Below are 115,100 nucleotides of genomic sequence, written 5' to 3'. Positions count from 1 at the left end.
GCGCTCAACCAGGAGTACCTGGCCACCGTGAAGGAGGCCGCCGACGCGGCCCTGGTGACGGACCACGCCCACGGCGAGCGGGTCCTCGCCCTGCTCCACCAGGCGGTCCACCACTACCCGTTCGACGAGGCCCTGCACGCCCGGCTCGTCACCGTGCTCGCCGCGCTCGGCCGGCAGGCCGAGGCCCTGGCCGTCCACGAGTCGGTCCGCGCGCGGCTCGCGGGGGAGCTCGGCGTCGACCCGGGCCCCGAGCTCCGCGCGGCGCACGAACGCGTCCTCAGACAGGCGGTCCCCGTGACCGTCCCCGTACCCGCACCCGTGCCCGTACCCGCACCCGTGCCCGTCGCGGCCGCTGGGGAGCAGGACCCCGAGGCGACGGCCGACCGGCCCGCTCCCCAACTTCTCCCCGCTCAACTTCCCTCCGACATCGCCACCTTCGCCGGGAGACGGGCCGAACTGGCGCTCTCCGGCGGGCTGCTGGACGCGCGCCCCGAATCCGATCCCGGGAAGACCGCCCCCGCCGTCGCCGCGATCAGCGGCATGGCCGGCGTCGGCAAGACCACGCTCGCCGTCCACTGGGCCCACGAGGTGGCGCACCGCTTCCCCGACGGCCAGCTCTTCGTGAACCTCCGCGGCTTCCACCCCACGATGGAGCCGCTGGCCGCCCCCGACGTCATGCGCGAGGTCGTCTCCGCGCTCGGGGTCCCGCCCCAGCGGGTGCCCGACGACCCCGAGGCCCTCCCGGCCTTCTACCGCAGCCTGCTCGCCCCCCGCAGGCTCCTGATCCTGCTCGACAACGCCCGCGACTCCGAGCAGGTGCGGCCGCTGCTTCCGGGCGCCCCCGGCTCGCTGACGCTCATCACGAGCCGGCACCGCCTCGACGGGCTCGTCGTCACCCACACCGTGCGCTTCATCGGCCTGGAGGGGCTCTCCCTCGCCGAGGGCGTCGAGTTCCTGACCCGGCGCCTCGGCGCGGAGCGGATCGCGGCGGAGCCGGCGGCCGCCGAGGCCATCGTCGAGCTGTGCGGACACCTGCCGCTCGCCCTCGCCATCGTCGCCACCCGCGCCCTGCTCAACCCCCGGTTCGCCCTGGAGACGGTCGCCGACGAACTGCGCGCCGCCCGGGGCAGCTTGGACGCCTTCACCAGCAGCGACGCCCAGGTTGACGCGCGTAGCGTCTTCTCCTGGTCCTGCCGTGGCCTCAGTGCGGGCGCCAAGCAGCTGTTCCGGCTGATCGGCGGCGCGCACTCGGGCCCCGAGCTCTCCGTGGCCGCCGCCGCCAGCCTGGCGGGGGTGCCGGCCGGGGACGCGCGCCGCCTGCTCGGTGAACTCCTCGACAGCGGCCTGCTGACGGAGGACGCGCCGGGCCGCTTCTCCTGCCACGAGCTGCTGCGGGCCTTCGCGCGGGAGCTGAGCTTCGACCGCGACGACGAGGGGATACGGGTCCGGGCCCGGCGCCGCCTGTTCGAGCACTATCTGCACACCGCCCACGCGGCCGACGCCCTGCTCGCCCCGTACCGCGACCGCGTTCCCGTGCGGCCGCCGGGCGAGGGCGTCCTGCCGGAGGCGCTGACCGGGGAGCGGCAGGCGGCCCAGTGGCTGCACCGGCAGCGCCAGGTGCTGCTGGCCGCCGTGGAGGGGGCGGCCGTGGACGGCGGCGCGGGCGACGGGCTCTGCTGGCGGCTCGCCGCCACCCTGGAGCTCTTCCTCGACCGGGCCGGCCGCTGGGACGAACAACGCGGCATCCAGGAGCTGGCGTTGAGCGCCGCGCGACGGGACGGCGACACCACGGGCGAGGCGTACGCGCTGCGCGCGCTGGGGTTCGCGTACCACCGGCTCGGCCGGAACGCGGAGTCCCACGAGACGCTGACCCGGGCCCTCGACCGCTTCGCCGACGCGAGCGACCCGCACGGCCAGGCGGCCGCGCACCGCAGCCTGGCGTTCCTCGGCAACGGCCTGCGGGACCACACGCGGGCGCTGGAGCACTACCGGCTGGCGTCCGCGCTCTACGACAGGTCGGGACACCGCACGGGCGCGGCGGCCGTGCTCAACGAGATCGGCTGGACCCACATCCTCACCGGCGCCTACGAACAGGCCCTGGACGACTGCGGGAAGGCCGTGCTCCTGCACCGGGAGAACGGGAACCGCAACGGCGAGGCGGCCGCCTGGGACAGCGTCGGCTACGCCCGGCACCACCGCGGCGAGTTCCCCGAGGCCCTCGCCGCCTACGACAAGGCGCTCGCCCTCTACCGCGCCGTCGGCGACCTCAGCCTCCAGGCCGACACCCTCACGCACATCGGCGACAGCCACGAGGGAGCCGGGGACCCGGCGGCCGCCACGGCGGCCTGGCGCGAAGCCGCCGAGCTCTTCATGCACTTGGGTCACCCCGACGCCCGGCAGGTGCGCGACCGGCTCGCGCGCCTCGCGGCGCCGGAATCCGCCGACGACGTTCCCGGCGGCCGCCGATGACGCACCGGAACCGGCCGATGACGTACGGGACTTCCCCAGGGACGTCACTTTTTCGGCACTGCGCCCTGCCTACGCTGCTGGCCCCGATCCGACCAGGGAAGCAGGACGCACGTGCCGTGGCCACCGACGAGATCGCGCCACGACGATCTCCGCTGCGCCCACCGGAGTACCGATCCGAGCGACGGTTTCCGGTCGAGTCCAAGGTCCAGGCCTTTTCGTCGCCCGAACCTCGAACAAAACTTCCCTCGCTTCCGTTTCTACGGGCGAAGGTCGCGGAGCACACCGCTGACGTTCAGGACCTCGTGGCAGTCCGATGCCTGCTTCCCGGTGGCCGGCGTACCCGGCTTCGCGCAGGTCACTTCGGCGGTGACGGTCGCGTTCTCGGGGATTTCGATGGGGGTGACCCAGTGGTAGTCCTGGTTGCGGAACGTCTCGAGCGCGATCGTGGTGATCTTCCGCTCTCCGAACGAGAACGTGATGATGCCCTCGTCGCCCTGGAAGTTCGCCACCACGACGTCGGTGATCCCGAAGACCTTGCCGGCCGGCACCTGGTACGTGCCCACCTTCTTGGCGCCCGCGCCTGTCTTGATGTCGATGGTGGCCGAACTCTGCTGACCGCCACCCGAGCCGCCCGAGCCCGTACCGCCGGTGCCGCCGCCGTCGCCCTGCCCGCCGGAACCCTGCTCCCCGCCGGGGGCCGGGGCCGGCTTGGGCTTGGCCTTCTCGGCCTCCTGCTGCCTGGCGGTCTCCTCCTTCTGCGCGGCGGTCGCGGCCTCCTTCGCGGCGCTGCGCACCGCCGGCCGGACCAGCGCGAACCAGGCGACCAGCAGCGCCATCAGGATCGCCAGCAGGATCAGCAGCCACTTCGGCAGGATCGGCAGCTGGACGAACTCGCCCTCCACGACGGTGGGTCGATCGGCCGGCGGCGCGTGCACCTCGCCCGGGTCACCGTCGGTCTTCGGCGAATCACCGGCCTCCGTCACGGCGTCGGCGGCCTCGATCTCGAAGGGCCAGTGCACCGGCTCGCCGAACCAGATCAGCGAGCGGACCCGGGCCTTCAGGCCGACTTCCGCGGTCTCGCCCGGTTCCAGGCGCCGCTGCTGCGGGGTGGCCTTGAGGCTCAGCTCCTCCCCGGCCTGCCGGCCGGCGAGCACCAGCGACACGGGGGTGTTGCCCTGGTTGCGCAGGGCGATCTGGTACCGGCCGCCACGCCAGCCGCGCCGACGACGGGGCTTCAGCTCCTGCTGGATCTCCCGGAACGCCTCCACGCGCACCGTGGTCTCCGGGACCACCACGTTCTCGGGGTGCTCCACGGGCAGGACGCGCACACCGAGCGGCTTCTCCCCGGCGCGGACATCGGGGGAGCGCGGCGGAGCGAGCCTGACCGTCACCGTCTCCGACGTGCCGGGATACAGCGAGACGCGGGCCGGTTCGACGGTGGTCCAGGCGGCGCATTCGCCGACCACCGTGAACGTGTACGCCTCGACGATGTCGCTGTCGTTGCGGACGTTCAGGGTGGTCGTCGCCTCGCCGCCGGGCGAGACCGTCACGGTCGGCATATCGAGTTCGGCAGAAGTGGTCACGCCGGGAACCTAGGCCGCCAACTGGTCCTTCTCACAGGGGCGTGAGGGCCAACGACCGGGCAGCGCGACTGCCCCCACGGACCATCGGCGCGCGGACGCGCGCCACATCAGAACCAGCCGCCGGCCGACCGAGTACCGGTCGGCGGACGACGAGAAACGGTGGGAATACATCATGAACAGTGAGCAGTGCGATTCCAGGGTCTCCGTCTCGGTCTACGCCGAGGACCTGATCCTGCAGGCGGGAATCATCGAGCAACTGCGGCGGCGGCCCGAGGTGGAGCTGCTGCCCGAATCCGACGCCGACAAGGCGAGGGCGACCCTGGTGGTCGTGGACACGGTCGACGACTCGACCGTGCAACTGCTGCGCCGCCTCCAGCGCAACACCGCCACCAGCACCGGTCTGGTCGTCGGCCGGTTCGAGGCGGGGGCGCTGCAGACGATGATCGAATGCTCGGTCGCGGCCGTACTGCGCCGCTCCGAGGCCGACCAGGACCGGCTCGTCCACCTGGTCACCGCGCTCGCGAAGGGCGAGGGCGTGCTCCCCGGCGACCTGCTCGGCAAGCTCCTGGCCCATGTCAGCAGCCTGCAGCGGACCGTGCTCGACCCGCGCGGCCTGACCCTCTCCACGCTCACGACCCGCGAGGCCGACATGCTCCGCCTGGTGTCCGAGGGCTTCGACACCGTGGAGATCGCGCAGAAGACCTCGTACTCCGAACGGACCGTCAAGAACGTGCTGCACGAGGTCACCACCCGGCTGAACCTGCGCAACCGCGCCCACGCGGTGGGCTACGCGATGCGGCACGGACTCATATGACCGCCTCGGGGTCCCTCGGACAGCCCCTGGGTGCCCGAAAGAGCAGCGGAGGTTTCCCCCGGTGCGGGACCTCGCGGCCTGTCGCGACCCGCCCGGGGCTGTGACGCTCGACCACGGTGAACTGTTCTCATACTGCGAGGTGGACGTGACCGGCACCCCAGGCCCCGCGGGCCGTACCAGGGTGGGCAGACTGGCCGTCGCCGTGACGGTGATCGTGCCCCTCCTCGCGGTGAGTTCACCGCAGGCCGCCACCCCCGCCGCCGCGCCCGTCCGCGCGGCGGCGGCCGCGGCCGACACCGGCCGCATCGTCTACGCGGGCACCGAGCACCGCTCCATCGGGCGCGTGACGGGAAACCCGGCCACCGCCGACCCGCTGCTCGGCCCCGGCCCGGCGCACTACGACACCGAGGCCTACGCCCGAGGCGGCCAGGTCGTCTTCACCAGCCTGCGCGACGGCACGCGCCCCCAGGTGTACCTGCGGGACGCCGGCGGGGGCATCCGCAAGCTGACCTCGGAGCGCGACGCGGCCAACCCCGAACTCACCCCGGACGGCCGGTTCGTGGTGTTCGACTCCGCCGAACCCGGCATCGGCGGTACCCAGCGCGACCTGTGGATCGTGGGGACGGACGGAACCGGCGAGCGCCGCCTCACCGACTCGCCCCGCAGGAACGAGACCGCGCCCACCGTCTCGCCCGAGGGCGCCAGGATCGCGTACGTCAGCGACGCCGACCCCCTGCGCGGCAAGCAGATCTACCGCCGGGCCCTGGACGGCGGCGCGTACGAGAGGATCAGCGACGCGCCCGCCGGGACCGCCGACGACCCCGCCTGGAACCCCGTCGACGACACCGTCAACCGCGACCTCGTCGCCTACACGCACACCGCCGCGCCCGGCACCGACCCGAGCGGCCCCCGCCTTCGGGTGACCTCGGGACCGGGCGCCGACGGCCCGCTGCTCTCCGGCGAACAGGCCGGCTGGAACACCCGCCAGGCCGCCTGGCAGCCCGACGGCGACACCATCCTCTTCCTCAGCATCAACGGGCCCTGCGGCTGCACGAACCCGTACGAGACCGTCTACCGGGCCGTCGCCCACTCCGCGGAGACCGCCCAGAGCCTCCTCTACGAGGACCGGGTCGTCGACTCGCCGACCTGGCTCGGCCCGCAGAACGGCGGCACCGTCCTCGTCACCCGCACCACCGCCGAGGCCCGCATCCACGCGTACCTCCAGGACGTACGGCCCGACGGCTCCGACCCCCGCGACCTCGGCGTCAAGATCCTCCGGGAGGATCCCACCGCCAGGACCAACACCGACCCGGCCGTCGACCCGCTCTTCAACCCGCCCGGCAAGTACGACCCGTGGACCGAGCGGCAGAGCTACACCCCGGACGGCCGGCGCATCGTCGTCTCCCGCTTCCAGGGCGACCCCGAGACCGGCCGGATCGAGCAGATCTGGCTGACCGACGCCGACGGCTCGAACCCCACCCTCGTCCCGCTCGCCGGCCGCGGCGACAAGGACTGGGACACCGACCCGGCCTTCTCGCCCGACGGCAGGTTCCTCGCCTTCGCCCGCACCTCGCCCGGCGGCGTCGGCTCGGCCTCGGGCCCCAGCCGCATCCTCGTCGCCGACGCCAGGACCGGCGCGCTCGTCGGCCAGGTGCGCCCGCCCGCGGGCCAGACCGGCGGCGACGCCCAGCCGACCTGGTCCTCGGACGGCAAGACCCTCGCCTTCACCCGTAACGCCGTCGTCGACGGCGCGGGCGGCAACAAGCACATCTGGACCGTGCCCGCGGACGCCCTCGACCGGCAGCGGAACCTGAGCACCGAACTCTGCCCGGGCACCTGCCAGGTCATCGACGACAGCCCCGCGTTCTCGCCCGACGGCAAGCGCCTCGCCTTCAACCGCAAGGACGGCGGCGGCCGGGTCAACCAGCGCAACAGCGTCCTGATGACCGACCTGACCTCGGGCGGCTGCCAGGTCCTCCTGCCGACCGGCCGCTCCGGCGACCCGGACGGCTGCCGCCGGGACGTCCCCGACACCTCCGCCACCGGCCCCTTCCAGGCGCGTGACGTGGCCTGGTCGCCGGACGCGAGCCGGCTCGTGTTCAGCTCCCGCCGGGAGCTCGCGGCCAACTCGCCGGAGGCCCTGTCCACCGTCGAGATCGCCACCGGCGCCGTCACGTCCCTGACCGGCGCCCTCGCGGGCCGCCAGAAGGAGCCCGCGTACCAGCAGTCCGTCGACCTGACCGTGACCGCGCCGCCCACCGCCGACCCGGTGACCGAGGGCGAGACCGTCACGGTCACCGTGACCGTCACCAACCAGGGCCCGTCCGCCTCGCCCGGCACCGTCTTCACGGCCGTCGCGCCCCCGGGCGTCCGGATCGACGAACTGACCCCGTCGAAGGGGCGGTGCGAGCCCGGGTCCCCGCAGTGCGAACTCGGCGTCCTCACCCCCGGCGAGAGCGTCACCGTCACCGTGCGGCTGACCGGCGTGACCCCCGGCGACCGGGTCGTCGACTGGTCCGTCACCGGAGCGGTCATCGACCGCAGCCCGACCGACAACACCAGCTCGACCCTCGTCCCCGTGGAGCAGGCCCCCGAGCCGCCGACGCCGACCCCGACGCCGACGACGCCCACCCCGACCCCGACCCCGCCGAAGCCCACCCCGCCGCCCGCGCCGAAGGCCGGCCCCGCACTCACCATCGCCGCCCAGCCCGAACCGGGGTACGTCGGCGGCAAGGTGGTCCTCACGTACACCGTCCGCAACGGCCGCGAGGCCCTCGCCACCGGACTGACCCTGCGCCTCGGCCTGCCGCCCGGCATCCCCGCCGGGAAGGCCCCGGCCGGGTGCGTCAAGAACGTGTGCGCCCTCGGTGACCTCGCCCCCGGCGCGTCCACCGTCGTCACGATCGTGCTGTCCCCGAACAAGGCGCTGACGTCCACCGCCACCGGCCGGCTCACCACCTCCGGCACCGATGCCGACCCGCGCGACAACACCGACCGGCAGCGGATCAGGATCCTCCAGCCGAAGATCGTGGCCGTCCCCGCCATCGGCAAGCCCGGCTTCGTGACCTCCGTCCGCGGCAAGGACTTCCCGCCCGGCACCCCCGTCACGCTGACCTGGAAGCCCGGCATCACGGCCGCCGCCGTACCCACCGTCCCGAAGGCCGACGGCACGTTCATCGCCCAGCTCCTGATCCTCGCCAAGGACCAGACCGGGCCGCGCATCATCACCGCCAGGGGCGCCGGATTCTCCCCGGTCACCACCGACTTCCTGGTCGTCACCGGCAACGTCGCCCCGCCCGACGAGGTGGCCCGCCGGTGATCCACGAAGTCGACGAGGGGCTGCGCATGCTCCTCACCGAGTCCGGCCTGACCGACAGCGGCGTCGACCTGGTCTTCGACCCGCCCACCCGGGAATGGGCGGCCCGCCGCAACGCCCCGACCATCAGCGTCTTCCTGTACGACATCAGGGAGGACATCGAACGGCGGCGGACCGGCAGGCTGGAGGAGTACGACGACAACGGGCGGATCGTCGCCTACCGCACCCCGCCCCGCTGGTTCGACCTGACCTACCTGGTCACGGCCTGGACCAACCGGCCGCAGGACGAACACCGGCTGCTCTCCGAGGTGCTGCGCTGCATGGCCCGTACGGACGTCCTGCCCGGCCGGCTACGCACCGGCACCCTGGCCGAACTGGGCCTCGCCGTCCCCCTGGAGGTGGCCGGCGGCGCCCAGCAGGGCCGCTCGGCCGGCGACGTGTGGTCGGCCCTCGGCGGCGAGCTGAAGGCCGCGATCGACCTCAGGGTCCTCGCCCCGCTGGCGGGCGAGCGCATCGACGCCGCGCCGCCGGTCACCGAGGGCCTGGAGGTCCGGGTCGGCCCGGCCGCGGGCGACGACGCCCCGGAGGACTCCGGCACGGGCCGCCGCCTGCGCTACGACGGTGCGGGCGACCCGGGCGGGCGGGGCTTCGCCGCCGCGCGCGAGATGCCGGCGCCGACCCGCCGCCACCGGGGGCCGGTGCGGTGATCAAGGACGACGTACGGACGTACGTGGACGTGTCCCCCGAGGCGCAGGAGGACCCGGCCGGGCTCGCCCACCTCTGGGAGCGGCTGGCCCGGGTCGAACTGCGGGTGCGCGACGCGGTCGGGGCGCGCCACGCGACCGACCCCACCCCCGACGACCCCTACCGGGGCCAGTACCTCACCCCGGAGGGGGCCGAGCGCATCCTGCGCGCCCCGGCGGCCTTCCACCCGGGGCCCGCCGGAGGTGTCCCGGACGCGCCGGAGGGCCCCGACGGCTCGCGGCTGCGGCGGCTCGCCGAGGCCTTCGGACTCCTCCCGCTGGACGAGGAGTTGCTGCTCGTCGCCCTCGCGCCCGACATCGACGCCCGCTTCGAGGCGCTGTACGGGTACCTCAACGACGACCTCACCCGGCGGCGCCCGACGATCGGCCTCGCCCTCGACCTGTGCGGTCAGCCCGTCGCGGGCCCGGCGCGGTTCCGGTTCTCCGCCACCGCGCCCCTCGTCAGGGGCGGGCTCCTGGACATCACCGAGCCCGACCGCCCGTTCCTCTCCCGGACCCTCCGGGTCCCCGACCGGGTCGCCGCCCATCTGCTCGGCGACGACGAGCCCGACGCACGGCTCGCCGGTCTCGTCTCCACGGACCACGGCGGCCCCGGGCCGTACGAGCAGCCCGTGCCGCGCGTCGCGGAGGCCGCCCTCACCGGCGGCGGCCCGGTCCACGTGCGGGCCAGGGGCGGCGACGCCGGCCGGGTCGCCGTCGAGGCGCTCACGGCCGCAGGCCGCCGGGCCCTGGTCCTCGACGTCGCGGCACTCACCACCGACGCCGAGATCGCCCGGGTGCCGCACCTCCTGGCGACCGAGGCCCGGCTGTGCGGCGGCGGCATCGTCGTCGGCCCGATCGAGGCGCTCGAACCCGAACGCCCGGAGCGGGCCCGGTGGTTGCGCGAACTGTGCGCCACGACCAGCGGCGTCCCGCTGATCACCTACGGGACGAAGAACTGGGACCCCCTGTGGTCCCGCCAGAGCCCCGTCCCCTTCACCGTCGGCCCGCCCACCACCGGTAGCACGGTCACCCGGTGGCGCCAGGCGCTCGACGCGGCGGTCGGGACGGTCGACGCGCCCGTCACCGTGCCCGGCGACGACGAACTGGGCCCGGCCGTCGTCTCGTACCGCCTCGACGCCGAGCAGGTGCGCAAGGCCGCCACGGTCGCCGTCCGCGCGGCGGCGGCCGAGCGCCGCCCCCTCGACACGGGGGACCTGCGGGCCGCCGTACGCGGACAGAACGGCGCGGGGCTCGAACGCCTGGCCCGCCGCATCGAACCCGCCGTCGGCTGGGACGACCTCGTGCTGCCCCCGCCCACCCGCCGCCAGCTCGGCGAACTCGCCCTCCGCGCCCACCACCGCGACCAGGTCCTCGGCCAGTGGCGGATGCGCCCCGGCGGCGGCCGGGGCCGCGGCGTGATCGCCCTCTTCGCGGGCGAGTCCGGCACGGGCAAGACGATGTCGGCGGAGGTCGTCGCCGCCGAACTCGGCATGGAGCTCTACGTGGTGGACCTCTCCACCGTCGTCGACAAGTACATCGGCGAGACGGAGAAGAACCTGGAGCGCATCTTCGTCGAGGCGTCGGAGGTCAACGGCGTCCTGCTCTTCGACGAGGCGGACGCGATCTTCGGCAAGCGCTCCGAGGTGAAGGACGCGCACGACAAGAACGCCAACCTCGAATCGGCGTACCTCCTCCAGCGGATGGAGTCCTTCGACGGGATCGCGGTCCTCACCACCAACCTCCGGGCCAACCTGGACGAGGCGTTCACCCGCCGCATCGACGTGATCGCCGACTTCCCCATGCCCGACGCGCGCCAGCGCCTCGCCCTGTGGGACCGCTGCCTCGGCCCCGCACTGCCCCGGGACGAAGACCTCGACCTGCGGTTCTGCGCCGACCGCTTCGAGCTCGCGGGCGGCTCGATCCGCGCCTGCGCGGTCACCGCGGCCTACCTCGCGGCCGAGGCGGGCCGTCCGCTCGGGATGGGACAGCTCGTCTCCGCGGTGCTCCAGGAGTACCGCAAGCTCGGACGCCTGGTCCTGGAGAGCGAGTTCGGCCCGTGGATGAAGAACGAGCGGACGGCCGCCTCGGGTCAGCCGAGACGGTAGGGGGCGGGCGGCGCTCCAGGGCCGCCTCCAGGGCCGCCTCCGGGGACGCCTCCGGGCGGCGGCGCTCCGGTGCCCGGCCGACGCGAATCCGAAGTGCCGGGTTGCCCCGCCCCAGCTGCCCGTTCAGGCAGCACCATTGCCCCTTCGGCGGGACTCCAGGGCCTATGACCAGGCACATCGCGGCGGCGAGACTCGGTGGTGACCCCAGTGGCCACTTGAAGGAGCGAGTATGCCGTCGTACCTGACCCCGGGCGTGTACGTGGAGGAGGTGCAGTCCGGTGCACGGCCGATCGAAGGCGTGGGCACCGCGGTTGCCGCCTTCGTCGGGTTCGCGGAGCAGGGGCCCTTCCACCGTCCGACGCTGGTCACCAACTGGGACCAGTACGTCCAGACGTTCGGTGGCTTCACGGAGGGCACCTACCTCGCCCACTCCGTCTACGGCTACTTCGCCAACGGCGGCGGCACGGCGTACGTCGTCCGCGTCGGCGGCCCGGCGGCCGACCAGGCCGACGGCGGCAAGCCCGCCGCGATCCAGGCCCCCGCGCCCACCGCGCTCGGCGGCTTCCTGATCTCGGCGCGCACCGGCTCCGGCCCGGACGTCTCCGTCGAGATCGCCGCCGCCGACGGCGAGAACCCGCCGGAGGACCGCTTCAAGCTGCTGGTCCGCCAGGGCGACAAGGTGGTGGAGACGTACGACGCCTCCGTCCGCAAGAACGTCAAGGGCTACCTGCTCAACCAGGTGCGCGGCTCGAAGCTCATCGACGTCGCCGAGCAGCCCGGCGCCACCCAGACCCGCCCCGAGGCGCAGACCGTCGCCCTGCCGGCCGCCCCCGTCGCGACCCCGGCCACCACCGCCGCCCCCGGCGGCGTCGCGCGGCTCGACCCGAACGAGTACGTCGGAGACTCCGCCGCCCGCACCGGCTTCGGCGGCCTCGAGGCCATCGACGAGATCACCATGGTCGCCGTACCCGACCTGATGAGCGCCCACCAGCGCGGCGAGATCGACGCCGAGGGCCTGCGTACCGTCCAGCTCGCCGTCATCTCGCACTGCGAGCAGATGGGCGACCGGGTCGCGGTCCTGGACTCCCCGCCGAACATGAACGCGCAGGCCATCCGTACCTGGCGCCAGGACGAGGCGGGCTACGACTCCCGCTACGCCACCCTGTACTACCCCTGGATCTCGGTCTTCGACCCGGCCACGGGCCGCAACACCACCGTCCCGCCCAGCGGCCACGTCGCGGGCGTCTGGGCGCGCAGCGACGGCGAGCGCGGGGTGCACAAGGCCCCGGCCAACGAGGTCATCCGCGGCGCGGTCGACCTGGAGATCCGCCTCAGCAAGGGCGAGCAGGACCTGCTCAACCCGATCGGCGTGAACTGCGTACGCGCCTTCCCGGGCCGCGGCATCCGCATCTGGGGTGCCCGCACCCTGTCCTCGGACCCGGCCTGGCGCTACCTCAACGTCCGCCGGCTCTTCAACTACCTGGAGGAGTCCATCCTCCTGGGCACCCAGTGGGTGGTCTTCGAGCCGAACGACGAGCGGCTCTGGTCGAGCATCCGACGGAACGTCACCGCCTTCCTCAGCGAGGAATGGCGTCGCGGCTCGCTCTTCGGGAGCACCCCGGCGGAGGCGTTCTACGTCAAGTGCGACCGCGACAACAACCCGCCGGAGTCGGTCGACCTCGGCCAGGTGATCTGCGAGATCGGTGTCGCGCCGGTCAAGCCCGCCGAGTTCGTGATCTTCCGGCTCTCGCAGTACTCCGACAGCACCAGCCTCGTCAACGAGTAACTCGTCAACGGGTAACAGGAAAAGGTGAAGACAGCAATGGCAGAGGGCGACGCTCTTTCCACCCATATCTTCGGGGTCCAGCTGGGCGGCTACATGGTCGAGTCGATCCAGGAGATCAGCGGCCTGTCCTACGAGGAGGACGTGGTCGAGGTCCGTCAGGTGACCCCCGACGGCAAGCTGCTCATCAAGAAGCAGCCGGGCGCACGCCAGGCCGGCGAGGTGACGATCACCCGCGGCATGGACAAGAGCACCGAGTTCACCAAGTGGGTCAAGGAGACGCTGGAGAACGGCCAGGTCGACTCGGCCCGGCAGAACCTCACGATCGAGGTCAAGGACGCCGCGGGCGAGACCGTGCGCCGCATCCAGCTCATGCAGGGCTGGGCGAGCAAGTGGGAAGGCCCCTCGCTCAAGGCCGGCGAGTCCAGCGCCGCCACCGAGACGGTGACCATCACCTTCGAGGAGATCGTGATCGAATGAGGCGCAGGACGGTCACCTCCGGCGGCATCGAGGATCTCCTCGAAGCCGCCGCGTCCGCCGAGCGCGCGGCGGCCGCCGATCAGGCGGCCGCCCCGGCCCCGGCGGCCCCGCCCGCGGCGCGGCAACGCGAGCAGCTCCGACACGAGTTCACCTTCGAGCTGCCGCGCGGCTACGTCGACGACGAGGGCACGGTCCACCGCACGGGCTCCATGCGCCTCGCCACCGCCCGGGACGAGCTGCGCCCGCAGATCGACCTGCGGGTGAAGGAGAACCCGGCGTACCTGAGCGTGGTCCTGCTCAGCCAGGTGATCACCAGCCTGGGCACGATCACCGACATCCACGCCGGCGTCGTGGAGCGCATGTACGCGACGGACGTCGCCTTCCTCCAGGACTTCTACCGGCGGATCAACAGCGAGGGGCACACGCACGCGGCGGTGACCTGCCCGCACTGCCACAACCCCTTCGAGGTGGACCTCTCCGGCGGGCGCCTGGGGGAATCGTGACGTACGCCCTTCCCCGGTTGCGGGAGGAGATCGCGTACGTCGCCTACCACTTCCACTGGCAGCGCGAGGACATCCTCGACCTCACCCACGCCGAACGGCAGGAGTGGGTGCGGGAGATAGCGCGGATCAACACACGGGTGAACGAAGGCGGGTGAGGTGAGGGCATGGGCTTCTGGGACAGGTTGCGGAGGGGCGGCGGCAGCGCGTCGGCTTCGGCGTCGACTCCGACGGACGGCTCCGTACAGGAGCCCGCCTCCGCCTCCGCCTCGCCCGAGGTCCCGGCAGGACTGCCGGACTGGGACGGCGGCTGGCGCGAGGTGGCCCCGGCGCCGCTCACCATCGCGCGCTCGACCGTGGGCGTGAGCGACGGCCTCCGGTTCCGCTCGGGCCTCGCCTCCTGGCAGAACCCCACGCTCACGAAGGACCTGGGCCACGGCCTCCTGCCGTCCGCGCCCGCGGGCCTGATCCACGGCGTCGCCCGCCCGACCACACCCTCGCGCCCGACCCCGTACGCGGGCGGCGGCCCGCTGCTGCTCCGCGCGGTGGGCGGCGAGCCGGAGCCGGAGGGCCAGGAACTGGGGGCCGGCCTGGGGCCGGAGCGCCCGATTCAGAGGGCGGCGGTAGCGGGGGCGGGGCACTCGATCCAGCGCGCGGCGGTACCTGAGGGTGGCTCGGGGCCGGTGGCCTCGGACCCGCTGGTGGTGTCCCGGCGTACGACGTCGGCCCCCGAAGGGGCCAACCCGGTTCCGGAGCACCCGATTCAGAGGGCAGCGGTACCTGGGGCGGCCTCGGGGCCCGAGGCTTCGGACCCGCTCGTGGTGTCCCGGCGTACGACGCCGGCCGCCGAGGGGGCGGACGCTGGGTCGGAGCACCCGATCCAGCGCGCGGCCGTACCGTCGGCGTCGGCGGACCGGACCGGCCCGGGGACGACCGCACCCGTACTGGGCGAGGCTCCGGTGCTGTCCCGCCGGATCGCGGATTCCGGTACGCCGGGGGAGCCCCCGCGCCCTGAAACGAACGGCCCTGCGGCGAGCGGCCCCGACGCGAGAGGCTCTGCCGCGCTGCCCGTCGTGGGCAGGGAGCCTCAGCCCTCCGGTACGAACGACCCGAGCACCACCGGTCCGGCACCCCGGACCCCCGAGACGTCCGCCGCCCCCCGGCGGACCCGGCCGGGTTCCCCTGTCCGGCCGCGCCCGGTCGGCGCCCCGTTGGTCGTGGCCAGGCGCCCGGCGATGGCACCGCGTGTGCTCGCCGCGGTTCCGCCGCGCGCACCGGCCACGGCCGCCGACCGGGCGACCAACGACGTACGGCAGGAGCCGGCCCCGTCCGCCCCGGCGGACCGGTCCCCGCGCCCCGCGACCCGCCCGGGCCTGGGCGCACCGATCGGTGAACTGCCCGCCACGGCACGGCGGATCGACGGGGGCACGACGCCCCCGACTCCGAGCGCGCCGACCGCACCGACCACGTCGGGCGACGCCCCGGCGATGCCGGTCATGCGCCGCATGGCCGAACCCGAGGCCCCGTCGACCCCGAGCCAGACCCCGACCCCGACCCAGACCCCGACCCAGACCCCGACCCAGACCCCGACCCCGACTCCGACGCCGTCGCCCCGCCCGGCCCGCTCCGGCCTTGGGGCGCCGCTCCGCGAACTCCCCCCGACGGCCTCCCTGCTGGGCGGCGGGCCACCGATCCAGCGCCGCACGCTCCCGAACCCTGAGACCACCCCCACGAACACCCCGGCACCGCCCCGCACCGGGGCCGGCACCCCGGTGGTCCGGGTGCCCCGCCCGGCGGAAGGCCCTGCCGTCAGGCCCTCGGGCGGTCCGGCCGTGCCTCCGGTGGTTCCGGTGTCCCGTGCCGTGGAAGGCCCGTCAGGCCCGGCGGCCGTCACGCCCCCGGGCAAGCCGACCGCGGGCCCGGACGCTCTCGTACGACCGGCGACGACCGGCCCGACCCCCGGAGCGCCGAAGGCCCCCTCGACCGGGCCGACTTCGACTGCGCCTGCGGTGCAGAGGGCGCCCGCCTCGGACACCGCTTCGTCGGCGTCCACCCCGGTCGTCCCGCTCGCAGACCCGGCGGAGCCCCGGCCCGAGTCGCTGACCGTGTCCCGAGCGGTCGAGAAGACGAGCAGCCCGGACAGTGCCCCGATCCTCGGGGCGCCGGAAGGCCGTTCCGGCGCATCCACCCCGGCGTCCACCCCGGCGGTCCCGCTCGCCGACCCGTCGGCGCCGCGGCCCGAGCCGCTGGTCCCGGTGTCGCGTGCGGTCGAGAAGCCGAGTGCCCCGGACAACGCCCCCATCCTCGGGGCCTCGGAGGGCCGTTCGAGCGCGCCCACCCGGGCGAACTCGCCGTCGGAACCCCGACCGGAGCAGCTGACCGTGTCCCGTGCGGTGGAGAGGCAGTCCGGCGCGGAGGCCCGGCCGACGACCGGTCAGGTCGGCACCCCGCCGTCCGGACCGACCGTCGCACGAAAGGCGGCCCCTGCCGAGCGGACCGCCGACCGCGCGAAGGCGAACCGGTCCACCCCCGTCGCCCCCTTCGTCCAGCGCTCCCGCCGACTGCTCCCCGACCGGCCACTGGTCATCAGTACGCGCGCCGCCGAGGGCTTCTCCACGTCGGCGCCCGCTCCCTCGGCAGCCGCCGCCCCCTCCCGCCCCGTGGTCGCGGCCACGTGGCGCAGGGACCCCGCACCCGAGCCGCCGACGGAGCCGGCTCCCGCGCGGGAGACGTCCGTCCAGCGCGCCGCCGCACGCCCGCGCGGGCGCACCGGCTCGCCGACCGCCCCGACGGCCCACCCGGTCCAACGCGCGGCCCACCCGGCCCACCACGCGCCCCACCCGGAACCGGCACCGAAGCCCACCCCGACCACCGCCCCGACCACCACCCCGACCACCGCCCCGACCACCACCCCGACCACCGCCCGGGCCACCACCCCCGCCCCACCCGTCGTACGCCTCGACCCGGCCACCCCGTCGTCGCCCCGCCCCGCCCCCGTGCAGCGCCAGGCCGTCCAGCCGTTGACGTACACGAGGGGTGCCGGGGCCGTGGCCGAGCCGCCCGCGACGCCCGTCGTGCGGGCACCGGCGGCGAGCCGGCAGCTCCAGGCCAAGGCCGTTCAGCGGATGGCCGAGGCGGGGCTGAGCGGCGTCCCGGTGATCCCGGTCGCCCGCGACGTCTCGCCCACGTCCACCTCGACCGGCACGTCGACCGGCACCTCCACGTCCACCTCCACCTCGACGTCCACGTCCACGTCGACCTCGACCGGCACCCAGACCGGCCCGAGCGTCCCCCGCGGCAAGGAGCTCGACGAGCTCGCGAGGGCGCTGATCGACCCGGTGTCCCGGCTGCTCCGGAACGAGATGCGCCGCGGCCGGGAACGCACCGGCCGCCCCCACGACAACCGCCGCTGACCCGAGCCCGCACCAGGCGCAAGCAGCACCCCCCCCGCCGGACCCGCCACCCCGAACGAACACAGAACGCGCCCACCGGGCAAGGAGAAGGAAAGATGACGGACAGCATCGTCGCCACGAGCGTGTTCTTCCGGCTCGCGATCGGCGGCAACGACCTGGGCGCCTTCCACACCTGCTCCGGTCTCGGGGCCCAGGTGGAGATGGAGCAGTACGCGGAGGGCGGCAACAACGGGTTCACCTGGCAGCTCCCCGGCCGCATCACCTGGTCCAACATCACCCTGACCCGCCCGGTGACCGCCGACAGCGCCAAGATCGCTCGCTGGCTCGACGAGATCATCCAGCGGGTCGAGCCCAAGGACGGCGAGATCGTCGCGCTCAAGCCCGATCTCACCCCCATCGTGGGCTGGCAGGTGATGGGCATCGTCCCGGTCCGCTGGCAGGGCCCGTCCTTCGATCCGGCCAACTCCCAGGTGGCGACCGAGACCCTGGAGATCGCCCACGAGGGCCTGCGCCCGTCCTGACCCCGGCGACCCCACCCGACGAGAGGAGGTACGTACCCGATGGCACGCGGCCGCGCCAACCGCACCCAAGCCCAACTGACGATCATGGAACCGCCCGCGAAGGTCGGCGCCAAGCCGGGCGGCACCCTCGCCCGCGTCAAGCTCCAGTTCAACCCGTCGACCCTGTCGATGAGCAAGACCACCGAGTGGCGGCGTACGCCCTCCCGGATGGCCGGCCAGTCGGCCCTGCCCGAGTTCGTCGGCAGCGGCCCGCGCTCGCTCTCCCTTGAGGTCTTCCTCGACGGGACCGCCAAGCACGACAACTCCGTCGAGAAGGCCGTACAGCAGATCATGATCGCCCTCGTGCCCACCAAAGCGAGCCTGGCGCGCAAGACGCCGGCCAGCCCTTGGGTGCGGTTCGAGTGGGGCAAGTCGAAGACGACCTCCTTCGACGGCGTCCTCTCCAACTTCTCCGTCAGCTACAGCCTCTTCGATGTCGACGGGAAGCCGCTGCGCGCCACCTGCTCGCTCTCCATCGAGGAGGCGAGCGTCGATCCGGCGGGCCAGAACCCGACGTCGGGCTCGCGGGACGCGCGCCGTACGCACCGTGTCGTCGCCGGCGACAGCCTGCCGCTGCTCGCCTGGCGCGAGTACGGCGACGCCACCGCCTGGCGGGTCATCGCCGAGGCCAACGACGTCGACGACCCCATGGTGCTCGTGCCCGGCACGGAACTCGTCGTGCCCAGCAACGAGGACGAGACCCCTGAGGAGGGAGAATGAGCGCGGAGCGAGGCGCCCGGTCGTTCGCGGCCGACCCGATCGTCATGGCCCCGAAAAAGCTGCCGGACCCCTGGATCAAGCAGTTGGTCAGCTGCGTGGTCGACGAGAACGTCGGACTGCCGGACACAGCCCTGGTGACGTACCGCGACCCGGACCACGAAATGCTCGCCGAGACCGGGATCACCATCGGCACGAAGCTGACGGTCTCGGTCGCGACCTCCCTGGCCGGGCAGACCAATGTGCGGCTCTTCACGGGCGAGGTGACGGCGCTGGAGCTGGACACCGACGACACGGGCTCGTTCACGGTGATCCGCGCGCACTCCAAGGCGCACCGCCTCCAGCGGGGCCGCAAGGTCGTCGCGTTCCGCAACATGACGATTGCGAGAATCGTCAAGCAGGTCGCCCAAGGCGCCGGACTGCTCGTCGGCAAGGTCCAGGCCGCACCGGGTGTGCACAAGCTGATCTCCCAACCCAACATTTCCGACTGGGAGTTCCTCCAGTACCTGGCGGCGGAGAGCGGTGCCCAGGTGCGGGTCGACGAGAAGGACACGCTCCAGTTCGTGAAGCCGAAGCCCGCCTCGTCCGCGCCGGCCGTATCCACCCGGGCGAGTGTGAACCCGCTGGTCCTGGAGTACGGCGACAACCTGTACGCCCTCCGTGCCGTCCTGACGGCCGCCGACGGGGCGAGCAATGTGAAGGTGCGGGGCTGGAACGTCAACACCAAGAAGCCGCTGGTGGGGGTCACGGCCGCCGTCAAGAGCAAGACCGTCGTCCCGGGGCTCGCCCCGTCGAAGGCGGCCGTGTTCGGCAAGAAGGCGCTGATCAACGTCGCTGACACCCCGTACCGTGCGAAGGGTGTGGCGAAGGCCGTGTCCACGGCCCTGGCAGAGTCGGTGAGCGCCGGGTTCGGCGAGTTCGAGGCGGTCGTCGAGGGGAACCCCAAGCTCCGCGCGGGCACCCCGGTCACCCTCGGCAACGTGGGCAAGGACTTCTCCGGCAGGTACACGGCCACCGCCGTCCACCACGTCCTGGAGCCGTCGGGCGGATACCGTACGACGGTCGTGGTCAGCGCCTCGCCCGACCGCTCCCTCCTCGGCCTCGCCTCGGGCGCCCCAGCGCCCGCACGCTCCGGGAGGATGCCGGGTCTCGCCATCGGCGTGGTCACCAACGTGCGTGAGGTGGGCCGTCAGCAGCGCGGCTGGGTGAAGCTGAAGTTCCCCTGGCTCGACGAAAAGTACGAGACGGACTGGGTACGGACCGTCCAGTGGGGCGGCAAGGGCGGCGGCGGGGTCTTCAGCCCCGAGGTCAACGACGAGGTCCTCGTCGGGTTCGAACAGGGGCTGCTGGACAGCCCGTACGTGATCGGCGGCCTCTACAACGGCGTCGACATCCCGTCGAAGCACGACGTACCGCTCATCGAAAAGGCGACCGGCAAGGTCCAGCGCCGCTCCCTGGTGTCCCGCTCGGGCCACCGCCTCGAACTGCTCGACACCAGGACCGGCGTGTCCGGGCTGCGCTTCGCCACCGGCCGCGGGCGGCTGGAGGTGCAGCTCGACGAACGCCGTAGCGAGATCGGCGTCACCGTCTACGACCCGACCGGCAGAAGGCCGCTGACGTCGATGACGCTGACCCCGAGGGGGATCACGCTGGACGCGGGGCCGACGGGCACACTCGACCTGACCGGCGGCACGGTGAACATCAACGCCAAGACAGTGATGAACATCAGCGCCAACACCGCGGTGAACATCGACTCCAAGGCCGCGATGAAGATCGACGCCAAGACCGGGCTCTTGGTCAGCGGCGGGACCACGGCCACGTTCAAGGCGGGGATGATCAACATCAACTGAACCGCCCACCGGGCTCCCCACCCCCCAGTACCGCTTCGACTGCATCGTCAGCAAGGAGTAACCGAATGCCTCCCGCAGCGCGCGTAGGAGACCCGACGGCCCACGGTGGTGTCGTCGCCGTCCCGCCGCCCGGGCCCTTCACCGCCAGGGTCGCCACCGTGTTCATCGGCGGCAAGCCGGCCGCGGTGACCGGAAGCGTGAACGCCTGCGGGCCGCATGCCTACCTGGCCCTCACCAACCTGGTCATGCCGAGCCCGCGGGCCGCCACCCGCCGCGTACTGATCGGTGGACTGCCCGCCGCCTGCGCGATGGACCAGACGACGTGCGGAGCGCAGATCATGGCGGGCGCGCCGAACGTCATCATCGGGGGGCCGCTGTGAGCGACCGCTTCATAGGACGCGGTTGGGGCTTCCCCCTCAGGGTGAGCCCCACCGGCGGTATCGGGATGGTGGAGCGCGACCGGGAGATCGAGGAGGCCATCCGCCTCGTCCTCGGTACGGCTCCGGGCGAGCGCCCGATGCGCCCCGAGTTCGGCTGCGGGGTCCACGACTACGTGTTCGAGCCGGGCGACGACGAGACGGCAGGCCAGATCGGTCACGAGGTGCGGACGGCGCTGGAGCGGTGGGAGCCGCGAATCGAGGTCGACGACGTGGTCGTCGCGTTCGACGCCGTGGACGAGGGCGTCTTCTACATCGACGTCCGGTACACGATCCGGTCCACCAACGACCTGCGGAACCTGGTCTTCCCGTTCTACTCCATCCCCTCCACCGAGGGCTCCGACGAGACGGGAGTGCGCTGATGTCGCTGCCCTCACCCCACCTGGACGACCGGCGGTTCCAGCAGCTGGTCGACGAGGCGAAGCGGTACGTCCAGCAGCGGACGCCGGAGTGGACCGACCACAACGTGTCGGACCCCGGAGTCACGCTGATCGAGACCTTCGCGTACATGGTCGACCAGCTGCTCTACCGGCTGAACAGGGTCCCGGACAAGAACTACCTCGCCTTCCTCGACCTGTTGGGCATCAAGCTCTTCCCGCCGACGGCGGCCACCGCGGAGGTCGACTTCTGGCTGTCCGCGCCCCAGCCCGACACCGTGACGTTGCCGGCGGGCACCGAGGTGACGACCGAAGACGGCGGGACGGAGGAGGACGAGGTGGTCTTCGGCACCACCGCGGATCTGCCGATCCTGCCCAGCTCCCTGACCCGCCTGGTCACCGCCCCCGCGGGCGGCGAGCAGACCGACCGTACGAACGCCCTCGCCGAGGGCAGGGACATCCGCTGCTTCCAGGCCGCTCCGGCCCCGGGGGACGCCATGCTGTTCGGCCTGCCGACCGCGGTCCCGCGCTGCATCGTCACCGTCCAGCTGGACAGCCGCGTCGAGGGCGTCGGTGTCGACCCGAGGCAGCCGCCCCTGGTGTGGGAGGCATGGGACGGCGCGCGATGGGTGCGGTGCGAGACCGACTCGGACACCACGGGCGGCCTCAACCGGCCGGGCGAGATCATCGTGTTCGTACCGGCCAGCCACACGGCGTCGGTGCTCGCGGGCACCCGCGCCGGCTGGCTGCGCTGCCGGGTGGTCGCTCCCGAGGAGGGGCAGCCGTTCTACTCCGAGTCGCCGACCGTCCGTGAGGCGGAGGTGTTCACCGTCGGCGGCACGATGACGGTCGAGCACGCGGAGGTCGTGCACGACACGATGCTGGGCACCTCCGAGGGCGTGGCGGGACAGCGGTTCCGGCTGCCCCGCACGCCGTTGCTCCTGGACGGCGAGCCGCCGGTCGTGGAGGTTTCCTCGGCGGACGGCTGGCAGACCTGGACCCCGGTCGACCACTTCGGAGACTCGACACCCACCGACCACCACGTGGTCGTGGACGCCACGACCGGCGAGTTCACCTTCCCGCCCGCGCTGCGGGAGCCCGACGGCACGCTGCGCACCTACGGCGCGGTCCCCGACCAGGGCGCCCAGGTACGGGTCCCCCGCTACCGCACGGGCGGCGGCGCCGCCGGCAACGTGGCGCGCGGCGCGATCTCGGTGCTGCGCAGCTCCGTCCCGTACATCGACCGGGTCGAGAACCGGGAGGCCGCGCGCGGCGGGGTGGACGGCGAGGGCGTCGACAACGCCAAGGTGCGCGCCCCGCAGGTGCTGCGGATACGGGACCGTGCGGTCACCGCCCAGGACTACGAGTTCATCGCCCGCGAGGCGGCCCCCTCGGTGAAGCGGGTCCGCTGCCTGCCGGCCGTGGCGGGGGAGGGCGGCGCGGTACGGGTGCTGGTCGTGCCGGACGCGGTGGCGGACGAGGGCGACGACCGCCTCCGCTTCGAGCAGCTGATCCCCTCGGAGCAGGTCATGTCGGCGATCACGACCCGCTTGGACGAGCGCCGCCTGGTCGGTACGCGCCTGGTGGTGGAACCGCCCGCGTACCAGGGCGTCACGGTGGTCGCGCGCCTCGTCGCCGAGCCCCAGGACGTGGACCGGGTGCGGGAGGCCGCGCTCGACGCACTCTTCCGGCACTTGAACCCGCTGCACGGCGGAGCGGACGGCAGGGGCTGGCCGTTCGGCCGCCCGGTCCAGTACGGCGAGGTCTTCGCGGTCCTCCAACGGGCGGCCCAGAACGCCCTGGTGGAGGAGGTCCGCCTGTTCCCGGCGGACCCGGTGACGGGACGCAGGGGCTCCCCGGTGGAGCGCATAGACGTCGCCCGCAACGCCCTGGTCTTCTCGTACCAGCACCAGGTGGTCGTGACCCCCGGGGACCTGGGTGGCGGAGCATGACCAGAGCCGCGATCCCCGGCCTGCCGAGCCCGCACCCGATCGGCACCCTGCTCCCGGCCCTGTACGCGGACGACGACCTGGCGCAGCGCTTCACGGCAGGCCTGGACACGGTCCTGGCCCCGGTCTTCTCCACCCTGGACAACCTCCCGTCGTACTTCGACCCGGCGCTCACGCCCCCGGACTTCCTCCAGTGGCTGGCGACCTGGCTGGGCGTGGACCTGGACGAGAACTGGCCGGAGGAACTGAGCAGAACGGTCGTGGCCCGAGCGATGGAGCTCCACCGCCGCCGCGGCACGCGCCGCGGCCTGGAGGAGCGCCTGCGCCTGTGCCTGGGCGTGGAGGCCGAGATCGTCGACGGCGGCGGAGCGACGTGGTCGACGACCCCGAACACCCCCCTGCCCCCGGCCCCCACGGGCGAACTCCTGGTCCGCGTCAGGGGCCCGGTGGACCCCCGCCAGGTCCTGGACGTGGTCCAGGCGTCCTGCCCGGTTCACCTCACGTGCCGAGTGGAGATCGTGACGGCCGAGTCGGGCGAGCCGGCTGAGGGAGGCAACTGACATGCGCGTCTGCCCGGAGTGCGGCACGGCGAACGGCGACACGGACGACTTCTGCGGGAACTGCGGGGGTTACGTGGGCTGGTCGAGGGATGAGGAGAAGGAGCGGGAGAGGAAGCAGGACGGGGACGGGGACAGGGACAGGGACAGGGACAGGGACCGCCGGAGGACGAGGGAGGAGGAGGAACAGCAACCAGAGTTCCCCCAACTCCCCGCAGTGACTCCGGAAGTGGTCCCGACGGCATTGCCGACGGAACTGACGGCAGGCCTCCCGGCGGACATCCCAACCCAACCCGAGCCGGGCTTCTTCAGGGGCCTGCTGAGGGGCTTCCAGTCGGAACTCCCGGTGGAGATCCCGACGCAGCTCCCGCTGGACATCCAGTCGGACACGTCAGAAGAGGAACCGGCGGAGGAAGAGGAGGAGGAGAGGCGCAGCCCTCAGGCTCGGACAACGAGCCAGCCCCCCACGATTCCTCCCCGTCCAACGCACGCCCCCACCCCACCCATCCCTGCGCGCAGGCCGGCGGAAGCGCCGCCGAAGGAACCCCAGACGAACCGGACGAACCAGACGGGCCCGGCGGGGGCGGTGGGGGCGGTAAAACCGGCCAAGCCGATAGCGCAACGCCCGAAGGTACGACAGTCGACGTCGGAGACGCAGCAGGGCCCGCCCTGCCCGCAGTGCGGCACGCCGAACGCGACGGGCCGTCGCTTCTGCCGCCGCTGCGCGGCGCCGCTGCGCCCGACGGCGCGGGTGGTGCCGCTGCCGTGGTGGCGGACGGTGTGGCCGTTCCGCCGCAGGGCACGTTCGGGATCGGGTGTGTGGGTACGCCGCTCGGTGATGGCACTGGTCCTGGTCGGCGTCGTCGTAGGTGGCTACTTCCTGATCCCGGCGGGCCGTTGGCTGTACGAGGACGTACGGGACAAGCTGGGCAAGGCGGTCCCGATCACGCCCGCGTCGACCGAGGCGACGGCGTCGGTCCCGAAGCACGGGGCGACGCTGGCGACGGACGGCCTGAGCAACACGTACTGGGGCGCACCGAAGGTCGACGACGCGCTCTCGTTCGAGTTCCGCACCCCGTTCCGGATGGTGGACGTGGTCGTCCACACGGGCGTCTCGAAGAAGGCGGAAGCCCACCGCAACCAGGCTCGCCCGATCCGAGCGGATCTGGTGGTCACGGCCGCGGACGGAACGACGAAAACAAAGACGATCACTCTCGCGGACAAACCGGGCCCGCAGACCTTCCAGACGGGCTACAGCGATGTGGTGGCGGTCCAGCTGGTGATCAGGGACGCGGCGGGCGTGTCGGAGGGCCGCCACATAGCGGTGGCGGAGGTCGAGTTCTTCAAGCGCAGCTGAGAGGGGACTCTCACCTCTCAGGATGAAGAACCCCATCCAGATCCATGGTCGGATGCATCTTCATGGGCCCGTACTGGTCGATGTCGGAGGGGCGGGGAGGCTCGGGCCCGTCCTCTCCGCACCGTACGAGCCGCTCGATGCGGCAGATCCGGAAGAGCCGGTCGTCGATGCGCGCCTCGTTGGCGCGCCCGGCGGCGCGGAATTCTTCTCCGGCCAGCCGGTAGCGCTCGGCCTTTCGCTCGCCGAACTCGTAGATCATGGCCCAGAGTTCGGTCAGGCCCGAGTAGAGCGTGCGCCGGGCTTCATGCGGAGTCGCCTGCAGGACGCCGACGGGCCGCCACCCGGCACCGCGCCGCTCGGCGACGCCGAACCCGACGGGCAGCAGGACGATGTCGGGATGGGTGTCCACGGCTCGCAGCGACTCGTCCCGTACGTCGTCGGGGAACCGCTTGCCGGCGTACGAGAAGTCACGCAACCCCAGCTTGAGGGCTTCCTGGGTGAGCCCGTCCGCCCGCTCGGGGGCGAGCAGGAACCCGAGATCGGGCGAGGGCGGCGCGCTCCGGTGGTCCCACACGGGCTCGGTGGCGTCGGGATCGGTGGCGCGGGGCGGCTCGAGCCCGGTCTCCCCGCTCCGGGCGAACTCGTCGGCGCGCACGATCCGGTACCGCTCCCCGAGGACCACGATCTCGTCGACGGGCTCCTGCTCCAGGATCGCCACGGCCGCGAGGAGATCCCGCCGCACGTCCCGGTCGTCGGTGTCGTCCTTGGCCCGGAACCACAGCAGCGAGTTCAGACTGTCCCGCGCCTCCTGCGGCATCCCGGCCCCCACTTCCCGGACCACCTCCCACCCGTGCTCCCGCTCGACCGCCACCCCGAACAGCGGCCCCCGCAACGCAAGATGCGGAAACCGCAACGAAGCCTCCACCCCATCGGCCTCCCGCACCCAAGCAACAGGATCCCCACCACGAACCAGCTCCTCGCGAACCCGCTCGAGCCGCCGTCGCTTCCAGTCATCATCCATACACACATGGTGGCGAAGGCCCCCGGCCGCCGCGACAAATTCATCCCAACTCCCCAACTTGTTGGGATCAACTCGAACCACAGAACAACCCGCCAGCACGACACCTCGACCGCGTCCGCCCCCTGCACGGAAGGCAGAACATGCACGACCGGGGCGCTTGTGGGGGTGCTCATGGCTGGGAGCGTGAGCCCGCTTGGCAGGCAAGGGCCCAAACGCCGCCCGTCGCCGACTCGACGCCCTCCAGGGCGTGGTCGCCAGCAGGTAGGTACGTCTACCGCGTATCCGATGAAGGCTCAACGCTTGATCGCGAGTGGATCGAGGTGGGCAACGACGTGTGCGGTGTTCTGCATGGTTGCCGCGACGCCTCGGCTGTGGCCGCCCGCTTCGTCGGAGCCGGCTGGAGCTTCAGCTCGTCGTCCTGGAACGGCTACGAGCTGGAGACCAGCTGGTGCCAGGTGGAGATCGATCCGATCGACGGTTCGAAGATCTTGCTCAATGGCGTCCTCGACCCAACGCGGCTCGACGAGTTGGCTCGTCTCCTGAACTCCTTCGGGCTCCCGTACGAGCTGGAGCTCAACGACGAGGACAACGTCCTTGTACGCGAGATCCGAGGCTGAACAACCAACGCACCCACGGCCCCTGGACCTGTCCCAGGGCTTTCGCCTTTCCCCGGGACTGACCCGCATCGGTGCCCCAAGATCCTGTCCACGAATAGTCCACGGAGACCCGCCATCCGGCAGCTTCGAGCGCCACACCCTTGCGCAACGCAAAAGACCCCGTCCTCAGCGTTAGCGCTGGTGGCGGGGTCTTCAGGCACTTCCTGCGAAGTGCCCCCGGCAGGATTCGAACCTGCGCACACGGCTCCGGAGGCCGTTGCTCTATCCCCTGAGCTACGGGGGCGTCCGCCGCGTTCGGCGGCGACGGGTAGAACCCTACCAGCATCCGAGCCGTGCCTGTGAACAGGTATTTCCGTCGAGTCACCGACCCCCCGTTCCCCCTCACGGGTCGGAAGTGGGCAAAACCCGGACGCAGCCACTCGCGGCGACCTACTCTCGTGGTGTGTCAGGCATGTCCGGTCGGGTGCTCGTTGTCGATGACAACCGGGTGATCCGGCAGTTGATCAGGGTCAATCTCGAGCTTGAGGGCTTCGAGGTCGTGACCGCGGCCGATGGTGCCGAGTGTCTGGATGTCGTGCATCAGGTGCAGCCTGATGTCGTCACCCTCGACGTCGTCATGCCCCGGTTGGACGGGCTGCGCACCGCCGAGAGACTGCGGTCCGATCCGCGTACCAGTCATCTGCCGGTCGCCATCGTCAGCGCCTGCACCCAGTACGAGATGGACAGCGGTGTCGCCGTCGGCGTCGACGCCTTCCTCGCCAAGCCCTTCGAACCCGCCGAGCTCGTACGCGTCGTACGCAAGCTCATGCACCGCGACGGGCGGGAGCCCGGACAGCGGCGTGGCGGACAGGAGGGGCCGTCGGGGGTCGAGGGAAGACACGGCGAGGGCAGACCGGGAGAGGGAAGACCGGTCGAGGGTAGGCACGGGGAAGGCAGACCGGGCGACGGTAGACCGGGCGACGGTCGACACGTCGACGGCCGGCTCGGGGACGCCAGGCTCAGCGACAGTCGGCACAGCGACAGCAGGTGCGGCGACGCAAGACCCCCTGGCGACGCCCATGACGCCAACCGCCCCGACCACCACCCCGAAGGTGGCCGTCACGGCGTCGGGCGGGCCGGTAGTAACTGTCCCTAGTGGGGCGGTGCGCGTCGCCTGTAGGCGGCGGGTCGCAGCGCTCCCCGGCGGAGCCGGTGACCGCATCGCGAAACCGGTTCGCGTTCCGACCCCCCTTCTCCCATACGCTTGTCCCGTGACCCCCGCGGACCTCTCCCTCACCGTGCTGCACGCCGTGCGCCGTGCGGTCGACGACGGTGTGCTCCACGTGGAGGTCCCCCAGCGCGTCACCGTCGAGCGGCCCCGGCCCGGGGGGCGTGGCGACTACGCCAGCAACGTCGCCCTCACCCTCGCCCGCGCCGCCCAGCGCCCGCCCCTCGATGTCGCCGCGATCCTCCGCGACCGGCTCCATCGGAGCCCCGGCATCGCCGCCGTCGAGATCACCGGGCCCGGCTTCCTCAACTTCAGCCTCGACGCCAATGCCCAGCAGGACCTCGTACGGGAGATCCTCCGTCGCCGTTCCCGGTACGGGCACCTCGCGCCCAGCGGGCAGGTCGCACAGCCCGTCCACCGTGCCGACGTCCGGGCCGCCGTCACCGCCGACGCCGTCCGGCGGATCCTCGTCTCCCAGGGGTACCTCGTCCGTATCGCCTGCGAGGACGCCGTCGACCCCGAGTGGGCCCTGCTGGGGGTTCCGAGTGCGGTCCAGGGGGCCCGGGGGCATCTGCCCACCGACATCGCTCCCCTTCCCGTGCACCGACGAAGCCCCCGCGAGCTCGTCCACACCCTCGGTGTCGACGCCGCCCGGTGGGGGCTTCTTTCCGTCGCCGGGCATGACCACGCCCGCGTCGGTGACGAGCTGCTCCGGCAGCACGAGGACAACCCCCTCTTCCGCGTCCAGTACTCCCACTCCCGTGCCCGCGCCCTGACCAGGAACGCCGAGCAGCTCGGGTTTCACAGTGAGGCCGGGCACAGCAGCATCGAAGGCAGCCTCCCCCGCGTTCTCGGCGACCACCCCGCCGTTCTCGCGGCCGCTGCCCGCCATCGCGCCCCCGATCGGGTCGCCCGGCATCTCGAAGTCGTCGCCGACGCGCTGCTCGACTTCCAGCACACCGTCCTGCCCCTCGGCGACGAGAAACCCTCGGCCGCCCACCGCTCCCGGCTCGCGCTCGCCGAAGCCGCCGGGGTGGTGCTCGCCGGTGGCCTCTCCCTGCTCGGCATCAGCGCACCCGACCAGATTTGAAAGATGCAGACATGAGCCGTTCCGCCCACCCCGCCGGGCCCCGCCACGCCGACGTCCTCCCCGAAGGGCACTACAGCGCCCCGGCCGCCGACCTCAACGTCCTCGACCCCAAGGTGTGGGCGCGGACCGTCAGTCGTGACGAGCGAGGGCAGGTCACCGTGGCCGGGCTCTCCGTCACCGAACTCGCCGAGGAGTTCGGGACGCCCGCCTACTTCCTCGACGAGGCCGACTTCCGCGCCCGCTGCCGCGCCTGGGCCGACGCCTTCGGGCCCGACGCCGACGTCTTCTACGCCGGCAAGGCCTTCCTCTCCCGCGCCGTCGTCCGGTGGCTCACCGAGGAGGGGCTGAACCTGGACGTGTGCTCCGGAGGGGAGCTTTCCACCGCCCTCTCCGCCGGTATGCCCGCCGAGCGCATCGCCTTCCACGGCAACAACAAGAGCGAAGAAGAGATCGAGCGCGCCGTCTCCGTCGGTGTCGGGCGGATCGTGCTCGACTCCTTCCAGGAGATCGTGCGCGTCGCCCACATCGCCCAGGCCCTCGGCAAGCGGCAGCGCGTCCAGATCCGGGTGACCGTCGGCGTCGAGGCGCACACCCACGAGTTCATCGCCACCGCCCACGAGGACCAGAAGTTCGGCATCGCCCTCGCCGGGGGACAGGCCGCCGAAGCCGTCCGGCGTGCGCTCTCCCTCGACGGGCTCGAGCTCATCGGGATCCACTCCCACATCGGGTCCCAGATCTTCGACATGGCCGGTTTCGAGGTCTCCGCCCGCCGCGTCGTCCAGCTCCTCGCCGCGGTACGCGACGAGCACGGTGTCGAGCTCCCCGAGATCGACCTCGGCGGCGGCCTCGGCATCGCCTACACCTCCGACGACGACCCCCGTGAGCCGCACGACATCGCCAAGGCCCTCAAGGAGATCGTCACGAGGGAGTGCGAGGCCGCCCGGCTCGCCACGCCCCGTATCTCCGTCGAGCCCGGGCGCGCCATCGTCGGGCCCACCGCCTTCACGCTGTACGAGGTCGGGACCGTCAAGCCGCTCGAGGGGCTCCGGACGTATGTGAGCGTCGACGGTGGGATGTCGGACAACATCCGTACCGCGCTGTACGACGCCGAGTACAGCGTCGCTCTCGTCTCGCGGACGAGTGACGCCGAGCCCATGCTCGTCCGTGTCGTCGGCAAGCACTGCGAGAGCGGCGACATCGTCGTACGGGACGCCTTCCTGCCCGCCGACGTCGCGCCCGGCGATCTCCTCGCCGTGCCGGCCACCGGCGCCTACTGCCGGTCCATGGCCAGCAACTACAACCACGCACTCCGCCCGCCCGTCGTCGCCGTCCGCGACGGCGAGGCGCGCGTGATCGTTCGGCGTGAGACGGAGGAAGATCTCCTGCGCCTCGACGTCGGATGATGAAATAACTGTCTCAGGATCCGGACGAGGGGCAGAAACCCTCGTCCGGTGAGTGAGACTGGTCCAACCGTAGAGATACGAAGTAGTACGAAGGAAACGAGGTCGGATGATGCGTACGCGTCCGCTGAAGGTGGCGCTGCTGGGCTGTGGAGTGGTCGGCTCAGAGGTGGCGCGCATCATGACGACGCACGCCGACGATCTCGCCGCGCGCATCGGCGCCCCGGTCGAGCTCGCCGGCGTCGCGGTCCGCCGCCCCGACAAGGTCCGGGCCGGCATCCCCGCCGAGCTGATCACCACCGACGCCACCGCCCTGGTCAAACGGGGCGACATCGACGTCGTCGTCGAGGTCATCGGCGGTGTCGAGCCCGCCCGCACGCTGATCACCACCGCCTTCGAGCACGGCGCCTCCGTCGTCTCGGCCAACAAGGCGCTCCTCGCCCAGGACGGCGCGAGCCTGTACGCCTCGGCCGAGGAGCACGGCGAGGACCTGTACTACGAGGCCGCCGTCGCCGGTGCCATCCCGCTGATCCGGCCGCTGCGCGAGTCCCTCGCCGGCGACAAGATCAACCGCGTCATGGGCATCGTCAACGGCACGACCAACTTCATCCTCGACAAGATGGACACGTCGGGGGCCGGCTACAGCGAGGCGCTCGACGAGGCCACCGCCCTCGGGTACGCCGAGGCCGACCCCACCGCCGACGTCGAGGGCTTCGACGCCGCCGCCAAGGCCGCCATCCTCGCCGGGATCGCCTTCCACACGCGCGTGCGTCTCGACGACGTCTACCGCGAGGGCATGACCGAGGTCACCGCCGCCGACTTCGCCTCCGCCAAGCAGATGGGCTGCACGATCAAGCTGCTCGCGATCTGCGAGCGGGCCGCCGACGGCGAGTCCGTCACCGCGCGCGTGCACCCGGCGATGATCCCGCTGAGCCACCCGCTCGCCTCGGTCCGCGAGGCCTACAACGCGGTCTTCGTCGAGGCCGAGGCCGCCGGGCGGCTCATGTTCTACGGCCCCGGCGCCGGCGGCGCTCCGACCGCCTCGGCCGTCCTCGGCGACCTGGTCGCCGTGTGCCGCAACAAGCTCGACGGGGCCACCGGCCCCGGGGAGTCCGCGTACACCCAGCTGCCCGTGAGCCCCATGGGCGACGTGGTGACGCGGTACCACATCAGCCTCGACGTGGCCGACAAGCCGGGTGTCCTCGCCCAGGTCGCGACGGTCTTCGCCGAGCACGGCGTGTCGATCGACACCGTACGTCAGCAAGGACGACAGGACGGCAGCGGCGAGGCCTCCCTCGTCGTCGTCACCCACCGCGCCGCCGACGCCGCCCTCTCGGGGACGGTCGAGGCGCTGCGCAAGCTCGACACCGTGCGCGGTGTCGCCAGCATCATGCGTGTTGAAGGGGAGTAAGGACCCATGACCAGCAAGGGCACCCACCAGTGGCGCGGCATCATCGAGGAGTACCGGGACCGTCTTCCGGTCACGGACACGACGCCGGTCGTCACGCTCCGTGAGGGCGGTACGCCGCTCGTTCCCGCTCAGGTCCTCTCCGAGCGCACGGGCTGCGAGGTGCACCTCAAGGTCGAGGGCGCCAACCCCACCGGTTCCTTCAAGGACCGCGGCATGACCATGGCCATCTCGAAGGCCAAGGAGGAGGGTGCGCAGGCCGTCATCTGCGCCTCCACCGGCAACACCTCGGCGTCCGCGGCGGCTTACGCGGTACGCGCCGGCATGGTGTCCGCCGTCCTCGTGCCGCAGGGCAAGATCGCGCTCGGCAAGATGGGCCAGGCCCTCGTGCACGGCGCGAAGATCCTCCAGGTCGACGGCAACTTCGACGACTGCCTCGACCTGGCCCGCGCGCTGTCGGACAACTACCCGGTCGCGCTGGTCAATTCCGTCAACCCGGTCCGTATCGAGGGGCAGAAGACCGCCGCCTTCGAGATCGTGGACATGCTGGGCGACGCCCCCGACATCCACGTCCTGCCGGTGGGCAACGCCGGCAACATCACGGCGTACTGGAAGGGGTACCGCGAGTACGCCACCGACGGCCTCGCCACCCACCGCCCGCGCATGTGGGGCTTCCAGGCCTCCGGCTCCGCGCCGCTCGTGCGCGGTGAGGTCGTCAAGGACCCGTCGACGATCGCCACCGCGATCCGGATCGGCAACCCCGCCTCGTGGGAGTACGCGATCGCCGCGCGCGACGAGTCCGGCGGCTTCATCGACGAGGTGACGGACCGTGAGATCCTGCGCGCCTACCGGCTGTTGGCCTCGCAGGAGGGCGTCTTCGTCGAGCCCGCCTCCGCCGCGTCCGTCGCCGGTCTGCTGAAGGCCGCCGAGCAGGGGAAGGTCGACCCGGGCCAGCGGATCGTCTGCACCGTGACCGGCAACGGCCTGAAGGACCCCGACTGGGCCGTCGCCGGCGCGCCCCAGCCGGTCACCGTCCCGGTCGACGCCGCCGCGGCCGCCGAGCGCCTCGGCCTCGCGTAACCCTGCGCGCACCGCGCGCGGGCCTCGCGCGCGGTCTCGCGTAAGAACGCTGTAAGTCCCTGAAGTCTGGCGGGAAACGCCTCTCCGGGAGTCCCGGAGAGGCAAACCCGATCAGGAACGTACATAGGCGCACAGGAAGGCTTGCGACACGCATCGTGCGCCTCCTGTGCGCCCTATGTCGCCACAGAACCTTCCTTCGATAGGCTGTACCGAACCCGCCCCGTTGCATATGCGCGGTGTCGTTGCCGTTGTCGCCCCCGAGGCAGAAGCGGCCCCCGGGTTTCCGTGTACTTCTCTTGAAAACCCGTTGTCGCAAGTCAAGGAGAGTCATCGAGCGATGGCCGGTCCCGCCTTCCGCGCTGCCGCCGTACGGGTGCGCGTTCCCGCCACCAGCGCCAACCTCGGCCCCGGCTTCGACGCCTTCGGCCTGTCGCTGGGTCTCTACGACGACGTCGTCGTCCGGGTCGCCGACTCCGGGCTGCACATCGACATCGCCGGCGAAGGCGCCGACACGCTCCCGCGCGACGAGAGCCACCTGCTCGTACGCTCCCTGCGTACCGCCTTCGATCTGCTCGGCGGACAGCCGCGCGGCCTCGAGGTCGTCTGCGCCAACCGCATCCCGCACGGCCGCGGCCTCGGCTCCTCCTCCGCCGCCATCTGCGCCGGCATCGTCGCCGCCCGCGCCGTGACCATAGGCGGCGACAGCCGCCTCGACGAGGCGGCCCTCCTCGAACTCGCCACCGAGATCGAGGGACACCCCGACAACGTCGCCGCCTGTCTGCTCGGCGGCTTCACGCTCGCCTGGACCGAGTCCGGTGCCGCGCGGGCGATCAGGATGGATCCCTCGGATTCCATCGTTCCGGTGGTTTTCGTCCCCGGAAAGCCCGTACTGACCGAGACCGCGCGCGGCCTGCTGCCGCGCACCGTCCCGCACGTCGACGCCGCGGCCAACGCCGGCCGCGCCGCGCTCCTCGTCGAGGCGCTCACCCGCCGCCCCGAACTGCTGCTCTCGGCCACCGAGGACCGGCTGCACCAGGAGTACCGGGCCCCCGCGATGCCGGAGAGCATCGCCCTTGTGAACCGGCTGCGGGCGGACGGAGTCCCCGCGGTCATCTCCGGCGCGGGCCCCACGGTGCTCGCGCTGGCCGAACACGGGTCGGCCGACAAGGTCGCCCGGCTGGCGGGCGAGGGATGGGCCGCGAACCGGCTCGACCTCGATGTGTCCGGAGCGAGTGTCCTGCCGCTCGCTCCCTAGGGACACGTGATTGCCGGTGATGGAGAGGGGGAATGTTTGTTGGAGCCGGTAGTGTTAACCTCAAGTCAGCACCCGGCGCCTTTGTGGCGCGGTGCTGAGTGTCCCTGTCAGGGACCACCGATTCTTCCGGGAGCCTCCCCAACTGCCTGAGCAGCCCGCCTGAGCAGTTTCGAGCACGCTCCGGAACCGGCACGACACCCCTCGCTCAACCTGTGTGAGGGCCGAGCTAGGGGGCCTCGGGCCGGACCCAGCACGTTTTTTCTCTTCCGCCGTACCCGGCGGGACCACCGCCCCGACACGGTCCACAAGCCAGGACCGTTGTCGGACAGCACAACCGGTCGCCGAGCCAGATGGCCGACGTCCGCTCCAGGGAAGGACCCTTCGTGAGCGACACCACCGATCTGATGGGCGTGACTGCCGACAACACGGTCGACACTTCCGCGCCCGCCGCAGGTGCTGCCACTGGCACCACCGCACGGCGCCGCCGCTCCGGCACCGGCCTTGAGGGCATGGTCCTGGCCGAGCTGCAGCAGGTCGCGTCCGGCCTCGGCATCAGGGGCACCGCGCGGATGCGCAAGAGCCAGCTGATCGAGGTCATCAAGGAGGCGCAGGCCGGTGGCGGTTCTTCCGCCCCCGCCAAGGCCGCCGCCGACACGGCTGAGACCAAGCCGAAGCGCCGCGCCACCTCCAAGGCCCGTACGGCCGAGAGCGCCGACGAGCCCGCCGCCCCCAAGGCGGAGAAGGCCGAGAAGGCCGTCGCCCAGCAGCAGATCGACATTCCGGGCCAGCCCGCCTCCGACGACCAGCCGGCCGGCGAGCGCCGCCGTCGTCGGGCCACCGCGCCCGCCGGCAGCCCCGAGGGCGAGGCCAGGGCCGAGTCCGCGCAGGCCGTCAAGACCGAGACCAAGGTCGACACCCGGACGGACTCCCGAACCGAGTCCCGTACGGACGCGTCCGCCGAGGCCAAGGCCGAGACCGCCGCCGACACCGCCGAGGGCCGCGGCCGCCGCGACCGCGGCGAGCGTGGCGAGCGTCGTGACCGCGGCGACCGCCAGCGCGACCGCCGTGACCGCGGGGGCAAGGCCGACGAGCAGCAGGGCGGTGGCCAGGGCGGCCAGCGCCAGCAGCGTCAGGGCGGCCAGCAGGGTCAGCAGAGCGGCCCGCAGGACGACTTCGACGACGAGGGCGGCCGTCGTGGCCGTCGCGGCCGCTACCGGGACCGTCGTGGCCGTCGTGGCCGTGACGAGTTCCAGACCGGCGAGCCGCAGGTCTCCGACGACGACGTCCTGATCCCCGTCGCGGGCATCCTCGACATCCTCGACAACTACGCGTTCATCCGGACCTCCGGCTACCTGCCCGGCCCGAACGACGTGTACGTCTCCCTCGCCCAGGTCCGCAAGAACGGCCTGCGCAAGGGTGACCACGTCACCGGCGCCGTGCGTCAGCCGAAGGAGGGCGAGCGCCGCGAGAAGTTCAACGCGCTGGTGCGCCTGGACTCCTCGAACGGCATGGCCGCCGACTCCGGCCGGGGCCGCCCCGAGTTCAACAAGCTGACCCCGCTCTACCCGCAGGACCGGCTCCGTCTGGAGACCGACCCGGGCGTGCTGACCACGCGGATCATCGACCTCGTGTCGCCGATCGGCAAGGGCCAGCGAGGCCTGATCGTGGCCCCGCCGAAGACCGGCAAGACCATGATCATGCAGGCGATCGCCAACGCGATCACCCACAACAACCCCGAGTGCCACCTGATGGTCGTCCTGGTCGACGAGCGTCCGGAAGAGGTCACCGACATGCAGCGGTCGGTCAAGGGCGAGGTCATCTCCTCGACCTTCGACCGCCCGGCCGAGGACCACACCACGGTCGCCGAGCTGGCCATCGAGCGCGCCAAGCGCCTCGTGGAGCTGGGTCACGACGTGGTCGTCCTGCTCGACTCGATCACCCGTCTGGGACGTGCGTACAACCTCGCCGCCCCGGCCTCCGGCCGCATCCTGTCCGGTGGTGTCGACTCGACCGCGCTCTACCCGCCGAAGCGCTTCTTCGGTGCCGCGCGCAACATCGAGGACGGCGGCTCGCTGACCATCCTGGCCACCGCGCTGGTCGACACCGGCTCGCGCATGGACGAGGTGATCTTCGAGGAGTTCAAGGGCACCGGCAACATGGAGCTCAAGCTCGACCGGAAGCTCGCCGACAAGCGCATCTTCCCGGCCGTCGACGTCGACGCCTCGGGTACGCGTAAGGAAGAGATCCTGCTCGGCAGCGACGAGCTGGCCGTCACCTGGAAGCTGCGTCGCGTGCTCCACGCGCTCGACCAGCAGCAGGCGATCGAGCTGCTGCTCGACAAGCTCAAGCAGACGAAGTCGAACGGCGAGTTCCTGCTCCAGATCCAGAAGACGACGCCTGGCGGGAACAACGACTGAGGCATGACCTCCGTCACACGACGGGGGACGGCCCCAGGGTTGTAACCCCGCCGTGACCTGGATCGACGACCGCGCCCACCGTGCCCCGCACGGTGGGCGCGGTGCGTTGCGGGCCGTCGCTCTGCGAAACCTCACAGGTTCCCGTGCAACCCTTCCGGGCGCATGTCCGTCACAGAAGGTGAAACTAGGACCTGAGGTAGGAAATGACCGAGCAGAGCAAAAGCGGCCGAATACGGCCCAACGGCCGGCGTCGCAAGCAGCCCGCCAAGGGCCGCCGCGCGCTGACCGTCGCCGCCTGGAGCGCCGCCGCGATCGTCGTGGTCGGCGGCTCCGGACTCGGATACGTGTACTTCAAGCTCGACGGCAACCTCCAGGGCGTCGACATCAACGCCAAGCTCGGCACCGACCGCCCCAAGAACGTCGACAACGGCTCCATGGACATCCTGGTCCTCGGCTCCGACTCCCGCTCCGGCGACAACGGCGCGTACGGCAAGGACGAGGGCGGCGCCCGCTCCGACACGGCGATGGTCGTGCACGTCTACGAGGGCCACAAGAAGGCCAGCGTCGTCTCCATCCCCCGCGACACCCTGATCGACCGCCCCGCGTGCGTCGACGAGCGGGGCACCCGCGTCGCCGGCTCCAAGCGGGCCATGTTCAACACCGCGTACGAGGTCGGCGGGCCCGCCTGCGCCGTGAAGACCGTCGAGTCGATGTCCGGCATCCGCATGGACCACTACATCGAGGTCGACTTCACCGGCTTCAAGAAGCTGATCGACAAGCTCGGCGGCGTCGAGATCACCACCACCGAGGCCATCAAGGACTCCAAGAGCCACCTGAACCTCGCCCCGGGCACGCACACCCTGAACGGCGAGCAGTCCCTCGGCCTGGTCCGTACCCGCAAGAGCGTCGGCGACGGCAGCGACCTCGGCCGCATCCAGCTCCAGCAGGCCTTCATGAAGGCCTTCATCGACCAGGTCAAGGACGTCGGTGTCTTCTCGAACCCGAAGAAGCTCCTCGACATCGCCGACACCGCGACCAAGGCCATCACCCCCAACTCCGAGCTCGACTCGGTCAACGAGCTGATGGGCTTCGCCCAGGGGCTCGCCGGGCTCGGCGCCGACGACGTCCACATGGTCACCATGCCGGTCGAGTACGACCCCGCCGACCTGAACCGGGTCATCCCCCTGGAAGCCCAGTCCCGGCAGGTCTGGCAGGCGCTCAAGGCCGACAAGCCCATCCCCGCGTCGGCGACCAAGGACACCGCCACGGGCAAGGCCGACGGCCTGGTGAAACAGCCCGGAACAGTTCCGGAATAGTTTCACCCAGGACCCGGTTTTGGGAGATACGGCCGGTCCTGGCAGACTGGTACGTCGGCCCCGGTTCACGCAGGTGCATCCCGCACAGCGACCCGGGCGCCCTCCCGAAACTAGGAGACACCTTGAAGCGCGAGATCCACCCCGAGTACGTCGAGACCCAGGTCAGCTGCACCTGTGGCGCGTCGTTCACCACCCGTAGCACCCTGACCGAGGGCACCATCCGTGCCGAGGTCTGCTCCGAGTGCCACCCGTTCTACACGGGCAAGCAGAAGATCCTCGACACCGGCGGCCGCGTCGCCCGCTTCGAGGCCCGCTTCGGCAAGGCTGCGGCCAAGAAGTAGCACGTCACTGCGCCGGTCCTTGGTCGCTCCCGCCGGGAGCACCGGACCGGCGCTTTGCCGTCCCCGCAGTCCTTTCGTACGAAAACCAGGAGCCATCGATGTTCGAGGCGGTCGAGGAACTGATCGGCGAGCACGCCGATCTCGAGAAGAAGCTCGCTGACCCTTCGGTCCACTCGGACCAGGCCAACGCGCGCAAGCTGAACAAGCGTTACGCCGAGCTGACCCCGATCGTCGCCGTCTACCGTTCGTGGAAGCAGAACGGTGACGACATCGAGACCGCCCGCGAGCTGATGCACGACGACCCCGACTTCGCGGCCGAGGTCAAGGAGCTGGAGAAGCAGCGCGAGGAGCTGACCGACAAGCTGCGGCTGCTGCTCGTCCCGCGCGACCCCAGCGACGACAAGGACGTCATCCTGGAGATCAAGGCCGGCGCGGGCGGCGACGAGTCCGCCCTGTTCGCCGGCGACCTGCTCCGGATGTACCTGCGCTACGCCGAGCGGGTCGGCTGGAAGACCGAGATCATCGACTCCACCGAGTCCGAGCTCGGCGGCTACAAGGACGTCCAGGTCGCCGTGAAGACCAAGGGCGGCAACGGCGCGACCGAGCCCGGTCAGGGCGTCTGGGCGCGGCTGAAGTACGAGGGCGGGGTGCACCGCGTGCAGCGCGTGCCCGCCACCGAGTCGGCCGGCCGGATCCACACCTCCGCCGCCGGTGTCCTCGTGACGCCCGAGGCCGAGGAGATCGACGTCGAGATCCACGCCAACGACCTCCGTATCGACGTGTACCGGTCCTCGGGCCCCGGCGGCCAGTCCGTCAACACGACCGACTCCGCGGTCCGCATCACGCACCTGCCGACCGGCATCGTCGCCTCCTGCCAGAACGAGAAGAGCCAGCTCCAGAACAAGGAGCAGGCGATGCGTATCCTGCGGTCCAGGCTGCTCGCCGCCGCGCAGGAGGAGGCCGAGTCCAAGGCCGCCGACGCCCGTCGCAGCCAGGTCCGTACCGTCGACCGGTCCGAGAAGATCCGGACGTACAACTTCCCGGAAAACCGGATCTCGGACCACCGCGTCGGATTCAAGGCGTACAACTTGGACCAGGTGCTCGACGGCGACCTGGACGCGATGATCCAGGCCTGTGTCGACGCCGACTCGGCGGCCAAGCTCGCCGCGGCGTAAGTTCCCCGTAGCCCCACCCCGTACCACGGAGGACCAGCGTGAACCTGCTGCTTGCCGAGGTGGCCCAGGCCACCCAGCGGCTGGCCGACGCCGGCGTTCCCTCGCCGCGTTTCGACGCGGAGGAGCTCGCCGCGTTCGTGCACGGCGTCAAGCGGGGGGAGCTGCACAACGTCAAGGACGCGGACTTCGACGCCCGCTACTGGGAGGCGGTGGCCCGCCGCGAGGCCCGCGAGCCGCTCCAGCACATCACCGGGCGGGCGTTCTTCCGCTACCTGGAGCTCCAGGTCGGTCCCGGCGTCTTCGTGCCCCGGCCCGAGACGGAGTCCGTGGTCGGCTGGGCCATAGACGCCGTACGGGCCATGGACGTCGTCGAGCCGCTGATCGTCGACCTGTGCACCGGCTCGGGCGCGATCGCGCTCGCCATGGCGCAGGAGGTGCCGCGCTCGCGCGTGCACGCGGTCGAGCTCTCCGACGACGCGCTGGTGTGGACCCGCAAGAACGCGGAGGGCTCGCGGGTCACCGTCCACCAGGGCGACGCGCTGACCGCGCTCCCGGAGCTCGACGGCCAGGTCGACCTGGTCATCTCCAACCCGCCGTACATCCCGCTGACCGAGTGGGAGTACGTCGCGCCCGAGGCACGCGACCACGACCCGGAGATGGCGCTCTTCTCCGGCGAGGACGGCCTCGACACCATCCGTGGCATCGAGCGCACCGCGCACCGCCTCCTGCGCCCGGGCGGCCTCGTCGTGATCGAGCACGCGGACACCCAGGGCGGTCAGGTGCCGTGGATCTTCAACGAGGAGGCCGGGTGGTCGGACGCCGCCGACCACCCGGACCTGAACAAACGACCGCGCTTCGCGACCGCCCGCAAGGCGATGCCGTGATCCGCGCCGCTGCCCTGACCAACCCTGTGTACGAGGAGGCCCGCTGATGGCTCGGCGATACGACTGCAACGAGGCGACCGACCGTGTGACCGGTCTGCGCGAGGCCGCGTCCGCCGTGCGCCGCGGCGAGCTGGTCGTGCTGCCCACCGACACCGTCTACGGGATCGGTGCGGACGCCTTCAGCGCGGAGGCGGTCGCGGACCTGCTCGACGCCAAGGGCCGGGGCCGCAACATGCCCACGCCCGTCCTCATCGGCTCCCCGAACACGCTGCACGGGCTCGTCACGGACTTCTCCGAGCAGGCCTGGGAGCTCGTCGACGCCTTCTGGCCGGGCGCGCTCACGCTCGTCGCCAAGCACCAGCCCTCGCTCCAGTGGGACCTCGGGGACACCCGGGGCACGGTGGCGATCCGGATGCCGCTGCACCCGGTCGCGATCGAGCTGCTGACCGAGGTCGGCCCGATGGCGGTCTCCTCCGCCAACCTGACCGGCCACCCGTCGCCGGAGGACTGCGACGCGGCCCAGGGCATGCTCGGCGACTCCGTCTCCGTGTACCTCGACGGCGGCCCGACGCCCGGCATCGTGCCGTCCTCGATCGTGGACGTCACCGGCAAGGTGCCGGTCCTGCTGCGTGAGGGCGCGCTCTCCCCGGAGGAGCTCCGGAAGGTCGTACCCGACCTCGAGGTGGCCAATTGACCGCCCCTGAGGGGCGTGGCATAGCGGGGCACGAGAGCAGTTCCTTCCGCATCCTCCACGTCAGCACCGGCAACGTCTGCCGCTCGCCGATCACCGAGCGGCTGACTCGCCATGCCCTGAGCGACCGCCTGGGCGACCCCCGGGGCGGCGGCCTGATCGTGGAGAGCGCGGGCACCTGGGGGCACGAGGGCGCCCCGATGGAGGCCAACGCGGAGCTGGTCCTCGCCGACTTCGGCGCGGACTACAGCGGCTTCGTCGGCCGCGAGCTCCTCGACGAGCACGTCATCCGCGCGGACCTGGTCCTGACGGCGACCCGCGACCACCGGGCGCAGGTCATCTCGATGGGCCACTCGGCGGGCCTGCGCACCTTCACCTTGAAGGAGTTCACCCGGCTCGTGCGGGCCATAGACCCCGCGACGCTGCCGGACCCGCTGGGCGAGGGCATGGTGGAACGCGCGCGTGCGCTGGTCCGCGCCGCGGCGGCTCTACGCGGGTGGCTCCTGGCCCCCAACGCGGAGGCCGACGAGGTCAACGACCCGTACGGCGCCCCCATCACGTTCTTCCGCTCGATCGGCGAGGAGATCAACACAGCCCTCGACCCCGTCGTGACGGCCCTGACGGGAGTCCCCGCGCGCCGTTGAGGGCGGAGCGCCCTACGGCCAGACGGCTCAGGGCGCGGATGAACATCAGGCAAACCGCTTCCCGCGCGCCTACATTGGAGCTGAAGGCCCGCCCCTCGCGCCGGGAGCCACAGATGCCGGTCACCGCTCCACCCGAATCGGAACTCGACGTCCTGCGCCGGCAGGACCCGGAGATCGCCGACGTGCTGCTCGGCGAGGCGCGCCGGCAGAGCGACAGCCTGCAGCTGATCGCCGCCGAGAACTTCACCTCGTCCGCCGTCCTGGCCGCGCTCGGCTCCCCGCTCGCCAACAAGTACGCCGAGGGCTATCCCGGCGCCCGCCACCACGGCGGCTGCGAGTTCGCCGACGCCGCCGAACGGATCGCCGTGGAGCGGGCCACCGCGCTCTTCGGAGCCGAGCACGCGAACGTGCAGGCCCATTCCGGTTCCTCGGCCGTCCTGGCCGCGTACGCGGCGCTCCTGCGGCCCGGGGACACCGTCCTGGCCATGGGCCTCGCCCACGGCGGCCACCTCACGCACGGCTCGCCCGCCAACTTCTCCGGCCGCTGGTTCGACTTCGTGCCGTACGGCGTCGACGCCGAGACCGGACTCGTCGACTACGAGCAGGTCGCCGCCCTCGCCCGGCACCACCGCCCGAAGGCGATCGTCTGCGGCTCGATCTCCTACCCCCGCCACCTCGACTACGCGGTCTTCCGCGAGATCGCCGACGAGGTGGGCGCCTATCTGATCGCCGACGCCGCGCACCCCATCGGCCTCGTCGCCGGGGGAGCGGCCCCGAACCCCGTCCCGTACGCCGATGTGGTCTGCGCCACCACGCACAAGGTGCTGCGCGGACCGCGCGGCGGGATGATCCTCTGCGGCGCGGACCTCGCGGGCCGCGTCGACCGGGCGGTCTTCCCGTTCACCCAGGGCGGCGCCCAGATGCACACGATCGCCGCCAAGGCCGTCGCGTTCGGCGAGGCGGCGACGCCGGCCTTCAGCACGTACGCCCATCGGGTGGTCGCGCACGCCCGGGTCCTCGCCGACGCGCTCGCCGCCGAGGGCTTCGCCGTCACCACGGGCGGCACCGACACCCACCTGATCACCGCCGATCCGGCTCCTCTCGGCATCGACGGCCGCACGGCGCGGACCCGGCTCGCGGCCGCCGGGATCGTCCTGGACACCTGCGCCCTGCCGTACGGGGACGGGCGCGGCATCCGGCTCGGCACCGCCGCCGTGACCACCCAGGGGATGGGTCCCGCGGAGATGGCGCGGATCGCCGCGCTCTTCACGATCGCCCTACGGGATGACGTCGAGGAGACGGCCCGGGTACGCACGGAAGTACGTGATCTTGCCGGGCGATTTCCCCCGTACGGCCGCTGAAGAAGCCGGACCGCAACCATCCGGGCGGCCCGTATGTCCTCAAGCACATGGACAGCACGGCTAGGGTGTGGGGCTGAGATGGCCAGCGATTCCTGTGGGGCAGCCCGTGCGTGATTACCTGCTGACGCTCTGTGTCACGGCCGCGGTGACCTATCTGCTGACCGGTCCGGTGCGGAAGTTCGCCATCGCGACCGGGGCGATGCCGGAGATCCGTGCCCGCGACGTACACCGAGAACCGACTCCGCGGCTCGGTGGCATCGCCATGTTCTTCGGCCTGTGCACGGGCCTCCTGGTCGCGGACCATCTGCAGAACCTCAACAGCGTCTTCGAGCTCTCCAACGAGCCCCGCGCGCTGCTCTCGGGCGCCGCGCTGATCTGGCTGATCGGTGTCCTGGACGACAAGTTCGAGCTGGACGCGCTGATCAAGCTGGGCGCGCAGATGATCTCGGCCGGTGTGATGGTGATCCAGGGTCTGACGATCCTGTGGCTGCCGATCCCCGGTGTCGGCGTGGTCGCGCTCACCAAGGGCCAGGGCACGCTGCTGACCGTGGCGCTCGTGGTCCTCACCATCAACGCGGTCAACTTCGTCGACGGCCTGGACGGCCTCGCCGCCGGCATGGTCTGCATCGCGGCCGCCGCGTTCTTCCTGTACGCGTACCGGCTCTGGTACGGCTACGGCATCGAGGCCGCTTCCCCCGCGACGCTGTTCGCCGCCATCCTCATGGGCATGTGCCTGGGGTTCCTGCCGCACAACATGCATCCGGCGAGAATCTTCATGGGCGACTCCGGCTCGATGCTGATCGGTCTGATCCTGGCCGCCTCGGCCATCTCGATCACCGGCCAGGTCGACGCGGACGTGCTGAAGATCTTCGAGGGCTCGGGGCGTGAGGCCACCCACGCCGCGCTGCCGGTCTTCATCCCGCTGCTGCTGCCGCTGACGATCATCGCGATCCCGATGGCGGACCTGGTCCTGGCGATCCTGCGTCGCACCTGGAACGGCCAGTCGCCGTTCGCGGCGGACCGCGGGCACCTGCACCACCGGCTCCTGGAGATCGGGCACTCGCACAGCCGGGCCGTCCTGATCATGTACTTCTGGTCGGCGCTGATCGCGTTCGGGACGCTGGCGTACTCGGTGCACTCGACGTCGATGTGGATCGTGCTCGTCGTGGTCTTCCTCAGCGCGATCGGTCTGGTGCTGCTCCTCCTGCCGCGCTTCACGCCGCGGGCGCCCCGCTGGGCGGAGTCCTTCGTCCCGCCGCGCTACCGCCGCCGGAAGACCGTCCTGCCGGGGACCTCCGCCTCTGCCGCAGCCTCGGTGGGCGGACCCTCCGATCCCGCCGAGCCGGTCGAGGAGCGCGTCCCCGTGCCGGCGGGGGTCAACGGAGCCACCGCCATCGGCCACCGTTCGCGCTTCACCGACCGGCGGAAGGCCGGAACGCCGAGTTGACGAAAGCCGCATCGGCTCGCAATACCAGACAAGACCACCTCGTGTCCTGCACACACGCGCGCAGTAACTCTCATGTGTGACAGTCAGCACACCTTGAGGGTAAAGACCTATTCAAATAGTTTGTGATACGGTTCACGAGACCCGGCGACAGCGCCGAAAGACCGTAGTGCGACGGTCCGTTGGCCCCGAGACACACCTCGGACCGGGCTTACGCTCGTCCCTGACGACACCATCGCCCCCACCAGTAACAGCGGAGACACCGCCATGCCGTCCAGCGACGCACGCATCCTTCTGTCAGCTGCCATTCCCGCTGCAGCCACCGGCGCCATCGCCGCGGTCATCAGCGGCGTGGTCGCCGGCGGAAAGGGCGCGATCGGCGCCGTGATCGGCTGCGCGGTCGTGATCGCCTTCATGGGGATCGGTCTCGTCGTGCTCCAGCGGACGGCCAAGTCGTACCCGCACCTGTTCCAGGCGATGGGTCTCCTGCTCTACACGACCCAGCTGCTGCTGCTCTTCGTGCTGATGCTGATGCTCAAGAACACGACGTTCTTCGACTTCAAGGCCTTCGCCTTCACGCTGCTCGCGTCGACCCTCGTCTGGATCGCCGCGCAGGCGCGTGCGTACATGAAGGCCAAGATCATGTACATCGACGACCCCAAGAAGCAGGGGTCGTCGCAGTGAGGGGTAGGGCCGGGATAAAGGCGCGTTCGGCTTCCTGCTATCGTCCGGTGCCAACTGCGGCACTGCGGGCGCGGGCATCCGAGCTGACGCCTGTCCCAGCGCGAGGCTCGACGCCGAACCGCCGCCCCCTTATCCGTAAGACCAGTCCAGTGCCGACCCGCGGCTGCGTGCCGCGCCGACACAACGAGGTTGCCGTACCTATGCGCCACGCTGAAGGAGCCCGCGGTGAGTGCTGACCAGACGCTTGCCTTCGACCCGGATTGCCACATCTTCAGTGGATGCGGCTTCCCGGCGCCGGGCCTGCACACGTTCATGTACGAGCCCATCGCCACGGTGGGCGGCATCGAGATCACCAAGCCGATGCTGCTCGCCGTCCTCGGCTCCATCGTGGTCGTCGGGTTCTTCTGGGCCGCCTTCAACAAGCCCAAGCTGATCCCCGGCAAGATGCAGATGGTCGGCGAGGCCGGATACGACTTCGTCCGCCGCGGCATCGTCTACGAGATCATCGGCAAGAAGGACGGCGAGAAGTACGTCCCCTTCATGGTGTCGTTGTTCTTCTTCGTCTGGATCATGAACCTCTGGTCGATCATTCCGCTCGCCCAGTTCCCGGTCACCTCGCTGATCGCCTTCCCGGCCGGTCTCGCGCTGATCGTGTACGTCATGTGGATCTCGCTGACGTTCAAGAAGCACGGCTTCGTCGGCGGCTGGAAGAACATCGTCGGCTACGACAAGTCCCTCGGTGCGATCCTCCCGATGGTCGTCGTCCTCGAGTTCTTCTCGAACCTGATCATCCGGCCCTTCACGCACGCGGTCCGACTGTTCGCGAACATGTTCGCCGGTCACCTGCTGATCGTGATGTTCTCGCTGGCCACCTGGTACCTCATGAACGGCCTGGGCTTCGTCTACGCCGGCGCCTCGTTCGTGATGGTCCTCGTGATGACGGCCTTCGAGCTCTTCATCCAGGCCGTCCAGGCGTACGTCTTCGTCCTCCTGGCCTGCAGCTACATCCAGGGCGCGCTCGCCGAGCACCACTGAGTGACACCCGTCCCGCAAGGGGCTCAGCTGCACCCCCCAATCCATCAGTCGTCCGGTGGCCAACCCCCATCGGGTCATTGAAAGAGAAGGAAGTAACGGCATGTCCGCTGCTCTCGACATGATCAACCTCGCCGCCGAAGGTGGCAGCGCCAAGACCAACGTCGTCGGCAACGTCGCCTCGATCGGTTACGGCCTCGCCGCGATCGGCCCCGGCGTCGGCGTCGGCATCATCTTCGGTAACGGTACGCAGGCCCTCGCCCGCCAGCCCGAGGCCGCCGGTCTGATCCGCACCAACCAGATCATGGGCTTCGCCTTCTGTGAGGCGCTCGCCCTCATCGGCATCGTCATGGGCTTCGTCTACCAGTAAGCCGGACCGACAGCCCACACCTTTTTACGGAAGGCACTGATGTGAACGCTCTGCTTCTTGCGGCGGCGGAGGAGCCCCAGCCTCCTCTGATCCCGCATCTTGACGAGCTCGTCATCGGCCTGATCGCTTTCGTCATCGTCTTCGGTTTTCTCGCCAAGAAGCTCCTCCCGAACATCAACAAGGTTCTGGACGAGCGTCGGGCGGCCATCGAAGGTGGCATCGAGGCGGCCGATGCGGCCCAGATCGAGGCCCAGAGTGTGCTGGAGCAGTACAAGGCCCAGCTCGCCGAGGCCCGCCACGAGGCCGCGCGTCTTCGCCAGGAGGCGACGGAGCAGGGCACCGCGATCATCCAGGAGATGAAGGCGGAAGGCCAGCGCCAGCGCGAGGAGATCATCGCGGCCGGTCACACGCAGATCGAGGCCGACCGCAAGGCCGCGGCGACCTCGCTGCGCCAGGACGTGGGCAAGCTCGCCACCGACCTGGCCGGCAAGCTGGTCGGCGAGTCCCTCGAGGACCACGCCCGCCAGAGCCGCACGATCGACCGCTTCCTCGATGAGCTCGAGGAGAAGGCCGAGGCCGTCCGATGAACGGAGCGAGCCGTGAGGCACTGGCCGCCGCACGTGAGTCCCTCGACGCGCTGACCGACAACACCTCGGTCGACGCGGCGAAGCTCGCGGGCGAGCTGGCCTCCGTCACCGCGCTGCTCGACCGCGAGGTCTCGCTGCGTCGGGTCCTGACCGACCCGGCGCAGGCGGGCGAGGCCAAGGCCGAGCTCGCCGGGCGACTGCTCGGCGGTCAGGTGGGCGGCGAGACCGTCGACCTGGTCTCGGGCATGGTGCGGTCCCGCTGGTCGCAGTCGCGCGACCTGGTCGACTCCGCCGAGGAGCTGGCGAACACCGCCGACCTCACCGCGGCGCAGCAGGCCGGCGCACTGGACGACGTCGAGGACGAGCTGTTCCGGTTCGGCCGGATCGTCTCCTCCAGCACCGAGCTCCGCTCGGCGCTGACGGACAAGGCCGCCACGACGGCCGCCAAGAGCGAGCTGCTGCGCAGCCTGCTCGGCGGCAAGGCCAACGTGGTCACCGAGCGCCTGATCATCCGTCTCGTCACCCAGCCCCGGGGACGTAGCCTGGAATCGGGACTGGAGTCCCTCTCCAAGCTCGCCGCGGCGCGCCGGGACCGGATGGTCGCCGTCGTCACCACGGCGGTGCCGCTGTCCGACCAGCAGAAGCAGCGCCTCGGTGCCGTTCTGGCCAAGCTGTACGGCCGCCAGATGCACCTGAACCTGGACGTGGACCCCTCGGTCCTCGGCGGGATCTCGGTGCAGGTCGGCGACGAGGTCATCAACGGGACCATCGCGGAGCGCCTCGACGAGGCGTCCCGGCGACTGGCCGGCTGACGACAGCTGCCACCACACAAAAAGCATGATCAGCGGCCCGGTTGGGCCGTGCACATCGCAGAAGATTCCTGGGGGTCGGCCCCCAGACCCCCAAGAAAACTTCGGGCCCAACAAGGAGAGCAGGGAACCCAGATGGCGGAGCTCACGATCCGGCCGGAGGAGATCCGGGACGCGCTGGAGAACTTCGTCCAGTCGTACCAGCCGGACGCGGCCTCGCGCGAGGAGGTCGGAACGGTCAGCCTGGCCGGCGACGGCATCGCCAAGGTGGAGGGTCTTCCCTCGGCCATGGCGAACGAGCTGCTGAAGTTCGAGGACGGCACCCTCGGTCTCGCCCTCAACCTCGAGGAGCGCGAGATCGGTGCGATCGTCCTCGGCGAGTTCAGCGGCATCGAGGAGGGCCAGCCGGTGCAGCGCACCGGTGAGGTTCTCTCGGTCGGTGTCGGCGAGGGCTACCTCGGCCGCGTTGTCGACCCGCTCGGCAACCCGATCGACGGCCTCGGCGAGATCGCGACGGAGGGCCGCCGCGCCCTCGAGCTGCAGGCGCCCGGCGTCATGCAGCGCAAGTCGGTCCACGAGCCGATGGAGACCGGCTACAAGGCCGTCGACGCGATGACCCCGGTCGGCCGCGGCCAGCGTCAGCTGATCATCGGCGACCGTCAGACCGGCAAGACCGCGCTGTGCGTCGACACGATCATCAACCAGCGTGACAACTGGCGCTCGGGCGACGTGAACAAGCAGGTCCGCTGCATCTACGTCGCCGTCGGCCAGAAGGGCTCCACCATCGCGTCCGTGCGCGGCGCGCTGGAGGAGGCCGGTGCGCTCGAGTACACGACGATCGTCGCCGCCCCGGCGTCCGACCCGGCCGGCTTCAAGTACCTGGCGCCGTACACCGGCTCCGCCATCGGTCAGCACTGGATGTACCAGGGCAAGCACGTCCTGATCGTCTTCGACGACCTGTCGAAGCAGGCCGACGCCTACCGCGCCGTGTCGCTGCTGCTGCGCCGCCCGCCGGGCCGTGAGGCCTACCCGGGTGACGTCTTCTACCTGCACTCCCGCCTCCTCGAGCGCTGCGCGAAGCTCTCGGACGAGATGGGCGCGGGCTCGATGACCGGTCTGCCGATCGTCGAGACCAAGGCCAACGACGTCTCGGCGTTCATCCCGACCAACGTCATCTCCATCACCGACGGCCAGTGCTTCCTGGAGTCCGACCTGTTCAACGCCGGCCAGCGTCCGGCCCTGAACGTCGGTATCTCGGTCTCGCGTGTCGGTGGCTCCGCCCAGCACAAGGCGATGAAGCAGATCTCCGGTCGCCTCCGTGTGGACCTGGCCCAGTTCCGTGAGCTGGAGGCGTTCGCCGCCTTCGGTTCCGACCTGGACGCCGCGTCGAAGGCGCAGCTGGAGCGTGGTCAGCGCATGGTCGAGCTGCTCAAGCAGGCTCAGTACCAGCCGATGCCCACGGAGAACCAGGTCGTCTCGGTCTGGGCCGGTACCACCGGCAAGATGGACGACGTCCCGGTGGCCGACATCCGCCGCTTCGAGGCCGAGATGCTGGCGTACCTGCGCCAGAGCCACTCCGGTCTCATGAGCTCCATCCGTGAGGGCGGCAAGATGTCGGACGACACCCTGCAGTCCGTGGCCGACGCCATCTCGGAGTTCAAGAAGCAGTTCGAGACCTCTGACGGGAAGCTGCTGGGCGACGACGCTTCCGCTGCCGTCAACGTCTCGAAGTGACGACGGAAGGGACCTGACTCATGGGAGCGCAGCTCCGGGTCTACAAGCGTCGCATCAAATCCGTCACCGCGACGAAGAAGATCACCAAGGCGATGGAGATGATCGCCGCCTCGCGCGTCGTCAAGGCGCAGCGCAAGGTGCAGGCGTCGACCCCGTACGCGATCGAGCTGACCCGCGCGGTCACCGCGGTCGCCACGGGTGCGAACGACAAGCACTCGCTGACCACCGAGGTGGAGAACCCGACCCGCGCCGCGGTCCTGCTCCTGTCGAGCGACCGCGGTCTGGCCGGCGCCTTCAACTCCAACGCGATCAAGGCGGCGGAGCGGCTCACGAAGAAGCTGGAGAGCGAGGGACGCGAGGTCGACATCTATGTCGTCGGCCGTCGTGGCATCGCGCACTTCAACTTCCGTGAGCGCAAGCTGGCCGACTCGTGGACCGGTTTCACGGATCAGCCGGAGTACGCGGACGCCAAGAAGATCGCGGCTCCGCTGATCGAGGCGATCGAGAAGGACACGGCCGAGGGTGGTGTGGACGAGCTCCACATCGTCTACACCGAGTTCGTCTCGATGATGACGCAGACGGCGGTCGAGGCCCGGCTGCTGCCCCTCAGCCTCGACGAGGTGGCGAAGGAGGCGGGCGAGCAGGACACGCTCCGTCCGCTGTACGACTTCGAGCCGTCGGCGGAGGACGTCCTCGACGCCCTTCTGCCGCGCTACGTCGAGAGCCGTATCTACAACGCGCTGCTCCAGTCGGCTGCCTCCAAGCACGCCGCCACGCGCCGCGCGATGAAGTCGGCGACCGACAACGCGGGAGACTTGATCAACAACCTCTCCCGACTTGCCAACGCGGCCCGCCAGGCCGAAATCACCCAGGAAATCAGCGAGATCGTCGGTGGCACCGCAGCCCTGGCCGACGCGACCGCGGGGAGTGACAAGTAATGACGACCACTGTTGAGACGGCCGCCGCCACGGGCCGCGTCGCCCGGGTCATCGGCCCGGTCGTCGACGTGGAGTTCCCCGTCGACGCGATGCCGGAGATCTACAACGCGCTGAACGTCGAGGTTCCGGACCCGGCCGAGGAGGGCGCGACCAAGACGCTGACCCTCGAGGTCGCCCAGCACCTCGGTGACGGCCTCGTCCGCACCATCTCCATGCAGCCCACCGACGGCCTGGTCCGCCAGGCCCCCGTGGTGGACACCGGCGCCGGCATCACGGTGCCCGTCGGTGACGTCACCAAGGGCCGCGTGTTCAACACGCTGGGTCAGGTGCTGAACGACGACGCCTCCACCGTCGCCGACGCCCCGCGGTGGACCATCCACCGCAAGGCCCCGGCGTTCGACCAGCTCGAGTCGAAGACCGAGATGTTCGAGACCGGCCTGAAGGTCGTCGACCTTCTCACCCCGTACGTCAAGGGTGGAAAGATCGGTCTGTTCGGTGGCGCCGGTGTCGGCAAGACCGTTCTTATCCAGGAAATGATCGTCCGTGTGGCCAAGCTGCACGACGGTGTTTCGGTCTTCGCGGGCGTCGGCGAGCGCACCCGTGAGGGCAACGACCTCATGGTCGAGATGGAAGAGGCCGGCGTTCTGGACAAGACCGCGCTGGTCTTCGGCCAGATGGACGAGCCCCCGGGCACGCGTCTCCGTGTCGCGCTGGCCGGTCTGACCATGGCGGAGTACTTCCGCGATGTGCAGAAGCAGGACGTGCTGTTCTTCATCGACAACATCTTCCGCTTCACCCAGGCCGGTTCCGAGGTCTCCACGCTGCTCGGCCGTATGCCCTCCGCGGTGGGTTACCAGCCGAACCTGGCCGACGAGATGGGTCTCCTCCAGGAGCGCATCACGTCGACCCGTGGTCACTCGATCACCTCGATGCAGGCGATCTACGTCCCCGCGGACGACCTGACCGACCCGGCCCCGGCCACCACCTTCGCCCACCTCGACGCGACGACGGTTCTCTCCCGTCCGATCTCCGAGAAGGGCATCTACCCGGCCGTGGACCCGCTGGACTCCACGTCCCGGATCCTGGACCCGCGCTACATCGCGCAGGACCACTACGACGCCGCCACGCGCGTCAAGGGAATCCTGCAGAAGTACAAGGACCTCCAGGACATCATCGCGATTCTCGGTATCGACGAGCTGAGCGAGGAGGACAAGCTCGTTGTCCACCGCGCCCGCCGTGTCGAGCGCTTCCTGTCCCAGAACACCCACGCGGCGAAGCAGTTCACCGGTGTGGACGGTTCGGACGTTCCGCTCGACGAGTCGATCGCCGCGTTCAACGCGATCTGCGACGGTGAGTACGACCACTTCCCGGAGCAGGCCTTCTTCATGTGTGGTGGTCTCGAGGACCTCAAGAAGAACGCCAAGGAGCTCGGCGTCTCCTGAGCCCCGTGCTCATGAGAGGGGCGGGTCGCCCCGCGCGGGCCGGTCCCGCCCCTCTCTCCACGCCCATTAGAATTGACCCCAACACCCGGCAGTACCGCCGGGTGGTGACCCGAGGAGCCACCCTTGGCTGCTGAGCTGCACGTCGAGCTGGTCGCCGCGGACCGGAGTGTCTGGTCCGGCGAGGCCACCCTGGTCATCGCGCGTACCACCTCCGGCGACATCGGCGTCATGCCCGGCCACCAGCCGCTGCTCGGTGTGCTGGAGTCGGGCCCGGTGACCATCCGTACCAGTGAGGGCGCGACCGTCGTCGCCGCCGTCCACGGTGGATTCATCTCGTTCGCCGACGACAAGCTGTCTCTGCTCGCGGAGATCGCCGAACTGGCGGACGAGATCGACGCCCAGCGCGCCGAGCGTGCGCTGGAGCGCGCCAAGTCGGATTCGGACGCCGGCGCCGAGCGTCGCGCCGACGTCCGGTTGCGCGCGGTAGCGGTTCGCTAGCGGACCGCGCCGAGAGTTGTGCCCTCAGCCGCGGCACGGCTGGAATTATCCAGACCGTGTCGCGGCTGAGGCGATGCAGATGCAGGTTGTATTCGGTTACGCCGGCGAAGCCGGTCACGGGACGCAGCGAGGAGGTCGGTGAAGATGTTCCTCGCTCTGCTCCTGAGCGGCCTGGTCGTCGCACTGGTGGTGATCGGGCTCTTCGTCTTCGGCTTGCGGCGCAGGCTGATCCAGCGTGCCGGCGGCACCTTCGACTGTTCCCTGCGCTGGAACGTGCCCGAGGAGCCGGACCCGTCCGGCAAGGGCTGGGTGTACGGCGTCGCCCGCTACAGCGGTGACGAGATCGCCTGGTTCCGGGTCTTCTCGTACGCTCCCCGCCCCCGCCGCGTCCTGGAGCGCTCGGCCATCGAGGTCCTCGAGCGCCGGATGCCGGAGGGCGAGGAGGAGCTCGCGCTCCTCTCCGACGCCGTGATCCAGGGCTGTATGCACCGGGGGGTCCGACTGGAGCTGGCGATGAGCGAGGACGCTCTCACCGGCTTCCTCGCGTGGCTCGAGGCGGCGCCCCCAGGGCAGCGAGTGAATGTGGCCTGATCGGCCCTCGCTGGATGGGGGTCCCCCGGACGAAGTCTGGGGGCGGGTCAACGTGGCGTGACGTAGGAAATACGACGGCGGGGACGGTGTGCTGCACCGTCCCCGCCGCGTTCTTCGTGGGCCGACTCAGACCGCTAGTTCAGCCCGTTGTTGATGGCGCCGACCAGCTCGCCGTTGCTGGTGTCGCCGCTGAACTCCCAGAAGAACGCGCCGCCCAGACCCTGGTTCTTCGCCCAGCTCATCTTGGACGTCACCGTGGCCGGGGTGTCGTAGCTCCACCAGTTGGATCCGCAGTGCGCGTACGCCGTACCCGCGACCGTGCCGTTGGCCGGGCAGGAGTTCTTCAGGACCTTGTAGTCCTCGATGCCCGCCTCGTACGTGCCGGGTGCCGCACCCGTCGCCGAGCCGCCCGGGGCGGACTGGGTGACGCCGGTCCAGCCGCGGCCGTAGAAGCCGATGCCGAGCAGCAGCTTGTTGGCCGGGACGCCCTTCGCCTTGAACTTGGCGATTGCCTCGGCGGAGTTGAAGCCCGCCTGCGGGATGCCGGCGTACGAGGTGAGCGGGGAGTGCGGGGCCGTCGGGCCCTGCGCTGCCCAGGCGCCGAAGAAGTCGTACGTCATCACGTTGAACCAGTTCATGTACTGCGCGGCGCCCGCGTAGTCGGCGGCGTCGATCTTGCCGCCGGAGGAGGCGTCGGCCGTGACGGCCGCCGTGACCAGGTTGCCGGTGCCGAACTTGGCGCGCATGGCCTGCATCATGTTCTTGAAGGAGGCCGGGCCGCTGGTGTCGCAGCTGAGACCGCAGGCGTTCGGGTACTCCCAGTCCAGGTCGATGCCGTCGAAGACATCGGCCCAGCGCGGGTCCTCCACCAGGTCGTAGCAGGACTGCGCGAAGGCGGTCGGGTTCTGCACGGCCTGGCCGAAGCCGCCGGACCAGGTCCAGCCGCCGAACGACCACAGCACCTTGATGTGCGGGTACTGGGCCTTCAGCTTGCGCAGCTGGTTGAAGTTGCCGCGCAGCGGCTGGTCCCAGGTGTCGGCCTTGCCGTCGACGGACTGGTCGGCGGTGTAGGCCTTGTCGTAGTCGGCGTAGGCGTCACCGATGGTGCACCGGCCGCCCTGGACGTTGCCGAAGGCGTAGTTGATGTGGGTGATCTTGGACGCGGAGCCCGACGTCGCGATGTTCTTGACGTGGTAGTTCCGGCCGTAGACGCCCCAGTTGGTGAAGTAGCCGAGCTTCACCGTGTTGCCGACCGGCGGGTCGCCGCCGCCCGTGGTGCGGACGTTCGCCGCGCCGCTGGCCGGGCCGGTCTGGTCGATGGTGTCGCGGGCGACGACCGTGTAGCTGTAGTTGGTGCCCGCGGTCAGACCGGTGTTGGTGTACGTGAGTCCGGTGACCGTGGCGACGGTGGTGCCGTCGCGCTTGACGTCGTAGTTCTTGATGCCCTTGTCGTCGGTCGCCGCGGTCCAGGTCAGCTTGACCGAGGTGTTGGTGATGTCCGAGGCGACCGGGGTGCCGGGGGCGGAGGGCGCGTTGTCGCCGGGCTGGGTGGTCCCGTCGCAGGAGCCGCCGTTGACCTTGCAGCCGCTCGGGGCGCCGGAGCCCGTGCCGTTGAAGCCGAAGGAGATGGAGGCGCCGGGGGCGAGGGTGCCGTTCCAGCCGACGTTCTTGGCGGTCCAGTGGGTGCCGGAGCTGGTGACGGTGGCGTCCCAGGCGGAGGTGACGGCGGTGCCGGCGGGGTAGTCCCACTCGACCTGCCAGGAGGAGAGCGTGGTGTCTCCGGTGTTCTTCACCGTCCACTTGCCCTCGAAGCCGGTGCCCCAGTCCTGGACCTTGGTGTACGTGGCGGTGGCCGCGGCCGCGGCCTCTGCGGGTGCTGCGAGGCCGACCATGGCGGCCAGGGGCAGGATCAGGGCGGTCAGTCCGGCGGCGGCCCGGTGTCTGAACCCTGTTCTGCGCGTCGGTGCTTGAGTGCTCAACGGTGCTCCTCAAGTTGCGGACGGACGAACGAGAGATGGGGGTGGTCCGTGAAGGTGCGCGCTCCGCGAGCGTAGGAAGGTCTGGACCAATCGTCAAGAGGTCCAGACCAACGTTGGCAATGGGTGGTTCAGACACCCAACTCCCGTGCAAGAACAGCCGCTTGAGCCCTGCTCCGTACCTCCAGTTTCCCCAGCACCTTGGAGACGTGGGTCTTGACCGTCGCCTCCGCCATGTCCAGGCGCGTCGCGATCTCCGCGTTCGACAACCCCTGCGCAAGCGCCCCGAGCACCTCCCGCTCCCGGGGCGTCAGCGCGTCCAGTACGGAGGGGTCCGCACCGCCCGGTGTGCGTTCCGGGCCGCGCGGGGACGCGAACTCGGCGATCAGCCGCCGGGTCACCGCGGGGGCGATCAGGCCCTCGCCGCGCGCCACCGTCCGTACCGCCTCGATCAGGTCCTTCGCCTCGGTGTTCTTCAACAGGAAGCCCGCGGCCCCCGCCCGCAGGGCCCCGAAGACGTACTCGTCCAGGTCGAAGGTGGTCAGCACGAGCACGTCGGCGAGCCCCTCGGACACGACGTGCCGGGTCGCCGTCACCCCGTCCATCCGGGGCATCTGCACGTCCATCAGGACCAGGTCGGGCCGCAGCTCGCGCGCCAGTTCCACCGCGCGCTCGCCGTCCGCCGCCTCCCCGACGACCTCGATGTCCGGCGCGCTGCCCAGGATCAGGACGAGTCCCGCCCGGACCGCGCTCTGATCCTCGGCCACGATCACCCGTACCATGCCGTCGGCTCCTTGTCGTTCGTCCCGACGGGCAGGACTGCCCGCACCCGCCATTCTTTCCGGCCGGTGCCGTCCGTCACCGGCCCGGCCTCGAACTCCCCGTCGAGCAGCGCCACCCGCTCCTTCATCCCCACCAGACCCGCCCCCGAGCCGGGCGCGCGCGGCCCCGGCTGCCCGCCGAGCGCACTGGTCACGCCCACCGTGAGGGCGCCGTCCGGGCGGCGGCCGAGCTCCACCCGTACCTCGCCCGGCGCCGCGTGCTTGAGGGCGTTCGTCAGCGACTCCTGCACGATCCGGTACGCGGCGAGCCCGACCGGGGCCGGCGGCGTCTCGTCGTCCTGGGGCCGGGAGTCGTCGATCGTGAACGTCAGCCCGCTGCTCCGCCCGTTCACCGCTGCCTGGGCCACCAGCGCGTCCAGGCCGCCCAGGGTGGGCGCGGCCGCGGGCTCCACGTCCCCGCTGCTGTCCCGGAGCAGCCCGATCAGCCGTCGCATCTCCGCGAGGCCCTCCACGCTGTTCTCCCGGATCACGGTCAGCGCCTGCCGGGTGGTCCCCGGATCGTCGAGCGACAACGCGGCCGTGGAGTGGATCGCGATCGCCGAGAGGTGGTTGGCCACCATGTCGTGCAGCTCCCGCGCCATCCGGGCCCGCTCGGCCACCACGGCCTGACTGCGGTCCATCTCGGCGAGCAGCGCGGTCTGTTCCGCCCGGAGGCGGGCGGCCTCGGCGGCCTGGCGGTGGTTGCGGACGACGGCTCCGGTGACGGCGGGCAGGAACGACACCATGCCGGTGATCAGGCCGACCGCCAGGGCGGCCGCGTTCTGCCACCAGACGAGGAAGCCGATCGTCACCCCGATCGTGATCAGCCCGGTCGTGTACGGGACGCGCCGGGCCGCGGAGGGCGGCCCGTACACGACGGCCGCGTAGACCAGGTCCGTGAACATCAGCGCGGTGACGAGGGTGCCGTAGGTGAACTGGTCCGCCACGAGCGCGACCGTGCCGACGATCAGCGCGGTCTGCGGCAGCGAGCGGCGCAGGGTCGCCATCGAGGCCATGACGACGAGCGGGATCAGGGTCGCCCACCGCGCGGTGATCAGCCGGTCCGTCTGGGTGTGCAGTCCGAAGGACCACATCAACAGGCCGATGGCGAGGCCGCCGAAGGCGATGAGCAGATCGATGCGGTTCGGTCGGGGGAATCTCACGTTCCCATCCAACACGGCGGGCGGACCCCGGGCCTCGGCGTCCGGGCCGATCCGCCCCTCCGTCGAAGGATGTAGTCGCACTTCGTCACTGGCGACGACGATCCGCGCCCGGAGCCGGGCGACGCTGAGAGGGACGTACGAAAAGGAGAACCGCCGTGATCGTCACGCTGATCGTGATCTGCGAGGTCGGGTTCTGGGTCCTGCTCGCCGCCGGTCTCGCCACCCGCTATCTGCTGAAGATGCCCCGGGCGGGTCTCGCGCTGCTGCTGTGCGAGCCGCTCCTGGAAGTCCTGCTGCTCGCCGTCACCGCGATCGACCTCGAGAACGGGGCCGAGCCGAGCTGGCGCCACGGGCTCGCCGCCGTCTACATCGGCTACACCGTCGGCCACGGCCACCGCACCGTGAAGTGGCTCGACGGCCACGCCGCCCACCGCCTCGGCGGCGGGCCGCCGCCGGTGAAGCCGCCCCAGTACGGCATGGCGCGCGCCCGCCACGAGGGCAAGGTCTGGCTGGGCTCGGTGACGGCGGCGGCGGTCGCGTCCGGACTGCTCCTGCTGGCGATCTGGTACGTCGGCGACGCGGGCGACACGCAGTCGCTGAAGGGCTGGATCGGCGTCGCCTGGCGGGCGGCCGGCATCCACGGTCTGATCGCGCTGAGCTACGCGATCTGGCCGAGGAAGGCTCCGAAGGAGGAGCCGGAGACCTCCCTGCCCAGCCGGGACCGGGACCGCGTCTAGCGGTCCCCGCCCGGGACCCAGAGCACGTCGCCGACGTCCTTGTTCGCCGTCCGGGCCAGAATGAAGAGCAGGTCCGACAGACGGTTGAGGTAGGTCGCCGTCAGGGGGTTCATGGTCTCGCCGTGGACCTCGATGGCCGCCCAGGTGGAGCGCTCCGCGCGGCGGACCACCGTGCACGCCTGGTGCAGCAGGGCCGCACCGGGAGTGCCGCCCGGCAGGATGAAGGAGCGCAGCTTGTCGAGCCGCTCCAGGAAGCGGTCGCAGTCCGCCTCCAGCTTGTCGACGTAGGACTGCTCGACCCGCAGCGGCGGGTACTTCGGGTCCTCGACCACCGGCGTCGAGAGGTCCGCGCCCACGTCGAACAGGTCGTTCTGGACCCGGACGAGGACCGTCACGACCTCCTCGTCCAGCTGCCCGAGGGCGATGGCCGTACCGACGACGGCATTGGCCTCGTTGGCGTCGGCGTACGCCGAGATCCGCAGATCGGTCTTGGCGGTCCGGCTCATGTCGCCCAGGGCGGTGGTGCCCTGGTCGCCGGTACGGGTGTAGATGCGCGTCAGATTGACCATGGGTCCAGCGTAGTTACGCTCCGGCCCGCAGGAAGGTCCGTGTGCCCACCGTCACGGAGACCAGCGTGAACCCGACGGCCACCAGGACGCCGTACAGCACGGTCGCCGTCGCGTACTGCCCGACGTACACGTCCCGTACCGCGTCCACCAGATAGCGGAACGGCATGAGGTGCGAGAGCACGTTCAGCCAGGTCGGCGCGAGCGCCATCGGCAGCATGAGCCCGGACAGCAGCATCGCAGGCAGCGTGAGCGCGTTGACCGTCGGGCCGAACTCCGTCGGCGTGTTCACCTTCATCGCCAGCGCGTACGAGAGCGAGGCGAGGGAGAAGGTCAGCAGGGCGACGAAGACGAAGCCGACGAGGACCCCGAAGAGCGGGGCGCGCAGCCCCATCACCAGCGCGGTGAGGACCAGCAGCACGGCCTGGAAGACGAAGAGCGAGGCGTCGCGCAGGAGCCGGCCGAGGAGCAGCGCGAGCCGGCTGACCGGGGTGACGCGCATCCGCTCCACCACGCCCCAGTTCTTCTCCATGATGAGCGAGAACCCGGCGAACGAGGCGCCGAACAGGCCGAGTTGGAGCAGCAGGCCGGGGACGAGGATCTGCCAGGAGTCGCCCTCGCGGCCGAGCGGCAGATCGCTGAGCAGCGGTCCGAAGAAGAGCAGGTACAGCAGCGGCATCAGGGCGCCGAAGAAGATCTGGAACTTCGAGCGCAGGGTCTGGCGGGCGTAGCGCCCGAAGACGAGCGCGGTGTCGTGGAGCAGCAAGGGGAGTCCTGGGTCCTAGACGGCCACGGGGGCCGGGTCGACGGGGGCCGGGCCGCGCCCGGTGAGGGCGAGGAAGGCGTCCTGGAGGGTGGTCGCCCCGTGCTCGGCCTTGAGGCCGGCGGGGGTGCCCTCGGCGATGACGACGCCCTTGTCGACGACGACCAGCCGGTCGGAGAGGGCGTCGGCCTCGTCGAGGTAGTGCGTGGTGAGCACCACGGTCGTGCCGTGCTCGTCGCGCAGCCGGCGCACCAGGGCCCACAGGTCGGCGCGGCTGCCGGGGTCGAGCCCGGTCGTCGGCTCGTCGAGGAAGAGCACGTCGGGGCGGTGGGCGAGGCCGAGTGCGATGTCGAGGCGGCGGCGCTGGCCACCCGAGAGCGCGGCGGGGGAGCGGTCGAGGACCTCGGTGAGGCCGAGTTCCTCCGCCAGCTCCGCGGCGCGGGCGACGGCGTCCGCCTTGGAGAGCCGGTAGAGGCGGCCCTGCATGACGAGTTCGGAGCGCACGGTCTCCTGCGGGTCGACCCCGCCGGACTGGGCGACGTACCCGATCCGGCTCCGTACGGACGCCGGGTCGGTGAGCAGGTCGTGGCCGGCGATGGTGGCGGCGCCGCCGGTGGGCGGGAGCAGCGTGGTGAGCATGCGCAGGGTCGTGGTCTTGCCCGCGCCGTTGGGGCCGAGGAGGCCGAGGATCTCGCCGCGCCGGACGGTGAGGTCGATCCCGCGGACCGCCTCCACGGGGCCGTTCTTGGTCTCGAAGGTCCGGGCGAGCCCGGCCGTACTGATGATGGGCATGGTGACTACAAAAACAGAGTCCCTGAAATTTTGCAACGTCCCCAAAATTTCAGGCCGACCTAGAATGACGCCATGGCTGAGGGGCTGAGGGAGCGCAAGAAGCGCCAGACGAAGCAGCGGATCTCCGACATCGCGACCGGACTCTTCCTGGAGCACGGCTTCGTGACCGTGACCATCGCGGAGATCGCGGAGGCCGCGGACGTCTCCGTCAACACGGTGTACAACTACTTCCCCGCCAAGGAGGACCTCTTCCTCGACCGCATGGAAGGCGTCACCCTCCGCGTCGCCCGGATGATCCGCGGCCGCGACAAGGGCGAGTCCGCTGCCGACGCCGTCCTGCGCGAGATGCGCCAGCAGATCGGCGCCGTCTCACCCGCGTACGGACTCATGGACGGCTTCGACGCCTTCATGAACGTCATCGACCACGCCCCCACCCTCAAGGCCCGGCTCTTCTACCTTCAGCAGCAGGTCCACGACGCCGTCGTCGCCACCCTGCGCGAGGAGACCGGCGCGGCCGACGACGACCCGCTGCCCCTGCTCGTCGGCGGTCAGCTCGCGTGGATCGAGAACACCGTCGTCGGCTACATCACCCGCGAGATGTCCGCCGGCGGCAAGGCGACCAAGGTCTCCCGCGAGGCCCTCGTCCTCCTCGACGAGATCGAGGAGCTGCTGAGCGAACGCGTCCTCACGTACGCCGTACGGGGGTAGCCGGCCTGTCGTGAGTGTGACGTCCGTCAAACCGGGCGTGACGCGCGTTACTTCACGGTCACTTCGCGCTCCCCGACCGCTAATCTCCGCCGGGAGAGCCAGACAGGAACAGGCGTTGAGGGGTGGAAGACGTGGCCAGGAAGCTCGCTGTCATCGGAGCCGGTCTCATGGGGTCGGGAATCGCGCAGGTCTCGGCCCAGGCGGGCTGGGACGTCGTGCTGCGTGACGTCACCGACGCCGCGCTGACCCGCGGCACCGACGGCATCAAGGCGTCGTACGACCGCTTCGTCGCCAAGGGCAAGCTGACCGCGGAGGACGCCGAGGCCGCCCTCGGCCGGATCACCGCCACCACCGAACTCGAGGCGGTGGCCGACGCCGACGTCGTCGTGGAGGCCGTCTTCGAGAAGCTCGAGGTCAAGCACGAGATCTTCCGCTCCCTCGACAAGATCGCCAAGGACGGCGCGGTCCTCGCCTCCAACACCTCCGCGATCCCGATCACCAAGATCGCCGCGGTCACGGAGCGGCCGGAGGCCGTCGTCGGCACCCACTTCTTCTCGCCGGTCCCGATGATGCAGCTCTGCGAGCTCGTCCGCGGCTACAAGACCAGCGACGCCACCCTCGCCGCCGCGCGGGAGTTCGCCGAGTCGGTCGGCAAGACCTGCATCGTCGTCAACCGCGACGTCGCCGGCTTCGTCACCACCCGCCTCATCTCCGCGCTCGTCGTCGAGGCCGCCAAGCTCCACGAGTCGGGCGTCGCCTCCGCCGAGGACATCGACATCGCCTGCAAGCTGGGCTTCGGTCACGCCATGGGGCCGCTCGCCACCGCGGACCTCACCGGCATCGACATCCTCGTCAACGCCACCTCCAACATCTACACGGAGACGCAGGACGAGAAGTTCGCGCCCCCGGAGCTGATGCGCCGGATGGTGGACGCCGGTGACATCGGCCGCAAGAGCGGGCAGGGCTTCTACGCGCACTGATCACCGACGGGTGTTCGGCCCACACCCCATCGGGTGAATTCGGTATCAGTTCGCTTACAAGGCGCAACGCTTCTGCGCCAACGGCAGTCAGTTGTTGCAAAGACGGAGCACTCCCGGGGAGCGCATATGCACATCAGGGGCGACCATGTCGAGCTGGTCGTCGGGGGCCGCCTCGACGTCCGCAGCGCGGCGGACGCCCGTACGGTCCTGCACTCGGCCGTCGACGACGGAGTCGGCGACCTCGTGCTCGACCTGACCGGTCTCGACTCCTGGGACGCCACCGGACTCGGGGTCATCATGGGCGCACACCGGCGTGCGGGCCGCTGCGGACGGCGGCTCGTGCTGCGCGGGGTGCCGCCGCAGATGCAGCGCCTCCTCGTGGCGACCCGGCTGCACCGGATCCTCGCCATCGAGGGCGGGCTCGCCGCGGAGTCGCTGCCGCGCGTCTAGGGCCGGCGGCGGGCGCGGTTGTGAAGCTGGTGTGCGAAACCGGCGACCCGCCCCAATCTCGACGGACCGTGACGTCTTGGTCGGGGCACCACCCCGGCTGTTCCGGGAATCCCGAAGAAGGTCTAGGGTTCGGTCGCCCGCCCATTTGACGAACCCACCCGGCGGGCACCGGACCAGAAGCGACAGCGAGCGTGCAGATCGGCCGGAGGGGCTTCCGCACGCACCGCTTTTGGGGGCTTTGACCATGGACCCGATGAACCGGGGGCCGGAAGACTACGGCCACGACACCGACGGCGACGACGTCTGCGACGGACGCGGCGGCCCCGCGGGCGACCGCGGACCGGCAGCGGCGGCCACCCGCGCCCGCACCGCCCGCCTCGTCTCCGGCGACCTGCTGCTCACCGTCAACCCCGTCGACGGCAGCGAGATCGAGGCCTGCCCGCCCGGCGAGCAGCCCGCGCCCTCGCGCCGGCGCACCGCCCAGGAGCGCGCCGAAGCCGCCCGCGCGGCCACCCCGCCCGTACCGGCCGGACCCGCAGCCCCCCGGCTGGCCCTGGTCGAACGGCAGGAGGAGCACGAGCGCCTCGTCCAGCTCCTCGCCCGCGGCCGCTCCGTCCGCGTCACCGGCCCCGCCGGCTCCGGCCGCACCGCCCTCCTCGACCAGGTCGCCGCCGACTGCGCCGACCTCGCGCCCGACGGCGTCGTCCGCCTCTCCGGCCACCACCGGACCCCGACCGAGCTGCTGTACGAACTCCTCGGCACGGTCCAGCACGCCCCCGACCACCGCCCCGACCGCCAGGGCCTGCTCGACCTGGTCCGCGACATCGGCGCCGTCGTCCTCGTCGACGACCTGGAGTTCGGCGGCGCGACCCTGGACGAGCTCCTCTCCGCCGCGCCCGAGTGCGCCTTCCTGCTCGCCGCGACCCCCGACGTCCAGGCCCCCTCCGCCGACGCCCACCTCGACGAGGTCGTGCTCGCCGGCCTCGGCCGCGCCGCCTCCCTCGAACTCCTGGAGCGCGCCGTCGACCGGCCGCTCACCGACGACGAGGCCAACTGGGCGGGCGACCTCTGGTTCGAGTCCGAGGGCCTGCCGCTGCGCTTCGTCCAGGCGGGCGCCCTGCTCCGGCAGCGCGACCGGCTCCGGGTCACCCCGGCCGAGTTCGACGCCTTCGGGGCGGCCGCCCAGGAGGAGCCCGTCCCCTCCGAGTTCGACGCCTTCGGCGCCCTCGACGACGCCTTCGGGCCGGCCGCCGAGACCCCCGCGCCCCAGCCGGACCCCGCCGACATCGAGCTGCGCGAGATACCGCTGCCGAGCCTCGGCGAGGGCGCAGCCCCCGCCGCCCTGCTCGCCTCCCGGCTCAGCCGCTCCGCCCAGGACACCCTGCGGTTCGCCGTCGCCCTCGGCGGCGAGGTCCCGCACCAGGCCCACCTGCCCGCGCTCGTCGGCGACACCCACGCGGACGCCGCCCTCGGCGAGCTCATGGCCTGCGGACTGCTCTCCCCGGTCGGCACCCGCTACCGCCTCGCCGCCGGTGTCCTCACCCAGCTCCTCGCCCGCGGCTACGACGAGGACGCCACCGCCCGCGCCCACACCGTCGCCCAGCACTACGCCTGGTGGGCCGGACACCCCTCCGTCACGCCCGCCCGCGCCGTCGCCGAGGCCGACGCCGTCCTCGCGGCTCTGGCCGCGCTCGTCCCCGGCTCGGACGCCGAACACCCCGCCACCGCCGTCCTGCTCGCCCGCAGCGCGGCGCCCGCCTTCGCCGCAGGCCTCCACTGGGGCGCCTGGGAGCGGGTCCTGCGCGGCGGCCAGGAGGCCGCCCGGCTGGCCGGCGAGGTCGCCGAAGAGGCGTACTTCCACCACGAGTTGGGCGTCCTCGCGCTCTGCGCCGGGAACCTGGAGCGGGCCCGCGCCGAGCTGGAGGCCTCGATCGGCATGCGCGGCGTCCTCGCCGACAAGCGCGGCACGGTCGCGGGACGCCGGGCGCTCGCCCTGGTCGCCGACCGCGCCGGAGTCCCGCCGCACGGCGACGAGCCGGCCGCCACGCGCCCCGAGGGGCCCGTCTCCCCGCCGCGCGGCATCCCGAGGGCGGCCCTCCCGGCCTCCCGACCGGCCGCCGCCAAGGCGTCCCCGGTCTCCCCGATGGCCAAGGCCCCCGCTGCCGTCCCGTCCTTCCCGGACTTCGCCGACGAGGGCCCGACCCTCATCACGCGCCCGGACACCCTCACGAGCGACGACGGCAAGAAGCGCGGCCGCCGCGCCGGCATCCTCGCCGGGGCCCGGCGCAACGTGGTCGCCGTCAGCACGGGAGCGCTCCTGGCCGCCGTGCTCGGCACCGTCGTGACCATCGGGGCCACCTCGGGCGACCCCGAGGACCCGGGCACCGGCCGCGTCACCTCCGACCGCACGGCCGACGAGGAGACCGGCGACACCGTCCTGGACGCCGACGAGCCGACCGACGGCGCGACGAACCCCGCCTCGGGCAGCGCCTCGCCCACCCCGTCCGGCTCGACGAGCGCGGGCACGCCCACCACGTCCGGCAGCCCGTCCACCGCGCCGTCCGGCGCCCCGACCACGACGGCGCCCCCGACGGGCTCCCCGGTCCCGACGACGACCCCTCCGCGCCCGACGACGAGCCCGACGCGGACGACGAGGCCGACCCCGACGACGACCAGCCCGTCGCCGTCGACGACACCGCCGACGACCCCGCCCACCACGCCGCCGACGACGGAGCCCACGAACCCCGAGCCGCCCGCCAGCAACTCCGCCTCCGGCGACACCACTCCGACCGGCAACCCCGCCTGACGGCAAGGCCCCGCGGAACACAGAACGGCCCCGAGTGCGATCACCGCACCCGGGGCCGTACGCGTACGACCGTACGAAGGGTCAGAACAGCCGCAGCTTGTCGTCCTCGATTCCGCGCAGCGCGTCGTAGTCGAGCACCACGCAGTCGATGCCGCGGTCCGTCGCCAGCACGCGCGCCTGCGGCTTGATCTCCTGGGCCGCGAACACGCCCTTCACGGGCGCGAGGTGCGGGTCGCGGTTGAGCAGCTCCAGATAGCGGGTCAGCTGCTCCACGCCGTCGATCTCGCCGCGCCGCTTGATCTCCACCGCGACCGTCGCCCCGTCGGCGTCCCGGCACAGGATGTCCACCGGGCCGATCGCGGTCGGGTACTCGCGGCGGATCAGCGTGTGGCCGTCGCCGAGGGTCTCGATGCGGTCCGCGAGCAGCTCCTGGAGGTGCGCTTCCACGCCGTCCTTGATGAGGCCCGGGTCCACGCCCAGTTCGTGCGAGGAGTCGTGGAGGATCTCCTCCATCGTGATGATCAGTTTCTCGCCCGCTTTGTTCACCACGGTCCAGATGCCGGCCTCCCCGTCGGACCCTTCCTTGAGGGTGCAGGGCGGCGACATCCAGTTGAGCGGTTTGTACGCCCGGTCGTCCGCGTGGATGGAGACGCTGCCGTCTGCCTTGACCAGGATCAGACGGGGAGCGGAGGGCAGGTGGGCCGTGAGCCGGCCCGCGTAGTCCACGGAACAGCGGGCGATGACGAGACGCATGGTCGGCAACGCTACAAGACACACGCTCTTCCGCGCGATTCGGCTCTTAACGCCCGCTGGACGAGGGTCACTTATTGGCCGGTTGTGTTCCCAATCTCCTGGTGCGCTCCGAAGGACGCGCTTACCGTGGAAGCAGGAGGTCGCCGTCCGTGCACGCAGCGTGTCGCACGGGGGTCCTTCATCCCTGCCCGTAAGACCCCGCCCGTCGGGGTCGCGAGAGGAGAACCCATGTCGCTCGACGTCTCACCGGCGCTGTTGGAACAGGCCGAGCGAGGCGAGGTCGACGAAGCCGACTTCGTCGACTGCGTCCGGACCTCCCTGCCCTACGCATGGGAGATGATCAGCTCTCTGGTGGCCCAGCTGAAGGTCGACGGCGGCGAGTTCGCCGACAACCAGACGCCGCCGCCGAACGAGCAGGCACGTGGTCAGCTGCTGCGTGCACTCGCGAGTGATGCCATCCGCGGTGCGCTGCAGCGGCACTTCGGGGTACGCCTCGCCTTCCAGAACTGCCACCGCGTCGCGGTGTTCCCGCTCGACCCCGCGGTCGACGAGCGGCTCGCCCGCTTCACCTCCGTACGGGGTCAGCTGCTCAACCAGTCGCCGGAACTGCGCGACTGCTGAGGCACGGCGGGTGCCGCCGCTCCGCATCGCGGGAGACGCGAACGATGCGGGAGATGCGGAGCGGCGGCATCGCCACGAGCCCCAGCCCGTCCGCCCACCACCATGAACCCGGTCCCACGGACTCAGACCAGCAGGGGGAGCACCTCGGCGCCGAGCCGTCGTACGTTCTCCTCGGTGGCCGCGAGGTCCCCCGTGCCCTCGGCGAGCAGCGCGAAGCGCGTGATGCCCGTGCGCTCCGAGGTCGCCGCGAGCCGGTCCGCCGCGCGCCGCGGCGTGCCCACGGGGTGCAGCCCGCACAGCAACTCGGTGTACGCGACGGGGTCCCGCATCGCGCGGTGCCGGCCGTCCACGGTCACATGCGCGTCCAGGCCCTGCTTCAGCCAGCCGGGCATCGCCTTCACCAGCGCCTCGGTCGCCTCGCGCGTCCCGTCGGCGAGCTGGGCGACGCCCGCCGAGACATGGTTCGCGCCGATCCTCGCGATCTCGTCCGGATTGCGGCCCGCGTCCCGGGAGAAACGTTCCCACGCGGCCACCATCTCGGCCTTCTCCGCGTCGCCGCAGTGCATCCCGAGCAGCATCGGCAGCCCGCGCCGCGCGGCCAGTTCGACGCTCTTGCGGGAGGTGCAGGCGACCACCACCTCGGGCGAGGCGTCCCCGCCGATCAGCTCGCCGGGGCGGGGGACGACGGCCACCTCGCGGAAGGCGAATCGTTCTCCCTCGGCGGAGACCCGGGGTTCGGTCAGCCAGCGCAGCAGCAGGTCGAGGGATTCGGGGAACCCCTGTTCGTACGCCTTCAGGCCCGCGCCGAACACCTCCAGGTCGACCCACGGCCCGCCCCTGCCCACGCCGAGCGTGAAGCGGCCGCCGGAGGTCAGATGGAGCAGGGCGGCCTGCTCGCCCAGGGCGACCGGATGGACCGTCGGCAGCACGCTCACCGCCGTACCGACCCGGAGCCGGCGGGTCCGGCCCAGGAGCACCGCCGCCAGCGTCACGGCGGACGGACAGACTCCGTACGGGACGAAGTGGTGCTCGGCCAGCCAGACGGAGTCGAGCCCCGATTCCTCGGCGACCTCGGCGGTCCGTACCGCCCGGTGCAGTGCCTCGCCCTGGCCCTGGCCCGGGAACTGGGCGGCCAGAACAAACGTACCCACGCGCATCGCCTTCTGCCTCCTTGCGGCCGACGCGGTTCTCCCTCTCCACTGGCAACAACGTCTGACACGTGCCAAAGGCACGGCCTCTGATGAAGTTGTTGCGATTTTCCGCTAACTGGGCCCGTCGGGTGGGAAGGTCACTCCGTCGCGGCCCGTAGGCTGGAGAGAACGTTCTGTGTCCCCGGACCCGTGAGGTGATCAGGTGTCCCCGCGTCGCAACCGCCCCCAGGGCGGCGATAGGCCCGATCCCCAGGCCGAGTCCGGCGACCGGTACGGAGGAGCGCAGCGCAGCGAGTCCTGGCAGGGCGAGGAGTGGTTCGTCCGGCACGTGGCCGGCGCCAGCGCCCCCGGCAAGCGCTACCGCTGCCCCGGCTGCGACCAGGAGATCCCGGGCGGCGCCCCGCACGTGGTGGCCTGGCCGGAGTACGGCGGGGTCGACGACCGCCGCCACTGGCACAAGGCCTGCTGGAACGCGAAGGACCGCCGCACCTCCAGGGTGCAGCGGTCCCGAAACGCGCCGAAGTACTAGCGGCTGTCAGACGTCCCGGCTGTTCAGCAGGGCGTACGCGCCGCCCATCACGGCCGCCACGAGGACCGCCATGATCCAGACCGGGTCCCAGCCCGAGGGGCCGGACTGGCCGGTCGTCGACTTGCCGGCGTACAGCGCGATGAGCTGGCTCGGGATCGCGTAGTCGAGCAGGAACTGCTGCACCTTGGCGAGCGACTCCGAGAACATGAACATGGCCGCCACCAGCGGCAGCAGCAGGACGCCGATCATGATCGTGATCGCGCCCGCCGAGTGCCGGATGATCGCGCCGATGGCCAGCGACAGCAGGCCGAGCAGCGCGAGGAACAGGCCGACGCCGACCGTCGCCCGCAGCCACTCGGCGGAGGTGGGCTCCGCGGCCACCGATTCCACCATCGCCACCTGCGCCACGGCCACCACCGTCGCCGTGACCGTGGTGATCGTGAAGACGAGCAGGAAGAAGACGATCGCCTTGGCCGTCAGGACCCGGCCGCGGGTCGGGCAGGCCGTCAGGGTCGTACGGATCATGCCGGTGCCGTACTCGGAGGCGATGGTGAGCACCCCGAGCGTGATCACACAGATCGAGCCGAGGAGCACGCCGAAGAAGCCGAGCGTGAGCGCCGACTCGCTCGACGCCGGCCCGTCGGGCCCTTCCGTGGTGGCCACGACCGCCGCGACGGCGAGACCGATGCCCAGCATCAGCAGCACCATCACGCCCAGCGTCCACATCGTGGAGCGCAGGGAACGGATCTTCGTCCACTCCGAGGCGAGCGCGTCCCCGAGGTGCGCCCGGCGCACCGGGATGGGGGAGACGTACGAGTGCGGGGCGGGGGCGGTCATCGGGCGTCCTCGGCGTTCTTGGCGGGCTCGCTCTGCGTCGCGTACGGGTTCTGTCCGGGCGGTGGCGGCGCGTACCAGCCCTGCTGCGGCACGTCCTGCACCACCGGCTGGGCCGGCGGCTGCGGGAAGTGCTGGTGCGGCTGCGGCTGCTGGAGGTGCGCCAGCTGGTCGTCGGTGGAGCGGTAGTCCACGGCGCCCTGCGTCATCCGCATGTACGCCTCCTCCAGCGAGGCCTGGTGCGGGGAGAGCTCCCAGAGCCGGACGTCCGCGTCGTGCGCCAGGTCGCTGATCCGGGGCAGCGCCAGACCGGTCACCCGCAGCGCGCCGTCCGGCTCGGACATCACGCGCCCGCCGGCCTCGATCAGCGTCGCCGTCAGCTTCTCCCGCTGCTGCGGCTCCGCCTGCGGGGTGCGGACCCGGGCGAAGTCGGCCGAGTTCGCCGAGATGAAGTCCTTGACGCTCATGTCGGCCATCAGCTGGCCCCGGCCGATCACGATCAGGTGGTCGGCGGTCAGCGCCATCTCGCTCATGAGGTGGCTGGAGACGAAGACGGTCCGGCCCTCGGCCGCGAGCTTCTTCATGAGGTTACGGACCCAGAGGATGCCCTCGGGGTCGAGACCGTTGACCGGCTCGTCGAAGAGCAGCACCTGCGGGTCGCCGAGCAGCGCGGCGGCGATGCCGAGGCGCTGCCCCATGCCCAGCGAGAAGCCCTTGGAGCGGCGCTTGGCGACGTCCTGGAGACCGACGACCCCGAGGACCTCGTCGACCCGCTGCGCCGGGATGCCGGCGAGCTGGGCGAGCGAGAGGAGGTGGCTGCGGGCGCTCCGCCCACCGTGCACGGCCTTCGCGTCGAGCAGCGCGCCCACCTGGCGCGGCGCGTTCGGCAGCTGCCGGAACGGGTGGCCGCCGATCGTGACATGACCCGAGGTGGGGCGGTCGAGCCCCAGGATCATGCGCATCGTGGTCGACTTGCCGGAACCGTTGGGGCCGAGGAAGCCGGTGACGGTACCCGGCCTCACCTGGAAGGAAAGGTTGTACACGGCCGTCTTGGCGCCGTAGCGCTTCGTCAGGCCGACTGCCTCGATCATTCTCCAGCCCCATCGAAAAGGTCAGGTCTCGTCGGGGCCGTGGCCGACGGCCGGGGCCCCCGTATGAGCTAGGAGCTTATCCAGGGGTTGACGGTTCCGGCCAAGTGGAAATCGTGACCAAAGACCCCCGACGAGCTACGCGTCGCGCTTCTTCATGACCAGGTAGCCGCCCAGCAACGCGGCCGCCACCCAGAGCACCATGATCCCGAGCCCGCCCCAGGGTCCGTACGGCGCCTTCTCCGTGTTCAGGGCGTCGGGGACGACCTGCATGATCTTGGAGCCGGCCTGGTCGGGGAAGTAGCGCGCGACCTCCTTGGCCTTCGGGACCGCCGCGAGGATCTGCGAGACCAGGAAGAAGAAGGGCATCAGGATGCCGAGCGAGAGCATCGAGGAGCGCAGCATCGTCGCCACGCCCATCGAGAAGAGCGCGATCAGCCCCATGTAGAGCCCGCCGCCGACCACGGCGCGCAGCACGTTGTCCGCGCCGAGGGTCGTCCGGTACTCACCGAGGAGGCCCTGCCCGAGGAAGAACGACAGGAAGCTGGTCACCAGACCGATGCCGAAGGCGAGCGCCCCGGCCACCGCGATCTTGGAGAAGAGGAAGGTCGCCCGCTGCGGGACGGCCGCGAGCGAGGTACGGATCATCCCCGAGCTGTACTCGGTGCCGACCACGAGCACGCCGAAGACCACCATCGCCAGCTGCCCGAGCACCATCCCGGAGAAGCTGACGAAGGTCGGGTCGAAGGTCGCCTGCTCCGCCTCGTTCAGATCGCTGTAGGTCGCCTTCACCACCGCGGAGATGGCCGCGCCCATCGCCACCGTCACCAGGAGCGCGCTCGCCAGGGTCCAGACCGTCGACGAGACCGTCCGGATCTTGGTCCACTCCGACTGGAGGACCGCCGATACCGCTGCCATCGTTCAGGCTCCCTTGGTGGTCTCGCCCCAGCGGGGGCCCGGCGCGTCCGCCGCGTGTACGTTCGTGCCGTGCGCGTGGTACTCCACCGCGCCGGCGGTCATCTGCATGAACGCTTCCTCCAGGGAGGCGCGCTGCGCGCTCAGCTCGTGCAGGACGAGCCGGTGCTCGGCCGCCAGTTCACCGAGCTTCTCGGTGGTGGCGTTGTCCACCTCCAGCGTGCCGTTGCCCGCCTCGACGGGCGTGAAGCCGCTCTCGTGCAGGACGTCCCGCAGCCGCTCCTGCTGCGGCGAGCGCAGCCGTACGTAGCTCCGCGAATTCTGGTGGATGAAATCCGCCATCGACGTGTCCGCCAGCAGCTTTCCCTGCCCGATCACGATGAGATGATCGGCCGTCAGGGCCATTTCACTCATCAGATGACTGGAAACGAAGATCGTCCGGCCCTCGGCCGCGAGCGCCTTCATCAGATTGCGGATCCAGTGAATTCCCTCGGGGTCCAGACCATTGACGGGTTCGTCGAACATCAGGATCTCGGGATCACCGAGCAGCGCAGAGGCGATTCCGAGCCGCTGGCCCATGCCGAGGGAGAAGCCCTTCGACTTCTTCTTCGCGACCGAGGTCAGACCGACCAGGTCGAGTACCTCGCCGACCCGGCTCGACGGAATGCGGTTCGACTGCGCGAGGCAGAGCAGATTGTTGTACGCCGACCGGCCACCGTGCATCGCCTTCGCGTCGAGCAGCGCCCCGATGTACTTCAGCGGCTCCTGGAGCTCCCGGTAGTGCTTGCCGTCGATCCGGACGGTCCCGCTGGTCGGGTTGTCCAGATCGAGCATCATCCGCATCGTCGTCGACTTGCCCGCGCCGTTGGGCCCGAGGAAGCCGGTCACCACGCCGGGACGCACCTGGAAGGAGAGATGGTCGACCGCGGTCTTCGATCCGAACCGTTTCGTCAGGGCCTCGAGCTCGATCATGCGTACAACCTACGGGCGCGAAAAACCCTCCGCCACCGGAATGACGGAGGGTTTTCAGGTGCGTCGCCCACTCGTCACCGAGCGGGCACTTCACCGGGTGCGCGCCGCGCGCTCAGCGGGCGCTCACGGGACTCAGCGGGTCTGCTGGGCCGGGACGCCACGGGGGGCGGGCTCGTCGTCGATCGGCGAGCCGGCGGCCGCCACGGCGGCACCGGTCAGCGTGGCCAGCATCTCGCGGACGTTGGTCAGCTGGGCGTTGATCGAGTCGCGGCGGTTCGTCAGCGCCGCCAGCTCGCGCTCGGATTCCGAGCGGATCCGGTCGGCCTTGGCGTTCGCGTCGGCCACGATGTCCTCGGCCTGGCGCTGCGCGGTCTCCACCGTCTGACGGGCCCGGCGCTCCGCGTCCGTACGCAGCTTCTCGGCCTCCAGGCGGAGCTGCTCGGCGCGGTGCTCGATCTCGGCGAGACGCTTCTCGGCCTTCGCCTGACGCGAGGCCAGGTCGCGCTCCGACTGCTCCCGGCGCTTGGCCAGGTTGGTCTCGAAGTCCGCGGCGGCCTGGGCGGCCTTGGCGCGGGTCTCCTCGAAGAGGGCGTCCGCCTCCTCGCGCTTGGACTGCGCGTCCTTCTGCGCCTCGCCGCGCAGCGAGTTGGCCTCGCCCTGCGCCTTCTCGACGATCCGAACGCCCTCGTCCTCGGCCTTCGCCTTGCGCTCCGCCGCGAACGACTCGGCGTCGTTGCGCACCTGCTGCGCGGCCGACTCGGCCAGCTCGCGGTGCTGCTCGGCGGCGCGACGGGCCTCCTCGCGCAGGTCCTTCGCCTCCTCCTCGGCGAGGCGGAGGATCTTCTCGACACGCGCGCCGAGCCCGGCGTACGACGGCTCGGCGTCGGTGACCTGGGCCTGGGCGTTCTGCGTCTCGAGGTGGAGCTCCTCGATGCGCTTTTCCAGAGAGGTGATGCGTCCTAGAGCACTGTCTCGGTCGGCGACGAGCTTGGTAATGCGGTCATCCACCTGACCGCGGTCGTAACCACGCCGCACGAGCTCGAAGCCGAAGGGGGAGGAAGTGTCGCTCATGGGGTTCCTGTCGAATGAGACCGGTGAGGTGTTAGGGGGAATCCTAGGGGCCGAAGCGGCGTGTCATCGAGCGGATGCCCGTTTGATCTGGAGAATGTCCAGCCTTTTGAGTGGCTAGCCGTCGGAGGACTTGCCACTCGAACGTGTAGCCCCCGCCGGAACACCCGCCTTCTCACCGTTTGCCCCGGCGGACTTGCCCCCCGCAGTCGGCGCCTCGAAAGACTCCAACGCTTCGAGGACGTCCTGGACACGGGAGATCTCGGCATTGATGTCCTCGCGACGGCGCACCAGTACATCGAGATCGCGCTTGCCCTCGGAGATCATCGTCTCGGCCTCGTGCTCGGCCTCCGACTTCACCTTCTCCGCCTCCGCGACCAGCGAGGCCTTCTTCTGCTCGGCCTCCTTCAGGAGCGCCTCGGCCTTCTTCACCGCGGCGATCCTGACCTTGCTCGCCTCCGAACTCGCGTCGGAGACCAGCTCCTTGGCCTTCGCCGCGGCCTCGGCCCGCTGCTCCTCGGCGGCCTTCACCAGCTTGTCGACCCGCTCGCCGGCCGTCTTCATCTGCTCGGCCGTCTCGCGCCGCGCCCGCTCGTGCAGCTCCTCGATCTCGCCCTCGATCCGGGCCCGCAGCTCCTCCGCCCGCTCCCTTATGGCCGTCGCGTCGCTGCGCGCGCCCACCAGGAGCTCGTCCGCGTCCGTACGGGCCTTCTCCACCAGGGAGTTGCCCTCGACCGTCGCCTCGGCCACGATCCGGTCGGCCTCCTGACGGGCCGCGCCGACCATCGTGTCGGCCTGCGCCTCGGCCTCGGTGGTGGCGCGCAGCGCCTCCTCCTGGGCCTTCGCCATCAGCTGGTCGGCCTGCTCGGCCGCGTCCGAGCGGCGCTTGGCACCGGCCTCGCGCGCCTCGTCGAGCGTACGGTCGGCCTCCTCGCGGGCCTCGGAGCGCATCTGCTCCGCCGCCGCCTCGGCGTCCGCCCTGACCCGCTCGGCCTCCACCCGGATCCGCTCGGCGGCCTGCTGGGCCTGGCCCACGTTCTCCGCGCCCTCGGCGCGCAGCCGCTCCGCCTCCTCGCCGGCCTCGCCGGTGATCCGCTCGGCCTCGCTTCTGGCCTCCGTGATGAGCGAGTCCGCCTGCTCGGCGGCGTCCGCGCGCCGCTTGTCGGCGGCCTTGCGCGCCTCGTCGAGGACCTGCTCGCCGTCGGCGCGCGCGGCGGCCCGCAGGGCCTCCGCCTCGGCCTCGCCCGCCTCCTTGACCTGCACGGCCTCGGCGCGCAGCCGCTGTGCGTCCTGCTCGGTCGACTCCAGGAGCGCCACCGCCTCCGCGGTGATCGCGTCGGCCTGCTCGGCGGCGTCCGAACGCCGCCTGTCCGCGGCCTTGCGCGCCTCGTCGAGGACCTGCTCGCCGTCGGCGAGCGCGGCGACCCGCAGCGCCTGGGCGTGCGCCTCGCCGTCCGTCTTCAACTGCTCGGCCTCGGCGCGCAGCGCCTCCGCCTCGATCGTGAGCCGCTCGGCCTCGCCCGAGGCCTCCGTGATGAGGGTGTCCGCCTGCTCGGCGGCGTCCGCGCGGCGCTTGTCGGCCGACTTGCGGGCCTCGTCCAGGATCTGCTCGCCCTCGGTGCGGGCGAGCGTGACGAGCTCCTCCGCCTCGGCGGTGAGCCGCTCGGACTCGGCGGCCGCCTCGGAACGGATCCGGTTGGCGTCCTCGCGGGCGTCGGCACGGGTGCGGGACGCGTCCTGCTCGGCCGAACCGAGCGCGTCCGACGCCTCCGTCCGTACCCGCTGGGCGTACTCGGCGGTGTCCGCGCGCAGCTTCTCCGACTCGGCGAGCGCGTCCGCGACCGTCCGCTCGGCCAGCGACTTCGCGGCCTCGGTCTCCTCCTGGGCGCGCGCCCGGACCCGGTTGGCGTCCTCGGTCGCCCGCTCCCGCTCCTCGTACGCGTCGGCGCGGACCCGGTCCGCCTCCTCCTGCGCCTCGGTACGGGTACGGTCCGCCGCGTGCTCGGCGGCGCTGCGCAGTCCGGCGATCTCCTCCTCGGCCTGCTCGTGCAGGCCGGCGACGGCGTCACGCACCTCCTTGGCGGTCTGCTCGGCGGCGGAGACCATCTCCGTGGCCCGCCGGTCCGCCTCCTCGACCAGGCGCTGCGCCTCGGTCTGCGCCTCCTCCACCCGCCTGCGGGCGGAGGCCAGAAGCTCCTCGGACTGTTCGCGGGCGTGCTCGCGCTCGCGGTCGGCCTCGGAACGGGCCGACTCCAGCGTCTCCTCGGCCTCCCGGCGCCGCCGGTTGGCCTCCTCCTGCGCGGCGGCCAGCGCCTCGGCGGCCTCGGCGGCGACCCGCTCGGCGGCGGCCGCGGCCTCGGCGCGGACCCGGTCGGCGGTCTCCTGGGCCTCCGACTTCAGCCGCTCGGCCTCCGTCGACGCCTCCGTCCGCAGCCGTACGGCAGCGGTCTCGGCCTCGGCGCGCGAGGTCGACGCGTCCTGCGCCGCCTCCGTGCGCAGCCGCTCGGCCTCCTGCTCGGCCTGCGCCTGGAGCGTACGGATCCGCTCGGCGGCCTCGGTGCGCAGCCGCTCGGTCTCCTCGGCCGCCTCGCGGCGCAGCCGCTCGCTCTCGGCGCGGGCGTCGGTCAGCGCCTGCTCGGCGCTCTCCACCCGGGTCTCGGCCTCGGTGTGCAGCCGGGTGAGCTCCTCGGCGGCCTCCTCGCGGCGGGCGACGGCGGCCCGCTCGGCCTCCTCGCGGAGCTCGGCGGCGGCCCGCTCGGCCGCCTCCTTGACGCCCTCGGCCTGCTCCTCGGCCTCCGCCCGCATCCGCTCCGCCTCGGCGCGCGTGCGCTCGAGGGTCTCCTCGGCCTGCGTACGCAGCGTCTGCGCGCGCTCCATGGCCTCGGCGCGGACCCGCTCGCCCTCGGCGCCCGCGCTCGCGCGCAACTCCTCGGCGTCCGTACGGGCCTTGGTCAGCAGCTCCTCGGCGGCGCCGGCCGACTCCTCGATCTGGCCGACGGCCTCGCGGCGGGCCTCGCCGCGGATCCTCTCGCCCTCGGCGATCGCCTCGGCCCGCAGCCCCTCGGCCTCGCCGCGCAGCCGGCGCGCCTCCTCCTGGAGCTCGACGGTCTTGGCGCGGTACTCCTTGGTGTCGTCCTTGGCGGACCCGAGCAGCTCGTCGGCCTGCTCCTCGGCCTGCGTCCGGGTCCGGTCGGCCTCGGTCTCGGCCTCGCGGCGGATCCGCTCAGCCTCTTCGGAGGCCTTGCGGGTGGTCTCCTGGGCGTCCTCGGACGCCTTGGTCAGGACCTCCTCGGCGGTCCGCGCGGCCTTGGCGAGCGCGGCGGCGGAGTCCTCGGCCGCGACCGTACGGGCCTTGTCGGAGGCCTCCGAGAGCAGCTTCTCCGCCTCGGCGGTGGCCTCGCGGAGCTTCTCCTCGGCCGCCCCCTTGAGGGTCTCGGCCTCCTTGGTCGCCTCGGAGACGAGCCGGGCGATCTCGGCCTTCGCCGTACGCGTGCGCTGCTCGTTGACGGACTCCGCGGACGACAGCTGCTTGGCCGCCGCCTCCTTGGCCTCGGTGAGCGCCTTCTCGGCCTCGGCGCGGGCCTCGCGGAGCCGGTCCTCGGCCTCGTGCATCCGCTGCTCGGCGGCGCGGGACAGCTCGGTGGCCTGCTGACGGGCCTGCTCGGTCTCGGCCGAGGTGGAGGAGCGCAGCTGCTCGGCGTGGCTGGTGGCCTCGTGGGCCTGCGTGGACGCGGCGTTGAGGAGCCGCTCGGCGTCCTTGCGGGCGCGCAGCAGAATCGCTTCGGCCTCGGCACGGGCCGCCTCGGCCTCGGTGCCCACCCGGTGGCGGGTCTCCTCGGCGAGCCGGGTGGCCTCGGCGCGGGCGCCGGCGAGCGCCTGCTCGGCCTCGGCGCGGGACTCCTCCATGAGGCGGCGGGCCTGCGACTCCGTACGGGCGCGCAGCTGTTCGGCCCAGGCGACGTTCTCGTTGACGTGCGCCTCGACGGTCTGGCGGCGCTCGGCGAGCTCCTGGTCGAGGCGCTGCCGGCGCTGGACGGCCTCGGCGTGCAGCTCGGCCTGGAGCCGGGCCTGGTGCTCGGCGTGCTCCTGCAGGATGCGCTGGGTCTGGGCGCGGGCGTCGCGCAGCTCGCGCTCGGCGTCCTGGCGCAGCTGCTCGGCCTGGATCTGCGCGTTGCGCAGCATCTGTTCGGCCTGGTAGCCGATGTCCGCGCTGTCGTACGCGGGCCGGGACGCGATGGTGCGGCGCGCCTCGTGGAGCTTGGCGCGCAACACCTCGACCTGGTAACCGAGGTCCTCGGCGTGCTGGACGGCCTTCTCCCGCTCGGTCTTCAGCCGGTCCATCTCGGCTTCGAACCGCGAGAGATGGTCGTCTTCAGCTCGGTGGCTCTCCTGGCGTTCGTAGCCCCGCACTGCGCGGTCCCATCCTTCCCCGAGCTCTCAACGCGTTCGAGCAGGGGAGACCCCAACCCTGGTCGCACACTCCAACGAGCACCGTTCCCCGGAGAACGGGCCCCCGGGAATCGTGGCAGATCGGATACCCCGACTTCGACGCCGCATGGCATGCGGCCCCGACCGGCCCCGGCCCGGAGTCGCCCACTCTACCGGCCCAGGAATCCGGAGGTCAGTGCTCGGCCGAGGAGGGGTCGGCGGACGTGACCAGTTCGGTCAGTACGCCGTGGCAGTCCTTGGGGTGGAGGAAGGTGATGCGGGAGCCCATGGAGCCGATCCTGGGCTGGTCGTAGAGGACCCGGACGCCCTTGGAGCGGATGTCCTCGGCGTCCCCGTCGACATCGGCGGTGCCGAAGGCGATGTGGTGCACGCCCTCGCCGTTCTTGGCCAGCCATTTGCCCACCGCGGAGTCCTCCCGGGTGGGCTCCAGGAGCTGGAGGTACGAGGCGCCGCCGTCGGAGGTGTCGTTGATCTTGAGCATGGCCTCGCGGACGCCCTGCTCCTCGTTGACCTCGGAGTGGAACACCTCGAAACCGTAGGTCGCACGGTAGAACTCGACGGTCTTGTCGAGGTCGAAGCAGGCGATCCCGATGTGGTCGATTCGCGTCAGCATTCCTCCAGTGCAGCGCCACGGAGGTGGTTACGCAACGTGCGCGCCGTCACACCGACTGGCCGGTGACCGTGCGCGTGACGGCTCAGTACATTGAAGGTAAACCCTCGTTCACTCCTCATCCCAAGGGGCCGTGCCTCATGTCTGGAACGACCGGTACCACCTCAGTGATCGTCGCGGGCGCCCGCACGCCCATGGGCCGACTGCTCGGCTCCCTCTCCTCCTTCTCCGGCGCCGATCTGGGCGGCTTCGCCATCAAGGCCGCGCTCGACCGGGCCGGCATCGGCGGCGACCAGGTGCAGTACGTGATCATGGGGCAGGTGCTCCAGGCGGGCGCCGGCCAGATCCCCGCGCGCCAGGCCGCCGTCAAGGCCGGCATCCCCATGAACGTCCCGGCGCTGACCATCAACAAGGTCTGCCTGTCCGGCCTGGACGCCATCGCGCTCGCCGACCAGCTGATCCGCGCGGGCGAGTTCGACATCGTCGTCGCCGGCGGCCAGGAGTCGATGACCAACGCCCCGCACGTCCTCCCGAAGTCCCGCGAGGGCTACAAGTACGGTGCGATCGAGATGCTCGACGCGATGGCGTACGACGGGCTGACCGACCCCTTCGAGAAGATCGCCATGGGCGAGTCGACCGAGAAGCACAACACCCGCCTGGGGCTCCAGCGCACCGAGCAGGACGAGATCGGCGCGCTGTCGCACCAGCGCGCCGCCGCCGCGCAGAAGAACGGCATCTTCGAGGCCGAGATCACCCCGGTCGAGATCCCGCAGCGCAAGGGCGACCCGGTCGTCTTCTCGAAGGACGAGGGCATCCGCCCCGAGACGACGGTCGAGTCGCTCGGCAAGCTGCGTCCGGCCTTCGCCAAGGACGGCACGATCACCGCCGGCACCGCCTCGCAGATCTCGGACGGCGCCGCCGCCGTCGTCGTGATGAGCAAGGCGAAGGCCGAGGAGCTGGGCCTGGAGTGGATCGCCGAGATCGGCGCCCACGGCAACGTGGCGGGCCCGGACAACTCCCTCCAGTCGCAGCCGTCCAACGCGATTCTGCACGCCCTGAAGAAGGCGGGCCTGGGCGTCGAGGACCTCGACCTGATCGAGATCAACGAGGCCTTCGCGGCGGTCGCCGTGCAGTCAATGAAGGACCTCGGCGTGACCCCGGAAAAGGTGAACGTCAACGGCGGCGCGATCGCGCTCGGCCACCCCATCGGCATGTCCGGCGCCCGTGTGGTGCTGCACCTGGCCCTGGAGCTGAAGCGGCGCGGCGGCGGTACCGGCGTGGCGGCGCTGTGCGGCGGCGGTGGTCAGGGCGACGCTCTGATCATCAGCGTCCCGGGCAAGTAGTTCCCGTCGAGCAAGGAGTTACGGCACATGGTGGACGTCCCCGAACTGGTCGCCCAGGCACGGGAGGGCCGGCCGCGCGCGGTGGCCCGGCTGATCTCGCTCGTGGAGGGGGCGTCCCCGCAGCTGCGCGAGGTGATGGCGGCGCTCGCTCCGCTGACCGGCGGCGCGTACGTGGTGGGCCTGACGGGTTCGCCCGGCGTGGGCAAGTCCACCTCGACGTCGGCGCTGGTCGCGGCGTACCGGCGGGCGGGGAAGCGGGTCGGCGTGCTGGCGGTCGACCCCTCGTCCCCCTTCAGTGGGGGAGCGCTGCTCGGTGACCGGGTCCGGATGTCGGAGCACGCCTCGGACCCGGGCGTCTACATCCGCTCGATGGCGACCCGCGGGCACCTGGGCGGGCTCGCCTGGTCGGCGCCGCAGGCGATCCGCGTCCTGGACGCGGCGGGCTGCGAGGTGATCCTCGTGGAGACCGTCGGTGTCGGTCAGTCGGAGGTGGAGATCGCCTCCCAGGCCGACACGTCGGTGGTGCTGCTCGCGCCGGGCATGGGCGACGGGATCCAGGCCGCGAAGGCGGGCATCCTGGAGATCGGCGACGTGTACGTGGTGAACAAGGCGGACCGGGACGGCGCGGACGCGACGGCCCGCGAGCTGAACCACATGCTGGGCCTGGGCGAGGCGCGCGGTCCGGGCGACTGGCGGCCGCCGATCGTCAAGACGGTCGCGGCGCGCGGCGAGGGCATCGACGAGGTCGTCGAGGCGCTGGAGAAGCACCGCGCGTGGATGGAGGAGCACGGCGTCCTCGCGGAGCGCCGCCGGGCGCGCTCGGCGCGCGAGGTCGAGACGATCGCGGTCACGGCCCTGCGCGAACGCATCGGCGACCTCCACGGCGACCGCCGCCTGGACGCGCTGGCGGAACGCATCGTGGCGGGGGAACTGGACCCGTACGCGGCGGCGGACCAGCTGGTGGCCGACCTCACCGGCAATTGAGGCAGAGCAGGAACGAGGGGCCCCGGTGCGCAGCGCACACCGGGGCCCCTCGCTGCTGGGCCTTCAGGGTCCTACGGCTTGCCGCGGCGGCCTCGGAGCTGATCCGCCACCGGCTTCAGGGACTCGTGGAGGTCGCCGAGGGCGTCCGGGGTGAGCTGGTCGATGAAGTGCTTGCGCACGGACTCCACGTGGTGGGGCGCCACCTTGCGCATGGTCTCCATGCCCTCGTCGGTCAGGACCGCGTAGAGCCCGCGCCGGTCGGACTCGCAGTTGACGCGGCGCACGAGCCCCGCGTTCTCCATGCGGGTGATCTGGTGCGAGAGCCGGCTCTTGGACTGCAGCGTCGCCGTGGCGAGGTCGCTCATGCGCAGCCGCCGTTCCGCCGACTCCGAGAGGTTCACCAGGATCTCGTAGTCGTTCATGGTCAGGCCGAAGGGCTGGAGGTCCTTCTCCAACTGGTACGTCAGCATCCGGAAGACGTCCAGGTACGTGCGCCACGCGCACTGTTCGGCATCGGTGAGCCAGGGGGTGGCCGTCTCGGTCTCCATGTATGGATTCTACCTAAGAAGTTGAATTCTGGACGAAGTCGGTGAGCGTACGGAGTGTGACACCAGGCACCCGGGCCCGACGAACTGGGTGCAGATGTTCGAGGGCGTCACACTCCGCAGACTACCGGCTACAGCCCGAAGCGCCGCTGGAGGTCCCCGAGCTGTCCGGGAAGGCGCGGTGCCTGCCCCTGCGCGCCGTGGCCGGAACCGTGCGCCCCGGGGACACCGGGCTGCCCGCCGACCTCACCGATCGCCCGGTCGGCCATCAGCAGCTCGGTCGACTGGAGCAGTACCGTACCCGCTCCGACGAACTCGAACTGATGCTCCTCGCCCGAGGTGCCACCGATCCCCGTAAGCGCCCGGACGCCGCCCATCACGCCCGTCATGTAGCCGTGGTCGTAGTGGTGGCACGGGGACGGGCAGTCCGCCCAGCCGACCAGCGCCTGCGGGTCCACCCGCATCGGCGGCTCCATGAAGACCACCGGGCCGTTCGACGCCGCCACGAACTTGCCCGTGCCGATCAGCGTCACGAACCCCGGCACGATCGACTGCTTCAGCGCCAGCGTCGGCTGGTACGCCAGCAGATTGCCCGAGCGGATCGTCAGATTGCCCTCGTCCAGGTCGAACGAGTTCACGTCGAAGGCCCGGTCGGCGAGCAGCATCTTGCCGCTGCCCTCCGCCACCACCCAGTCGCTCGCGTGCAGCGGCGAGTGGAAGGACGTACGGACCAGCCGGTCCAGGCGCCCGTGGCCGATGCCGTTGAAGTCGATCCGCCCGTAGTAGGCGATCATCTTGCCCTTCTGCAGAAACCACTGGGAGCCCTTGAGCTCCACGCAGAAGGTGTACGGATTGACGTTGTCGTCGGACGGGAGCGAGTGCGGGTCGAGCACGACGGGACCGGTCACAGCTTCTCCTCCGAGGCCTGCACGTACACCACGCCACTGCCGCTCAGCTCCAGCTGGAACGCCTCGCCCGAGCCGCGCCCGACCATGTCGCGCCAGCCGAGCGCGGTCGAGAGCTTGTTCCGTACGTCGCCGTGGTGCGCGACGTACGCCTGCGGGTCCACATGGACCGCGCGCCCCGGCGTGATCGGCAGCTCGATCACGCCGCCGTGCGCCATCACGGCGACCGCGCCGTGGCCCTTGAGCGTGGTGGTGAAAAGCCCCTGGCCGGTCACCTGGCCGCGCACCATGCCCATGACGCCGCCCTGGGACCCCATGAACATCGTGCCCTGCTGCAGCGTGCCGTCGAAGGCGAGGAGCCGGTCGGCCTCGACGTACAGGGTGTCGCCGGTCAGCTGGATCACCTGGATGTGGTGGCCGCCGTGCCCGAACATCACCGTGCCGTTGCCCTCGACGGTCATCAGCGGCGTCGCCTCGCCGGCCACCCGGCGGCCGAGCATCGACATCACGCCGCCCTGGCCGCCGGCGATGTTCGGCGTGAAAGTGACGTCGCCGCGGTAGGCCAGCATCGCGCCGCGTTGGCTGAACATGCGCTGCCCGGGGATCACCTGGGCCTCGACCATCTTGGAATTGATCTCGCGGAACGGCATCAGACGTCACCTCCGATCGTGTTCCGCTCGCTCGGCTGGACGTAGACGAGCCCGTCGCCCTCGAAGCGGATCTGGAACGCCTCGCCGCCGCCCTCGCCGAGGAGCGTGCGGAACGTCACACCGGACTGGAAGCTCTGCTGGAGGTTGCCCTGGTGGGCGACGTACGCGCCGGGGTCGACGGAGAGCGGGTACTGCGGGGTCACGCGCAGCACCACCGCCGGGCCGTCGGACATGATCGCCGCCTGGCCCGTGCCCTCGACCGTGGTCGTGAAGAGGCCGTTGCCGGTCGCGCCGCCGCGCATGCCGGTGAAGCTCGTACCGGTGCGCAGCCCCGCGTCGGTGCAGAGCAGGTTGCTCGCCTCGACGTAGAGCTTGTCGCCGTGCAGGGAGACGAGGTTGATCTCGGAGGCGCGGTCGGCGAACCAGCAGGTCCCCTGGCCCTTCACCTCCATCACCTCCATCTGTTCGCCGGTCAGCCTGCGGGTGACCATGCCGCGCAGGCCCTCACCGCCGCCGGACATCTTCTTGAAGGCCATCTGGCCGTCGTAGGCGACCATGGAGCCGTTTTTCGCCTTGACGGCGTCGCCGGTCATGGAGACGGCGAGCACTTTGCTGCCTTGGAGTCGGAACGTAGCCACGGAGGGAGATTACGGGCCCCCCGGATAAAGAGTCAGCAAAGTCGGCGTGCACAATGGACCCGCCCACCCTTGTGCATCCGTTCACAAGATCGCGCGTTCACAAGATCGAACGAAGGTGACCCCCTCCCGTGGACATCAAGACCGCCTCCTCCCTCCACCGCCTCCGACTCGTCTCCGCTCCGGAGGCCGTCTCCTTCCTGCTGCTGCTGGTGTGCTCGGTGCTCAAGCGCACCACGGAGTTCAACGCCGTGCCGGTGATGGGCGCGATCCACGGCATCCTCTTCATCCTGTACGTGCTGTTCTGGCTGGACGCCTGGAACCGCACCAAGTGGCAGTTCAAGACCGCCGCCCTCTACTTCGTGCTCTCCGTCCTGCCCCTCGGCGGCTTCTTCGCCGAGCGCAAGCTCAAGCGTGAGGCCGCGGACGCCGTCATCGCCTCCCGCGCCCGCCGCGAGGGCACGGTGGAAGCCGCGTGATCGTCGCGTTCTCCGTCACCCCGCTCGGTGTCGGCGAGGAGGTCGGCGAGTACGTGGCCGACGCCGTCCGGGTCGTACGGGAGTCGGGGCTGCCGAACCGTACCGACGCGATGTTCACCTCGATCGAGGGCGAGTGGGACGAGGTCATGGACGTCGTCAAGCGCGCCGTCGCCGCCGTCGAGGCGCGCGCTCCCCGGGTGTCGCTGGTTCTGAAGGCCGACATTCGGCCCGGCGTGACGGACGGCATGACCAGCAAAGTCGCCACCGTCGAACGTCACTTGAACGGCTGAGCGGCCGCTGGCCGGCCCTACCGCGTAGCCGAGCCCCCGACCCCTCTGGGCCGGGGGCTCACCCGTACGCGCGGCGAGAACAACTCGCTCGGACTACTCCAGTCGACACGCCGATGCTTCTCCCTTTTTGTGGGGGTATCGACCTGTCCGACGACAGCTGGAGGCACCGTGCGGCCGACAGGCTACGACTACGACACCTACAGCCGACTCGCCGGTCCGCTCACGGAACCGGGCACGGCGGCCTACACGGTGCGGTACCGGAGTCTGCTCTCGAAGGAGCCGCACCGCATACGCGCCGTCCTCCTCATGGGCCTCGCGCCGGTCCTCTCCGCGCTGCTGCTCGTCTACCTCGTCTGGCCCAGCCACTGGACCGTCCGGGAGGGCGGCGACCGATGGCTCGTCAGGTTCGACGCCGTGATGCTCGTGTCGATCGGGCTCATCTGCTTCTTCATGCTGGTGAACGTCGCCTCGATCGCGCACGCCACGATGGTCGCGCGCGACCCCATACCCGTGTACCCGGAGAAGGGCACCCGGGTCGCCTTCCTCACCACGTACGTCCCCGGCAAGGAACCGCTCGTCATGGTCCGCCGCACCCTCGAAGGGGCCGTACGCCTCCGGCACGAGGGGACGCTCGACGTCTGGCTCCTGGACGAGGGCGACGACGCCCGCGCCAAGGCGCTCTGCGCCGAACTGGGCGTCAAGCACTTCACCCGGGCCGGGATACCCGAGTGGAACCGCAGGAAGGGCGTCCACAAGGCCCGCACCAAGCACGGCAACTACAACGCCTGGCTCGCGATGCACGGGGACGCGTACGACTTCTTCGCCTCCGTCGACACCGACCACGTCCCGCTCCCCAACTTCCTGGAGCGGATGCTCGGCTTCTTCCGCGACCCGGACATCGCCTTCGTCGTCGGACCGCAGGTCTACGGCAACTACACCTCGCCCGTCACCAAGGCCGCCGAGTCCCAGCAGTTCCTCTTCCACGCGCTGATCCAGCGGGCCGGCAACCGCTACCGCGCGCCCATGTTCGTCGGCACCAACAACGTCGTACGGATCTCCGCCGTCAAGCAGGTCGGCGGCCTCTACGACTCCGTCACCGAGGACATGGCCACCGGCTTCGAGCTGCACCGCAGGAAGAACCCGGGCACCGGCCACTTCTGGCGCTCCGTCTACACCCCCGACGTGCTCGCCGTAGGCGAGGGCCCCGCCTCCTGGACCGACTTCTTCACCCAGCAGCTGCGCTGGTCCCGTGGCACGTACGAGACGCTGATCAAGCAGTACTGGAAGACCCCCTTCCGGGTCCCGCCGGGCCGCTTCCTCAACTACACGCTCATGCTCGTCTACTACCCGATGACGGCGATCAACTGGTTCCTCGGCATCCTCAGCTGCGCCCTCTTCCTCTGGCTGGGCGCGTCCGGGACCCAGGTCTCCACCTCGGTCTGGCTGATGATCTGGAGCGACGCGGTCGCCCTGCAGATCGGCCTCTACCTCTGGAACCGGCGCCACAACGTCTCGCCGCACGAGCCCGAGGGCTCCGGCGGCCTCGCCGGCATGGCGATGTCCGCGCTCTCCGCGCCGATCTACCTCAAGTCCCTCGGCTCGGCGGTGCTGCGCACCCGGGGCCGCTTCGTCGTCACCCCCAAGGGCGGCGAGGCCAGCCCCGACCGGATCCTGACCTTCCGGGTCCACCTGTACTGGGCGGCGGTCCTGATCGCCTCGCTGCTCGCCTCCGTCCACTTCGGGCACACCCACGCGGCCATGCGCACCTGGGCCGTGCTCGCCCTGATCATCTCCCTCGCCCCGGTGGCCGTCTGGACCTGGACCGTCCTGCGCGACCGGCGCAGCCGGCGGGTCCGGGACCGCGCCCGTGCCCGCACCCGCGCCCGCCGTCTCGCCCCCGCGCACGAGGCCGTCGAGGTCCGGGCCGCCGCCACCGCGCACCCGCACCCGCCCACGGCCACCGCGCCCGCGCCCACCACGACCGGAGGGAACTGAGCCATGGCCTACCGGCCGTCGAAGAAATTCAAGAAGACGCTGTTCGGCGGTGGCGCCGTCGTGGTCCTCGCGGCCCTGAACGCGCCGGCCGCGGTCTCGTTCGTCGGCGAGAAGTACCACGCGTACAAGATCGCCCAGCCCGGCTACAAGAAGCGGTTCGGCTCCTGGGCGCCCGTCTCCGTCCCCGCCGGATACAGCGTCAACGCCATCCACGCGGCGCTGCTGCACACCGGCAAGGTGCTGCTCATCGCCGGCTCGGGCAACGACCAGAAGAACTTCGACTCGGGCACCTTCGACACCATCCTGTGGGACCCGAAGAAGAACACCTTCAAGAAGATCCCCACCCCCGAGGACTTCTTCTGCTCCGGCCACACCCAGCTCGCGAACGGCCGCCTCCTGGTGGCCGGCGGCACCGCCCGCTACGAGATCCTCGAGGGCGAGGTCAAGCGGGCCGGCGGCGGGATGCGGGTCAAGAACGAGAGCCCCGACAAGGCGGTCACCCTCAAGAAGGGCACGGTCTTCCGCTCCCCGTCGGGGGTCGAGTACGTGTCGAAGTTCGACGTCACGGTCCCCAAGGCCAAGCGCGACTTCGAGGTCTCGTACTTCGCGAGCGGGCAGATGAAGCCCTGGAAGACCAAGGTCACCGCCGCCGAGGCGCGGGTCTTCGTCGAAGCGAGGAAGGAGGGCGCGCAGGCGCTCACCACGCAGGCCGCGCAGTACGAGATCGTCGGCCTCAAGGGCGAGGACGCCGACAACGTCTACGGCCTGGCGCAGCGGCTCACGACGGAGAAGCAGGACTTCCAGGGCATCAGAGGCGCGTACGAGTTCGACCCGAAGGCGGAGAAGTACATCCCGGTCGCCCCGATGAAGGACGCCCGCTGGTACCCGACGCTCGTCACCCTCCAGGACGGCAAGGTCCTCGCGGTCTCCGGGCTCAACGACGTCGGCGACGTCGTGCCGGGCGACAACGAGATCTACGACCCCAAGACCAAGAAGTGGACCAAGGGCCCCTTCCGTTACTTCCCCACCTACCCGGCCCTCTTCCTCACCAAGGGCGGCAAGCTCCTCTACACCGGCTCCAACGCGGGGTACGGCCCCGCGGAGAAGGGGCGCGAGCCGGGGCTCTGGGACCTGAAGAAGAACTCCTTCACCAAGCTGGGCGGCCTGACCGACCCCGACCAGCTGGAGACCTCCGCCTCCCTGATGCTGCCGCCCGTCCAGGACCAGAAGCTGATGGTCCTCGGCGGCGGCGGGGTCGGCGAGTCCCCGAAGTCCACAGCACGTACGTCGATCATCGACCTCTCGAAGGAGAACCCGTCCTTCGCGGACGGACCGGCGCTCCCGCAGGGCACCCGCTACCTCAGCAGCGTCCTCATGCCCGACGACACCGTCTTCACCACCGGCGGCTCGGAGAAGTACCGGGGCGCCGGCGGCAGCGACATCCTGAAGGCGCAGTTCTACCACCCCCGCGCCAACACCTTCTCGGCCGCCGCCGAGCCGACGGTCGGCCGCAACTACCACTCCGAGGCGCTTCTGCTGCCCGACGGCCGCGTCGCCACTTTCGGCTCCGACCCGCTCTACGGCAACCAGGCCAACACCAAGCTCGGCAGCTTCGAACAGCGCATCGAGATCTTCACCCCACCCTCCCTGCACCGCGCCGGCACCGCCCGCCCGGTCCTGGGCGAGGGCCCCCAGGAACTCGACCAGAACGGCCGCGTGACGATCCGCACCAAGGACGCGGCGACGATCACCAAGGCCCGCCTGATGCGCCCGAGCGCGGTCACCCACACGACGGACGTCGAACAGCGCTCGGTGGAACTGGCCCTGAAGAAGACGAAGGACACGATCACGGTCGAGGTCCCCCTCGACCGCACCCTGGTCCCACCCGGCTGGTACATGCTCTTCGTCACGGACCAGGACGGCATCTCGTCCGAGGCGAAGTGGATCCAGGTGGGGTGAGGGTCAGGCCCGCGCTCGGTCTTCCGGGGCGGTCAGGAACTGCTGGACGCAGTCGGCGAAGGCGTCGGGCTGGTCGTGGTGGACGACGTGGCCCGCGGGGAGTTCGACGAGGGGGATCGATCGCTTCGCCGCCATGTCGCGGGCGTGGGCGGCCGACAGTTCGTCGCTGTGGGCGCCTCGGATCAGGAGGGTCGGGCAGCGGACGCTCAGCCAGTCGTGCCAGTGGTCGCCGGTGAGTGCCTGCTGGGAACGGATGGTGTCGGCCGGGTCGAAGGAGAAGCCCCAGCCGTCCGGTCGCAGCCTGAAGGTCCGCTCCAGGTACGGCGCGGCCGCGCCCAGGGCCTCGACGAGGCCGTCGCGGGTCGCGGCGCGCTCGGGCAGCTTCCTCGTGAAGGTCAGGTCGATGTCGCAGACCGCTCCGATGTCCTCGACGACGAGCGCGGTGACACGGTCGGGGTGCCGGGCGGCGAACTGGTAGGCGTTCGCGCCGCCCAGGGAATGGCCGAGCAGCGCGACCTGCGCGAGGCCGAGGTGGTCGAGGAGGGCCCTGACGTCGGCGACGTAGCCGGCGCGCTCGTAGTCGCCGGAACGATCGGACTCGCCGTGTCCCCGCTGGTCGAGGGCGATCACGCGCCACGAGGAGGCGAGGCGCTCGGCCAGCGGAGCGAAGTCCGCGCCCTCGCTGAAGTGCCCGTGCAGGGCGATCAGCACCGGGCCCGGCCCGCCGAAGTCGAGGTAGGAGAGTCTGCGACCGTCCACATCGAAGCTGCCGCGCACAAGATCGTCCATGGGCGGCGAGTCTAGGGCCTGTCGTGTGGGTCAGGCCTTCGCGCGGCGGGCCAGGCCCAGGGCGTAGTCGGGCCACCAGGTGCCGGCCGAAGGGCCACCGCGGCAGGGGCCGTCGGATTCGCCCGGGCGCTTGACCCAGAGGTAGGCGTCGACCAGTTCGTCGCCCGTGCGGTCGGTCGGGGGAACGCCGAGGGAACGGCCCGGCGGGTTGCACCAGGCCTGCTCCCGGTTGCCCGGAAGGGGGCCGTCGCCGTTGCGGCTCGTGTCGACGGTGAAGTGCGTGCCGCCGAGCAGGCCGGAGAGCTCGGCGCCGAAGCCCTTCACGGTGTCGTCGGTCTGGAAGTTGGAGACGTTGAGGGAGAACCCGTCGGCCCGGTCGATCCCGGCGCGGCGCAGGGGCTCCACCAGCTTGCCCGGGTCGTCGATCCACGCCGGGTTGCCCGCGTCCAGGTAGACCCGGGTGTTCGGCTGCCGCTTCAGCCGGTCGATCGCCTCGGAGAGCAACTGGTAGCGCTCGTCGTGGTACTGGGCGGGCGTGCAGCCGTCCACGACGTGCGGCACCGCGTCCGGCTCCAGGACGACGATCGCGGGCGCGTCCCCGATCGCGGAGGCGAAGGAGTCGACCCAGGTGCGGTACGCCCCGCCGTCGTGCGAGCCGCCCGCCGAGTACATCCCGCAGTCCCGGTGCGGGATGTTGTACGCGACGAACACCACGGTCCGCTTGTCGGCGGCGGCCCCGCGCACCGCCTTGGCGATGTCCGGTACGGGATCGTCGCCCGCCGGCCACTCCGCGACCGGCCGTTCCGCGATCCGCTTGAGCAGCCGCGCGTCCTCGGCGCGGCCCTCCTCCTCGTACTGCCGCACCTGCCGGGCCGCGTCGCTGTCCGGGTCCACCCAGAACGGGGAGCCGCCGGCCGGGGCGACGGACTCGGCGCGCCCGGACGGCGTGCCGACGGGGGAGGACGGGTCGCCGTCGCTGCAGCCGGTCAGGCCGACCAGGCCGGTCAGGAGCAGGGCGGCGGCCAGAGCGGTGAGTGCGGTGGGGCGGATGCGGGAGCGGGATCGGGGCAACACGGCCTTATCGTGACATCTCGGTCAGTCGGCGAGTGGGTGCGACACCGGAGACCCCGTCAGGGCCATCCCGATCGGCGTGCGTTCGTACAGCACCTGGTGGCCGTAGCGGCGGGACGTCAGCAGGCCCGCATCCCGGAGGACCGACAGGTGCGCCGATACGGAGGACGGGGCCAGGCCCAGGCGGTGCGCGAGCGCCGTCGTGCCGGCCGGCTCGTCCAGCGCGCACAGCACGTCCGCGCGGGCCCGGCCGAGCAGCCGGGCGAGCGCCTCGGGGGTCCGGTCGCCCGCGGGCTCGGTCCACAGGCCGCCGATCCCGCGCGCGGGGTACGCGACGGTCGGCTGCCAGGGCGGGTCGAAGCCGCTCACCACGTCGGGCCAGGTGAAGACGGAGGGCACGAGGACGAGGCCCTGGCCGTCGAGGGCGCGGATGTGTTCGCCCCGGTACGCCACGGTGAGCGTGGCGGTGTCCGACGCCCAGTCGAAGCCGGGGTGGAGCTCGCCGAGGAGGCGTTCCAGCCCGCCCTCCGCGAGCCTGCGCGAGTGGTACGCCACGTCCGCCTCCAGGAGCGCCCGCAGCCGGGGCCAGTCCGGTGCGACCAGGGCCTCCCAGGCCGCCTGGAGCAGGTCCGCGAGCCGCTCGACGGCTCCCGCCGGATCGGCCAGCATCCGCCGCCCCTCGTCGCTCGCGGCGGCGCCCGGGGTCTCGGCGAGCGCCCGCGCGAAGTCGGCCCGGGCGAGGGCCGGGTCGGTCTCCCGTACGGCCGCGATCTCCTCCTCGAAGGAGGCCGCGGGTCCCAGCGGCGGCGGGTAGAGAAAGTCGGGGCTGTGCCCGCGCTGGGGCATGAGGAGGTGCAGCGGGCCGAGTTCGAGCCCCTCCGCCGCGCCCCGGATCCGCCGCAGCCACGGCAGGTGGTACCCCTGCTGCAGGGGCCGCGCGAGCACGCGCACGGCGGAGTGCGTCTCCCAGAGCGGCGAGAGCGCGAACCGGATCCGCAGGGGGTCCGCCTCGCCGAAGTGGAGGTGGTACGGCATGAGTGGTGCTCGCTCCGGGGGCGGAAGAGGGGGCGGAAGATTCGGGTGGAGCCGAAAGTCTAGGTGGCGACGGTCGGCCACGACAGGCTGCGCTCATGTCGACCGAGGACACGAGAACCGCCCCCGACGAGCGGACGCCTTCGGCGTCCCGCGGTGAGCCCGCCCCGGCTGCGACGGCACCGCGACCCGCCCCCACCCCCGGCTACCGGGCCGTCTTCGCCGTACGCGAGTTCCGGGTCGTCTTCGGCGCGCACCTGCTCTCGCTGCTCGGTGTCGTCGTCAGCGAGATCGCGCTCACCGTGCTCGTCTACGAGCTCACCCGCTCGCCGCTCCTCTCCGCGCTCACCTTCGCCCTCGGCTTCCTGCCGTACCTCGTCGGCGGCACCCTCCTCGCCGGTGTCGCCGACCGCCACCCGCCCCGCCGGGTCCTCGTCGTCTGCGATCTCGTCTGTGCCGCGTGCGTCGCGCTCATGGTCCTGCCCGCCACCCCCGTCGCCGGGCTGCTGGTCCTGCGGTGCGTCGTCGCCGCCGTCGCGCCGGTCTTCAACGGGACGCGGATGGCGACCCTCGCCGACATCCTCGGCGAGGGCGACCTCTTCGTCCTCGGCCGCTCCCTCCTCCGGATCGTCTCCCAGAGCGCGCTGCTCACCGGCTTCGCCGTCGGCGGACTGCTCCTCACCGTCGTCGCCCCGCGCGGAGCGATCGCCATCACCGCCGCCACCTTCCTCGCCTCCGCCCTCCTCCTGCGGCTCGGGACGCGCAAGCGGCCCGCCCGGGGGGCCGTGAAGACCGCGGTGGGAGGGGGGAATCTCGCGCTCCTGCGCGACCGGCGCATCCGTGCCCTCATGCTCATGTTCTGGGTCCCGCCCCTGTTCGCCGTCGTCCCCGAGGCCCTCGCCGCCCCCTACGCCGACCAGGCCGGTGTCTCCACCGCCGCGCTCGGGCTGCTGATGTGCGCCCTGCCCGTCGGCACCATCGCGGGCGAGCTGTTCGCCGGGTCCGCGCTCGGCCCCGCCACCCGGTCCCGGCTCGTCCACCCGCTCGTGCTCCTCGGGGTCCTGCCCTACCTGCTCTATCTCGTTCAGCCCGGCGCCGCCCTCGCCGGGTTCGCCCTCGCGGTCGCCGGGCTCACCGGCGCGTACACCCTGGGGCTCGACGCCTGGTTCGTCGCCGCCGTGCCCGAGGACCGGCGGGGGAGAGCGATGACCCTGATGACCGCCGGGATGATGACCGCCCAGGGCGTCGGCATGGCCGGCGCGGGGCTCGCCGCCGAGTTCCTCCCCGTCCACCTCGTGGTCGCCGCCACCGGTGTCCTCGGCACGCTCTCTCTCGTCGCCGTCGTCCTCGAAGTGCGGGCGACCGAAGTGCGAGACGGGGCTGACCGGCATGTGACCAGTGGGTAAGGTCGACGCGTGCCGAAGCCGCTCAGTCTCCCCTTCGATCCCATCGCCCGCGCCGACGAACTCTGGCAGAAGCGCTGGGGGCCGGTCCCCTCGATGGCCGCGATCACCTCGATCATGCGCGCCCACCAGATCCTCCTCGCGGAGGTCGACGCCGTCGTCAAGCCGTACGGACTGACCTTCGCGCGCTACGAGGCCCTGGTCCTGCTCACTTTCTCCAAGGCCGGTGAGCTGCCGATGTCCAAGATCGGCGAGCGGCTGATGGTCCACCCGACCTCGGTCACCAACACCGTCGACCGGCTGGTGAAGTCCGGACTCGTCGACAAGCGGCCCAACCCCAACGACGGGCGCGGCACCCTCGCCTCCATCACCGAGAAGGGGCGCGAGGTCGTCGAGGCGGCCACCCGCGACCTGATGGCCATGGACTTCGGGCTCGGGGTCTACGACGCCGAGGAGTGCGCCGAGATCTTCGCGATGCTCCGCCCGCTGCGCGTCTCCGCCGAGGACTTCGACGAGGTCTGAGCCCCGCGGCAGGACCCGGCCCCGCCCGAAGATCGCCCGGAACGTGCCGTTACGCTCGACGGCATGAAATCCAGCGTGCTGACCCGTTACCGCGTCATGGCGTACATCACCGCCGTCATGCTGCTCGTGCTCTGCACGTGCATGGTCTTCAAGTACGGGTTCGACATGGGCGAGGACGTGACCTTCGCGGTCTCCCAGACCCACGGCGTCCTCTACATCATCTACCTGATCTTCGCCTTCGACCTCGGCTCCAAGGCGAAGTGGCCGTTCGGCAAGCTCCTGTGGGTGCTGCTGTCCGGGACGATTCCCTTCGCCGCGTTCTTCGTCGAGCGCAAGGTCGTCCGCGAGACGCTTCCGCTGGTCAGCGGCGCACAGTCGGCGCCCGTCAAGGCCTGACGCAGCCCGGGACCGCACCCCCGCACGGATGTGCGGGGGGTTTCCCATCGACATTTACTAGGACGTCCTAGTAAATTCGAAGCATGGACGCTGACGCGATCGAGGAAGGCCGCCGACGCTGGCAGGCCCGCTACGACAAGGCCCGCAAGCGCGACGCCGACTTCACCACGCTCTCCGGCGACACCGTGGAGCCCGTCTACGGGCCCCGGCCCGGCGACACCTACGAGGGCTTCGAGCGCATCGGCTGGCCCGGCGAGTACCCCTTCACCCGCGGCCTGCACGCCACCGGCTACCGCGGCCGGACCTGGACCATCCGGCAGTTCGCCGGCTTCGGCAACGCCGAGCAGACCAACGAGCGGTACAAGATGATCCTGGCCGCCGGCGGCGGCGGGCTCTCGGTCGCCTTCGACATGCCCACGCTCATGGGCCGCGACTCCGACGACCCGAAGGCGCTCGGCGAGGTCGGCCACTGCGGTGTCGCCATCGACTCCGCCGCCGACATGGAGGTCCTCTTCAAGGACATCCCGCTCGGCGACGTCACCACCTCGATGACCATCTCCGGGCCCGCCGTGCCCGTCTTCTGCATGTACCTGGTCGCCGCCGAGCGCCAGGGCGTCGACCCGGCCGTCCTCAACGGGACGCTCCAGACCGACATCTTCAAGGAGTACATCGCGCAGAAGGAGTGGCTCTTCCAGCCCGAGCCGCACCTGCGCCTCATCGGCGACCTGATGGAGCACTGCGCCCAGGGCATCCCCGCCTACAAGCCGCTCTCCGTCTCCGGCTACCACATCCGCGAGGCCGGAGCGACGGCCGCGCAGGAGCTCGCGTACACCCTCGCCGACGGCTTCGGCTACGTGGAACTCGGCCTCTCCCGCGGCCTGGACGTCGACGTCTTCGCCCCCGGCCTCTCCTTCTTCTTCGACGCGCACCTCGACTTCTTCGAGGAGATCGCCAAGTTCCGCGCCGCCCGCCGGATCTGGGCCCGCTGGATGAAGGAGGTCTACGGCGCCAAGACCGACAAGGCGCAGTGGCTCCGCTTCCACACCCAGACCGCCGGTGTCTCGCTCACCGCACAGCAGCCGTACAACAACGTCGTGCGGACCGCCGTCGAGGCGCTCGCCGCCGTCCTCGGCGGGACGAACTCGCTGCACACCAACGCCCTCGACGAGACCCTCGCGCTCCCCAGCGAGCAGGCCGCCGAGATCGCGCTCCGCACCCAGCAGGTGCTGATGGAGGAGACGGGCGTGGCCAACGTGGCCGACCCGCTCGGCGGCTCCTGGTTCATCGAGCAGCTCACCGACCGCATCGAGGCCGACGCCGAGAAGATCTTCGACCAGATCAAGGAGCGCGGCCGCCGGGCCCACCCGGACGGTCAGCACCCGATCGGGCCGATCACCTCCGGCATCCTGCGCGGCATCGAGGACGGCTGGTTCACCGGCGAGATCGCCGAGTCCGCCTTCCAGTACCAGCAGTCCCTGGAGAAGGGCGACAAGCGGGTCGTCGGTGTCAACGTCCACCACGGCTCGGTCACCGGCGACCTGGAGATCCTGCGGGTCAGCCACGAGGTCGAGTGGGAGCAGGTCCGGGTCCTCGGCGAGCGCAAGGGCCGCCGTGACGACGCCCGGGTACGCGCCGCGCTCGACGCGATGCTGGCGGCGGCCAGGGACGGCTCGAACATGATCGCCCCGATGCTCGACGCGGTCCGCGCGGAGGCCACCCTCGGCGAGATCTGCGACGTCCTCCGCGACGAGTGGGGTATCTACACGGAGCCCCCGGGCTTCTAGCCGTACGTGCGGGAGCAGGAAGAAGGGCCGGTACGGGACTTCCCGTACCGGCCCTTCCCGTAAGCCCGTAAGCCCGTAAGCCCGTAAGCCCGTACGTGCTACTCCGTCGCCGTGCCCACCACCTTCGTCGGCGTCACGCGGATCACCACCCGCACCACCTCCGGCGGGAGTTCGAGGTAGTCCTGACCCGCGCCCGGGCCCTCGTAGTGCTCGTCGAGCGCGACCGCGAGCGCCCGCCCCGCGTCCTCCGTGACCGTGGCCGTGCCGCGTATCTCGGCGTACAGCTGCGGGTCCTCGCTGTCGTACAGGGTCAGGCTGACCCGGGGGTCGGCCTCGATGTTCCGTACCTTGCGGCGGCCCGCCTGGGAGGAGATCAGGAGGTCGTCGCCGTCCCTGCCCACCCAGACCACCGAGGTCTGCGGGGAACCGTCGGGGTGGACGGTGGCCAGGATCGCGGGGTTGGTGCCGTCCAGGAGCGCGCGCACGGCGCTGTTCAGTGAGATCGTCACGCCCGTCACCCTAGGGGGTGGCCGTCACTCCAAGGGAGTGGCCGCCGCCGCGCCCAATCCGCCGATCAGCAGGGCCGTGAAGCGCTGGACCCAGGCCTCGTCGACCGGTTCCGCGCTCACCAGGGCGCGGTGGACCACCGCGCCGGCGATGACGTCGAAGATCAGGTCGTCGGTGCTGTCGACCGAGCGGGGGTCGCGGTCGGTGGGGAGTTCGCCGCGCTCCTGGGCGCGCTGGCGGCCTTCGAGGACGAGCCGCTTCTGCCGGTCGACGATCGAGGTGCGGATGCGCTCGCGCAGCGGCTCGTCCCGGGTGGACTCCGCCACGACCGCCATCAGCGCGGTCTTGGTCTCGGGGCGCTGGAGCAGCGCGGCGAACTGGAGGACCACGTTCTCGATGTCGGCCTGGAGGGAGCCGAGGTCGGGGAGTTCGAGTTCGTCGAAGAGGACGGCCACGGCGTCCACGACGAGCTCGTTCTTGCTCGCCCAGCGCCGGTAGAGGGTGGTCTTGGCGACCCCCGCGCGGCTCGCCACATCGCCCATCGTCAGCTTGGACCAGCCCAGTTCGACCAGCGCGGCCCGGGTCGCGTCGAGGATCGCCGTATCGGCCTCGGCACTGCGCGGGCGTCCGGTACGGGTTCGGGGGCTGGTACGGCTGCACATGGAGGTCGACCATACCCGCCGGTAGGTCTTGCGCCAGAGGCCCGCGATGTGAGCCAGTTCACCGAGGAGCCCTTCCCCTCGGCCGACCGGGACAGTTACGCTACGACCCGTAGCGAAAGGCTGAGACCGGCCTGAGCGACAACCACCTGCGCCGGGTGGGGACCCGGCGCGCACAGTACGTGAAAGAACGAGAGCCGTGCACCGTGGTGCGCGGTTCAGCCATGACGTACCGGTTACGCGCGCGGAAGGGGGAGGATGTACTCATGCAGCCCAGAAACATGTCCATGAGCGGCGTCGTCGACCTCGCCGCGGTGAAGGCGGCCGGTGAGGCCAAGGCGAAGGCGGAGCAGGCGCGGGCCGATGCCGCCCGGCAGGGTGGCGCGGCAGCCGTCGCCCCCTCTGCCCTGGTGATCGATGTCGACGAGGCCGGCTTCGAGCGCGATGTCCTGCAGCGCTCGGCCGAGGTTCCGGTCGTCATCGACTTCTGGGCCGAGTGGTGCGAGCCGTGCAAGCAGCTCAGCCCCCTCCTGGAGCGGCTCGCCGTCGAGTACAACGGCCGCTTCCTACTGGCCAAGATCGACGTCGACGCCAACCAGATGCTGATGCAGCAGTTCGGCATCCAGGGAATTCCGGCCGTTTTCGCGGTGGTCGCCGGCCAGGCGCTGCCGCTCTTCCAGGGCGCGGCGCCCGAGGCCCAGATCCGCCAGACCCTGGACCAGCTGATCCAGGTCGGCGAGGAGCGCTTCGGCCTCACCGGTATCGCCGTGGACCCGAACGCCGAGTCCGACGATGCCGCCGCCCCGGCCCCGGTGCCGGCCGGACCGTACGACGCGCTGCTCGAAGCGGCCATGTCGGCGCTCGACGCCGGTGACCTGGCCGGTGCCGTCCAGGCGTACAAGAACGTGCTCGCCGACGACCCCGGCCACCCGGAGGCGAAGCTGGGCCTGGCCCAGGCGGAGCTGCTCGCCCGCGTGCAGGACATGGACCCGCAGCAGGTGCGGAAGACCGCGGCCGACAACCCGGCCGACTCCGCCGCGCAGATCGCCGCCGCCGACCTCGACCTGGTGGGCGGTCATGTCGAGGACGCCTTCGGCCGGCTCGTGGACGCCGTGCGTCGTACGGCCGGCGAGGAGCGGGACGCGGCGCGGCTGCGGCTCCTGGAGCTCTTCGAGGTGATCGGTCCTGAGGACCCCCGGGTCACGGCGGCCCGGCAGGCCCTCGCGCGGGTGCTGTTCTGACCCTTTCCCTCCCCTGCGGGAGGGCGCCGATTTGGCGACACAGCGACAAGACGCGGCCGCGCTTTACCAAAACTTGGTAATCGCGGCCGCTGTTACTTGCAGTAAATCGAACCCGCGATTGTGTCCGGGTTTCCTCATACTCCTACCGCTTTGCCGATGCCGCGGGCTGCACCCTGTGTGGCCACGCGGCATCGCGCTGTCGTGGCGAGGTTATCCGTCCGTTACTAGCGAGTAACGAACCCCCTTGTGCGGGCGCCCGGAATGGACCACGATCGGCGACGCTCGGTCCGATACCGCACCACCCCGGCAACCATCCGGGTCCGCGGCGGAGGGTCCCCACCGAGCGGACAGGGGGGTTCCTGCTTTCACGGGCAGGGCCTGTCCAAGAGGTTGCGCGCAAGGCGTGGCCAGTGGTTGTCGCTCGGGGGTGATCGCCGGTGAAGTCGGACGCTCCGCGCGCCCGGTGTTCGGCGCTCCTTCCCGAGGACGTAGCACTTCTCCCATCCCAGGACGGGCCCTGGGCCCATCCGGAGATGTACGTCCGAGAAGGAGGATTCTCATGAAGTCCCAGGTTCGTGGCGGGACCAGATGGAAGCGGTTCGCCGTCGTCATGGTGCCGAGTGTGGCCGCGACGGCCGCGATCGGTGTCGGCCTGGCTCAGGGCGCGCTCGCCGCGTCCTTCAGCATCTCCGGCCAGGAGTTCAAGGTGAAGGCCGACAGCCTTGTCGGCAAGGACTTCGTCCAGTACGGCAGCGTGGCGTCCGGTAAGGACCTGCACGGCAAGCCGTTCGCGGAGCCCGTCGGTGTCTCGGGCTTCTCCGAGGCCTGGATCACCAACATGTGCCAGTCCGTGGTGACGCCGGACGTGCCGTTCATCGGCAACGTCTCGCTGGAGCTGCGCGCCGGTACGGAGAAGAACAAGCCGGTCTACGCGAAGGACATCTACCTGGATGTCTCCTCGCTGAAGGCCGACGCCGAGTTCGGCAACATCGACATCGGTGTGGCCGCGGGTTCGCTCCCGAAGGCCGAGGGCAAGCCGGGTATCCAGCCGGGTACGAAGGCCAACCCGTACGGCTTCTCGCAGCGCGCCGAGACGGCGACGCTGACCAACGTGGAGCAGAAGGCGTGGGCGACCACCGCCGGAACCTTCAAGCTCAGCAACCTGAGCCTGAAGCTGCACAAGGGCACCAAGGAGTGCTTCACCGAGTAGTCACTCGGTGCGCACCCGGCAGTGACGCCCGGCGGGCGTGGGCCGTCGATCCGTTCCGTACGGCCCCGCCCGTTCCCGGCCCCAGTGCCGCCTTCTCGCCTTCTCCATGTCTCCACTTCTCCACGCAACACCGCTTCCAGGGAGCTGTTTTCCATGAGCGCCGAGTCCACTGCTTCCCGCGGAGTCCCGAACCAGAGCGTGCGCCGCTTCCGCGAATGGCGGGGCAGCCGTCCCTTCTGGGCCGGACTGTTCACCATGATCGGCGGCGTACCGATCGCCTACTTCCCGTACGCCGACCTGCGACTCGGCAACATGACGATCGCGATGGCGACCACGGGCGGCGCCGGAGCCCTCATCATCGGTGTCCTTCTGGTGACGCTCGGTCTGACGATGTGGTTCCAGCCCATCGTCCGGGTGTTCGCGGGCGTCGCGGCGATCGTCCTGGCACTCGTCTCCATCCCGGTCTCCAACCTCGGTGGCTTCTTCATGGGCTTCCTGCTCGCCCTCGTCGGCGGCGGGCTCTCCGTGGCGTGGGCCCCGGGCAAGCCGGTGGAGGAGGGCGAGCGCCCGTCGGCCGAGCCGGCCGGCGAGCGTACGGAGGCCGTAGCGGGCGAGCACGAGTACGACGGTCAGCAGCACGGCACCGAGGCGACGGAGCCGACCGGAACGGTCGACTTCGGCAAGGCCCCGGTCCCGGAGCAGCGCGCCGGTGAGGAGCCGGACCCGCAGGCGGGTCCCGGTGCGCAGGCGACCGAATCGACGATCGACGCCAACGGCGGGAGGAACAGTGCGGGGTGACGAAACACAGTCGGCGCAGTCGGCGACGGCTGCGGACGGCGCCACTCTGGCTCGCGGGGGTCCGCGGCACGCGGCACCGCGCAAGTCGCTGCTGAACAAGATCCAGGGACCCGCGGGCAAGGCCATGGCCCTTGCCGCCATGCCGACCGCGGTCCTGATGGGCATGGGTATGGCGCCCAGGCTCGCCGTCGCCGACGAGAAGGACATCCCCTTCGCGCCCGGCCCGTGCGTCACCCGCTCCGACGAGCCGGTGACCGAGGAGACGACGAAGCCCGCCGAGACGCCCAAGCCCACGGCCAGCGCGAGCACGGGTGCGACCGAGACGCCGAAGCCGGAGACCTCCGAGGGGAGCGCGTCGCCGAAGCCGACCGCCACTCCCTCGGCGACGGCCGCGGCCGAGCAGCAGGCCACCCAGCAGAAGTCCCCTGCCCCGACGCCCACCCCGACGGCGACGAAGAGCGTCAACCCGCTCGACCCGCTGGGCCTCGGTGACAAGATCAAGGACTTCTTCGACGGGCCGAACACCACGCCGTCGGCCACCCCGACGCCCTCCGCCACGGCCACCAAGCCGGCGAAGCCCGCGCCCGAGACGCCGTCGACGACCCCCTCGGCCAAGCCTTCGACCACCGCGCCCGCGGCGGGCAAGGCGGACTCCGCCGACGGCCCGGTCGACAAGACCAAGGCCGCCATCGAGAAGGCCGCCGACGAGGCCGGCCTGAAGGTCGAGGAGCTGCCGGAGGACGCCAAGGGCCTCGACGCCAAGAAGGACGAGGCGATACCCGACGGCGCCAAGCCGCGCTTCCCGTGCCCGGAGCCCGACCCCAAGGCGCTCGCGGCGGCCGAACTGGAGCCGGGGATCCCGCTCCTGCCGGACGAGCCGTGGAAGCTGCAGAGCACCCTGCTCACGCTGAAGGGGCTGAAGTACCACGGCATCGTCGAGGTCAAGACCGGCAGCGGCAAGATCAAGAAGGCGCTGAAGTTCACCGCGAGCGAGGTCGACATCAAGGACCTGCACCAGCTCACGGTGCACGAGCCGGGCTACACGGGCCACGTCCGCTCCGACAAGGGCTCGACGTCGACCATCCGCAACGGCACGGTGACCATGTACACGGAGCAGCTGAAGGGCAACCTCTTCGGCCTGATCCCGATCACCTTCAACCCGCAGACCCCGCCGCCGCTCGACGTCCCGTTCGCCTTCTTCACGAACGTGGAGGTCATCCAGGCGGGCCAGTTCGGCGGCACCCTCAAGGTCCCCGGCCTGCGCAACACGGTCGAGCCCGGCTGACCGAGCAAGAACCCATTCGGGATCCCGCCCGCCGCCCGACCACCGCCCCTCGACGACGGTGCTTCGCGCCGGCACCTTTCCCTTGACGAAGGCCCCCGTCCGATCCGGACGGGGGCCTTCGTCATGCCGTGTGCCGCGTGGGCGTCAGACCTTCGCGCCGCCGAGGTGGTGCACCCGGACCATGTTCGTGGTGCCGGGGACGCCGGGGGGCGAGCCGGCCGTGATGACCATGGTGTCGCCCGAACCGTAGCGCTGGAGCTTCAGCAGCTCCGCGTCGACGATGTCGACCATCGCGTCCGTGGTCTCCACGAACGGGACGAGGAAGGACTCCACGCCCCAGCTCAGGGTGAGCTGGTTGCGGGTCGACTCGTCCGTGGTGAAGGCGAGGATCGGCTGGATCGTCCGGTAGCGGGAGAGCCGGCGCGCGGTGTCGCCGGACTGGGTGAAGGCGATGAGTGCCTTGCCGCCCAGGAAGTCCGCGATCTCGCAGGCCGCGCGGGCCACCGAACCGCCCTGCGTACGCGGCTTCTTGCCGGGTACGAGCGGCTGCAGGCCCTTGGAGAGCAGCTCCTCCTCGGCCGCCGCGACGATCTTCGACATCGTCTTGACGGTCTCGATCGGGTAGGCGCCCACGGAGGACTCCGCGGAGAGCATGACCGCGTCCGCGCCGTCCAGGATCGCGTTGGCCACGTCGGAGGCCTCGGCGCGCGTGGGGCGGGAGTTGGTGATCATCGACTCCATCATCTGGGTGGCGACGATGACCGGCTTGGCGTTGCGGCGGCACATCTCCACGAGGCGCTTCTGCACCATCGGGACCTTCTCCAGCGGGTACTCCACCGCGAGGTCGCCACGGGCCACCATGACGGCGTCGAACGCGGCGACGACGTCGGCCATGTTCTCGACCGCCTGCGGCTTCTCCACCTTGGCGATGACCGGGACCCGGCGGCCCTCCTCGTCCATCACCTTGTGGACGTCCTTGACGTCGTCGGCGTTGCGGACGAAGGAGAGGGCGACCATGTCGCAGCCCATCCGGAGGGCGAACCGCAGGTCCTCGACGTCCTTCTCGGACAGGGCCGGGACGTTGACCGCCGCACCGGGCAGGTTGATGCCCTTGTGGTCGGAGATGACACCGCCCTCGATGACCACGGTCTTCACCCGCGGGCCCTCGACCTCGACGACCCGCAGCTCGACGTTGCCGTCGTTGATCAGGACCTGGTCGCCCTTGGAGACGTCACCCGGCAGGCCCTTGTACGTGGTGCCGCAGATGGACTTGTCGCCCGGGACGTCGTCGGTGGTGATGGTGAACTCGTCACCGCGCACCAGCTCGACGGGACCCTCCGCGAAGGTCTCCAGACGGATCTTGGGGCCCTGGAGGTCGGCGAGCACGCCCACGGCGCGGCCGGTGTCCGCCACCGCCCTGCGGAGACGGTCGTACCGCTCCTGGTGCTCTGCCTGGGTCCCGTGGCTCATGTTGAATCGGGCCACGTTCATACCGGCCTCGATGAGCGCTTTCAGCTGCTCGTACGAGTCGACGGCGGGGCCCAGCGTGCAGACGATTTTGGAACGGCGCATGAGGCGGATCCTATCGGTTTGTTTCACTGCGGAATATTCCGTCTGGTGGAAAGTACAAATGGGCGCGGGGTCGCTCAGGCGTTCACTTCCGGAGTCTCCTGAAGAGCCCCTACGGAGCCGTCTCGGGGGCCACCAGTTCATAGCTCTGGCGCGCGATCTCCAACTCCTCGTCCGTCGGCACCACGGCGACCGCCACCCGCGCGTACGCCGGCGAGATGATCCGGGCCTCGTCGGACCGTACGGCGTTGAGGTCGGCGTCCACCGCCAGGCCCAGCTCCTCCAGGCCCGCGATCGCAGCTTCCCGCACCGGGGCCGCGTTCTCGCCGACACCCGCCGTGAACGCGACCGCGTCCACCCGGCCGAGCACCGCGTAGTACGCCCCGATGTACTTCTTCAGCCGGTGGATGTAGATGTCGAAGGCGAGCGCCGCCCGCTCGTCGCCCTCGTCGATCCGGCGCCGGATCTCCCGCATGTCGTTGTCGCCGCAGAGTCCCACGAGCCCGGACTTCTTGTTGAGCAGCGTGTCGATCTCGTCCGCCGACATCCCCGCCACCCGCTTCAGGTGGAAGGTGACCGCCGGGTCGACGTCGCCCGAGCGGGTGCCCATGACCAGGCCCTCCAGCGGGGTGAGGCCCATCGAGGTGTCCACGCACCGCCCGCCCCTGACGGCCGAGGCGGAGGCCCCGTTGCCCAGGTGCAGCACGATCACGTTCACCTCCTCGGGCTCCTTGCCGAGCAGCTTCGCCGTCTCGCGCGACACATAGGCGTGCGAGGTGCCGTGGAAGCCGTACCGCCGGATGCGGTGCGCGTCCGCCGTCTCCACGTCGATCGCGTACCGGGCCGCCGACTCCGGCATCGTCGTGTGGAACGCGGTGTCGAAGACCGCGACCTGCGGCAGGTCCGGGCGGAGCGCCATCGCCGTACGGATGCCGGTGAGGTTCGCCGGGTTGTGCAGCGGCGCGACCGGCACGAGCCGCTCGATCTCGGCGAGCACCTCCTCGTCGATCACGGTCGGCGCGGAGAACCGCAGCCCGCCGTGGACCACCCGGTGGCCGATCGCGGCCAGTTCGGGGGAGTCGAGGCCGAGGCCGTCCGCCGCGAGCTCCTCGGCCACCGCCTTCAGGGCCGCCGCGTGGTCGGGGATCGGCCCGGTCCGCTCGCGCTTCTCGCCCCCGTCGCCCTGGAGCGGCGTGTGGACGAGCCGGGAGGTCTCCTCGCCGATCCGCTCGACCAGGCCGAGGGCGAGACGGGAGCTGTCGCTCATGTCGAGGAGCTGGTACTTCACGGACGAGGAACCGGAGTTGAGGACGAGAACACGCGTGGGGGAGGTCATGCCGTGGGCTCCTGGGGGACCTGGGACTGGATCGCCGTGATGGCGACCGTGTTGACGATGTCGCTGACGAGCGCGCCGCGCGAGAGGTCGTTCACGGGCTTGCGCAGGCCCTGCAGGACCGGGCCGACCGCCACGGCGCCCGCCGAGCGCTGCACGGCCTTGTAGGTGTTGTTGCCGGTGTTGAGGTCGGGGAAGATCAGCACGGTCGCCTGACCGGCCACCTCGGAGCCCGGCAGCTTGGTCGCGGCGACCGACGGTTCGACGGCCGCGTCGTACTGGATGGGCCCCTCGATCCGCAGCTCCGGGTGGGACTCCCGTACCAGCTTCGTCGCCTCGCGGACCTTGTCGACGTCCGCGCCCGAGCCCGAGGTGCCGGTGGAGTACGAGAGCATCGCGATCCGCGGCTCGACGCCGAAGCGGGCCGCGGTGGCCGCCGACTGCACGGCGATGTCCGCGAGCTGCACCGCGTCCGGATCCGGGTTCACCGCGCAGTCGCCGTACACGAGCACCTTGTCGGCGAGGCACATGAAGAAGACGGACGAGACGATCGAGGCGTCCGGCTTGGTCTTGATGATCTCGAAGGCGGGGCGGATCGTCGCGGCCGTGGAGTGCACCGAGCCGGACACCATGCCGTCGGCGAGGCCCTCCTGGACCATCAGCGTGCCGAAGTAGTTGACGTCCGAGACGACGTCGTACGCCAGCTCCACCGTCACGCCCTTGTGGGCACGCAGCTCGGCGTACTTCGTGGCGAAGCCGTCGCGCAGCTCGGAGGTCTGCGGGTCGATCAGCTGGGTGGCCGGCGAGGACAGGTCGATGCCGAGGTCCGCCGCCTTCTTGCGGATGACCTCGACGTCACCGAGCAGGGTCAGGTCGCAGACGTCGCGGCGCAGCAGCACGTCGGCGGCGCGCAGCACCCGCTCCTCGGTGCCCTCGGGGAGGACCACGCGGCGACGGTCGGCGCGGGCCTGCTCCAGGAGTTCGTGCTCGAACATCATCGGCGTCACCCGGCCGCTGCGGGCCAGCGAGATCCGCTTCAGCAGATCGGCGGTGTCCACGTGCCGCTCGAAGAGACCGAGCGCCGTCTCCGCCTTGCGGGGCGTGGCCGCGTTCAACTTCCCTTCGAGGGAGAAGAGTTCGGCGGCCGTCGGGAAGCTGTTGCCCGGGACGGAGATGACCGGGGTGCCGGGCGCGAGCCGGGCCGCCAGGGTCAGGATCTCCTCGCTGGGGCGCTCGTTCAGGGTGAGCACCACACCGGCGATCGGCGGGGTGCCGGCCGAGTGCGCCGCGAGCGCGCCCACGACCAGGTCGGCGCGGTCCCCGGGGGTGACCACGAGGCAGCCCGGGGTCAGCGCGTTCAGGAAGTTCGGCAGCATCGCGCCGCCGAAGACGAAGTCGAGCGCGTCGCGCGCCAGGCCCGCGTCGTCGCCGAGCACGACCGAGGCCCCCAGGTGGTGGGTGATCTGGGCGACCGTGGGGGCCGCCAGCGCCGGCTCGTCGGGGAGCACGTAGCAGGGCACGGGGACCCGGGCGGCGAGCCGCTCGGCGATGGCCTCCCGGTCCTCGCTCGCCGCCCGGTTGACGACCATCGCGAGGACGTCGCAGCCGAGCCCGTCGTACGCCCGGAAGGCGTTGCGGGCCTCGGCGCGCACGGACTCGGCGGTCTGGTTCTTGCCGCCGACCACCGGTATCACCGAGGCGCCGAACTCGTTGGCCAGGCGCGCGTTGAGCGCCAGCTCGTCGGGGAGCTGGGTGGCGGCGAAGTCCGTACCGAGGACGAGGACGACCTCGTAGTCGCGGGCCACCGCGTGGAAGCGGTCGACGAGCCGGGAGACCAGCTCGTCGGTGCCCCGCTCGGCCTGGAGCGCCGAGGCCTCGTGGTAGTCCATGCCGTAGACCGTCGAGGCGTCCTGGGAGAGCCGGTAACGCGCGCGCAGGAGATCGAACAGACGGTCGGGTCCGTCGTGGACCAGGGGCCGGAACACCCCCACCCGGTCCACCTGGCGGGTCAGGAGTTCCATGACTCCCAGCTCGACCACCTGTCGGCCGTCTCCGCGGTCGATCCCGGTCACGTACACGCTGCGCGTCACGCCGTGGCTCCTGTCCAGTCCTGTCCGCCCGGTCTCGTCAACCGAGTGTGTTCAAAAAACCCCGATAGGGTGGCGATACCCCCTTGACAATACCTCTGGGGGTGGATAGGACGCAGGCCGGACGAACGGCCTGGAAAAGGGGGACGAAAGGCCCCAGAAGCCCGGCACGCGGAGTAGCCGGGAGCGCGGGCGCCACACCGGGCGTGGGAGAATCGACAGAGCTCACATGTACCACTACCGAGCAGGAGACACAGCACGATGCGCATCGGAGTTCTCACCGCAGGCGGCGACTGTCCTGGCCTGAACGCAGTGATCCGGTCGGTCGTGCACCGGGCGCTCACCGGCCACGACGACGAAGTCATCGGCTTCGAGGACGGGTTCAAGGGTCTCCTCGACGGACATGTCCGGCCGCTCGACCTCAACGCGGTCAGCGGCATCCTCGCCCGCGGCGGCACCATCCTCGGCTCCGCCCGCCTGGAGCGCAACCGCCTCGCCGAAGCCGCCGAGTCCGCCCCGGAGTTGGCGAAGAAGTACGGCATCGACGTCCTCATCCCGATCGGCGGCGAAGGCACCCTGACCGCCGCCCGGATGCTCTCCGACGCCGGAATGCCCGTCGTCGGCGTACCGAAGACCATCGACAACGACATCTCCTCCACCGACCGCACCTTCGGCTTCGACACCGCCGTGGGCGTCGCGACGGAGGCCATAGACCGCCTCAAGACGACCGCCGAGTCCCACCAGCGCGTGATGGTCGTCGAGGTGATGGGCCGGCACGCCGGCTGGATCGCCCTGGAGTCCGGCATGGCCGGCGGCGCCCACGGCATCTGCCTGCCCGAGCGCCCCTTCCAGGTCGACGACCTGGTCAAGATGGTCGAGGAGCGGTTCGCGCGCGGCAAGAAGTTCGCCGTCATCTGCGTCGCCGAGGGCGCGCACCCCGCCGAGGGCTCCATGGAGTACCAGAAGGGCGAGATCGACCAGTACGGCCACGAGCGCTTCCAGGGCATCGGCAACCGGCTGGCGGTCGAGCTGGAGCAGCGCCTCGGCAAGGAGGCCCGGCCCGTCATCCTCGGTCACGTCCAGCGCGGCGGGACGCCGACGGCGTACGACCGGGTGCTCGCGACCCGCTTCGGCTGGCACGCGGTGGAGGCCGCGCACCGGGGCGAGTTCGGCCGGATGACGGCGCTGCGGGGCACGGACGTCGTGATGGTGCCGCTGGCCGAGGCCGTGACGCAGCTGAAGACCGTACCGGCGGCCCGGATGTCCGAGGCCGAGTCGGTCTTCTGACCCGGCCGTCCGGCCCGGTCGTCCGGGACGTAGGTCCCGAAGAAGTCCTGAGTATGTGTGGGCCCCGATCGTCCCCCCGTGGACGATCGGGGCCTTTTCCGTTCCCCCGTGTTCCCCCGTGCTTCCCCCGTGGCGATTCCGGCCCCTGACCGGAATTGCCGATTTCCACTCTTGAGTTGAACAGCCGGATCAACAAGGCTTGGGGCTGTCCCGGACATGTCCCAACCCTGTCCGGGGGAGGGGCGGGGAGCGCGCATGACCGAGGGAACGGCCGGCGGACCCGCCGGCGCGGGCGGCGCACCCGACCCGCGCGAGGCCACCGACGCCGCCTCGTTCATCGCACTGCTGCAGCGGCTCAAGGACTGGTCCGGCCTGACCTACCGCGAGCTGTCGGCCCACGCGGAGGCGCTCGGCGAGGTCCTGCCGCGCTCGACGGTGGCGAACATGCTGGCCCGCTCGACCGTCCCGCGCGAGGAGCTGCTCACCACCTTCGTACGCGCCTGCGGGGTGGAGCCCGGGGAGCTGGAGAGCTGGCAGACCGTCCGCAAGGAGCTGGCGGTACGGGGGGTGTACGCGGGTTCCGACGGTGGGGCGGAGGATGCCGCGGGTGCTTCCTGGCCGCAGGTGGCGGAAGCCGATCCCGACCCCGGAATCGAGCCGGAGGCCGAGGACCAGCCCGCCGACCCGCAGTCCCGCCTCCGGCGCACGTTCGTCGCCCTCGTCGCCGTCGCCGGGCTCGTCCTCGCCACCGTCAGTGTGGTCGGCGCCCTCGTCCGGGACGGGAACGACGGGCACGGCGGGAACGCGGGGCAGCACGGCGGGAGCAACGGACGCGGCGACCGGCCGATGACCGTCACCGCGCCCGCCGCCGGGGACGTCCAGATCCGGGTGATCGGCCCGGACCTCTGCCTGAACGAGCGGCGCGGCGGCCGCAGCGGCCAGATCCACCAGCGCGCGTGCGAGGGCGCCGACGTCCCGCGCTACTCCCTCAAGGACCTCGGCTCCGGCGAGTGGCGAATCGTTTCCGACCACCCGGACTACGGCCCCGGCTGCTCCGGCATCCCCTCCGGCGGCAAGATCGCGGACGCCGCCTTCGAGGACTCCGAGTGCGGGGACACGAGCCGGGTCGAAACGTTCCGCCTGGACCCCTTCGGCAGCCCCGTCACCGGCTACCGCATCGTCCCCGCCCGCTCGGCGACCCCCGACTCCTGCGTGACCGTCGTCGGCGACCGGGCCGCCGAGTGGGCGAAGCTGGCGCAGGCGCCCTGCCGCGCGGACGCAGCCGGCCAGCTCTTCAGCTTCGACCGCCGCTAGGGCCTGACCGGCGCCGGTTCCACGAGCCGGGTGCGGAGCGCCTCGACCACGGCCGGGTCGAGACCGACGTGCCCGGTGACGTACCCGTACACCGACCCGTAGGTGGCGCGCAGGTCCGCGAGGACGAGCCGCATGATCTCCGCCGGTGCGCGCCCGTACCCCGGCCAGCGCAGCTCGCGCCCCGGGTGGGCGGCGTGCCAGTCGGCGACCAGACGCGCGGTGGCGAGCTCGGTCAGGGCGAAGTCGTCGAGGATCTGCTCGTCGGAGACGTCGAGCAGCGCGAGCAGCAGCGCGGCGAGCAGACCCGTACGGTCCTTCCCCGAGGCGCAGTGGAAGACGAGCGGACCGTCCGCCGCCGCGACGACCTCCAGGGCCTCGCGCAGTTCGGCGGCGCCGTCGGCCGCGACTTCGGCGAACCGGTCGGCGAGGTAGCGCCACGGGTCGAGGTCGGGGTCGATCTCCGCCTGGTCGTACGGGCGGTGCTCGATGCTCAGGTTGTGCCAGGCGATGCCGTCGGTCTCCGGGGTCTCCGGGAGCCGGCCCTTGGCCTCGATCTCCCACGGGTAGCGCAGGTCGATCACGGTCTTCACGCCCAGGGCGCGGAAGCGGCCCAGGTCGGGGCCGCGCAGCTTGGCGAGGGAGTCGGCACGGTAGAGGACCTGCCAGCGGACGGTGGAGCCGTCGGCGGTCCGATGGCCGCCCAGATCACGGACGTTGTGGAGATTCTCGAAGGGTATGTGTCGTCTCACCCCCCCACCCTAGGGATCAGGGGCCGACGGCGTCCCAGAAGTGGGCCACGATGCCGTCCAGGTACTCGCGGCCCGCGTCGCCGCTGGCGCCCGAGGCGCCCCAGCTGCTGGTGGCCACCATCTTGGCGTGGTAGTCGGTGTGCAGTCGCTGGAGCGCGGCCTCCAGGACGCGCTTGGGCAGCGGCAGCAGCTTCACGACCGGCCGGACGTACGCCTGCCAGCGCGTCGTCGCCGCGTCCCGCAGCAGCGTCGCCAGCTCGTCGGACCGGCCGGTCACCTGAACCAGTTCGCGGGGCCCGAGGCCGAGGGTCTCGGCGAGGGCGGCGGTCTGGCGCTCGTTGCCGCGCCAGCGGCCGGACTCCTCCATCTTGAGGTAGCCGGGGCCGTCGAGGCCCACCCGCCGGGCGAGTTCGTCGGTCGAGAGACCGCGGGCCATCCGGTGCTCGCGCAGGGTGGTGGCGTCGGCTATCAGCTCGCCGGGGGCGCACCAGAGGACGCCCGCGAGGGCGGTGAGTTCCTGGGCGGAGGGGGCGAGCCGCCCGCGTTCCCAGGCGATGACCGTCTCGGGGACGACGGCGAGACCGTACTGCGCGCGCAGACCGTAGGCGACATGTCCGGGAGCCATGCCGAGACCCTCACGGAGGCGGCGCGCGGCGAGCGCGTTGAAAGGAGGGGGAGGAGGGGGAGGGGTGTGGTGCACGCCGTCACGGTAGATGCGTAACGTGAGCAATGGCTACGGTGCGTTCGCCCAAGGCCAGATGTCGTAGAAACATGGGAACCCGGTGGTAACCATCCGTAGTGATCACGCACCGGTTCGGTAGTCGGCGGGAGGAGTCCGGTCAGCGGACGATCGTCGAGATCCAGCGGTACTGGAGCTCCGGCCGGCCGATCTGACCGTACTGCGGCGCCCGTGCCGCGCGCCCGTCCGTGACCAGATGTTCCAGATAGCGGCGCGCGGTGATCCGGGAGATGCCGACGGCCGCGGCGGCCTCGGCCGCGGTCAGACCGTCGGCCGCGTCCCGCAGCGTACGGGTCACGGCCTCCAGGGTCGGCGCGCTCAGCCCCTTGGGGAGCGAGACCGGCTGCGGGGCGCGCAGCGCGGCGAGCGCGCGGTCCACGTCGTCCTGCCCGGACGCCTCGCCCGCGGCGGCGCGGAACTCGGCGTACCGGGAGAGCCGGTCCCGCAGGGTCGCGAACGTGAACGGCTTCAGCACGTACTGGACGACCCCGAGGGACACCCCCTCGCGCACGATCGCCAGGTCCCGGGCCGAGGTCACCGCGATGACGTCGGCCGAGTGTCCGCCCGCGCGCAGCGCGCGGAGCAGCTGGAGGCCGTGCCCGTCGGGGAGGTACAGGTCGAGGAGGATGAGGTCGACCGGCGTCCGGTCGAGGACCCGCACGGCGGCGGCCCGGGAGTGCGCCACCCCGACGACGGTGAACCCGGCGACCCGCCCGGCGTACAGCGCGTGCGCGTCCGCGGCGACCGGGTCGTCCTCGACGACAAGGACCCGGATGCCCTGGCCGCCCTGGCTGCTCGTGGTCATGTGGACACCTCCGGGTCGGTTTCCGCGGACTGCGGCTCGAGCGCGGGCTTGGGTACGGGCACGGGTTCGGGTTCGGTGCGGGGCGCCGGCGGCCGGGCGGCGGGACCGGCACCCGCGTCGGCGTCCGCAACGGCGTCCGTGGTCGGTGTCAGGGGCAGCCGTACGGTGAACTCCGCGCCGCCCTCCGGGGTGTCCGTCAGGGTCACCGTGCCCGAGGCGCGGGTGGCCGCCTGGCGGACCAGGGCCAGGCCGAGGCCCCGGGCGGGGCCGTGGGTGGACCAGCCCCGGTCGAAGACCGCGTCCCGGTCGCCCTCCTCGATCCCGGGCCCGGTGTCGCGGACCCGCAGGAGGAGTTCGCCGTCGTACGTGCGGGCGGTGACCGCGACCCGCGCGTGCGGGGTCCCGCTCGTCGCCTCCACCGCGTTGTCGATCAGGTTGCCGAGGATCGTCACCAGGTCCCGCGAGGGGATCTCCGGCGGCAGGAGCCCGTCGTCGATGCGGCTGTCCTCGCTGAGGGTCAGCTCCACACCCCGCTCGTTGGCCTGCGCCGCCTTGCCGAGGAGCAGCGCCGCGAGCACCGGCTCGCCGACCGCGTCCACGACCCGGTCGGTGAGCGCCTGCGCCAGCTCCAGCTCCGCCGTCGCGAAGCCGACGGCCTCCTCCACCCGGCCGAGCTCGATCAGCGAGACGACCGTGTGCAGCCGGTTCGCCGCCTCGTGCGCCTGCGAGCGCAGCGCCTGCGTGAACCCCCGCTCGGAGGTCAACTCACCGGACAGCGCCTGGAGTTCGGTACGGTCCCGGAGCGTCGCGACCGTACCCCGGCGCTCCCCGCCGACCACCGGCCGGGTGTTGACCACGAGCACCCGCTCCGCCGTCAGGTGCAGCTCGTCCACCCGCGGCTCCGAGGCGAGCAGCGCGCTGGTGAGCGAGACCGGAAGCGCGAGATCGGCCGCCGACCGGCCCACGACCTCCGCGTCCAGACCGAGCAGCTCGCGCGCGCCGTCGTTGATGAGCGCGATCCGGCGCTGCCCGTCCAGCATCACCAGGCCCTCGCTCACCGCGTGCAGCGCCGCCTCGTGGTAATCGTGCATCCGGCTCAGCTCGGTCGCGTTCATCCCGTGCGTGTGCCGCCGCAGCCGCGCGTTGATGACGTACGTACCGGCTCCACCGATGGCCAGGGCCGCCCCCGCCATCCCCAGCAGGGCCGTGACCTGCTCCCGTACCTGCTCGCTGATCTTCTCGATGGTGATGCCCGAGCTGACCAGGGCGACGACCTTGCCCTCCTCGTACACCGGCGTGATCGTCCGCACCGAGCGCCCGAGCACCCCCATGTGCGTCTCGGAGAAGGCCCGCCCCTGGAGCGCCGGCTCGATGTGGCCCAGGTACGCGCGCCCGATCTCGCCCGCCTCCGGGTGCGACCAGCGCGTGCCGTCCGGGGACATGATCACCACGAAGGCGACGCCGGTCCGCTTCCGTACCGACTCGGCGTACGGCTGGAGCACGGCCGTGGGGTTCGGGGAGCGCAGGGCCTGCGGCACGGTGGGGGAGGCGGCGACGGCCGTCGCGGTCGCGGTGGACTGGCGGCGCGCGGTCTCCTCGGCCTGGCCGCGATCGGTGACGTACGCGAAGACCGCGCAGCCGGCCACGATCGCCGCGACCAGCACGACCTGCATCGCGAAGAGCTGGCCGGCGAGGCTGCGCGGCCGGGGGAGGGGTATGCGCATGCGGGCCAGTGTGACAGTTCGGCCATGAACGAAACGAACGCAAGCGTGACCCGGGTCACAGGCTGATGGATAGTCGCGGGGATCCACCGGGACGTGGACACCCCCATCAGCACGAGGAGGACCCCGTGGCCGCACAGCGGGACCGGACCCATTATCTGTACATCGCCGTCATCGGAGCCGTGCTCCTGGGCGTCACGGTCGGCTTCGTGGCGCCGGACTTCGCCGTCGAACTCAAGCCACTCGGCACCGGCTTCGTGAACCTGATCAAGATGATGATCTCCCCGATCATCTTCTGCACGATCGTCCTCGGCGTCGGCTCGGTCCGCAAGGCCGCGAAGGTCGGTGCCGTCGGCGGGCTCGCGCTCGGGTACTTCCTCGTCATGTCGACCGTCGCCCTCGCGATCGGCCTGCTCGTCGGCAACATCCTGGAGCCCGGCTCCAGCCTCCACCTCACCAAGGAGCTGGCCGAGGCGGGCGCCAAGCAGGCCGGCGGGACGAGCGAGTCCACGGCGGACTTCCTGCTCGGGATCATCCCGCACACCCTCGTCTCCGCCTTCACCGAGGGCGAGGTGCTGCAGACCCTGCTCGTCGCCCTCCTCGCGGGCTTCGCCCTGCAGGCCATGGGGCGGGCCGGGGAGCCCGTGCTGCGCGGGATCGGGCACATCCAGCGCCTCGTCTTCCGGATCCTCGCCATGATCATGTGGGTCGCCCCGATCGGCGCGTTCGGCGCCATGGCCGCGGTCGTCGGCGCGACCGGCATCGACGCGCTGAAGTCGCTCGCGGTCATCATGATCGGCTTCTACGTGACCTGCGCCCTGTTCGTCTTCGTGGTCCTGGGCGCGCTGCTGCGGATCGTCGCCGGCGTCAACATCCTCACGCTCCTGAAGTACCTGGGCCGCGAGTTCCTGCTGATCCTCTCCACCTCGTCCTCCGAGTCCGCGCTGCCCCGGCTGATCGCGAAGATGGAGCACATGGGCGTCAGCAAGCCCGTCGTCGGCATCACCGTCCCGACCGGCTACTCCTTCAACCTCGACGGCACGGCGATCTACCTGACGATGGCCTCCCTCTTCGTCGCCGAGGCCATGGGCAACCCGCTCTCGGTCGGCGAGCAGATCTCGCTCCTCGTCTTCATGATCATCGCGTCGAAGGGCGCGGCCGGTGTCACCGGCGCCGGCCTGGCGACCCTCGCGGGCGGCCTGCAGTCCCACCGCCCCGAACTGGTCGACGGCGTCGGCCTGATCGTCGGCATCGACCGCTTCATGAGCGAGGCCCGCGCCCTCACCAACTTCGCGGGCAACGCCGTCGCCACCGTCCTCGTCGGCACGTGGACCAAGGAGATCGACAAGGAGCGCGTCGCGGAGGTCCTCGCCGGGCGGGTCCCCTTCGACGAGAAGACCCTGGTCGACGACCACGGCCCGGCGTCGTCCGAGCCGGACGAGGACACACCGGTACCGGACCAGAAGACCCGCGCGACGGTCTGAGCGGATCCGATCCCTCCGGCCGAAATCCCGGATCCGACGCATCGCGTCCAGAGCCTTGGATACGGTGCATTGGATCCAGGATCATGGATATTGGATCCAAGACATCGGATCCGAAGACCGCCCCGGCTCCCGGGCCTTGAGCCGGATCCGGGCTCCGGGGTACGGGGCGCCCCCGGCCGCACACGCGGCCGGGGGCGCCCCTTCGTGCTCCCGTCCGTGCTCCGTCAGGAGAACGGGATCCGGACCACCGACTGGTTGCCCACGCCGACGGTGCTCGCCCCGTTGCCGATCGCGTTCCACACCTCGACGCGGACCCGCCCGTTCGTCAGGTTCCCGTGGCTGCCGGTCGCCGACTTCAGACCGCTCGCCTGCGTGTAGTGCTCGTACCCCGGTACCGGATCGGTCGCGAAGTACGCGTACGTCTCGACGCGCTCCCAGCTCCCGTCGCCGGTCCGGTCGTAACTCACGCGCACCTGTTGCCCATTGGCGACGACCGAGCCGGCGTCCACGAACAGGTCGAACTGTGTCGCGCCGCCGTTGTACGTCCGGGTGATCGGGCCCGAGGTGAAGACCTGCGGGTCGGCCGGGGCGCCGTCGTGGTTGGCACCGCCCGCCGAGGCGAGGGTCACCGTCGCGGCGGACGCCTGGGCGTCACCCGCGCCCGCGCCGGTCCGCAGGTACAGCTGCGAGGAGCCCGAGGGCGGCGGGGTGGTCGGGGGAGTCGTCGGCGGGGTCGTACCGCCGCCCTTCGTCCACACGGCCACGTAGTCGACGAGCATCGGCCGTCCCGAGACCGTCGCGGCGGTCGGGGTCGGGCCGCCCAGGGCGTCCGGGAAGGCGCCGCCCATCGCCACGTTGAGGAGCAGGAAGTAGCCCGCGTGGCTGGTCATGTCGGCCCAGGCCTGCGCGCCGACCCGGTTCTCGTCGACGCTGTGGAAGAGCTGGTCGTCCACGTACCAGCGCAGCGCGTTGGGGGAGGTCGAGCGGTCCCACTCGAAGCGGTACGTGTGGAAGGCCGACTGGCAGCTCGCGCCCGGGCAGACGCGGCTGGCGCCGATGCCGGTGGTCTCGCCGCACGGGCCGCCCGGGTTCACGCCGCAGTGCAGCACGCCCCAGACCGAGTTGATGCCGTTGACGTTCTCCATGATGTCGAACTCGCCGATGGCGGGCCAGTTCCAGTAGTTGCCCCGGTAGGGCGCGCCGAGCGCCCAGAAGGCGGGCCAGTAGCCGGCCGCCTCGGCCCCGGTCACGTTCGGCATCTGAATCCGGCCCTCGATGCGCAGGGTGCCGCCCGCGGGGGCCTTGAAGTCGGCGCGCTTCGTCTCGACGCGGGCCGAGGTCCAGTTGCCGGCGCCGTCCTTGAGCGGGGTGATGCGGAGGTTCCCGGTGCCGTCGAGGCGCACGTTGTCGGGGCTCGACGTGTAGTTCTGGATCTCTCCGGTGCCCCAGTTGCCGGGGCCGCCGGGGTAGCCGTGACCGGTGTCTATCTGCCACTCGGCGCCGTTCGGGAGGGCGCGGTCGGGGCCGTTGAAGTCGTCGCTCCACTGGAGCGACCAGCCGGGCGCCGGGGGTACGGCGCCGTTGGCGGTACCGGCACCGCCCAGGCCGATGAGGGCGCCCGCGGCGAGGGCTGCGGCGAGGAGTGAGGCGAGGAGTGGGGTGCGTCTGACGCGGCTCAAGGAGCTCAAGGGAGAACACCTCCGCTGGGGGGACGAGCGCCTGAGAGCGC

General features: G+C 71.3%; 101 protein-coding genes, 1 tRNA gene and 1 pseudogene (1 of these 103 cut by a window edge). 68 read left to right on the top strand and 35 right to left on the bottom strand.

The genetic code is table 11. The features are described from left to right. Positions 1–2,469: the 3' portion of a BTAD domain-containing putative transcriptional regulator gene (locus tag AB0F56_RS04690; protein ID WP_362003869.1), read on the top strand. Its footprint begins 465 nt before the window's first position; the window shows 2,469 of its 2,934 coding nt (coding positions 466–2,934); its start codon lies beyond the left edge, outside the window; it ends in the stop codon at positions 2,467–2,469. Positions 2,470–2,726: 257 nt separating this feature from the next. Here the strand turns inward: AB0F56_RS04690 and AB0F56_RS04685 are convergent, their stop codons facing one another. Next, positions 2,727–4,028: a hydrolytic protein gene (locus tag AB0F56_RS04685; protein ID WP_362004046.1), complete on the bottom strand. Its 1,302-nt coding sequence runs from the start codon at positions 4,026–4,028 to the stop codon at positions 2,727–2,729. A 196-nt stretch (positions 4,029–4,224) separates the two neighbouring features. Between AB0F56_RS04685 and AB0F56_RS04680 the strand changes: the two genes are divergently transcribed. From AB0F56_RS04680 to AB0F56_RS04600, 17 genes are all read left to right on the top strand, one after another. Then, positions 4,225–4,866, top strand: coding sequence for a LuxR C-terminal-related transcriptional regulator (locus tag AB0F56_RS04680; RefSeq protein ID WP_362003867.1), 642 nt, complete (start codon positions 4,225–4,227; stop codon positions 4,864–4,866). 145 nt (positions 4,867–5,011) lie between these two features. Further along, positions 5,012–8,185 carry a hypothetical protein gene (locus tag AB0F56_RS04675; RefSeq protein ID WP_362003865.1) on the top strand — a complete coding sequence of 1,058 codons (3,174 nt, stop codon included), beginning with the start codon at positions 5,012–5,014 and terminating at the stop codon, positions 8,183–8,185. After that, a complete protein-coding gene (locus AB0F56_RS04670; RefSeq protein ID WP_362003863.1) occupies positions 8,182–8,889 on the top strand; it encodes a DUF4255 domain-containing protein in 708 nt (235 codons plus the stop codon). Before AB0F56_RS04675 ends, AB0F56_RS04670 begins: the two co-directional genes overlap by 4 nt. 23 nt (positions 8,890–8,912) lie before the next feature. Further along, positions 8,913–11,033, top strand: coding sequence for an ATP-binding protein (locus AB0F56_RS04665; protein WP_362004044.1), 2,121 nt, complete (start codon positions 8,913–8,915; stop codon positions 11,031–11,033). A 229-nt stretch (positions 11,034–11,262) separates the two neighbouring features. Next, entirely contained in the window at positions 11,263–12,819 is a 1,557-nt protein-coding gene (locus AB0F56_RS04660) for a phage tail sheath family protein (protein WP_362003861.1), read from the top strand. A 36-nt stretch (positions 12,820–12,855) separates the two neighbouring features. Continuing rightward, complete coding sequence (locus tag AB0F56_RS04655; protein WP_362003859.1) at positions 12,856–13,296, top strand: phage tail protein; 441 nt, start codon at positions 12,856–12,858, stop codon at positions 13,294–13,296. Continuing rightward, on the top strand, positions 13,293–13,799 hold the full coding sequence (locus AB0F56_RS04650; protein WP_362003857.1) for a hypothetical protein: 507 nt from the start codon (positions 13,293–13,295) through the stop codon (positions 13,797–13,799). The genes AB0F56_RS04655 and AB0F56_RS04650 overlap by 4 nt, the downstream gene beginning before the upstream one ends. Then, positions 13,796–13,954, top strand: a complete 159-nt coding sequence (locus AB0F56_RS04645) for a DUF6760 family protein (RefSeq protein ID WP_176729256.1) — start codon at positions 13,796–13,798, stop codon at positions 13,952–13,954. Before AB0F56_RS04650 ends, AB0F56_RS04645 begins: the two co-directional genes overlap by 4 nt. Positions 13,955–13,963: 9 nt before the next feature. Then, complete coding sequence (locus AB0F56_RS04640; protein ID WP_362003855.1) at positions 13,964–17,209, top strand: hypothetical protein; 3,246 nt, start codon at positions 13,964–13,966, stop codon at positions 17,207–17,209. 95 nt (positions 17,210–17,304) lie between these two features. Further along, a complete protein-coding gene (locus AB0F56_RS04635; protein WP_362003854.1) occupies positions 17,305–17,730 on the top strand; it encodes a phage tail protein in 426 nt (141 codons plus the stop codon). 39 nt (positions 17,731–17,769) lie between these two features. Continuing rightward, positions 17,770–18,489 (top strand): peptidase M23, encoded by a 720-nt coding sequence (locus tag AB0F56_RS04630; RefSeq protein WP_362003852.1) that lies wholly within the window; start codon positions 17,770–17,772, stop codon positions 18,487–18,489. Next, positions 18,486–20,336 (top strand): VgrG-related protein, encoded by a 1,851-nt coding sequence (locus tag AB0F56_RS04625; protein ID WP_362003850.1) that lies wholly within the window; start codon positions 18,486–18,488, stop codon positions 20,334–20,336. The genes AB0F56_RS04630 and AB0F56_RS04625 overlap by 4 nt, the downstream gene beginning before the upstream one ends. 65 nt (positions 20,337–20,401) lie before the next feature. After that, a complete protein-coding gene (locus AB0F56_RS04620) occupies positions 20,402–20,716 on the top strand; it encodes a PAAR domain-containing protein (protein WP_362003848.1) in 315 nt (104 codons plus the stop codon). Beyond that, positions 20,713–21,135, top strand: a complete 423-nt coding sequence (locus AB0F56_RS04615; RefSeq protein WP_362003846.1) for a GPW/gp25 family protein — start codon at positions 20,713–20,715, stop codon at positions 21,133–21,135. The genes AB0F56_RS04620 and AB0F56_RS04615 overlap by 4 nt, the downstream gene beginning before the upstream one ends. After that, positions 21,135–23,102: a putative baseplate assembly protein gene (locus AB0F56_RS04610; RefSeq protein WP_362003845.1), complete on the top strand. Its 1,968-nt coding sequence runs from the start codon at positions 21,135–21,137 to the stop codon at positions 23,100–23,102. Before AB0F56_RS04615 ends, AB0F56_RS04610 begins: the two co-directional genes overlap by 1 nt. Next, complete coding sequence (locus AB0F56_RS04605; protein ID WP_362003843.1) at positions 23,099–23,659, top strand: phage tail protein I; 561 nt, start codon at positions 23,099–23,101, stop codon at positions 23,657–23,659. Before AB0F56_RS04610 ends, AB0F56_RS04605 begins: the two co-directional genes overlap by 4 nt. Before the next feature lie 835 nt (positions 23,660–24,494). Then, positions 24,495–25,013, top strand: coding sequence for a zinc ribbon domain-containing protein (locus AB0F56_RS04600; RefSeq protein WP_362003841.1), 519 nt, complete (start codon positions 24,495–24,497; stop codon positions 25,011–25,013). A gap of 10 nt (positions 25,014–25,023) precedes the next feature. On the opposite strand, the gene AB0F56_RS04595 is transcribed toward AB0F56_RS04600, so the two are convergent. Further along, positions 25,024–26,034: a DUF5954 family protein gene (locus tag AB0F56_RS04595; RefSeq protein WP_362003839.1), complete on the bottom strand. Its 1,011-nt coding sequence runs from the start codon at positions 26,032–26,034 to the stop codon at positions 25,024–25,026. Positions 26,035–26,366: 332 nt separating this feature from the next. Here AB0F56_RS04595 and AB0F56_RS04590 point away from each other — a divergent pair, with 332 nt between their 5' ends. After that, entirely contained in the window at positions 26,367–26,651 is a 285-nt protein-coding gene (locus AB0F56_RS04590; protein ID WP_362003837.1) for a hypothetical protein, read from the top strand. A gap of 211 nt (positions 26,652–26,862) precedes the next feature. On the opposite strand, the gene AB0F56_RS04585 is transcribed toward AB0F56_RS04590, so the two are convergent. Next, positions 26,863–26,934, bottom strand: a tRNA-Arg gene (locus AB0F56_RS04585). A 168-nt stretch (positions 26,935–27,102) separates the two neighbouring features. On the opposite strand from AB0F56_RS04585, the pseudogene AB0F56_RS04580 reads away from it, so the two are divergent. The 25 genes and pseudogenes from AB0F56_RS04580 to AB0F56_RS04460 all read left to right on the top strand — a co-directional run. Then, positions 27,103–27,459 (top strand): annotated as a pseudogene (locus AB0F56_RS04580) (response regulator); the annotation flags it as partial. A 442-nt stretch (positions 27,460–27,901) separates the two neighbouring features. Continuing rightward, on the top strand, positions 27,902–28,948 hold the full coding sequence (gene nrtL / locus AB0F56_RS04575; protein ID WP_362003835.1) for an ArgS-related anticodon-binding protein NrtL: 1,047 nt from the start codon (positions 27,902–27,904) through the stop codon (positions 28,946–28,948). An 11-nt stretch (positions 28,949–28,959) separates the two neighbouring features. Beyond that, positions 28,960–30,351 carry a diaminopimelate decarboxylase gene (gene lysA, locus AB0F56_RS04570; protein ID WP_362003833.1) on the top strand — a complete coding sequence of 464 codons (1,392 nt, stop codon included), beginning with the start codon at positions 28,960–28,962 and terminating at the stop codon, positions 30,349–30,351. 109 nt (positions 30,352–30,460) lie between these two features. After that, a complete protein-coding gene (locus AB0F56_RS04565; RefSeq protein ID WP_362004041.1) occupies positions 30,461–31,759 on the top strand; it encodes a homoserine dehydrogenase in 1,299 nt (432 codons plus the stop codon). 6 nt (positions 31,760–31,765) lie between these two features. Further along, a complete protein-coding gene (gene thrC / locus AB0F56_RS04560) occupies positions 31,766–32,836 on the top strand; it encodes a threonine synthase (RefSeq protein ID WP_362003831.1) in 1,071 nt (356 codons plus the stop codon). 337 nt (positions 32,837–33,173) lie between these two features. Further along, a complete protein-coding gene (thrB, locus tag AB0F56_RS04555; protein WP_362003829.1) occupies positions 33,174–34,091 on the top strand; it encodes a homoserine kinase in 918 nt (305 codons plus the stop codon). Between the two features lie 383 nt (positions 34,092–34,474). Next, a complete protein-coding gene (gene rho, locus AB0F56_RS04550) occupies positions 34,475–36,508 on the top strand; it encodes a transcription termination factor Rho (protein ID WP_362003827.1) in 2,034 nt (677 codons plus the stop codon). Positions 36,509–36,711: 203 nt separating this feature from the next. After that, positions 36,712–37,824 carry an LCP family protein gene (locus tag AB0F56_RS04545; RefSeq protein ID WP_362003825.1) on the top strand — a complete coding sequence of 371 codons (1,113 nt, stop codon included), beginning with the start codon at positions 36,712–36,714 and terminating at the stop codon, positions 37,822–37,824. 122 nt (positions 37,825–37,946) lie between these two features. Continuing rightward, a complete protein-coding gene (gene rpmE / locus AB0F56_RS04540; RefSeq protein WP_046909139.1) occupies positions 37,947–38,165 on the top strand; it encodes a 50S ribosomal protein L31 in 219 nt (72 codons plus the stop codon). Between the two features lie 98 nt (positions 38,166–38,263). Continuing rightward, positions 38,264–39,340 carry a peptide chain release factor 1 gene (prfA, locus tag AB0F56_RS04535; RefSeq protein ID WP_362003823.1) on the top strand — a complete coding sequence of 359 codons (1,077 nt, stop codon included), beginning with the start codon at positions 38,264–38,266 and terminating at the stop codon, positions 39,338–39,340. A 38-nt stretch (positions 39,341–39,378) separates the two neighbouring features. Further along, positions 39,379–40,224 (top strand): peptide chain release factor N(5)-glutamine methyltransferase, encoded by an 846-nt coding sequence (gene prmC, locus AB0F56_RS04530; RefSeq protein WP_362003821.1) that lies wholly within the window; start codon positions 39,379–39,381, stop codon positions 40,222–40,224. A 46-nt stretch (positions 40,225–40,270) separates the two neighbouring features. Beyond that, entirely contained in the window at positions 40,271–40,918 is a 648-nt protein-coding gene (locus AB0F56_RS04525) for an L-threonylcarbamoyladenylate synthase (protein ID WP_362003819.1), read from the top strand. Continuing rightward, entirely contained in the window at positions 40,915–41,559 is a 645-nt protein-coding gene (locus AB0F56_RS04520) for a protein-tyrosine-phosphatase (RefSeq protein ID WP_362003817.1), read from the top strand. Before AB0F56_RS04525 ends, AB0F56_RS04520 begins: the two co-directional genes overlap by 4 nt. Positions 41,560–41,672: 113 nt before the next feature. Continuing rightward, positions 41,673–42,920: a serine hydroxymethyltransferase gene (glyA, locus tag AB0F56_RS04515; protein ID WP_362003815.1), complete on the top strand. Its 1,248-nt coding sequence runs from the start codon at positions 41,673–41,675 to the stop codon at positions 42,918–42,920. A gap of 106 nt (positions 42,921–43,026) precedes the next feature. After that, positions 43,027–44,367 (top strand): MraY family glycosyltransferase, encoded by a 1,341-nt coding sequence (locus AB0F56_RS04510; protein WP_362003813.1) that lies wholly within the window; start codon positions 43,027–43,029, stop codon positions 44,365–44,367. A gap of 264 nt (positions 44,368–44,631) precedes the next feature. Then, a complete protein-coding gene (locus AB0F56_RS04505) occupies positions 44,632–45,048 on the top strand; it encodes a hypothetical protein (RefSeq protein ID WP_362003811.1) in 417 nt (138 codons plus the stop codon). A 225-nt stretch (positions 45,049–45,273) separates the two neighbouring features. After that, positions 45,274–46,083, top strand: coding sequence for a F0F1 ATP synthase subunit A (atpB, locus tag AB0F56_RS04500; RefSeq protein ID WP_362003809.1), 810 nt, complete (start codon positions 45,274–45,276; stop codon positions 46,081–46,083). Between the two features lie 100 nt (positions 46,084–46,183). Beyond that, positions 46,184–46,450: an ATP synthase F0 subunit C gene (atpE, locus tag AB0F56_RS04495; protein ID WP_024761915.1), complete on the top strand. Its 267-nt coding sequence runs from the start codon at positions 46,184–46,186 to the stop codon at positions 46,448–46,450. A gap of 41 nt (positions 46,451–46,491) precedes the next feature. Then, complete coding sequence (locus AB0F56_RS04490; protein ID WP_362003807.1) at positions 46,492–47,037, top strand: F0F1 ATP synthase subunit B; 546 nt, start codon at positions 46,492–46,494, stop codon at positions 47,035–47,037. Further along, entirely contained in the window at positions 47,034–47,849 is an 816-nt protein-coding gene (locus AB0F56_RS04485; RefSeq protein ID WP_362003805.1) for a F0F1 ATP synthase subunit delta, read from the top strand. Before AB0F56_RS04490 ends, AB0F56_RS04485 begins: the two co-directional genes overlap by 4 nt. A gap of 132 nt (positions 47,850–47,981) precedes the next feature. Beyond that, the gene (gene atpA, locus AB0F56_RS04480; protein ID WP_362003804.1) at positions 47,982–49,580 is read left to right on the top strand and encodes a F0F1 ATP synthase subunit alpha; all 1,599 of its coding nucleotides are present in this window, start codon (positions 47,982–47,984) and stop codon (positions 49,578–49,580) included. 20 nt (positions 49,581–49,600) lie between these two features. After that, positions 49,601–50,518 (top strand): F0F1 ATP synthase subunit gamma, encoded by a 918-nt coding sequence (locus tag AB0F56_RS04475; protein ID WP_362003802.1) that lies wholly within the window; start codon positions 49,601–49,603, stop codon positions 50,516–50,518. Then, positions 50,518–51,960, top strand: coding sequence for a F0F1 ATP synthase subunit beta (gene atpD / locus AB0F56_RS04470; RefSeq protein WP_362003800.1), 1,443 nt, complete (start codon positions 50,518–50,520; stop codon positions 51,958–51,960). Before AB0F56_RS04475 ends, atpD begins: the two co-directional genes overlap by 1 nt. Before the next feature lie 123 nt (positions 51,961–52,083). Further along, positions 52,084–52,458 carry a F0F1 ATP synthase subunit epsilon gene (locus tag AB0F56_RS04465; protein WP_362003799.1) on the top strand — a complete coding sequence of 125 codons (375 nt, stop codon included), beginning with the start codon at positions 52,084–52,086 and terminating at the stop codon, positions 52,456–52,458. Positions 52,459–52,602: 144 nt separating this feature from the next. After that, positions 52,603–53,049, top strand: a complete 447-nt coding sequence (locus AB0F56_RS04460) for a DUF2550 domain-containing protein (protein WP_362003797.1) — start codon at positions 52,603–52,605, stop codon at positions 53,047–53,049. Between the two features lie 134 nt (positions 53,050–53,183). Here AB0F56_RS04460 and AB0F56_RS04455 read toward each other — a convergent pair whose 3' ends face one another. The 3 genes from AB0F56_RS04455 to AB0F56_RS04445 all read right to left on the bottom strand — a co-directional run bounded on the left by AB0F56_RS04455 (position 53,184) and on the right by AB0F56_RS04445 (position 57,009). Then, the gene (locus AB0F56_RS04455) at positions 53,184–54,941 is read right to left on the bottom strand and encodes a glycoside hydrolase family 18 chitinase (protein ID WP_362004038.1); all 1,758 of its coding nucleotides are present in this window, start codon (positions 54,939–54,941) and stop codon (positions 53,184–53,186) included. Positions 54,942–55,156: 215 nt separating this feature from the next. Then, positions 55,157–55,807 carry a response regulator transcription factor gene (locus tag AB0F56_RS04450; protein WP_362003795.1) on the bottom strand — a complete coding sequence of 217 codons (651 nt, stop codon included), beginning with the start codon at positions 55,805–55,807 and terminating at the stop codon, positions 55,157–55,159. After that, positions 55,795–57,009 carry a histidine kinase gene (locus AB0F56_RS04445; RefSeq protein ID WP_362003793.1) on the bottom strand — a complete coding sequence of 405 codons (1,215 nt, stop codon included), beginning with the start codon at positions 57,007–57,009 and terminating at the stop codon, positions 55,795–55,797. Before AB0F56_RS04445 ends, AB0F56_RS04450 begins: the two co-directional genes overlap by 13 nt. 155 nt (positions 57,010–57,164) lie before the next feature. Here AB0F56_RS04445 and AB0F56_RS04440 point away from each other — a divergent pair, with 155 nt between their 5' ends. After that, the gene (locus AB0F56_RS04440; RefSeq protein WP_362003792.1) at positions 57,165–57,746 is read left to right on the top strand and encodes a hypothetical protein; all 582 of its coding nucleotides are present in this window, start codon (positions 57,165–57,167) and stop codon (positions 57,744–57,746) included. Here the strand turns inward: AB0F56_RS04440 and AB0F56_RS04435 are convergent. From AB0F56_RS04435 to AB0F56_RS04425, 3 genes are read right to left on the bottom strand one after another with little or no spacing between them, the layout of a single operon-like run. Then, positions 57,743–58,315, bottom strand: coding sequence for a cob(I)yrinic acid a,c-diamide adenosyltransferase (locus AB0F56_RS04435; protein WP_362003790.1), 573 nt, complete (start codon positions 58,313–58,315; stop codon positions 57,743–57,745). The genes AB0F56_RS04440 and AB0F56_RS04435 overlap by 4 nt on opposite strands. Before the next feature lie 13 nt (positions 58,316–58,328). After that, on the bottom strand, positions 58,329–59,078 hold the full coding sequence (locus tag AB0F56_RS04430; RefSeq protein WP_362003789.1) for an ABC transporter permease: 750 nt from the start codon (positions 59,076–59,078) through the stop codon (positions 58,329–58,331). A gap of 15 nt (positions 59,079–59,093) precedes the next feature. Beyond that, on the bottom strand, positions 59,094–59,867 hold the full coding sequence (locus tag AB0F56_RS04425) for an ATP-binding cassette domain-containing protein (RefSeq protein WP_362003787.1): 774 nt from the start codon (positions 59,865–59,867) through the stop codon (positions 59,094–59,096). A gap of 72 nt (positions 59,868–59,939) precedes the next feature. On the opposite strand from AB0F56_RS04425, the gene AB0F56_RS04420 reads away from it, so the two are divergent. The 4 genes from AB0F56_RS04420 to AB0F56_RS04405 all read left to right on the top strand — a co-directional run bounded on the left by AB0F56_RS04420 (position 59,940) and on the right by AB0F56_RS04405 (position 64,811). After that, on the top strand, positions 59,940–60,575 hold the full coding sequence (locus AB0F56_RS04420; RefSeq protein WP_362003785.1) for a TetR/AcrR family transcriptional regulator: 636 nt from the start codon (positions 59,940–59,942) through the stop codon (positions 60,573–60,575). 131 nt (positions 60,576–60,706) lie between these two features. Then, a complete protein-coding gene (locus AB0F56_RS04415) occupies positions 60,707–61,555 on the top strand; it encodes a 3-hydroxyacyl-CoA dehydrogenase family protein (protein WP_362003783.1) in 849 nt (282 codons plus the stop codon). Between the two features lie 126 nt (positions 61,556–61,681). After that, on the top strand, positions 61,682–62,005 hold the full coding sequence (locus tag AB0F56_RS04410; RefSeq protein ID WP_024761898.1) for an STAS domain-containing protein: 324 nt from the start codon (positions 61,682–61,684) through the stop codon (positions 62,003–62,005). Positions 62,006–62,249: 244 nt separating this feature from the next. After that, entirely contained in the window at positions 62,250–64,811 is a 2,562-nt protein-coding gene (locus AB0F56_RS04405; RefSeq protein ID WP_362003781.1) for an ATP-binding protein, read from the top strand. An 81-nt stretch (positions 64,812–64,892) separates the two neighbouring features. On the opposite strand, the gene nucS is transcribed toward AB0F56_RS04405, so the two are convergent. After that, entirely contained in the window at positions 64,893–65,564 is a 672-nt protein-coding gene (gene nucS, locus AB0F56_RS04400; protein WP_362003779.1) for an endonuclease NucS, read from the bottom strand. 228 nt (positions 65,565–65,792) lie between these two features. Between nucS and AB0F56_RS04395 the strand changes: the two genes are divergently transcribed. After that, positions 65,793–66,185, top strand: a complete 393-nt coding sequence (locus AB0F56_RS04395; RefSeq protein WP_017236120.1) for an SCO5389 family protein — start codon at positions 65,793–65,795, stop codon at positions 66,183–66,185. 122 nt (positions 66,186–66,307) lie between these two features. On the opposite strand, the gene AB0F56_RS04390 is transcribed toward AB0F56_RS04395, so the two are convergent. Beyond that, positions 66,308–67,342: an LLM class flavin-dependent oxidoreductase gene (locus AB0F56_RS04390; protein WP_362003777.1), complete on the bottom strand. Its 1,035-nt coding sequence runs from the start codon at positions 67,340–67,342 to the stop codon at positions 66,308–66,310. A 196-nt stretch (positions 67,343–67,538) separates the two neighbouring features. Between AB0F56_RS04390 and AB0F56_RS04385 the strand changes: the two genes are divergently transcribed. Continuing rightward, positions 67,539–67,865 carry an ATP/GTP-binding protein gene (locus tag AB0F56_RS04385; RefSeq protein ID WP_362003775.1) on the top strand — a complete coding sequence of 109 codons (327 nt, stop codon included), beginning with the start codon at positions 67,539–67,541 and terminating at the stop codon, positions 67,863–67,865. Positions 67,866–67,871: 6 nt separating this feature from the next. Here AB0F56_RS04385 and AB0F56_RS04380 read toward each other — a convergent pair whose 3' ends face one another. From AB0F56_RS04380 to mce, 7 genes are all read right to left on the bottom strand, one after another. After that, positions 67,872–68,702, bottom strand: a complete 831-nt coding sequence (locus AB0F56_RS04380; protein ID WP_362003773.1) for an ABC transporter permease — start codon at positions 68,700–68,702, stop codon at positions 67,872–67,874. After that, complete coding sequence (locus AB0F56_RS04375) at positions 68,699–69,790, bottom strand: ATP-binding cassette domain-containing protein (protein ID WP_362003771.1); 1,092 nt, start codon at positions 69,788–69,790, stop codon at positions 68,699–68,701. The genes AB0F56_RS04380 and AB0F56_RS04375 overlap by 4 nt, the downstream gene beginning before the upstream one ends. Before the next feature lie 135 nt (positions 69,791–69,925). After that, on the bottom strand, positions 69,926–70,705 hold the full coding sequence (locus AB0F56_RS04370; RefSeq protein WP_362003769.1) for an ABC transporter permease: 780 nt from the start codon (positions 70,703–70,705) through the stop codon (positions 69,926–69,928). Positions 70,706–70,708: 3 nt separating this feature from the next. Continuing rightward, a complete protein-coding gene (locus AB0F56_RS04365) occupies positions 70,709–71,674 on the bottom strand; it encodes an ATP-binding cassette domain-containing protein (RefSeq protein WP_362003767.1) in 966 nt (321 codons plus the stop codon). 132 nt (positions 71,675–71,806) lie between these two features. Further along, positions 71,807–72,745 (bottom strand): cellulose-binding protein, encoded by a 939-nt coding sequence (locus tag AB0F56_RS04360; RefSeq protein WP_362003766.1) that lies wholly within the window; start codon positions 72,743–72,745, stop codon positions 71,807–71,809. Between the two features lie 114 nt (positions 72,746–72,859). Beyond that, entirely contained in the window at positions 72,860–77,152 is a 4,293-nt protein-coding gene (gene scy, locus AB0F56_RS04355) for a polarized growth protein Scy (protein ID WP_362003764.1), read from the bottom strand. Between the two features lie 211 nt (positions 77,153–77,363). After that, positions 77,364–77,804, bottom strand: coding sequence for a methylmalonyl-CoA epimerase (gene mce, locus AB0F56_RS04350; RefSeq protein ID WP_362003762.1), 441 nt, complete (start codon positions 77,802–77,804; stop codon positions 77,364–77,366). A 137-nt stretch (positions 77,805–77,941) separates the two neighbouring features. Here mce and AB0F56_RS04345 point away from each other — a divergent pair, with 137 nt between their 5' ends. Then, complete coding sequence (locus tag AB0F56_RS04345) at positions 77,942–79,144, top strand: acetyl-CoA C-acetyltransferase (protein WP_362003761.1); 1,203 nt, start codon at positions 77,942–77,944, stop codon at positions 79,142–79,144. Between the two features lie 27 nt (positions 79,145–79,171). After that, complete coding sequence (meaB, locus tag AB0F56_RS04340; RefSeq protein ID WP_362003760.1) at positions 79,172–80,128, top strand: methylmalonyl Co-A mutase-associated GTPase MeaB; 957 nt, start codon at positions 79,172–79,174, stop codon at positions 80,126–80,128. Positions 80,129–80,199: 71 nt separating this feature from the next. On the opposite strand, the gene AB0F56_RS04335 is transcribed toward meaB, so the two are convergent. The 4 genes from AB0F56_RS04335 to AB0F56_RS04320 form a co-directional block, all read right to left on the bottom strand. Beyond that, positions 80,200–80,676, bottom strand: a complete 477-nt coding sequence (locus AB0F56_RS04335) for a MarR family transcriptional regulator (protein WP_362003758.1) — start codon at positions 80,674–80,676, stop codon at positions 80,200–80,202. Positions 80,677–80,804: 128 nt separating this feature from the next. Continuing rightward, on the bottom strand, positions 80,805–81,581 hold the full coding sequence (locus AB0F56_RS04330) for an AIM24 family protein (RefSeq protein WP_362003756.1): 777 nt from the start codon (positions 81,579–81,581) through the stop codon (positions 80,805–80,807). Then, positions 81,578–82,228 carry an AIM24 family protein gene (locus AB0F56_RS04325; protein WP_362003754.1) on the bottom strand — a complete coding sequence of 217 codons (651 nt, stop codon included), beginning with the start codon at positions 82,226–82,228 and terminating at the stop codon, positions 81,578–81,580. Before AB0F56_RS04325 ends, AB0F56_RS04330 begins: the two co-directional genes overlap by 4 nt. Further along, complete coding sequence (locus tag AB0F56_RS04320) at positions 82,228–82,866, bottom strand: AIM24 family protein (protein WP_362003753.1); 639 nt, start codon at positions 82,864–82,866, stop codon at positions 82,228–82,230. Before AB0F56_RS04320 ends, AB0F56_RS04325 begins: the two co-directional genes overlap by 1 nt. Before the next feature lie 128 nt (positions 82,867–82,994). On the opposite strand from AB0F56_RS04320, the gene AB0F56_RS04315 reads away from it, so the two are divergent. The 4 genes from AB0F56_RS04315 (at position 82,995) to AB0F56_RS04300 (ending at position 87,586) form a co-directional block, all read left to right on the top strand. After that, complete coding sequence (locus tag AB0F56_RS04315) at positions 82,995–83,342, top strand: DUF3817 domain-containing protein (protein WP_362003751.1); 348 nt, start codon at positions 82,995–82,997, stop codon at positions 83,340–83,342. Further along, complete coding sequence (locus AB0F56_RS04310; protein ID WP_362003749.1) at positions 83,339–83,632, top strand: MTH1187 family thiamine-binding protein; 294 nt, start codon at positions 83,339–83,341, stop codon at positions 83,630–83,632. The genes AB0F56_RS04315 and AB0F56_RS04310 overlap by 4 nt, the downstream gene beginning before the upstream one ends. A 168-nt stretch (positions 83,633–83,800) precedes the next feature. Next, positions 83,801–85,627: a cellulose synthase catalytic subunit gene (locus AB0F56_RS04305; protein WP_362003748.1), complete on the top strand. Its 1,827-nt coding sequence runs from the start codon at positions 83,801–83,803 to the stop codon at positions 85,625–85,627. 3 nt (positions 85,628–85,630) lie between these two features. Continuing rightward, positions 85,631–87,586, top strand: a complete 1,956-nt coding sequence (locus AB0F56_RS04300; protein WP_362003746.1) for a kelch motif-containing protein — start codon at positions 85,631–85,633, stop codon at positions 87,584–87,586. A 3-nt stretch (positions 87,587–87,589) separates the two neighbouring features. Here the strand turns inward: AB0F56_RS04300 and AB0F56_RS04295 are convergent, their stop codons facing one another. The 3 genes from AB0F56_RS04295 to AB0F56_RS04285 are packed head-to-tail and all read right to left on the bottom strand — an operon-like array spanning position 87,590 to position 90,481. After that, entirely contained in the window at positions 87,590–88,375 is a 786-nt protein-coding gene (locus tag AB0F56_RS04295) for an alpha/beta hydrolase (protein WP_362003744.1), read from the bottom strand. Positions 88,376–88,405: 30 nt separating this feature from the next. Next, the gene (locus tag AB0F56_RS04290; protein WP_362003742.1) at positions 88,406–89,449 is read right to left on the bottom strand and encodes a glycoside hydrolase family 6 protein; all 1,044 of its coding nucleotides are present in this window, start codon (positions 89,447–89,449) and stop codon (positions 88,406–88,408) included. A gap of 21 nt (positions 89,450–89,470) precedes the next feature. Beyond that, the gene (locus AB0F56_RS04285; protein WP_362003740.1) at positions 89,471–90,481 is read right to left on the bottom strand and encodes a DUF5937 family protein; all 1,011 of its coding nucleotides are present in this window, start codon (positions 90,479–90,481) and stop codon (positions 89,471–89,473) included. Positions 90,482–90,576: 95 nt separating this feature from the next. Between AB0F56_RS04285 and AB0F56_RS04280 the strand changes: the two genes are divergently transcribed. The 4 genes from AB0F56_RS04280 (at position 90,577) to AB0F56_RS04265 (ending at position 94,583) form a co-directional block, all read left to right on the top strand. After that, positions 90,577–91,884 carry an MFS transporter gene (locus AB0F56_RS04280; protein ID WP_362003738.1) on the top strand — a complete coding sequence of 436 codons (1,308 nt, stop codon included), beginning with the start codon at positions 90,577–90,579 and terminating at the stop codon, positions 91,882–91,884. A 9-nt stretch (positions 91,885–91,893) separates the two neighbouring features. Further along, positions 91,894–92,403, top strand: a complete 510-nt coding sequence (locus AB0F56_RS04275) for a MarR family transcriptional regulator (protein ID WP_362003736.1) — start codon at positions 91,894–91,896, stop codon at positions 92,401–92,403. 63 nt (positions 92,404–92,466) lie between these two features. Then, complete coding sequence (locus tag AB0F56_RS04270; protein ID WP_362003734.1) at positions 92,467–92,799, top strand: DUF3817 domain-containing protein; 333 nt, start codon at positions 92,467–92,469, stop codon at positions 92,797–92,799. A gap of 83 nt (positions 92,800–92,882) precedes the next feature. Further along, on the top strand, positions 92,883–94,583 hold the full coding sequence (locus AB0F56_RS04265; RefSeq protein WP_362003733.1) for a methylmalonyl-CoA mutase family protein: 1,701 nt from the start codon (positions 92,883–92,885) through the stop codon (positions 94,581–94,583). Between the two features lie 98 nt (positions 94,584–94,681). Here the strand turns inward: AB0F56_RS04265 and AB0F56_RS04260 are convergent, their stop codons facing one another. Beyond that, the gene (locus AB0F56_RS04260; protein WP_362003731.1) at positions 94,682–95,092 is read right to left on the bottom strand and encodes a PPOX class F420-dependent oxidoreductase; all 411 of its coding nucleotides are present in this window, start codon (positions 95,090–95,092) and stop codon (positions 94,682–94,684) included. Positions 95,093–95,116: 24 nt separating this feature from the next. Continuing rightward, positions 95,117–95,752 (bottom strand): TetR/AcrR family transcriptional regulator, encoded by a 636-nt coding sequence (locus AB0F56_RS04255; protein ID WP_362003729.1) that lies wholly within the window; start codon positions 95,750–95,752, stop codon positions 95,117–95,119. A gap of 263 nt (positions 95,753–96,015) precedes the next feature. Here AB0F56_RS04255 and AB0F56_RS04250 point away from each other — a divergent pair, with 263 nt between their 5' ends. From AB0F56_RS04250 to AB0F56_RS04235, 4 genes are all read left to right on the top strand, one after another. Next, positions 96,016–96,990 (top strand): tetratricopeptide repeat protein, encoded by a 975-nt coding sequence (locus tag AB0F56_RS04250; RefSeq protein ID WP_362003727.1) that lies wholly within the window; start codon positions 96,016–96,018, stop codon positions 96,988–96,990. A 559-nt stretch (positions 96,991–97,549) separates the two neighbouring features. Then, positions 97,550–98,200 carry a DUF6230 family protein gene (locus tag AB0F56_RS04245; protein ID WP_362003726.1) on the top strand — a complete coding sequence of 217 codons (651 nt, stop codon included), beginning with the start codon at positions 97,550–97,552 and terminating at the stop codon, positions 98,198–98,200. 153 nt (positions 98,201–98,353) lie between these two features. Next, the gene (locus AB0F56_RS04240; protein ID WP_362003724.1) at positions 98,354–98,998 is read left to right on the top strand and encodes a DUF6114 domain-containing protein; all 645 of its coding nucleotides are present in this window, start codon (positions 98,354–98,356) and stop codon (positions 98,996–98,998) included. Further along, entirely contained in the window at positions 98,988–100,283 is a 1,296-nt protein-coding gene (locus AB0F56_RS04235; protein WP_362003723.1) for a hypothetical protein, read from the top strand. Before AB0F56_RS04240 ends, AB0F56_RS04235 begins: the two co-directional genes overlap by 11 nt. Before the next feature lie 144 nt (positions 100,284–100,427). Here the strand turns inward: AB0F56_RS04235 and pyk are convergent, their stop codons facing one another. The 3 genes from pyk to pta all read right to left on the bottom strand — a co-directional run bounded on the left by pyk (position 100,428) and on the right by pta (position 105,275). Further along, positions 100,428–101,855: a pyruvate kinase gene (gene pyk / locus AB0F56_RS04230; protein ID WP_362003721.1), complete on the bottom strand. Its 1,428-nt coding sequence runs from the start codon at positions 101,853–101,855 to the stop codon at positions 100,428–100,430. A gap of 109 nt (positions 101,856–101,964) precedes the next feature. Beyond that, positions 101,965–103,188 (bottom strand): acetate kinase, encoded by a 1,224-nt coding sequence (locus AB0F56_RS04225; RefSeq protein WP_362003719.1) that lies wholly within the window; start codon positions 103,186–103,188, stop codon positions 101,965–101,967. Continuing rightward, a complete protein-coding gene (gene pta / locus AB0F56_RS04220; RefSeq protein WP_362003717.1) occupies positions 103,185–105,275 on the bottom strand; it encodes a phosphate acetyltransferase in 2,091 nt (696 codons plus the stop codon). The genes AB0F56_RS04225 and pta overlap by 4 nt, the downstream gene beginning before the upstream one ends. A 258-nt stretch (positions 105,276–105,533) precedes the next feature. Between pta and AB0F56_RS04215 the strand changes: the two genes are divergently transcribed. Together AB0F56_RS04215 and AB0F56_RS04210 are read left to right on the top strand one after the other, a co-directional pair. Continuing rightward, a complete protein-coding gene (locus tag AB0F56_RS04215; protein WP_362003715.1) occupies positions 105,534–106,559 on the top strand; it encodes an ATP-dependent 6-phosphofructokinase in 1,026 nt (341 codons plus the stop codon). Between the two features lie 255 nt (positions 106,560–106,814). Continuing rightward, complete coding sequence (locus tag AB0F56_RS04210) at positions 106,815–107,873, top strand: helix-turn-helix domain-containing protein (protein ID WP_362003713.1); 1,059 nt, start codon at positions 106,815–106,817, stop codon at positions 107,871–107,873. Here AB0F56_RS04210 and AB0F56_RS04205 read toward each other — a convergent pair. The 4 genes from AB0F56_RS04205 to AB0F56_RS04190 all read right to left on the bottom strand — a co-directional run bounded on the left by AB0F56_RS04205 (position 107,870) and on the right by AB0F56_RS04190 (position 111,890). Beyond that, complete coding sequence (locus tag AB0F56_RS04205; protein WP_362003711.1) at positions 107,870–108,622, bottom strand: tyrosine-protein phosphatase; 753 nt, start codon at positions 108,620–108,622, stop codon at positions 107,870–107,872. The two genes, AB0F56_RS04210 and AB0F56_RS04205, sit on opposite strands and share 4 nt — an antisense overlap. Positions 108,623–108,638: 16 nt before the next feature. Beyond that, positions 108,639–109,247 (bottom strand): helix-turn-helix transcriptional regulator, encoded by a 609-nt coding sequence (locus tag AB0F56_RS04200; protein WP_362003709.1) that lies wholly within the window; start codon positions 109,245–109,247, stop codon positions 108,639–108,641. A gap of 214 nt (positions 109,248–109,461) precedes the next feature. Continuing rightward, positions 109,462–110,166 (bottom strand): response regulator, encoded by a 705-nt coding sequence (locus AB0F56_RS04195; protein WP_362003707.1) that lies wholly within the window; start codon positions 110,164–110,166, stop codon positions 109,462–109,464. Further along, on the bottom strand, positions 110,163–111,890 hold the full coding sequence (locus AB0F56_RS04190; protein ID WP_362003705.1) for a sensor histidine kinase: 1,728 nt from the start codon (positions 111,888–111,890) through the stop codon (positions 110,163–110,165). Before AB0F56_RS04190 ends, AB0F56_RS04195 begins: the two co-directional genes overlap by 4 nt. Before the next feature lie 125 nt (positions 111,891–112,015). Here AB0F56_RS04190 and AB0F56_RS04185 point away from each other — a divergent pair, with 125 nt between their 5' ends. Continuing rightward, positions 112,016–113,371 carry a cation:dicarboxylase symporter family transporter gene (locus AB0F56_RS04185; RefSeq protein WP_362003704.1) on the top strand — a complete coding sequence of 452 codons (1,356 nt, stop codon included), beginning with the start codon at positions 112,016–112,018 and terminating at the stop codon, positions 113,369–113,371. A 224-nt stretch (positions 113,372–113,595) separates the two neighbouring features. Here the strand turns inward: AB0F56_RS04185 and AB0F56_RS04180 are convergent, their stop codons facing one another. Then, positions 113,596–115,059, bottom strand: a complete 1,464-nt coding sequence (locus tag AB0F56_RS04180) for a glycoside hydrolase family 16 protein (RefSeq protein WP_362003702.1) — start codon at positions 115,057–115,059, stop codon at positions 113,596–113,598. Positions 115,060–115,100: the final 41 nt, after the last annotated feature.

It is taken from the genome of Streptomyces sp. NPDC026092 (assembly GCF_040638605.1).
Classification (GTDB): Bacteria; Actinomycetota; Actinomycetes; order Streptomycetales; family Streptomycetaceae; genus Streptomyces.
Note: the sequence above shows the minus strand (reverse complement) of the source record. Positions and strands in the feature narration are given on the sequence as shown.

Excerpts from the sequence above, each read along its gene's own strand:
- AB0F56_RS04425 (WP_362003787.1), bottom strand. The coding sequence starts at position 59,867 with ATGCCCATCATCAGTACGGCCGGGCTCGCCCGGACCTTCGAGACCAAG.
- AB0F56_RS04460 (WP_362003797.1), top strand. The coding sequence starts at position 52,603 with ATGTTCCTCGCTCTGCTCCTGAGCGGCCTGGTCGTCGCACTGGTGGTG.
- meaB (WP_362003760.1), top strand. The coding sequence starts at position 79,172 with ATGGTGGACGTCCCCGAACTGGTCGCCCAGGCACGGGAGGGCCGGCCG.
- AB0F56_RS04375 (WP_362003771.1), bottom strand. The coding sequence starts at position 69,790 with ATGATCGAGGCAGTCGGCCTGACGAAGCGCTACGGCGCCAAGACGGCC.
- AB0F56_RS04525 (WP_362003819.1), top strand. The coding sequence starts at position 40,271 with ATGGCTCGGCGATACGACTGCAACGAGGCGACCGACCGTGTGACCGGT.
- AB0F56_RS04505 (WP_362003811.1), top strand. The coding sequence starts at position 44,632 with ATGCCGTCCAGCGACGCACGCATCCTTCTGTCAGCTGCCATTCCCGCT.
- prfA (WP_362003823.1), top strand. The coding sequence starts at position 38,264 with ATGTTCGAGGCGGTCGAGGAACTGATCGGCGAGCACGCCGATCTCGAG.
- AB0F56_RS04195 (WP_362003707.1), bottom strand. The coding sequence starts at position 110,166 with ATGACCACGAGCAGCCAGGGCGGCCAGGGCATCCGGGTCCTTGTCGTC.
- AB0F56_RS04225 (WP_362003719.1), bottom strand. The coding sequence starts at position 103,188 with ATGACCTCCCCCACGCGTGTTCTCGTCCTCAACTCCGGTTCCTCGTCC.
- AB0F56_RS04635 (WP_362003854.1), top strand. The coding sequence starts at position 17,305 with ATGACGGACAGCATCGTCGCCACGAGCGTGTTCTTCCGGCTCGCGATC.
- AB0F56_RS04270 (WP_362003734.1), top strand. The coding sequence starts at position 92,467 with ATGAAATCCAGCGTGCTGACCCGTTACCGCGTCATGGCGTACATCACC.
- AB0F56_RS04455 (WP_362004038.1), bottom strand. The coding sequence starts at position 54,941 with ATGGTCGGCCTCGCAGCACCCGCAGAGGCCGCGGCCGCGGCCACCGCC.
- AB0F56_RS04600 (WP_362003841.1), top strand. The coding sequence starts at position 24,495 with ATGGCACTGGTCCTGGTCGGCGTCGTCGTAGGTGGCTACTTCCTGATC.
- AB0F56_RS04370 (WP_362003769.1), bottom strand. The coding sequence starts at position 70,705 with ATGGCAGCGGTATCGGCGGTCCTCCAGTCGGAGTGGACCAAGATCCGG.
- AB0F56_RS04485 (WP_362003805.1), top strand. The coding sequence starts at position 47,034 with ATGAACGGAGCGAGCCGTGAGGCACTGGCCGCCGCACGTGAGTCCCTC.
- lysA (WP_362003833.1), top strand. The coding sequence starts at position 28,960 with ATGAGCCGTTCCGCCCACCCCGCCGGGCCCCGCCACGCCGACGTCCTC.
- AB0F56_RS04410 (WP_024761898.1), top strand. The coding sequence starts at position 61,682 with ATGCACATCAGGGGCGACCATGTCGAGCTGGTCGTCGGGGGCCGCCTC.
- mce (WP_362003762.1), bottom strand. The coding sequence starts at position 77,804 with ATGCTGACGCGAATCGACCACATCGGGATCGCCTGCTTCGACCTCGAC.
- AB0F56_RS04190 (WP_362003705.1), bottom strand. The coding sequence starts at position 111,890 with ATGCGCATACCCCTCCCCCGGCCGCGCAGCCTCGCCGGCCAGCTCTTC.
- AB0F56_RS04640 (WP_362003855.1), top strand. The coding sequence starts at position 13,964 with ATGGGCTTCTGGGACAGGTTGCGGAGGGGCGGCGGCAGCGCGTCGGCT.
- AB0F56_RS04200 (WP_362003709.1), bottom strand. The coding sequence starts at position 109,247 with ATGGCTCCCGGACATGTCGCCTACGGTCTGCGCGCGCAGTACGGTCTC.
- AB0F56_RS04450 (WP_362003795.1), bottom strand. The coding sequence starts at position 55,807 with ATGGTACGGGTGATCGTGGCCGAGGATCAGAGCGCGGTCCGGGCGGGA.
- atpD (WP_362003800.1), top strand. The coding sequence starts at position 50,518 with ATGACGACCACTGTTGAGACGGCCGCCGCCACGGGCCGCGTCGCCCGG.
- AB0F56_RS04625 (WP_362003850.1), top strand. The coding sequence starts at position 18,486 with ATGAGCGCGGAGCGAGGCGCCCGGTCGTTCGCGGCCGACCCGATCGTC.
- AB0F56_RS04265 (WP_362003733.1), top strand. The coding sequence starts at position 92,883 with ATGGACGCTGACGCGATCGAGGAAGGCCGCCGACGCTGGCAGGCCCGC.
- AB0F56_RS04280 (WP_362003738.1), top strand. The coding sequence starts at position 90,577 with ATGTCGACCGAGGACACGAGAACCGCCCCCGACGAGCGGACGCCTTCG.
- AB0F56_RS04610 (WP_362003845.1), top strand. The coding sequence starts at position 21,135 with ATGTCGCTGCCCTCACCCCACCTGGACGACCGGCGGTTCCAGCAGCTG.
- AB0F56_RS04255 (WP_362003729.1), bottom strand. The coding sequence starts at position 95,752 with ATGTGCAGCCGTACCAGCCCCCGAACCCGTACCGGACGCCCGCGCAGT.
- AB0F56_RS04345 (WP_362003761.1), top strand. The coding sequence starts at position 77,942 with ATGTCTGGAACGACCGGTACCACCTCAGTGATCGTCGCGGGCGCCCGC.
- AB0F56_RS04620 (WP_362003848.1), top strand. The coding sequence starts at position 20,402 with ATGCCTCCCGCAGCGCGCGTAGGAGACCCGACGGCCCACGGTGGTGTC.
- AB0F56_RS04435 (WP_362003790.1), bottom strand. The coding sequence starts at position 58,315 with ATGGTCAATCTGACGCGCATCTACACCCGTACCGGCGACCAGGGCACC.
- AB0F56_RS04295 (WP_362003744.1), bottom strand. The coding sequence starts at position 88,375 with ATGGACGATCTTGTGCGCGGCAGCTTCGATGTGGACGGTCGCAGACTC.
- AB0F56_RS04545 (WP_362003825.1), top strand. The coding sequence starts at position 36,712 with ATGACCGAGCAGAGCAAAAGCGGCCGAATACGGCCCAACGGCCGGCGT.
- AB0F56_RS04685 (WP_362004046.1), bottom strand. The coding sequence starts at position 4,028 with ATGCCGACCGTGACGGTCTCGCCCGGCGGCGAGGCGACGACCACCCTG.
- AB0F56_RS04595 (WP_362003839.1), bottom strand. The coding sequence starts at position 26,034 with ATGGATGATGACTGGAAGCGACGGCGGCTCGAGCGGGTTCGCGAGGAG.
- AB0F56_RS04650 (WP_362003857.1), top strand. The coding sequence starts at position 13,293 with ATGAGGCGCAGGACGGTCACCTCCGGCGGCATCGAGGATCTCCTCGAA.
- AB0F56_RS04335 (WP_362003758.1), bottom strand. The coding sequence starts at position 80,676 with ATGGAGACCGAGACGGCCACCCCCTGGCTCACCGATGCCGAACAGTGC.
- AB0F56_RS04365 (WP_362003767.1), bottom strand. The coding sequence starts at position 71,674 with ATGATCGAGCTCGAGGCCCTGACGAAACGGTTCGGATCGAAGACCGCG.
- AB0F56_RS04605 (WP_362003843.1), top strand. The coding sequence starts at position 23,099 with ATGACCAGAGCCGCGATCCCCGGCCTGCCGAGCCCGCACCCGATCGGC.
- AB0F56_RS04250 (WP_362003727.1), top strand. The coding sequence starts at position 96,016 with ATGCAGCCCAGAAACATGTCCATGAGCGGCGTCGTCGACCTCGCCGCG.
- AB0F56_RS04390 (WP_362003777.1), bottom strand. The coding sequence starts at position 67,342 with ATGCGCGTGGGTACGTTTGTTCTGGCCGCCCAGTTCCCGGGCCAGGGC.
- AB0F56_RS04565 (WP_362004041.1), top strand. The coding sequence starts at position 30,461 with ATGCGTACGCGTCCGCTGAAGGTGGCGCTGCTGGGCTGTGGAGTGGTC.
- AB0F56_RS04240 (WP_362003724.1), top strand. The coding sequence starts at position 98,354 with ATGAGCGCCGAGTCCACTGCTTCCCGCGGAGTCCCGAACCAGAGCGTG.
- nucS (WP_362003779.1), bottom strand. The coding sequence starts at position 65,564 with ATGCGTCTCGTCATCGCCCGCTGTTCCGTGGACTACGCGGGCCGGCTC.
- pyk (WP_362003721.1), bottom strand. The coding sequence starts at position 101,855 with ATGCGCCGTTCCAAAATCGTCTGCACGCTGGGCCCCGCCGTCGACTCG.
- AB0F56_RS04630 (WP_362003852.1), top strand. The coding sequence starts at position 17,770 with ATGGCACGCGGCCGCGCCAACCGCACCCAAGCCCAACTGACGATCATG.
- AB0F56_RS04300 (WP_362003746.1), top strand. The coding sequence starts at position 85,631 with ATGGCCTACCGGCCGTCGAAGAAATTCAAGAAGACGCTGTTCGGCGGT.
- glyA (WP_362003815.1), top strand. The coding sequence starts at position 41,673 with ATGCCGGTCACCGCTCCACCCGAATCGGAACTCGACGTCCTGCGCCGG.
- AB0F56_RS04380 (WP_362003773.1), bottom strand. The coding sequence starts at position 68,702 with ATGACCGCCCCCGCCCCGCACTCGTACGTCTCCCCCATCCCGGTGCGC.
- atpE (WP_024761915.1), top strand. The coding sequence starts at position 46,184 with ATGTCCGCTGCTCTCGACATGATCAACCTCGCCGCCGAAGGTGGCAGC.
- AB0F56_RS04405 (WP_362003781.1), top strand. The coding sequence starts at position 62,250 with ATGGACCCGATGAACCGGGGGCCGGAAGACTACGGCCACGACACCGAC.
- AB0F56_RS04395 (WP_017236120.1), top strand. The coding sequence starts at position 65,793 with ATGTCGCTCGACGTCTCACCGGCGCTGTTGGAACAGGCCGAGCGAGGC.
- AB0F56_RS04680 (WP_362003867.1), top strand. The coding sequence starts at position 4,225 with ATGAACAGTGAGCAGTGCGATTCCAGGGTCTCCGTCTCGGTCTACGCC.
- AB0F56_RS04245 (WP_362003726.1), top strand. The coding sequence starts at position 97,550 with ATGAAGTCCCAGGTTCGTGGCGGGACCAGATGGAAGCGGTTCGCCGTC.
- AB0F56_RS04325 (WP_362003754.1), bottom strand. The coding sequence starts at position 82,228 with ATGCCGTTCCGCGAGATCAATTCCAAGATGGTCGAGGCCCAGGTGATC.
- AB0F56_RS04420 (WP_362003785.1), top strand. The coding sequence starts at position 59,940 with ATGGCTGAGGGGCTGAGGGAGCGCAAGAAGCGCCAGACGAAGCAGCGG.
- AB0F56_RS04360 (WP_362003766.1), bottom strand. The coding sequence starts at position 72,745 with ATGAGCGACACTTCCTCCCCCTTCGGCTTCGAGCTCGTGCGGCGTGGT.
- AB0F56_RS04475 (WP_362003802.1), top strand. The coding sequence starts at position 49,601 with ATGGGAGCGCAGCTCCGGGTCTACAAGCGTCGCATCAAATCCGTCACC.
- AB0F56_RS04215 (WP_362003715.1), top strand. The coding sequence starts at position 105,534 with ATGCGCATCGGAGTTCTCACCGCAGGCGGCGACTGTCCTGGCCTGAAC.
- thrC (WP_362003831.1), top strand. The coding sequence starts at position 31,766 with ATGACCAGCAAGGGCACCCACCAGTGGCGCGGCATCATCGAGGAGTAC.
- atpA (WP_362003804.1), top strand. The coding sequence starts at position 47,982 with ATGGCGGAGCTCACGATCCGGCCGGAGGAGATCCGGGACGCGCTGGAG.
- AB0F56_RS04210 (WP_362003713.1), top strand. The coding sequence starts at position 106,815 with ATGACCGAGGGAACGGCCGGCGGACCCGCCGGCGCGGGCGGCGCACCC.
- AB0F56_RS04660 (WP_362003861.1), top strand. The coding sequence starts at position 11,263 with ATGCCGTCGTACCTGACCCCGGGCGTGTACGTGGAGGAGGTGCAGTCC.
- AB0F56_RS04285 (WP_362003740.1), bottom strand. The coding sequence starts at position 90,481 with ATGCCGTACCACCTCCACTTCGGCGAGGCGGACCCCCTGCGGATCCGG.
- thrB (WP_362003829.1), top strand. The coding sequence starts at position 33,174 with ATGGCCGGTCCCGCCTTCCGCGCTGCCGCCGTACGGGTGCGCGTTCCC.
- AB0F56_RS04655 (WP_362003859.1), top strand. The coding sequence starts at position 12,856 with ATGGCAGAGGGCGACGCTCTTTCCACCCATATCTTCGGGGTCCAGCTG.